Origin of the sequence: Stenotrophomonas sp. STK17_22, assembly GCF_051983905.1 — a bacterium.
GTDB classification, from domain to species: Bacteria; Pseudomonadota; Gammaproteobacteria; order Xanthomonadales; family Xanthomonadaceae; genus Stenotrophomonas; species Stenotrophomonas maltophilia_A.
Genome location: NZ_CP197010.1, coordinates 4,394,091 through 4,507,044, shown reverse-complemented (window position 1 = coordinate 4,507,044; position 112,954 = coordinate 4,394,091). Strand labels below are relative to the sequence as shown.

Annotated in this window: 98 protein-coding genes and 1 pseudogene (2 of these 99 only partly in view); 63 read left to right on the top strand and 36 right to left on the bottom strand. The window is 66.7% G+C overall.

What is annotated here, in order from left to right:
- A protein-coding gene (locus tag ACSYS9_RS20975; RefSeq protein WP_049463220.1) for a prolyl oligopeptidase family serine peptidase crosses the window boundary here: on the top strand, positions 1 to 1,923 show its 3' portion. 174 nt of this gene lie to the left of the window's left edge; the window shows 1,923 of its 2,097 coding nt (coding positions 175-2,097); its start codon lies off the left edge, out of view; the stop codon is at positions 1,921 to 1,923.
- A gap of 118 nt (positions 1,924 to 2,041) precedes the next feature.
- Here the strand turns inward: ACSYS9_RS20975 and ACSYS9_RS20970 are convergent, their stop codons facing one another.
- A complete protein-coding gene (locus tag ACSYS9_RS20970; RefSeq protein ID WP_071229056.1) occupies positions 2,042 to 3,235 on the bottom strand; it encodes a pyridoxal phosphate-dependent aminotransferase in 1,194 nt (397 codons plus the stop codon).
- Between the two features lie 192 nt (positions 3,236 to 3,427).
- Here ACSYS9_RS20970 and ACSYS9_RS20965 point away from each other — a divergent pair, with 192 nt between their 5' ends.
- The 9 genes from ACSYS9_RS20965 to hslU all read left to right on the top strand — a co-directional run bounded on the left by ACSYS9_RS20965 (position 3,428) and on the right by hslU (position 11,273).
- On the top strand, positions 3,428 to 5,539 hold the full coding sequence (locus ACSYS9_RS20965; RefSeq protein ID WP_071229055.1) for a S9 family peptidase: 2,112 nt from the start codon (positions 3,428 to 3,430) through the stop codon (positions 5,537 to 5,539).
- 54 nt (positions 5,540 to 5,593) lie between these two features.
- Complete coding sequence (locus tag ACSYS9_RS20960) at positions 5,594 to 6,019, top strand: YbaN family protein (protein ID WP_071229054.1); 426 nt, start codon at positions 5,594 to 5,596, stop codon at positions 6,017 to 6,019.
- An 82-nt stretch (positions 6,020 to 6,101) separates the two neighbouring features.
- Positions 6,102 to 6,374 carry an LPS translocon maturation chaperone LptM gene (gene lptM / locus ACSYS9_RS20955; protein WP_005411097.1) on the top strand — a complete coding sequence of 91 codons (273 nt, stop codon included), beginning with the start codon at positions 6,102 to 6,104 and terminating at the stop codon, positions 6,372 to 6,374.
- Complete coding sequence (gene dapF, locus ACSYS9_RS20950) at positions 6,367 to 7,218, top strand: diaminopimelate epimerase (protein WP_071229053.1); 852 nt, start codon at positions 6,367 to 6,369, stop codon at positions 7,216 to 7,218. The genes lptM and dapF overlap by 8 nt, the downstream gene beginning before the upstream one ends.
- Complete coding sequence (locus ACSYS9_RS20945) at positions 7,215 to 7,889, top strand: DUF484 family protein (RefSeq protein WP_049463225.1); 675 nt, start codon at positions 7,215 to 7,217, stop codon at positions 7,887 to 7,889. The genes dapF and ACSYS9_RS20945 overlap by 4 nt, the downstream gene beginning before the upstream one ends.
- A gap of 13 nt (positions 7,890 to 7,902) precedes the next feature.
- On the top strand, positions 7,903 to 8,793 hold the full coding sequence (xerC, locus tag ACSYS9_RS20940; protein ID WP_049463226.1) for a tyrosine recombinase XerC: 891 nt from the start codon (positions 7,903 to 7,905) through the stop codon (positions 8,791 to 8,793).
- Positions 8,794 to 8,870: 77 nt separating this feature from the next.
- The gene (locus ACSYS9_RS20935) at positions 8,871 to 9,071 is read left to right on the top strand and encodes a DUF3079 domain-containing protein (protein ID WP_032129030.1); all 201 of its coding nucleotides are present in this window, start codon (positions 8,871 to 8,873) and stop codon (positions 9,069 to 9,071) included.
- A gap of 173 nt (positions 9,072 to 9,244) precedes the next feature.
- On the top strand, positions 9,245 to 9,796 hold the full coding sequence (hslV, locus tag ACSYS9_RS20930) for an ATP-dependent protease subunit HslV (protein ID WP_005411093.1): 552 nt from the start codon (positions 9,245 to 9,247) through the stop codon (positions 9,794 to 9,796).
- 103 nt (positions 9,797 to 9,899) lie between these two features.
- Positions 9,900 to 11,273, top strand: a complete 1,374-nt coding sequence (gene hslU, locus ACSYS9_RS20925; RefSeq protein ID WP_014038532.1) for an ATP-dependent protease ATPase subunit HslU — start codon at positions 9,900 to 9,902, stop codon at positions 11,271 to 11,273.
- Positions 11,274 to 11,327: 54 nt separating this feature from the next.
- On the opposite strand, the gene ACSYS9_RS20920 is transcribed toward hslU, so the two are convergent.
- Both ACSYS9_RS20920 and smeT read right to left on the bottom strand, forming a co-directional pair.
- Positions 11,328 to 12,320 carry a Gfo/Idh/MocA family protein gene (locus tag ACSYS9_RS20920; RefSeq protein ID WP_071229052.1) on the bottom strand — a complete coding sequence of 331 codons (993 nt, stop codon included), beginning with the start codon at positions 12,318 to 12,320 and terminating at the stop codon, positions 11,328 to 11,330.
- A 45-nt stretch (positions 12,321 to 12,365) separates the two neighbouring features.
- Complete coding sequence (smeT, locus tag ACSYS9_RS20915; RefSeq protein ID WP_032129009.1) at positions 12,366 to 13,025, bottom strand: efflux transporter SmeDEF transcriptional repressor SmeT; 660 nt, start codon at positions 13,023 to 13,025, stop codon at positions 12,366 to 12,368.
- Positions 13,026 to 13,252: 227 nt separating this feature from the next.
- On the opposite strand from smeT, the gene smeD reads away from it, so the two are divergent.
- The 3 genes from smeD (at position 13,253) to smeF (ending at position 19,082) form a co-directional block, all read left to right on the top strand.
- A complete protein-coding gene (gene smeD / locus ACSYS9_RS20910; protein WP_071229051.1) occupies positions 13,253 to 14,437 on the top strand; it encodes a multidrug efflux RND transporter periplasmic adaptor subunit SmeD in 1,185 nt (394 codons plus the stop codon).
- Positions 14,438 to 14,449: 12 nt separating this feature from the next.
- A complete protein-coding gene (gene smeE, locus ACSYS9_RS20905; protein ID WP_032129007.1) occupies positions 14,450 to 17,572 on the top strand; it encodes a multidrug efflux RND transporter permease subunit SmeE in 3,123 nt (1,040 codons plus the stop codon).
- 109 nt (positions 17,573 to 17,681) lie between these two features.
- The gene (smeF, locus tag ACSYS9_RS20900; protein ID WP_143048243.1) at positions 17,682 to 19,082 is read left to right on the top strand and encodes a multidrug efflux RND transporter outer membrane subunit SmeF; all 1,401 of its coding nucleotides are present in this window, start codon (positions 17,682 to 17,684) and stop codon (positions 19,080 to 19,082) included.
- An 87-nt stretch (positions 19,083 to 19,169) separates the two neighbouring features.
- Here the strand turns inward: smeF and ACSYS9_RS20895 are convergent, their stop codons facing one another.
- From ACSYS9_RS20895 to ACSYS9_RS20880, 4 genes are all read right to left on the bottom strand, one after another.
- A complete protein-coding gene (locus ACSYS9_RS20895) occupies positions 19,170 to 19,592 on the bottom strand; it encodes a low affinity iron permease family protein (RefSeq protein WP_049421389.1) in 423 nt (140 codons plus the stop codon).
- Between the two features lie 76 nt (positions 19,593 to 19,668).
- Positions 19,669 to 19,995, bottom strand: a complete 327-nt coding sequence (locus ACSYS9_RS20890; protein ID WP_014038526.1) for a hypothetical protein — start codon at positions 19,993 to 19,995, stop codon at positions 19,669 to 19,671.
- A 75-nt stretch (positions 19,996 to 20,070) separates the two neighbouring features.
- Complete coding sequence (locus tag ACSYS9_RS20885) at positions 20,071 to 20,331, bottom strand: hypothetical protein (RefSeq protein WP_049421388.1); 261 nt, start codon at positions 20,329 to 20,331, stop codon at positions 20,071 to 20,073.
- A 199-nt stretch (positions 20,332 to 20,530) separates the two neighbouring features.
- On the bottom strand, positions 20,531 to 20,983 hold the full coding sequence (locus ACSYS9_RS20880) for a nucleoside deaminase (RefSeq protein WP_005411083.1): 453 nt from the start codon (positions 20,981 to 20,983) through the stop codon (positions 20,531 to 20,533).
- 80 nt (positions 20,984 to 21,063) lie between these two features.
- On the opposite strand from ACSYS9_RS20880, the gene ubiE reads away from it, so the two are divergent.
- The 4 genes from ubiE (at position 21,064) to ACSYS9_RS20860 (ending at position 25,533) form a co-directional block, all read left to right on the top strand.
- Entirely contained in the window at positions 21,064 to 21,825 is a 762-nt protein-coding gene (ubiE, locus tag ACSYS9_RS20875; protein WP_005411082.1) for a bifunctional demethylmenaquinone methyltransferase/2-methoxy-6-polyprenyl-1,4-benzoquinol methylase UbiE, read from the top strand.
- 302 nt (positions 21,826 to 22,127) lie between these two features.
- Positions 22,128 to 24,056 (top strand): M1 family metallopeptidase, encoded by a 1,929-nt coding sequence (locus ACSYS9_RS20870; RefSeq protein ID WP_071229049.1) that lies wholly within the window; start codon positions 22,128 to 22,130, stop codon positions 24,054 to 24,056.
- A 122-nt stretch (positions 24,057 to 24,178) separates the two neighbouring features.
- Entirely contained in the window at positions 24,179 to 24,910 is a 732-nt protein-coding gene (locus ACSYS9_RS20865; protein WP_071229048.1) for a hypothetical protein, read from the top strand.
- Positions 24,898 to 25,533 carry an HAD family hydrolase gene (locus tag ACSYS9_RS20860; protein ID WP_071229047.1) on the top strand — a complete coding sequence of 212 codons (636 nt, stop codon included), beginning with the start codon at positions 24,898 to 24,900 and terminating at the stop codon, positions 25,531 to 25,533. Before ACSYS9_RS20865 ends, ACSYS9_RS20860 begins: the two co-directional genes overlap by 13 nt.
- A gap of 207 nt (positions 25,534 to 25,740) precedes the next feature.
- On the opposite strand, the gene ACSYS9_RS20855 is transcribed toward ACSYS9_RS20860, so the two are convergent.
- Positions 25,741 to 26,679: a carbohydrate kinase family protein gene (locus ACSYS9_RS20855; protein WP_014038522.1), complete on the bottom strand. Its 939-nt coding sequence runs from the start codon at positions 26,677 to 26,679 to the stop codon at positions 25,741 to 25,743.
- Positions 26,680 to 26,962: 283 nt separating this feature from the next.
- On the opposite strand from ACSYS9_RS20855, the gene ACSYS9_RS20850 reads away from it, so the two are divergent.
- From ACSYS9_RS20850 to ACSYS9_RS20810, 9 genes are all read left to right on the top strand, one after another.
- On the top strand, positions 26,963 to 28,009 hold the full coding sequence (locus ACSYS9_RS20850) for a rod shape-determining protein (protein WP_005419402.1): 1,047 nt from the start codon (positions 26,963 to 26,965) through the stop codon (positions 28,007 to 28,009).
- Positions 28,010 to 28,130: 121 nt separating this feature from the next.
- Complete coding sequence (gene mreC, locus ACSYS9_RS20845) at positions 28,131 to 29,168, top strand: rod shape-determining protein MreC (protein WP_071229569.1); 1,038 nt, start codon at positions 28,131 to 28,133, stop codon at positions 29,166 to 29,168.
- On the top strand, positions 29,165 to 29,650 hold the full coding sequence (gene mreD / locus ACSYS9_RS20840; protein ID WP_049463232.1) for a rod shape-determining protein MreD: 486 nt from the start codon (positions 29,165 to 29,167) through the stop codon (positions 29,648 to 29,650). Before mreC ends, mreD begins: the two co-directional genes overlap by 4 nt.
- 3 nt (positions 29,651 to 29,653) lie before the next feature.
- Positions 29,654 to 31,729 (top strand): penicillin-binding protein 2, encoded by a 2,076-nt coding sequence (gene mrdA / locus ACSYS9_RS20835; RefSeq protein ID WP_071229568.1) that lies wholly within the window; start codon positions 29,654 to 29,656, stop codon positions 31,727 to 31,729.
- The gene (gene rodA, locus ACSYS9_RS20830; protein WP_032130317.1) at positions 31,726 to 32,838 is read left to right on the top strand and encodes a rod shape-determining protein RodA; all 1,113 of its coding nucleotides are present in this window, start codon (positions 31,726 to 31,728) and stop codon (positions 32,836 to 32,838) included. The genes mrdA and rodA (ACSYS9_RS20830) overlap by 4 nt, the downstream gene beginning before the upstream one ends.
- A gap of 192 nt (positions 32,839 to 33,030) precedes the next feature.
- The gene (rodA, locus tag ACSYS9_RS20825; protein WP_049421382.1) at positions 33,031 to 34,110 is read left to right on the top strand and encodes a rod shape-determining protein RodA; all 1,080 of its coding nucleotides are present in this window, start codon (positions 33,031 to 33,033) and stop codon (positions 34,108 to 34,110) included.
- 1,059 nt (positions 34,111 to 35,169) lie between these two features.
- Entirely contained in the window at positions 35,170 to 36,315 is a 1,146-nt protein-coding gene (gene mltB / locus ACSYS9_RS20820) for a lytic murein transglycosylase B (RefSeq protein ID WP_071229500.1), read from the top strand.
- Entirely contained in the window at positions 36,312 to 37,586 is a 1,275-nt protein-coding gene (locus ACSYS9_RS20815) for a septal ring lytic transglycosylase RlpA family protein (protein WP_071229501.1), read from the top strand. Before mltB ends, ACSYS9_RS20815 begins: the two co-directional genes overlap by 4 nt.
- 100 nt (positions 37,587 to 37,686) lie before the next feature.
- The gene (locus ACSYS9_RS20810) at positions 37,687 to 38,907 is read left to right on the top strand and encodes a D-alanyl-D-alanine carboxypeptidase family protein (RefSeq protein ID WP_032130313.1); all 1,221 of its coding nucleotides are present in this window, start codon (positions 37,687 to 37,689) and stop codon (positions 38,905 to 38,907) included.
- 174 nt (positions 38,908 to 39,081) lie between these two features.
- On the opposite strand, the gene ACSYS9_RS20805 is transcribed toward ACSYS9_RS20810, so the two are convergent.
- Positions 39,082 to 40,155, bottom strand: a complete 1,074-nt coding sequence (locus ACSYS9_RS20805; RefSeq protein ID WP_032130312.1) for a lipid A deacylase LpxR family protein — start codon at positions 40,153 to 40,155, stop codon at positions 39,082 to 39,084.
- Between the two features lie 260 nt (positions 40,156 to 40,415).
- Between ACSYS9_RS20805 and ACSYS9_RS20800 the strand changes: the two genes are divergently transcribed.
- The 7 genes from ACSYS9_RS20800 (at position 40,416) to gnd (ending at position 47,940) form a co-directional block, all read left to right on the top strand.
- The gene (locus ACSYS9_RS20800; protein WP_005411067.1) at positions 40,416 to 40,694 is read left to right on the top strand and encodes a YbeD family protein; all 279 of its coding nucleotides are present in this window, start codon (positions 40,416 to 40,418) and stop codon (positions 40,692 to 40,694) included.
- On the top strand, positions 40,682 to 41,392 hold the full coding sequence (lipB, locus tag ACSYS9_RS20795) for a lipoyl(octanoyl) transferase LipB (RefSeq protein ID WP_032130311.1): 711 nt from the start codon (positions 40,682 to 40,684) through the stop codon (positions 41,390 to 41,392). Before ACSYS9_RS20800 ends, lipB begins: the two co-directional genes overlap by 13 nt.
- A gap of 18 nt (positions 41,393 to 41,410) precedes the next feature.
- On the top strand, positions 41,411 to 42,421 hold the full coding sequence (gene lipA, locus ACSYS9_RS20790) for a lipoyl synthase (RefSeq protein ID WP_071229502.1): 1,011 nt from the start codon (positions 41,411 to 41,413) through the stop codon (positions 42,419 to 42,421).
- Between the two features lie 318 nt (positions 42,422 to 42,739).
- Positions 42,740 to 44,917: a carboxy terminal-processing peptidase gene (locus ACSYS9_RS20785; RefSeq protein WP_032130309.1), complete on the top strand. Its 2,178-nt coding sequence runs from the start codon at positions 42,740 to 42,742 to the stop codon at positions 44,915 to 44,917.
- A 242-nt stretch (positions 44,918 to 45,159) separates the two neighbouring features.
- Positions 45,160 to 45,768 carry a DUF2242 domain-containing protein gene (locus ACSYS9_RS20780; RefSeq protein ID WP_032130308.1) on the top strand — a complete coding sequence of 203 codons (609 nt, stop codon included), beginning with the start codon at positions 45,160 to 45,162 and terminating at the stop codon, positions 45,766 to 45,768.
- 17 nt (positions 45,769 to 45,785) lie between these two features.
- Positions 45,786 to 47,024, top strand: a complete 1,239-nt coding sequence (locus ACSYS9_RS20775; RefSeq protein ID WP_071229535.1) for a hypothetical protein — start codon at positions 45,786 to 45,788, stop codon at positions 47,022 to 47,024.
- A gap of 10 nt (positions 47,025 to 47,034) precedes the next feature.
- The gene (gene gnd, locus ACSYS9_RS20770) at positions 47,035 to 47,940 is read left to right on the top strand and encodes a phosphogluconate dehydrogenase (NAD(+)-dependent, decarboxylating) (protein ID WP_071229503.1); all 906 of its coding nucleotides are present in this window, start codon (positions 47,035 to 47,037) and stop codon (positions 47,938 to 47,940) included.
- A gap of 349 nt (positions 47,941 to 48,289) precedes the next feature.
- Here the strand turns inward: gnd and ACSYS9_RS20765 are convergent, their stop codons facing one another.
- Complete coding sequence (locus ACSYS9_RS20765) at positions 48,290 to 49,333, bottom strand: oxidoreductase (RefSeq protein ID WP_071229504.1); 1,044 nt, start codon at positions 49,331 to 49,333, stop codon at positions 48,290 to 48,292.
- Between the two features lie 171 nt (positions 49,334 to 49,504).
- Here ACSYS9_RS20765 and ACSYS9_RS20760 point away from each other — a divergent pair, with 171 nt between their 5' ends.
- From ACSYS9_RS20760 to ACSYS9_RS20745, 4 genes are all read left to right on the top strand, one after another.
- A complete protein-coding gene (locus ACSYS9_RS20760; protein WP_006470382.1) occupies positions 49,505 to 49,888 on the top strand; it encodes a BON domain-containing protein in 384 nt (127 codons plus the stop codon).
- A 230-nt stretch (positions 49,889 to 50,118) separates the two neighbouring features.
- On the top strand, positions 50,119 to 51,936 hold the full coding sequence (locus ACSYS9_RS20755) for a sensor histidine kinase (protein ID WP_071229505.1): 1,818 nt from the start codon (positions 50,119 to 50,121) through the stop codon (positions 51,934 to 51,936).
- Entirely contained in the window at positions 51,933 to 52,373 is a 441-nt protein-coding gene (locus tag ACSYS9_RS20750; protein WP_071229506.1) for a response regulator, read from the top strand. Before ACSYS9_RS20755 ends, ACSYS9_RS20750 begins: the two co-directional genes overlap by 4 nt.
- 4 nt (positions 52,374 to 52,377) lie before the next feature.
- Positions 52,378 to 53,889: a hybrid sensor histidine kinase/response regulator gene (locus ACSYS9_RS20745; protein WP_071229507.1), complete on the top strand. Its 1,512-nt coding sequence runs from the start codon at positions 52,378 to 52,380 to the stop codon at positions 53,887 to 53,889.
- Positions 53,890 to 54,668: 779 nt separating this feature from the next.
- Here the strand turns inward: ACSYS9_RS20745 and ACSYS9_RS20740 are convergent.
- On the bottom strand, positions 54,669 to 55,412 hold the full coding sequence (locus tag ACSYS9_RS20740) for a 20S proteasome subunit A/B (protein WP_071229508.1): 744 nt from the start codon (positions 55,410 to 55,412) through the stop codon (positions 54,669 to 54,671).
- 91 nt (positions 55,413 to 55,503) lie between these two features.
- Between ACSYS9_RS20740 and folK the strand changes: the two genes are divergently transcribed.
- Positions 55,504 to 55,989 (top strand): 2-amino-4-hydroxy-6-hydroxymethyldihydropteridine diphosphokinase, encoded by a 486-nt coding sequence (folK, locus tag ACSYS9_RS20735; protein WP_049421374.1) that lies wholly within the window; start codon positions 55,504 to 55,506, stop codon positions 55,987 to 55,989.
- 31 nt (positions 55,990 to 56,020) lie between these two features.
- Here the strand turns inward: folK and ACSYS9_RS20730 are convergent, their stop codons facing one another.
- Positions 56,021 to 56,758, bottom strand: a complete 738-nt coding sequence (locus ACSYS9_RS20730) for a pteridine reductase (RefSeq protein ID WP_024957037.1) — start codon at positions 56,756 to 56,758, stop codon at positions 56,021 to 56,023.
- A 59-nt stretch (positions 56,759 to 56,817) separates the two neighbouring features.
- Here ACSYS9_RS20730 and ACSYS9_RS20725 point away from each other — a divergent pair, with 59 nt between their 5' ends.
- Together ACSYS9_RS20725 and ACSYS9_RS20720 are read left to right on the top strand one after the other, a co-directional pair.
- Positions 56,818 to 58,002 carry a class I SAM-dependent methyltransferase gene (locus ACSYS9_RS20725; RefSeq protein WP_071229509.1) on the top strand — a complete coding sequence of 395 codons (1,185 nt, stop codon included), beginning with the start codon at positions 56,818 to 56,820 and terminating at the stop codon, positions 58,000 to 58,002.
- On the top strand, positions 57,999 to 58,391 hold the full coding sequence (locus ACSYS9_RS20720) for a membrane protein (RefSeq protein WP_049421371.1): 393 nt from the start codon (positions 57,999 to 58,001) through the stop codon (positions 58,389 to 58,391). Before ACSYS9_RS20725 ends, ACSYS9_RS20720 begins: the two co-directional genes overlap by 4 nt.
- A 135-nt stretch (positions 58,392 to 58,526) precedes the next feature.
- Here ACSYS9_RS20720 and ACSYS9_RS20715 read toward each other — a convergent pair whose 3' ends face one another.
- From ACSYS9_RS20715 to ACSYS9_RS20705, 3 genes are all read right to left on the bottom strand, one after another.
- A complete protein-coding gene (locus tag ACSYS9_RS20715) occupies positions 58,527 to 60,884 on the bottom strand; it encodes a beta-N-acetylhexosaminidase (RefSeq protein ID WP_071229510.1) in 2,358 nt (785 codons plus the stop codon).
- A gap of 111 nt (positions 60,885 to 60,995) precedes the next feature.
- Positions 60,996 to 63,704 (bottom strand): TonB-dependent receptor, encoded by a 2,709-nt coding sequence (locus ACSYS9_RS20710; RefSeq protein ID WP_005414491.1) that lies wholly within the window; start codon positions 63,702 to 63,704, stop codon positions 60,996 to 60,998.
- Positions 63,705 to 63,847: 143 nt separating this feature from the next.
- Positions 63,848 to 64,867 carry a glucokinase family protein gene (locus ACSYS9_RS20705; protein WP_071229511.1) on the bottom strand — a complete coding sequence of 340 codons (1,020 nt, stop codon included), beginning with the start codon at positions 64,865 to 64,867 and terminating at the stop codon, positions 63,848 to 63,850.
- Positions 64,868 to 65,243: 376 nt separating this feature from the next.
- Between ACSYS9_RS20705 and ACSYS9_RS20700 the strand changes: the two genes are divergently transcribed.
- From ACSYS9_RS20700 to ACSYS9_RS20650, 11 genes and pseudogenes are all read left to right on the top strand, one after another.
- The gene (locus ACSYS9_RS20700; protein WP_071229512.1) at positions 65,244 to 66,533 is read left to right on the top strand and encodes a sugar MFS transporter; all 1,290 of its coding nucleotides are present in this window, start codon (positions 65,244 to 65,246) and stop codon (positions 66,531 to 66,533) included.
- A gap of 39 nt (positions 66,534 to 66,572) precedes the next feature.
- Positions 66,573 to 67,640 carry a LacI family DNA-binding transcriptional regulator gene (locus tag ACSYS9_RS20695; RefSeq protein ID WP_006391719.1) on the top strand — a complete coding sequence of 356 codons (1,068 nt, stop codon included), beginning with the start codon at positions 66,573 to 66,575 and terminating at the stop codon, positions 67,638 to 67,640.
- Positions 67,641 to 67,647: 7 nt separating this feature from the next.
- Positions 67,648 to 68,676, top strand: a complete 1,029-nt coding sequence (locus ACSYS9_RS20690; protein WP_071229513.1) for an SIS domain-containing protein — start codon at positions 67,648 to 67,650, stop codon at positions 68,674 to 68,676.
- Positions 68,676 to 69,824, top strand: a complete 1,149-nt coding sequence (nagA, locus tag ACSYS9_RS20685) for an N-acetylglucosamine-6-phosphate deacetylase (protein WP_071229514.1) — start codon at positions 68,676 to 68,678, stop codon at positions 69,822 to 69,824. Before ACSYS9_RS20690 ends, nagA begins: the two co-directional genes overlap by 1 nt.
- Positions 69,824 to 70,890, top strand: a pseudogene (locus ACSYS9_RS20680) (acyltransferase family protein). The gene nagA and the pseudogene ACSYS9_RS20680 overlap by 1 nt, the downstream one beginning before the upstream one ends.
- A gap of 297 nt (positions 70,891 to 71,187) precedes the next feature.
- Positions 71,188 to 74,217: an autotransporter family protein gene (locus tag ACSYS9_RS20675; RefSeq protein ID WP_071229516.1), complete on the top strand. Its 3,030-nt coding sequence runs from the start codon at positions 71,188 to 71,190 to the stop codon at positions 74,215 to 74,217.
- Positions 74,218 to 74,406: 189 nt separating this feature from the next.
- Positions 74,407 to 75,471 carry a S41 family peptidase gene (locus ACSYS9_RS20670; protein WP_081352362.1) on the top strand — a complete coding sequence of 355 codons (1,065 nt, stop codon included), beginning with the start codon at positions 74,407 to 74,409 and terminating at the stop codon, positions 75,469 to 75,471.
- Between the two features lie 3 nt (positions 75,472 to 75,474).
- Entirely contained in the window at positions 75,475 to 75,723 is a 249-nt protein-coding gene (locus ACSYS9_RS20665; protein WP_177179533.1) for a hypothetical protein, read from the top strand.
- 116 nt (positions 75,724 to 75,839) lie between these two features.
- Positions 75,840 to 76,877: a S41 family peptidase gene (locus ACSYS9_RS20660; protein WP_049400477.1), complete on the top strand. Its 1,038-nt coding sequence runs from the start codon at positions 75,840 to 75,842 to the stop codon at positions 76,875 to 76,877.
- Between the two features lie 3 nt (positions 76,878 to 76,880).
- Positions 76,881 to 77,216, top strand: coding sequence for a hypothetical protein (locus tag ACSYS9_RS20655; protein WP_049459009.1), 336 nt, complete (start codon positions 76,881 to 76,883; stop codon positions 77,214 to 77,216).
- 49 nt (positions 77,217 to 77,265) lie between these two features.
- Positions 77,266 to 77,700 (top strand): SseB family protein, encoded by a 435-nt coding sequence (locus ACSYS9_RS20650; protein WP_005419309.1) that lies wholly within the window; start codon positions 77,266 to 77,268, stop codon positions 77,698 to 77,700.
- 48 nt (positions 77,701 to 77,748) lie between these two features.
- Here ACSYS9_RS20650 and ACSYS9_RS20645 read toward each other — a convergent pair whose 3' ends face one another.
- From ACSYS9_RS20645 to ACSYS9_RS20635, 3 genes are all read right to left on the bottom strand, one after another.
- Complete coding sequence (locus ACSYS9_RS20645; RefSeq protein ID WP_071229518.1) at positions 77,749 to 78,969, bottom strand: multifunctional CCA addition/repair protein; 1,221 nt, start codon at positions 78,967 to 78,969, stop codon at positions 77,749 to 77,751.
- Between the two features lie 113 nt (positions 78,970 to 79,082).
- Positions 79,083 to 79,319: a hypothetical protein gene (locus ACSYS9_RS20640; RefSeq protein WP_071229519.1), complete on the bottom strand. Its 237-nt coding sequence runs from the start codon at positions 79,317 to 79,319 to the stop codon at positions 79,083 to 79,085.
- Between the two features lie 106 nt (positions 79,320 to 79,425).
- Positions 79,426 to 81,411, bottom strand: a complete 1,986-nt coding sequence (locus ACSYS9_RS20635; RefSeq protein WP_071229520.1) for a transglycosylase SLT domain-containing protein — start codon at positions 81,409 to 81,411, stop codon at positions 79,426 to 79,428.
- A gap of 151 nt (positions 81,412 to 81,562) precedes the next feature.
- On the opposite strand from ACSYS9_RS20635, the gene ACSYS9_RS20630 reads away from it, so the two are divergent.
- On the top strand, positions 81,563 to 81,970 hold the full coding sequence (locus tag ACSYS9_RS20630) for an ExbD/TolR family protein (RefSeq protein WP_071229521.1): 408 nt from the start codon (positions 81,563 to 81,565) through the stop codon (positions 81,968 to 81,970).
- Between the two features lie 9 nt (positions 81,971 to 81,979).
- Here the strand turns inward: ACSYS9_RS20630 and ACSYS9_RS20625 are convergent, their stop codons facing one another.
- A complete protein-coding gene (locus ACSYS9_RS20625; protein WP_143048259.1) occupies positions 81,980 to 82,582 on the bottom strand; it encodes a hypothetical protein in 603 nt (200 codons plus the stop codon).
- Positions 82,583 to 82,684: 102 nt separating this feature from the next.
- Here ACSYS9_RS20625 and ACSYS9_RS20620 point away from each other — a divergent pair, with 102 nt between their 5' ends.
- Positions 82,685 to 85,546 carry a TonB-dependent receptor gene (locus ACSYS9_RS20620; RefSeq protein ID WP_032128961.1) on the top strand — a complete coding sequence of 954 codons (2,862 nt, stop codon included), beginning with the start codon at positions 82,685 to 82,687 and terminating at the stop codon, positions 85,544 to 85,546.
- Between the two features lie 108 nt (positions 85,547 to 85,654).
- Here ACSYS9_RS20620 and fhuE read toward each other — a convergent pair whose 3' ends face one another.
- The 3 genes from fhuE to ACSYS9_RS20605 form a co-directional block, all read right to left on the bottom strand.
- Positions 85,655 to 87,799 carry a ferric-rhodotorulic acid/ferric-coprogen receptor FhuE gene (gene fhuE / locus ACSYS9_RS20615; RefSeq protein ID WP_071229522.1) on the bottom strand — a complete coding sequence of 715 codons (2,145 nt, stop codon included), beginning with the start codon at positions 87,797 to 87,799 and terminating at the stop codon, positions 85,655 to 85,657.
- 172 nt (positions 87,800 to 87,971) lie between these two features.
- On the bottom strand, positions 87,972 to 88,523 hold the full coding sequence (locus ACSYS9_RS20610) for a M23 family metallopeptidase (protein WP_071229523.1): 552 nt from the start codon (positions 88,521 to 88,523) through the stop codon (positions 87,972 to 87,974).
- 77 nt (positions 88,524 to 88,600) lie between these two features.
- Complete coding sequence (locus ACSYS9_RS20605; protein WP_071229525.1) at positions 88,601 to 89,083, bottom strand: Lrp/AsnC family transcriptional regulator; 483 nt, start codon at positions 89,081 to 89,083, stop codon at positions 88,601 to 88,603.
- Between the two features lie 72 nt (positions 89,084 to 89,155).
- On the opposite strand from ACSYS9_RS20605, the gene ACSYS9_RS20600 reads away from it, so the two are divergent.
- Entirely contained in the window at positions 89,156 to 90,031 is an 876-nt protein-coding gene (locus tag ACSYS9_RS20600) for an EamA family transporter (protein ID WP_071229536.1), read from the top strand.
- A 58-nt stretch (positions 90,032 to 90,089) separates the two neighbouring features.
- Here the strand turns inward: ACSYS9_RS20600 and ACSYS9_RS20595 are convergent, their stop codons facing one another.
- From ACSYS9_RS20595 to ACSYS9_RS20580, 4 genes are all read right to left on the bottom strand, one after another.
- Positions 90,090 to 90,827 (bottom strand): endonuclease/exonuclease/phosphatase family protein, encoded by a 738-nt coding sequence (locus ACSYS9_RS20595; RefSeq protein ID WP_005419292.1) that lies wholly within the window; start codon positions 90,825 to 90,827, stop codon positions 90,090 to 90,092.
- Between the two features lie 53 nt (positions 90,828 to 90,880).
- Positions 90,881 to 91,711 carry a thiol:disulfide interchange protein DsbA/DsbL gene (locus ACSYS9_RS20590; protein ID WP_071229526.1) on the bottom strand — a complete coding sequence of 277 codons (831 nt, stop codon included), beginning with the start codon at positions 91,709 to 91,711 and terminating at the stop codon, positions 90,881 to 90,883.
- A gap of 106 nt (positions 91,712 to 91,817) precedes the next feature.
- Positions 91,818 to 92,468 carry a thiol:disulfide interchange protein DsbA/DsbL gene (locus ACSYS9_RS20585; RefSeq protein WP_032128968.1) on the bottom strand — a complete coding sequence of 217 codons (651 nt, stop codon included), beginning with the start codon at positions 92,466 to 92,468 and terminating at the stop codon, positions 91,818 to 91,820.
- Positions 92,469 to 92,574: 106 nt separating this feature from the next.
- Complete coding sequence (locus ACSYS9_RS20580) at positions 92,575 to 93,375, bottom strand: c-type cytochrome (RefSeq protein WP_032128969.1); 801 nt, start codon at positions 93,373 to 93,375, stop codon at positions 92,575 to 92,577.
- Positions 93,376 to 93,531: 156 nt separating this feature from the next.
- Here ACSYS9_RS20580 and yihA point away from each other — a divergent pair, with 156 nt between their 5' ends.
- Entirely contained in the window at positions 93,532 to 94,134 is a 603-nt protein-coding gene (gene yihA / locus ACSYS9_RS20575) for a ribosome biogenesis GTP-binding protein YihA/YsxC (RefSeq protein WP_071229537.1), read from the top strand.
- A 73-nt stretch (positions 94,135 to 94,207) separates the two neighbouring features.
- On the opposite strand, the gene ACSYS9_RS20570 is transcribed toward yihA, so the two are convergent.
- The 3 genes from ACSYS9_RS20570 to ACSYS9_RS20560 all read right to left on the bottom strand — a co-directional run bounded on the left by ACSYS9_RS20570 (position 94,208) and on the right by ACSYS9_RS20560 (position 97,421).
- Positions 94,208 to 95,179, bottom strand: a complete 972-nt coding sequence (locus tag ACSYS9_RS20570; protein ID WP_071229527.1) for an MBL fold metallo-hydrolase — start codon at positions 95,177 to 95,179, stop codon at positions 94,208 to 94,210.
- A gap of 716 nt (positions 95,180 to 95,895) precedes the next feature.
- The gene (locus ACSYS9_RS20565) at positions 95,896 to 96,720 is read right to left on the bottom strand and encodes a helix-turn-helix transcriptional regulator (RefSeq protein ID WP_049400270.1); all 825 of its coding nucleotides are present in this window, start codon (positions 96,718 to 96,720) and stop codon (positions 95,896 to 95,898) included.
- A complete protein-coding gene (locus ACSYS9_RS20560; protein WP_049421856.1) occupies positions 96,717 to 97,421 on the bottom strand; it encodes a VIT1/CCC1 transporter family protein in 705 nt (234 codons plus the stop codon). The genes ACSYS9_RS20565 and ACSYS9_RS20560 overlap by 4 nt, the downstream gene beginning before the upstream one ends.
- Before the next feature lie 152 nt (positions 97,422 to 97,573).
- Between ACSYS9_RS20560 and ACSYS9_RS20555 the strand changes: the two genes are divergently transcribed.
- Positions 97,574 to 98,938: a glutamate--cysteine ligase gene (locus ACSYS9_RS20555; protein WP_032129893.1), complete on the top strand. Its 1,365-nt coding sequence runs from the start codon at positions 97,574 to 97,576 to the stop codon at positions 98,936 to 98,938.
- Between the two features lie 45 nt (positions 98,939 to 98,983).
- Here the strand turns inward: ACSYS9_RS20555 and ACSYS9_RS20550 are convergent, their stop codons facing one another.
- The 3 genes from ACSYS9_RS20550 to ACSYS9_RS20540 all read right to left on the bottom strand — a co-directional run bounded on the left by ACSYS9_RS20550 (position 98,984) and on the right by ACSYS9_RS20540 (position 102,043).
- A complete protein-coding gene (locus tag ACSYS9_RS20550) occupies positions 98,984 to 99,580 on the bottom strand; it encodes a GrpB family protein (RefSeq protein WP_256201532.1) in 597 nt (198 codons plus the stop codon).
- A 31-nt stretch (positions 99,581 to 99,611) separates the two neighbouring features.
- Complete coding sequence (locus ACSYS9_RS20545) at positions 99,612 to 100,868, bottom strand: NnrS family protein (protein ID WP_071229529.1); 1,257 nt, start codon at positions 100,866 to 100,868, stop codon at positions 99,612 to 99,614.
- Between the two features lie 116 nt (positions 100,869 to 100,984).
- Positions 100,985 to 102,043, bottom strand: coding sequence for an NAD(P)-dependent alcohol dehydrogenase (locus ACSYS9_RS20540; RefSeq protein WP_071229530.1), 1,059 nt, complete (start codon positions 102,041 to 102,043; stop codon positions 100,985 to 100,987).
- Between the two features lie 107 nt (positions 102,044 to 102,150).
- Between ACSYS9_RS20540 and ACSYS9_RS20535 the strand changes: the two genes are divergently transcribed.
- Both ACSYS9_RS20535 and ACSYS9_RS20530 read left to right on the top strand, forming a co-directional pair.
- On the top strand, positions 102,151 to 103,035 hold the full coding sequence (locus ACSYS9_RS20535; RefSeq protein ID WP_049400266.1) for a LysR family transcriptional regulator: 885 nt from the start codon (positions 102,151 to 102,153) through the stop codon (positions 103,033 to 103,035).
- 129 nt (positions 103,036 to 103,164) lie between these two features.
- Positions 103,165 to 103,827, top strand: coding sequence for an SMI1/KNR4 family protein (locus ACSYS9_RS20530; protein WP_236494380.1), 663 nt, complete (start codon positions 103,165 to 103,167; stop codon positions 103,825 to 103,827).
- Positions 103,828 to 103,877: 50 nt separating this feature from the next.
- Here ACSYS9_RS20530 and ACSYS9_RS20525 read toward each other — a convergent pair whose 3' ends face one another.
- Positions 103,878 to 104,540 (bottom strand): TetR/AcrR family transcriptional regulator, encoded by a 663-nt coding sequence (locus ACSYS9_RS20525; RefSeq protein WP_071229532.1) that lies wholly within the window; start codon positions 104,538 to 104,540, stop codon positions 103,878 to 103,880.
- Positions 104,541 to 104,615: 75 nt separating this feature from the next.
- On the opposite strand from ACSYS9_RS20525, the gene ACSYS9_RS20520 reads away from it, so the two are divergent.
- Positions 104,616 to 105,311 (top strand): DAPG hydrolase family protein, encoded by a 696-nt coding sequence (locus ACSYS9_RS20520; RefSeq protein ID WP_107433164.1) that lies wholly within the window; start codon positions 104,616 to 104,618, stop codon positions 105,309 to 105,311.
- Between the two features lie 12 nt (positions 105,312 to 105,323).
- Here ACSYS9_RS20520 and ACSYS9_RS20515 read toward each other — a convergent pair whose 3' ends face one another.
- Positions 105,324 to 105,740 (bottom strand): VOC family protein, encoded by a 417-nt coding sequence (locus ACSYS9_RS20515; RefSeq protein WP_071229534.1) that lies wholly within the window; start codon positions 105,738 to 105,740, stop codon positions 105,324 to 105,326.
- A 59-nt stretch (positions 105,741 to 105,799) separates the two neighbouring features.
- Positions 105,800 to 106,903 (bottom strand): alkene reductase, encoded by a 1,104-nt coding sequence (locus tag ACSYS9_RS20510; RefSeq protein ID WP_071229538.1) that lies wholly within the window; start codon positions 106,901 to 106,903, stop codon positions 105,800 to 105,802.
- A 129-nt stretch (positions 106,904 to 107,032) separates the two neighbouring features.
- Here ACSYS9_RS20510 and ACSYS9_RS20505 point away from each other — a divergent pair, with 129 nt between their 5' ends.
- On the top strand, positions 107,033 to 107,938 hold the full coding sequence (locus tag ACSYS9_RS20505) for a LysR family transcriptional regulator (RefSeq protein ID WP_049461842.1): 906 nt from the start codon (positions 107,033 to 107,035) through the stop codon (positions 107,936 to 107,938).
- Between the two features lie 47 nt (positions 107,939 to 107,985).
- On the opposite strand, the gene ACSYS9_RS20500 is transcribed toward ACSYS9_RS20505, so the two are convergent.
- Positions 107,986 to 111,075, bottom strand: a complete 3,090-nt coding sequence (locus ACSYS9_RS20500) for a TonB-dependent receptor domain-containing protein (RefSeq protein ID WP_440568490.1) — start codon at positions 111,073 to 111,075, stop codon at positions 107,986 to 107,988.
- A 212-nt stretch (positions 111,076 to 111,287) separates the two neighbouring features.
- On the opposite strand from ACSYS9_RS20500, the gene frmR reads away from it, so the two are divergent.
- The 3 genes from frmR to ACSYS9_RS20485 all read left to right on the top strand — a co-directional run.
- Positions 111,288 to 111,563 carry a formaldehyde-responsive transcriptional repressor FrmR gene (gene frmR / locus ACSYS9_RS20495; protein ID WP_005411009.1) on the top strand — a complete coding sequence of 92 codons (276 nt, stop codon included), beginning with the start codon at positions 111,288 to 111,290 and terminating at the stop codon, positions 111,561 to 111,563.
- 66 nt (positions 111,564 to 111,629) lie between these two features.
- Positions 111,630 to 112,739, top strand: a complete 1,110-nt coding sequence (locus ACSYS9_RS20490; RefSeq protein WP_012512082.1) for an S-(hydroxymethyl)glutathione dehydrogenase/class III alcohol dehydrogenase — start codon at positions 111,630 to 111,632, stop codon at positions 112,737 to 112,739.
- Positions 112,740 to 112,747: 8 nt separating this feature from the next.
- On the top strand, positions 112,748 to 112,954 hold the 5' portion of the coding sequence (locus ACSYS9_RS20485; protein ID WP_049421830.1) for a YqcC family protein. 153 nt of this gene lie beyond the right edge of the window; only the first 207 of its 360 coding nucleotides appear in the window; it begins with the start codon at positions 112,748 to 112,750; its stop codon lies beyond the right edge, outside the window.

Below are 112,954 nucleotides of genomic sequence, written 5' to 3'. Positions count from 1 at the left end.
CAGACCCCGGCCTTCAAGCAGATGGAGACCAGCATCCGCGAGGTGCTCGACTCCGATGCCAAGATCCCCGGCGTGCAGAAGATCGGCGACTACTACTACAACTTCTGGAAGGACCAGCAGCACGAGCGCGGCCTGTGGCGGCGCACCACCCTGGCCGAGTACCGCAAGGCCTCGCCGCAGTGGGAAACCGTGCTCGACCTGGATGCGCTGAACAAGGCCGAGGGTGAGAACTGGGTCTGGCATGGCGCCGATTGCCTGCGCCCGGACTACAGCCGCTGCCTGATCGCGCTGTCGCGCGGCGGCGCCGACGCCGACGTCACCCGTGAGTTCGACCTGGCCAACAAGACCTGGATCAAGGACGGCTTCTTCCGTCCCGAGTCCAAGGGCGGCCTCAACTGGGTCGACCGCGACACCGTGTTCGTCTACACCGACTTCGGTGCGGGCTCGATGACCACCTCCGGCTACCCGCGCGTGGCCAAGCTGTGGAAGCGCGGCACGCCGATGACCTCGGCCACCGTGGTGTACGAAGGCAAGCCGGAAGACATGTACATCGCGGCGATGCACGATGACACCCCGGGCTTCGAGCGCAACCTGGTCAGCCGCACGCTGGCGTTCTACAACAACGAGCTCTACCTGCGTGGCGACGACGGCACGCTGACCAAGATCGACGCGCCGAACTCGGCCGAGAAGGGCCTGCACAAGCAGTGGCTGACCCTGGAACTGCGCGATCCGTGGACCGTGGGCGGCAAGACCTACGCGTCCGGTTCGCTGCTGGCGACGAAGCTGGACGACTTCCTGGCCGGCAAGCGCGACTTCGAGGTGCTGTTCACCCCGACCGCGACCACCTCGCTGGCCGGCGCCACCTGGACCAAGAGCCACCTGGTGCTGAACGTGCTGGATGACGTCAAGAACCGCCTGTCGGTGCTGACCCCGGGCGCCGATGGCTGGCAGACCAGCCGCTTCGTCGGCGCGCCGGCCTTTGGCACGCTGGCCGTGGGCGCAGTGGACAGCAACGACAGCGATGCGGTGTGGCTGACCGCCACCGACTACCTGACCCCGACCACGCTGGCTCTGGCCGAGATCGGCCAGGCGCCGGAAACGTTGAAGACCATGCCGGCCTTCTTCGATGCCAAGGGCAAGGTGATCGAGCAGCACTTCGCCACCAGCAAGGACGGCACCCGCGTGCCGTACTTCGTGGTGCACGACAAGGCGATGAAGCTGGACGGCTCCAACCCGACCCTGCTGTACGGCTATGGTGGCTTCGAGATCTCGCTGACCCCGAATTACTCCGGTGGCATGGGCCGCGCCTGGCTGGAGAAGGGCGGTGTGTACGTGGTCGCCAACATCCGTGGTGGTGGCGAGTACGGCCCGCGCTGGCACCAGGCAGCGCTGAAGCAGAACCGTCACAAGGCCTATGAAGACATGGCTGCGGTGGCGCGCGATCTGGTCAAGCGCAAGATCACCAGCGCCAAGCACCTGGGCGTGCAGGGTGGCAGCAACGGTGGCCTGCTGACCGGCAACATGCTGACCCAGTACCCGGAACTGTTCGGTGCAGTGGTGGTGCAGGTGCCGCTGCTGGACATGAAGCGCTACAGCCACCTGTTGGCCGGTGCCTCGTGGATGGCCGAATACGGCAACCCGGACACCAGCGACTGGGAGTTCATCAAGACCTTCTCGCCGTACCATCTGTTCAACGAGAAGAAGAACTACCCGCCGGTGCTGTTCACTACCTCCACCCGCGATGACCGCGTGCACCCGGGCCATGCCCGCAAGATGGCGGCGAAGATGATCGACGCCGGCAAGGACGTGACCTACTACGAGAACATCGAAGGTGGCCACGGCGGCGCAGCCAACAACGCGCAGGCCGCACACATGTCCGCACTGGCCTACAGCTTCCTGTGGGAGCGGTTGGGCGGCAAGTAAGCAGAACGGAAAACGCCGCCCCAGGGCGGCGTTTTTCATTACCGGTAGTGCCGGCCGCTGGCCGGCAACTGCATCATTCACGCATTCCCGGGTTGCCGGCCAGCGGCCGGCACGACCGTCAACGTGATCCTTGCCAACGCTTCAACCCGCGCGCGATCCGCGCCACCGCCTCCTGCAATCGCGGCACTTCCTGGGTGTAGGCCAGGCGCACATGCTGGTTGGCGCGATGGAAGCCGAAATCCAGCCCCGGGGTGAACGCCACGTGCTCGGTTTCCAGGAAATGGGCACAGAAGGCCTGTGCGTCGTCGGTGAACGCGCTGACGTCGGCGTACAGGTAGAACGCACCCTGCGGCTCGACTTCGATACGGAAGCCCAGTTCACGCAGTGCCGGCAGCAGGAAATCACGGCGCTGGCGGAACGCATCACGGCGCTGTTCGAAGATCGCCATCGATTCCTCGCTGAAGCAGGCGAGTGCGGCATGCTGGGCGATGCTCGACGCGCTGATGTACAGGTTCTGTGCCAGCTTCTCCAGGTCCGGCACCGCCGCCGGCGGCGCCACCAGCCAACCCAGCCGCCAGCCGGTCATGCCGAAATATTTGGAGAAGCTGTTCAGCACGAACGCGCTGTCATCCACCTGCAGCACGCTGGGTGCATCCAGGCCGTAGGTCAGGCCGTGGTAGATCTCGTCCACCACCAGATGGCCGCCACGCGCGTGCAGGGCCTGCGACAGTGCCGCCAGTTCGTCGGCGGACAGCACGGTGCCGGTCGGATTGGCGGGGGAGGCCACCAGTGCGCCGACGCTGTCGGCATTCCAGTGCTGTTCCACCAGCGACGGCGTGAGCTGGTAGGCGGTGTCCGGGCCGACCGGAACCAGCTGTGCACCGCCTTCCACCAGGCGCAGGAAATGACGGTTGCAGGGATATCCGGGGTCGGCCAGCAGCCAGTGGCGGCCCGGATCGACCAGCAGGCTGCTGGCCAGCAGCAGCGCACCGGAGCCGCCGGGAGTGACCAGGATGCGTTCGGGATCGATATCCAGCCCGTAGTGGCTTCGATAGAAGCCACTGATCGCCTGGCGCAGGGCCGGCAGGCCACGTGCGGCGGTGTAGCGGGTATGGCCGGCGGCCAATGCGGCCTGGCCGGCACGCACGACCGGTTCGGCCGTGGTGAAGTCCGGTTCGCCGATTTCCAGATGGATCACATCGTGGCCCGCCTGTTCCAGCGCCTGCGCGCGGGCCAGCAGGGACATCACGTGGAACGGAGCGATTTCATGGCTGCGCCGGCTGTAGCCCGGCGTGTGGGGCAGGGTACTCATGTGCCCATGGTACGCCGCGCGTCCTGGTAGTGCCGGTCGCTGGCCGGCAACCACCCGCCTCTGTTTATCCCGAGGTTGCCGGCCAGCGGCCAGCACGACCCATGACCATCCGCAGGGTTGCCCGCAACCCTCCTGCAACCCAGACTCGAGCACAAGGACGCCATTGCATTGCGGCTCAAGGAGCCTTATCTCATGAAATCCACCCTCTGCCTGTTGCTTGCGAGCCTGATGACCACCACTGCCACCGCCGCCACGCCGCCCGTTCCGCCGGATGCCGCCAAGCATCCGCATGTGGTCAAGGCGCCGTTCGGCGCGACCCGCAACGACGACTATTACTGGCTGCGCGACGACAAGCGCGAGAACAAGGACATGCTGGCCTACCTGCAGGCCGAGAATGCCTATGCCGACCAGTTGCTGGCGCCGTTGAAGCCGCTGGAAGACACCCTGTACAAGGAGATCGTCGGCCGCATCAAGCAGGACGATTCCAGCGTGCCGGCGCGCGAGCGTGGCTACTGGTACTACAGCCGCTTCGAGACCGGCCAGGACTACCCGATCCACGCACGCCGCAAGGGCGGCATGGATGCCGCCGAGGAAATCCTGCTGAACGTCAACACGATGGCCGCCGGCAAGGGCTACTTCAGCGTCGGCTCGATGGAAGTCAGCCAGGACAACCAGCTGCTGGCCTGGGCCGATGATGATGTCGGTCGCCGCCAGTACACCATCCGCTTCAAGGACCTGGCCACCGGCAAGGTGCTGCCTGATGTGATCACCGGGAGCTCCGGCGACCTGGTCTGGGCCGACGACAACCGCACCGTGCTGTATGTCGAGAACGATCCGGAAACCCTGCTGACCGTGCGCGTGAAGAAGCACGTGCTGGGCACCCCGGCCAGCGCCGACACCGTCGTCTACGAAGAGAAGGACGACAGCTTCTACATGGGCATCGGCCGCACCCGCGACGATCGCTTCATCACCATCGGCGTGCACAGCACTGTGTCCTCGGAAGAGCGCTACGCGCCGGCCAGCGACCCGACCACGTTCACCGTACTGGCGCCGCGCCAGCGCGATGTGGAGTACGACGCTGACCACTACGACGGCCGCTGGGTGATCCGCACCAACGACGGTGCGAAGAACTTCAAGCTGGTCACCGCACCGACCGATGCGACCTCGCGCGCACAGTGGAAGGACTGGATCGCGCATGACGATGCGGTTTTCATCGAAGGCTTCGAGCTGTTCGATGCGTACACCGCCATCGCCGAACGTTCCGAGGGCCTGGAACGCATCCGCCTGCTGTTCAAGGATGGCCGCAGCGACTACGTGAAGGCCGATGAGCCGGCGTACTCGATGGGCCTGGGCGACAACACCGAGGCCGATACGCCGTGGCTGCGCTACGTCTACACCTCGATGACCACCCCCACCACCGTGTTCGAGCTGAACACCGCCACCGGCGAGCGTCGCCAGCTGAAGGTGCAGCCGGTGATCGGCTATGACGCGTCGAAGTACGAAACCGATCGTGTCTGGATCACCGCACGCGATGGCGTGAAGGTGCCGGTGTCGCTGGTCTACCGCAAGGGCTACCAGAAGGACGGCAAGGGCGCGCTGTTCCAGTACGCCTATGGCAGCTACGGCATGTCGATGGATCCGTACTTCAACCAGACCGCGGTGAGCCTGCTCGATCGTGGCGTGGTGTATGCCATCGCCCATATCCGTGGCGGCCAGGAGATGGGCCGCGACTGGTACGAGAACGGCAAACTGCTGCACAAGCAGAACACCTTCAACGACTTCATCGACGTCACCCGCGGCCTGGTCGCACAGGGCTGGGCGGCGAAGGATCGCGTCGCCGCGTCCGGCGGCAGCGCCGGTGGCCTGCTGATGGGCGCCGTGGCCAACCAGGCGCCGCAGGACTACCGGGTGATGGTGGCGCAGGTACCGTTTGTCGACGTGGTCACCACCATGCTCGACCCGACCATTCCGCTGACCACCAACGAATACGACGAGTGGGGCAACCCCGAGCAGAAGCAGTATTACGACTACATGCTGTCCTACTCGCCCTACGACAACGTGAAGCAGCAGGCGTACCCGGCGCTGTTCGTGGGCACCGGCCTGTGGGATTCGCAGGTGCAGTACTGGGAGCCGGCCAAGTGGGTGGCCAAGCTGCGTGACGACAACACCGGCCATTACCCGATCCTGTTCCGCACCAACATGGAAGCCGGCCACGGCGGCAAGTCGGGGCGCTTCCAGCGCTACCGTGAACTGTCCGAGTCGTACGCGTTCGTGCTGCAGCAGCTGGGCATCGCCCAGCCGTAATGGTGCAGGGGTGCCGGGCGTTGCCTGGCATCCCGAACCGGTATCCTTGCGGCCATGAGCCAGCCCGACCCCTCCGCACCCCGCGATGCTGCCACGCCACCGCGCGTGGTGCGTTTCCGCTGGGCGTGGTGGCTGCTGGCCTACGTCAGCCTGGGCACCGGTATCGTCGGCATCTTCGTGCCGGGCCTTCCCACCACCGTATTCATCCTGATCTCGGCCTGGGCTGCCTCGCGTGGTTCCGAGCGCCTGCACAACTGGCTGCTGCAGCACCCGCGCTTCGGCCCGGCCATTGCCAACTGGCAGGCACACGGGGCGGTCAGCCGCTACGGCAAGTGGATGGCCACGATCACCATGGCGGTATGCGCCGGCATCATGCTCTGGTGCGTGCCGATTGCCTGGGTGAAGTGGCTCTCGATCGGCAGCATGACTGTGGTGGCGATCTGGCTGTGGACACGGCCACTGCCGCCCCCCGCGGATTGAGCGCCTGCGGTAGTGCCGGCCGCTGGCCGGCAACCCGATCCCCTGCACCAACCGCTCAGCCGCCAATGGCTATACTCGGGGCATGAAGATCCCCCATCGAAACGCCATCCTGATTCCGCTGGCAGCGGCTTCGCTGCTGTTCCTCGCCGCCTGCGGCAACAAGGGCCCGCTGGTACTGCCGCAGAAGCCGGTGCCGGTGGAAGAAACCGTCGAACCGGTTGCCGAGCCCGCTACCGAAGCGACCCCGGCGCAGACCGAAGGCAGCGGCACCCCGGCCACGACCGTGGAGCCGGCTGCACCGACCACGCAACCGGCGCCTGCGCCTGCGAAGAAGGTGGGCGGCGGGAATGAGTAAGGCCGGTTCCAAGGCGCTGCGCTTCAGCAAGATGCATGGCGCGGGCAATGATTTCGTAGTGATCGACCTGCGTGACGGCAGCGCGCCGCCCACGCCTGAACTGGCCGCGCGCCTGGCCGACCGCCACACCGGCGTCGGCTGCGATCAGATACTGACCATCGAGGCGCCACGTGCGGAAGGCTCGGTGGCCTCGTACCGCATCTGGAATGCCGACGGTTCCAATTCCGAGCAGTGCGGCAATGGCGCGCGCTGCATCGCGGCCTGGCTGGTGCGCGAGGGCAGCGCGCAGGGCGATGCATTCGTCATCGACAGCCCGCTGGCCAGCCACGAAGTGAAGGTACTGGGCGAGGGGCAGTTTGCGGTGACGATGGGCGTGCCTGCGTTCGAGCCGGTCAACGTGCCGCTGGTGGGCTTCGCCCACGCACGCGAGGAGTACCTGCTGCCGCTGCAGGGCGAGAGCGTACGCTTCGCCGCGGTGTCGATGGGCAATCCGCATGCGGTGATCGAAGTGGGCCTGATCGATGCAGCACCCGTCGAGCGCGTCGGTTCGCTGCTGCAGCAGCATGCCTCGTTCCCGCGCTCGGTGAATGTGGGTTTTGCCCAGGTGATGAGCCCGGCGCATGCACGCCTGCGCGTGTTCGAGCGCGGCGTCGGTGAAACCCTGGCCTGTGGCAGTGGTGCCTGTGCCGCGGCGGTGACCCTGATGCAGCGTGGCCGCCTGCAGCGCGACGCGCGCATCAGCCTGCCCGGGGGTGACCTGCGCATCCAGTGGCCGGGCGATGGCCAGCCGGTGGTGATGGCCGGCCCGACCGCATTCGTCTTCGAAGGGGAGTGGATCGCATGACCGAAACCGTCGACAAGCTCGGGGCCCATGAAGTCGCTGCCTGGTTGCGGCGACATCCCGGCTTCCTCAAGCAGTTCCCGGACCTGGCCCTGACCCTGGTGGTGCCACGCGACGACGGCCCGACCGCGTCGCTGGCCAGCTACCAGCTGGAAGTGCTGCGCGAGAAGAACCGCGAGCTGGCACGACGGTTGGCCGATCTGGGTGCCACCGCCCAGGTCAATGAACGCCTGGCAGTGCGCACGCATCAGCTGACCCTGGCGCTGATGAAGCAGGACAACGCCGCCGACACCCTGCGTGCGATGGCAGCCTCGCTGCAGGAAGATTTCGCCGGCGACCTGGTGCGATTGGTGGTGCACGCGCCGGTGGCTGGGCTGGAGCAGGCCGACTGGCTGCAGGTGATTGCTGCCGATGATGCGCAGCTGGGCCCGTTCCGCGATTGTCTGAACGACGGCGAGCCGATCTGCGGCCGCCTGCAGCCGGAAAAGAACGCCGTGCTGTATGGCGTGCGCAGCGAAGAAGTGCAGACCACCGCGCTGTTGCCGTTGCCGGGCGTGGGCCTGATTGCTGTGGGCAGCCACGACCCGAACCGCTTCTACCCGGGCATGGGCACGCTGTTCCTGCGCATGATGGGCGATGCGTTGGCCACCGGCCTGAAGCGCTTCCCGGGCTGAGCAGGATACGACGATGAGCGCGGTACAGGCCTTCCTGCAGCATCTGCAGGTAGAGCGGCGGATGTCGGCGCATACGCTCGATGCCTACCGCCGTGACCTGGACGCGTTGTCGGTCTGGGCCGAGCCGCGCGGTGTTGCGGTGGACGCACTCGATGCCGAGGCGCTGCGCCAGTTCGTTGCCGATGAGCACCGCAGAGGCCTGTCACCCAAAAGCCTGCAGCGCCGCTTGTCGGCCTGCCGCAGCTTCTACGCCTGGCTGCTCAAGCACGGGCGCATCGAGGTCAGTCCGGCGGCGACGCTGAAGGCGCCGCGTGCGCCGCGCCGGTTGCCGCAGGTGCTTGACGCCGACGAAGCCGTGCAGCTGGTCGAGCTGGAACCGGAAGGTGAGCTCGGCCGCCGTGACCGCGCGCTGCTGGAACTGTTCTATTCCTCTGGCCTGCGCCTGAGCGAAGTCTGCGCGCTGACCTGGCGCGACCTGGATTTCGACAGCGGCCTGGTCAACGTGATGGGCAAGGGCAATCGCCAGCGCCGCGTGCCGTTCGGCCGGCCGGCACGCGAAGCGCTGCAGGCGTGGCGTGCGGAAAGTGGCGGCGGCCCGGCCTCGCCGGTGTTTCCCGGTCGCAACGGGCCGATCAGCCAGCGTGCGGTGCAGATCCGCATCCGCCAGCTGGCGCAGCGCCAGGGCCTGTTCAAGCACGTGCATCCGCACATGCTGCGGCACAGTTTTGCCAGCCATATCCTGGAATCGTCCGGCGACCTGCGCGGTGTGCAGGAACTGCTTGGCCATGCCGACATCGCCACCACCCAGATCTACACCCACCTTGATTTCCAGCACCTGGCCAAGGTCTACGACGCCGCGCATCCACGTGCGAAGCGTCGCAGCAAGGACGACAAGGCTGAATAGACCGCCCTTGATCTGGATCAGGGCAGGGCGGGCGCTATCGGCGCATCGTGGCCGCAGGCCACGAGGACACCGCCACCATGGCGAAGCCCATACCGTTGCATCCCAAACACCCCGAGCGCATCTGCTGGGGCTGCGACCGCTACTGCGCGGCTGACGCCCTGGCCTGCGGCAATGGCTCCGGCCGCACCCAGCACCCGATCGAGACGCAGGGTGAAGACTGGTACCTCGCCTGGGGCATCGAGCCGAATCCGGACCGGCCGTCGCAGGCCAAGCGCTGAACGGCAGGCGTTCCACGTTCGGGCGGTGGGATCCGCGCGCATTGCGATGCGCTCGTCAGAAAGGCGCCCTCCTGTCGATGGGGCGCGGCCAAGCGCTGAACGGCAGCCATCCGCACAGGCTTGATCGCACCCGGCGCTGTCCCCATGTCCCGGGAACAGCTATCGGAGGCCGCATGGACCCCAGTCAGAATCCCAACGTTTTCCACGCCACCACCATCGTCTGCGTCCGTCGCGGCGAGCACGTGGCCATTGCCGGCGACGGCCAGGTCACGCTGGGCCACACCGTGATGAAGGGCAATGCGCGCAAGGTGCGCCGCCTTGGCCGTGACGGCCAGGTGCTGGCCGGCTTCGCCGGTGCCGCCGCCGATGCCTTCACCCTGTTCGAGCTGTTCGAGGCCAAGCTGGAAAAGCACGGCCAGCTGCAGCGCGCTGCGGTCGAACTGGCCAAGGATTGGCGCACCGAGCGCCGCCTCGGCAAGCTCGAGGCCCTGCTGGCAGTGGCCGACAAGGAAACCTCGCTGATCATCAGCGGCACCGGTGATGTGATCGAGCCGGAGGACGGCATCATCGCCATCGGTTCCGGTGGTTCCTATGCACTGTCGGCCGCGCGCGCACTGATGGCGCACACCGAACTGGATGCGCGCACCATTGCCAGCGAAGCGATCGGCATTGCCGGCGACATCTGCATCTACACCAACCGCAACGTGGTGGTCGAGGAGCTGTGAGGGTCGTGCCGGCCGCTGGCCGGCAACCTCATGATCCCCCGCACGCGTGCCTGGTTGCCGGCCAGTGGCCGGCACTACCGACAATGAATCCGTGAGCACATCCATGTCGAAGATCGAAGTTTCCTCCGCCACCATGACCCCGCGCGAGATCGTGCAGGAACTGGACCGGCATATCGTGGGCCAGCACGACGCCAAGCGCGCCGTGGCCATTGCCCTGCGCAACCGCTGGCGCCGCATGCAGCTGGTGCCCGAGCTGCGCAATGAAGTGATGCCGAAGAACATCCTGATGATCGGCCCGACCGGCGTCGGCAAGACCGAGATCGCGCGTCGACTGGCCACCCTGGCCAACGCGCCGTTCGTCAAGGTTGAAGCCACCCGCTTCACCGAAGTCGGCTACGTCGGCAAGGACGTCGAGCAGATCATCCGCGACCTGGCCGATACCGCGGTCAAGCTGTACCGCGAACAGGCCAAGGTGCGCGTGCGTACCCAGGCCGAGGAGCGCGCCGAAGACCGCATCCTCGATGCGCTGCTGCCGCGCCGCAGCGGTGGCATCGGTTTCGATCCGGAAGTCGCCCGCAACGAGCCGTCGGCGCAGGACAACGAGACCCGCATCAAGTTCCGCAAGATGCTGCGCAACGGTGAGCTGGACGAACGCGAGATCGAGCTCGACCTGGCTGCCAACGTCAGCATGGACATCATGACCCCGCCGGGCATGGAGGAAATGGGCCAGCAGCTGAAGTCGATGTTCGCCAACCTCGGCGGCGGCGCCAAGGCGCACAAGCGCACGCTGACCATCAAGGCCGCGCGTCCGCTGCTGATCGAGGAAGAAGCCGGCAAGCTGGTCAACGAGGACGACATCCGCACTGCCGCGATCGAGGCCTGCGAGCAGCACGGCATCGTCTTCATCGACGAGATCGACAAGGTCGCCAAGCGTGGTGACAACGTGGGTGGTGGCGACGTCTCGCGCGAAGGCGTGCAGCGCGACCTGCTGCCGCTGGTGGAAGGCTCCAACGTGTCCACCAAGTACGGCACGATCAAGACCGACCACATCCTGTTCATTGCTTCGGGTGCGTTCCACCTGGCCAAGCCCAGCGATCTGATTCCGGAGCTGCAGGGCCGCTTCCCGATCCGCGTGGAGCTGGGTGCGCTGAGCAAGGGTGATTTCGTGCGCATCCTGACCGAGCCGAAGGCCGCGCTGACCAAGCAGTACGAAGCGCTGCTGGCCACCGAAGGCGTCAAGGTCAGCTTCACTGCCGATGCCATTGATCGTCTGGCCGAGATCGCCTTCCAGGTGAACGAGCGCCAGGAGAACATCGGTGCCCGTCGACTGCACACCGTACTGGAGCGGCTGTTGGATTCGCTCAGCTACGAGGCACCGGACCGCGACGGTGAAACCCTCGCCATCGACAGCGCCTACGTCGATGCACACTTGGGCGAGCTGGTGCAGGACCCGGACCTGAGCCGCTACATCCTGTAATGCCCGACGCTGCAAAGCATGAGGCCGCCGAAAGGCGGCCTTCTGCGTTGGCGGTCAGCGCGAGTGCCGCGTGCGGTAGGCCTGCAGCACCTGGTCGATCACCGCGCTGGTGCGGGCGGCGCTGATGCCGTTCGATGGCGAGTGGCCGTTGCCGCGCAGCTCATCCACCAGAGTGGCGATCAACGGCTGCTGGATCGACGGCGGGTTCGGGATATCGAACGCCTGCACGCCGGCCTCGGTCTCCAGAACCACTTGAACATCCTCAAAGGTGGCAAAGCGCAGCTGTCCGCGATCGCCGGTGATTTCGATTTCATCCTGGCGGCGGAACGCGCAGAAGCTCCATTGCGCGATGCCGTGCGCCCCCGTGCCGGTGCGGAAGCACATCGAGACGCTGTCCTCGGCGACGTAGGCGCCGGTCAACGAGCTGGCCAGGCCACGCACATCGCTCAGCGGCCCCAGCAAATGGTCCAGCAGGTCCAGGGTATGCGAGCCCAGATCGACGAACAGCCCGCCGCCGGCGATCGCCGGATCGGTTCGCCAGAAGTCCGGCGATGCAGCGTTCGCCGAATGCGGCCGGTGCAAGGTGGCGCGCACGCTGCGCGGCGTGCCGATCGCGCCGCTGTCCAGCAGCTGCTTCACCTGCGCGAAGCGGGGCAGGGCGCGACGGTAGTAGGCCACGAACACCGGCACGCCGCTGCGCGCGCTGGCTTCAATGATGCGCTGGCACTCGCCGTGGTCCATGGCCATCGGCTTTTCGATGTAGACCGGCTTGCCCGCGGCAATCGCCTGCAACGCGTAGTGCATGTGCGTGGAGGGCGGCGTCGCAACGTAGATCGCGTTCACTTCCGGGTCGGCGATGAGTGCATCGGCGTCCGCGTACCAGCGGGGAATCGCATGGCGCCGCGCATAATCCTCGGCCAACGCCGCATTGCGGCGCATGACCGCCGCCACCCGTGAGCCCGGCGTGTTGGCCAGAGCCGGCCCGCTCTTCTTCTCGGTGACGCTGCCGCAGCCGATGAAGCCCCACACCACGTTGTCCAGGATCATGGGTCCGTCCTCAGATGAGTGTCGCTGTGGCGGCAGCAGCTCTACTCACGCTTCGGGCAGCGGCTCGGGCACCGTCCCGGGCACGAACACGCCTTCTTTCACGTAGGCGGCCAGGGTCATGTCCAGCGCAAGCATGCCGTCGCGCTTGAGGTCCATCAGTTCCGGTTCGACCATCGCGCCATGCAGTACGCCCAGCACAGTGGCGTGCAGCATGCGCGCGGCGATCTTCGGGTCCGCGCCTTCGCGCAGCTGGCCCAGGTCCTGGGCCCGGCGCAGGGCGCGCTCCATCCGGTCCAGCGCATCGCGGAAGCCGGCCTGCTGCATTTCGGTCAGCACCTTGGTATCGGCCGAGGCGTCACTGCGCAGCATGATCTCCATGGTCTTGCGCAGGCGTTCGTCCTCGGACAGCTCGATGAACGAGTGGATCATCACTGCGCGCAGGTCGTGCACCGGTGTGTCGCGCTGGTCGGTGGAGGTGCGCTCCAGTTCCTGCATGAAGGGCAGGTGCACCCGTTCGACGATCGCGGCCAGCACCTCGCTCTTGTTCTTGAAGTGCCAGTACACCGCGCCACGGGTATAGCCGGCGCGGGCACCGATCATCTCCAGCGTGGTACGGGCCACGCCGTGTTCATGGAAGCAGGCTTCGGCGGCGTCAAGGATGCCTTCCCGGGTTGCCTGGGTGTCCTCTTTGGTCTTGCGGGCCATGGGTGTGGGTACGAGTGCGGGTGAAACGTGGCTGAATTGTACCGGTTTACAAACAAACAAGCATGTATGTATATTTCGCACCCATCATTCCCGTCGTGTGCGTGGCAGGCCCGTCCGGCTCCCACTCCACCCGGGTGGGCGCTGTTCGCACGGTCTTCACCTTCGCTGGTGGAGGGTCCGCCGTATCAGCGCTGGCTGAGACCCTTTCCTTCAAGAGCCTTTCCGTCATGTTGCTGAGCCGAATCCGACCCTTTGCACTGTCGCTGGCAATCGCCGCGACCGTGGCTGCCTGCGGCGGCCAACCCCAGGCCCCCGAACAGGGCCCGGGTGACGTCACCGTGGTCACGCTGAAGTCCGAGACCGTGGGCCTGACCCGCGAGCTGCCGGGCCGTACCAACGCCTTCCTGGTCGCCGAAGTGCGTCCGCAGGTCAACGGCATCGTCGCCAAGCGCCTGTTCACCGAGGGCGGCATGGTCAAGGCTGGCGAGCCGCTGTACCAGATCGAGGACGCCAGCTACCGCGCACAGGCCAACAGTGCCCGTGCCCAGCTGGCGCGTGCCGAGGCCACCGCCAACGCCGCGCGCCTGAGCGCCAAGCGCATCACCGAGCTGGCCAAGGTCGATGCGGTCAGCCAGCAGGACCTGGAAAACGCGGTGGCCGCGCAGAAGCAGGCCGAGGCTGACGTCGGTGCCGCCAAGGCCGCGCTGGATGCGGCCAACGTCACTCTGGGCTACGCCCGCATCACCGCGCCGATCAGCGGCCGCATCGGCAAGTCCAGCGTCACCCAGGGTGCGCTGGTCAGCGCCGGCCAGGCCAATGCGCTGGCCACCGTGCAGCAGCTGGACCCGATCTATGTGGACCTGACCCAGTCCTCGGCCGAGCTGCTGCAGCTGCGCCGCGAGCTGGCCGCGGGCCGCCTGCAGGACAACCAGACGCTGCCGGTCAGCATCCTGATGGAAGACGGCAGCACCTTCGAGCACAAGGGCACGCTGGAGTTCTCCGAAGTCAGCGTCGACCCGGCCACTGGCAGCTTCGGCCTGCGCGTGAAGGTGGACAATCCGGACGGCCTGCTGATGCCGGGCACGTACGTGCGCGCGGTGATCGGTGGCGGCGTGCGCAGCGATGCGGTGCTGGTACCGATGCAGGGCATCGCCCGCGATCCGAAGGGCGACACCACCGCCATGGTGGTCGGCAAGGACAACAAGGTCGAAGTGCGCCCGGTCAAGGTCAGCCGTACGGTCGGCGACAAGTGGCTGGTCGAGGACGGTCTGAAGGCCGGCGACAAGGTCATTGTCGAAGGCCTGCAGAAGATCGGCCCCGGCATGCCGGTCAAGGCCACCGAGAAGGGCGCTGCTCCGGCCAAGCCGGCAGCGGCCGCCCAGCCTGCCGCCCCGGCCGGCGACGCGAAGTAAGCGGAGAACCCCATGGCACGCTTTTTCATCGATCGACCCATCTTCGCGTGGGTGATCGCCATCATCATCATGCTCGCCGGCGGCCTGGCCCTGTTCAAGCTGCCGGTCTCGATGTACCCCAACGTCGCACCGCCGGCGGTGGAAATCAGCGCCACCTACCCGGGTGCATCGGCCAAGGTGGTCGAGGACTCGGTGACGCAGATCATCGAGCAGAACATGAAGGGCCTTGATGGCCTGATCTATTTCTCCTCCAACAGCTCGTCCAACGGCCAGGCCACCATCACCCTGACCTTCGAGAGCGGCACCAACCCGGACATCGCCCAGGTGCAGGTGCAGAACAAGCTGCAGCTGGCCATGCCGCTGCTGCCGCAGGAAGTGCAGCGGCAGGGCATCAACGTGGCCAAGTCCAGCTCGGGCTTCCTGAACGTCATCGCGTTCGTGTCCGAGAACGGCAGCATGGACGCCAACGACATCGCCGACTACGTCGGTTCCAATGTCGTCGACCGTCTGAGCCGCGTGCCGGGCGTGGGCAACATCCAGGTGTTCGGTGGCAAGTACGCCATGCGTATCTGGCTGGACCCGAACAAGCTGCATACCTATGGCCTGTCCGTTGCGGAAGTGACCGCAGCAGTCAAGGCACAGAACGCCCAGGTGGCCATCGGCCAGCTCGGCGGCGCGCCGTCGATCAAGGGCCAGCAGCTCAACGCCACCATCAATGCGCAGTCGCGCCTGCAGACCCCGGAACAGTTCCGCAACATCATCGTGCGCGGCGCGCAGGACGGTGCCGAACTGCGCCTGGGCGATGTCGCCCGTGTCGAACTGGGTGCAGAGTCCTACGACTTCGTCACCCGCTACAACGGCCAGCCGGCCAGCGGCCTGGCGGTCACCCTGGCCACCGGCGCCAACGCGCTGGATACCGCGGCCGGCGTGGATGCCGCGCTGCAGGACATGAAGAGCTTCTTCCCGGCCGGCCTGAAGGCCGAGATCCCGTACGACACCACCCCGTTCGTGCGCGTGTCGATCAAGGGCGTGGTGCAGACCCTGATCGAAGCGATCGTGCTGGTGTTCGTGGTGATGTACCTGTTCCTGCAGAACTTCCGCGCCACCCTGATCCCGACCATCGCCGTGCCGGTGGTGCTGCTGGGTACCTTCGGCGTGCTGGCGATGCTGGGCTTCTCGGTGAACATGCTGACCATGTTTGCGATGGTGCTGGCGATCGGCCTGCTGGTGGACGATGCCATCGTGGTGGTGGAGAACGTCGAGCGCATCATGTCCGAGGAAGGACTGTCGCCGCTCGAGGCCACCCGCAAGTCGATGGGCCAGATCACCGGCGCGCTGGTGGGTATCGGCCTGGTGCTGTCGGCGGTGTTCGTGCCGATGGCCTTCATGAGCGGTTCCACCGGCGTGATCTACCGCCAGTTCTCGGCCACGATCGTTTCGGCGATGGCGCTGTCGGTGCTGGTCGCGATCGTGCTGACCCCGGCGCTGTGCGCGACCATGCTCAAGCCGCTGAAGAAGGGTGAGCACCACGTCGCACACAAGGGCTGGTCCGGTCGTTTCTTCAATGGTTTCAACCGCGGCTTCGACCGCACCAGCGAAAGCTACCAGCGCGGTGTGCGCGGCATCATCCACCGTCCGTGGCGCTTCATGGGCATCGTGGCGGCACTGTTCGTGCTGATGGGCGTGCTGTTCGTGCGCCTGCCCAGCTCGTTCCTGCCCAACGAAGACCAGGGCGTGCTGATGGCGCTGGTGCAGGCGCCGGTCGGTGCCACCCAGGAGCGTACGCTGGAATCGATCGCGGCACTGGAAAACCACTTCCTGCAGAACGAGAAGGATGCGGTGGACTCGGTGTTCTCGGTGCAGGGCTTCAGCTTCGCCGGTATGGGCCAGAACGCGGGCATGGCATTCGTCAAGCTGAAGGACTGGAGCGAGCGTGACGCCGACAATGGCGTGATGCCGATCACCGGTCGCGCGATGGCGGCACTGGGCCAGATCAAGGATGCCTTCATCTTCGCCTTCCCGCCGCCGGCCATTCCGGAACTGGGTACCGCGTCGGGCTACACCTTCTTCCTGAAGGACAACAGCGGCCAGGGCCACGAGGCACTGGTGGCCGCGCGCAACCAGCTGCTGGGCCTCGCCGCCGGCAGCAAGAAGCTGGCCAACGTGCGCCCGAACGGCCAGGAAGACACGCCGCAGTTCCGCATCGACATCGATGCAGCCAAGGCGACCTCGCTGGGGCTGTCGATCGACCAGATCAACGGTACCTTGGCCGCCGCATGGGGCAGCTCGTACATCGACGACTTCGTCGATCGTGGCCGCGTCAAGCGTGTGTTCGTGCAGGCCGACCAGCCGTTCCGCATGGTGCCGGAGGACTTCGATCTGTGGTCCGTGAAGAACGACAAGGGCGAGATGGTGCCGTTCAGCGCGTTCGCCACCAAGCACTGGGACTACGGTTCGCCGCGTCTTGAGCGCTACAACGGTGTGTCGGCCATGGAAATCCAGGGCGAACCGGCCCCGGGTGTCGCGTCCGGTGATGCCATGGCCGAGATCGAACAGCTGGCCAAGCAGCTGCCGGCGGGCTTCGGCATCGAGTGGACGGCGATGTCCTACCAGGAACGCCAGGCCGGCTCGCAGACGCCGCTGCTGTACACGCTGTCGCTGATGATCGTGTTCCTGTGCCTGGCCGCGATGTATGAAAGCTGGAGCGTGCCGACCGCGGTGCTGCTGGCGGCCCCGCTGGGTATCCTCGGCGCGGTGCTGGCCAATACCTTCAAGGGCCTGGAACGCGACATCTACTTCCAGGTGGCGATGCTGACCACGGTGGGCCTGACCAGCAAGAACGCGATCCTGATCGTCGAGTTCGCCAAGGAAAACCTGGAGAAGGGGGCCAGCCTGATCGAGTCGATCATGCACGCCGTGCGCGACCGCTTGCGCCCGATCGTGATGACCTCGCTGGCCTTCGGCATGGGCGTGGTGCCGCTGGCAATCTCCACCGGTGCCGGCTCCGGTGCCAAGCAGGCGATCGGCACCGGCGTGCTTGGCGGCATGATCGTCGGCACCGTGCTCGGCGTGTTCTTCGTGCCGCTGTTCTTCGTGGTGGTGCAGCGCGTGTTCAAGCGCAAATCCTCCACGTAAGCGAAACGGTAGTGCCGGCCGCTGGCCGGCACCTACTGCCCGCGTGATGTGAATCCAACGAGGTTGCCGGCCAGCGGCCGGCACTACCTCCTGCCATCCGGCAGTACCGATGGAAGTCATTCCCATGAAAAGTGCATCCCTGTTTCTTTCCATTGCCGCCGCGCTCGCGCTCGCCGGCTGCTCCACCCTGGTGCCGAAGAACACCGCCGTTGCTCCGGCCATTCCGGCGCAGTGGCCGGCCGAGGCCGCGCAGGGCGAGGTGGCCGATGTTGCCGCCGTCGGCTGGCGCGACTTCTTCACCGATGCGCGCCTGCAGCAGGTGATCGACCAGTCGCTGCAGAACAACCGCGACCTGCGCGTGGCCGTACTCAACGTTGAACGCGCGCGCGGCCAGTACCGCGTACAGCGCGCCGACCGTGTGCCCGGCGTGGCCGTCACCGGTCAGATGGACCGCCGTGGTACCGACGCCGGTGTCACCGAGCAGTTCACCGCCGGTGTTGGCGTAGCCGAGTTCGAGCTGGATCTGTTCGGCCGCGTGCGCAATCTCAGTGAAGCGGCGCTGCAGCAGTACTTCGCCGTGGCCGCCAACCGCCGCAACGCGCAGCTGAGCCTGGTGGCCGAGACCGCCACGGCGTGGCTGACCTACGGGGCGGACGCGCAGCGGCTGAAGATCGCCGATGCCACGCTGAAGACCTACGAGGATTCGCTGCGGCTGGCCGAGGCCCGCCACGAGCGTGGTGGCAGTTCGGCGCTGGAGCTGACCCAGACCCGTACCCTAGTCGAGACCGCACGTACGGATGCTGCACGCCTGCGTGGCCAGCTGGCCCAGGACCGCAATGCGCTGGCGCTGCTGGCCGGTGGCCAGTTGGATCCGGCACTGCTGCCGGACAGCATCGAACCGCAGCTGCTGGCACTGGCACCGCCGCCGGCCGGCCTGCCCAGCGACGTGTTGCTGCAGCGCCCGGACATCATGGCCGCCGAACACCAGCTGCTGGCGGCCAACGCCAACATCGGTGCGGCACGCGCGGCGTTCTTCCCGAGCATCTCGCTGACCGGCAGCATCGGTAGTGGTTCGAGCGAATTGTCCAACCTGTTCGACAGTGGCACCCGCGTGTGGAGCTTCCTGCCGAAGATCACGCTGCCGATCTTCCAGGGCGGCAAGCTGCGCGCCAATCTGGCCATCGCCAATGCCGATCGTGACATTGCGCTGGCGCAGTACGAGAAGTCGATCCAGGTGGGCTTCCGCGAAACCGCCGATGCGCTGGCGTTGAACGTCAGCCTGGATGAGCAGGTGAGTTCACAGCAGCGCTTGGTGGAAGCGGCCGAACAGGCCAACCGCCTGTCGCAGGCACGCTACGACGCTGGCCTGGACAGCTTCGTGACCCTGCTTGATGCGCGCCGTACCGCCTACAACGCGCAGCAGACCCAGCTGCAGGCGCAGCTGGCCCAGCAGGCCAACCGCATCACCCTGTACAAGGTGCTGGGCGGCGGCTGGCACGAGCGCAGCTGAAGGACAGCCGGCCAGCTGCCGGCTCTACCTTGATGATCGAGGGTAATGCCGGCCGCGGGCCGGCATTGTCATTCCAGAGCGTGTGCGCTACACCGCTTCATCGTCGCGCCGTGCTGCATGGCAGGCGCGCACCCGCGCCAGCGCGTCGCCGGCTTCGCGGGCCATCTGCTCGTACTCACGGCGGATTTCTTCCAGCCGCTCCTCGTCCAGTTCTTCCAGATCCAGAAGCTCGTTGTTGGCCTCGCTGGTCGCGCGGATCAGCTCGTCCAGCTTGATCTGCATCGCCGCGGTGTCCGCGTTCTGCGTGTGCTGGATCAGGAACACCATCAGGAAGGTGATGATGGTGGTGCCGGTGTTGATCACCAGCTGCCAGGTGTCGTTGAAACCGAACACCGGACCGCTGATGCCCCAGATCACCACGATCGCTACCGCAGCCAGGAAGGTCCACGGCGAACCGGTGGCGGCCGCGGCCTTCTTGGCGATCGTATTGAACAGATTGCGTGCTTTCATCGTCGTCGTCCCACTCAGGTGACGAGGATGATCGGCAGTAGCTCGTGCAGGGGCCGTGCAGCCGCCGCGAGGCAGCTCAGGCGCGCAGGCGCGGGGCGTCCTGCAGGCGCACCGGGCTGGTCTGGTAGACGTGCTGCCAGCAACGGTCGACGAATTCGCGGGCCTGGGCTTCGCTCAGGCGCGGCATGATCTGCAGGGCGTACTGGGTCTGGAACATCTCGTCGCGCTGCGCATTGCTGGCGCGCGGCTGGGTGATCAGCGAATCACAGGCGAACTTGATCCACGGCACGTAGGAGCCGAAGGAGTTGTGCGGTAGTGCGCCGTCGGCATGCTGGCGACGCCAGTGGTCAAGCTCGGCGTCAACGTTGATGACCGGGGGAATGGTGGGGACTTCAGCGTGCATGACAATCCAGTTCGGTTGAGTGGAAAGGGAGTGGGGGTTCATCCGAGTGTGGCCGATGAGGCAGTGGATGCCGCGTCAGCGAGATGTGGAGCCGGCGTTGCGATTGCCTATCAACTGCGCATGCTCGACCGCGCCGAGGTCTTCGGCGATGTTGGCCATCGCATTGCACAGGCGCTCATGGTCGAGCGGATGGCCACGCACCAGTTCCAGCTGCAGGCCCTGGTAGGCGGTCCAGAACAGCGCGCCGCGCTGGTGCAGCGCGTACTGCTGCTGCAGGCGCTCGCGGATGGCATCAAGCATCGGGTCGGGCGTGGGGCGGACGGCGTGCGCGCACATGGCTGGCTCCGCCGGGGAGAGAAGGCCCCGGTAACCCCACCCTAGGCGCCTCGGCCGGGTGGGGTGTTACCGCAGCGTATGCACGCAGCGCAGCTGACTGTGCGCGGGTTCACAGCAATGGCCGCAAACGCTGCCGGCACTAGGGCAGGCCGGCACTGAAGCGTTCATTAAGCGGGTTCAACAGGACACTGCGCGGTGTTCATTCACCGATGTCTTCGTTCCAGATCTCCGGATGCTGCGCAATGAAGCCGCCCAGCAGGTCCACGCATTCCTGGCTGTCCAGGTCGATCACGTTGACGCCGTTTTCGCGCAGCCAGTCGATACCGCCCTGGAAGGTGCGCGATTCGCCCACCACCACGGTGCCGATGTTGAACTGGCGCACCAGCCCCGAGCAGTACCAGCACGGCGCTAGGGTGGTGACCATGATGGTGTCCTGGTAGCGGCGCTGGCGGCCGGCCTTGCGGAACGCATCGGTTTCGCCGTGCACCGACGGGTCGCCTTCCTGCACGCGGCGGTTGTGGCCGCAGCCGAGCAGGCGGCCGTCGTTGTGGTACAGCGCCGCGCCGATCGGCACGCCGCCTTCGGCCAGGCCCTGGCGGGCTTCGGCGATGGCGGTCTGCAGCAGGGCCTGGTAGTCGGGCGTGGTGATCATGCGGGGCTCCGGTAAGTCGTGGCCCGCCATGATACGGGCAGGGGGTGCCGCTGGCCCCCGGCGGTGCGATAATCGGGGCCATGAGCGAATCCCCCTACAAAGCCGGTACCACCCATTTCGGGTTCCGCGACGTCGCCGCCAAGGACAAGCAGAAGCTGGTCGGCCAGGTGTTCACCTCGGTCGCGCGCAACTACGACCTGATGAACGACCTGATGAGCCTGGGTGTGCACCGGGCGTGGAAGCGCTACTACGTGGCGACCGCGCAGGTGAAGCCGGGCGACCGTGTGCTCGATCTGGCCGGCGGGACCGGCGATATCGCCGCCCTGCTGAAGGAGCGCGTCGGCGCCGAGGGCTCGGTGGTGCTGGGCGACATCAACGCCGGCATGCTGTCGGTCGGCCGTGACCGTCTGACCAACCGCGGCCTGGTGCTCGGCCTGGACTACGTGCAGTGCAACGCCGAGGCCCTGCCGTTCCCGGACAACAGCTTCGACCTGGTGACCATTGCCTTCGGCCTGCGCAACGTGACCGACAAGGACGCTGGCCTGCGCGAGATGTACCGCGTGCTGAAGGTGGGTGGCCAGGCCCGCGTGCTGGAATTCTCCGAAGTCACCGCCGACTGGTTCAAGCCGATCTACGACTTCCACTCGTTCAAGATCCTGCCCAAGCTGGGCAAGCTGTTCGCCAATGATTCGGACAGCTACCAGTACCTGGCCGAGAGCATCCGCAAGCACCCGCCGCAGGACGAACTGAAGGCGATGATGGGGCAGGCCGGGTTCGAGCGCTGCCACTACAAGAACCTGACCGGCGGCATCGTTTCGATCCACTCCGGTTACAAGCTGTAAGCCCTGCTCTGGTGGGTGCCAACCTTGGTTGGCACACGCCTGCACCGGGCGCTGACACATCCGTGCCAACCAAGGTTGGCACCTACCGGTAGAGGCCAACCTTGGTTGGCATGCGCCCGAGGCGCAGCGCAGCCCCGGCCGCCCGTACCGCGTCCGCCGCCATTCCGGTAGAAGCCAACCTTGGTTGGCATGCGCCGGAGGCGCAGGATCGGCCCCGGCCGCCATTACCCTGCACCGCGCAACGCCTGCGGAGCCGGAGGGAGTTACCATTGGGGGTCTGATCCCCGTAACGGTCCCGATTCATGCGTAATCCGCTGATGCTCCTTCCGCTGGCCGTGGCCCTGGCCGCCGGCTGCTCCCAGGAGGCGGCCGCGCCCGCCGCCGCCCCGACTGCCGCCAAGGCCCCCGCCGCCCCCGTGAACGCCGAGAACCGCAGCCACGACGAAAGCTCTTACGCCGAGCCGGACAAGGTCGTCATCAAGGACATCGCGCTGGATCTGAAGCTGGACTTCGACCAGAAGCAGATCGGCGGCACCGCCACCTACACCCTGGAATGGAAGCAGAAGGACGCCAAGCAGCTGGTGCTCGACACCCGCGAGCTGACCGTGTCCAAGGTTGAGGCCGTCGCTGCCGATGGCGCGCGCAGCCCGCTGAAGTTCGAGCTGGCCGCCGCTGACAAGGTGTTCGGCAGCAAGCTGACCATCGAAGCCCCGGAACAGCCGGCCAAGGTGGAAGTGACCTACCACACCGCGCCGACCGCCTCGGGCCTGCAGTGGCTGGCACCGTCGATGACCGAGGGCAAGAAGCTGCCCTTCATGTTCAGCCAGTCGCAGGCCATCCACGCCCGTTCCTGGGTGCCGCTGCAGGACACCCCGAGCGTGCGCTTCACCTACAGCGCGCACGTGGTCTCGCGCCCGGACGTGATGGTGCTGATGAGCGCCGACAACGATCCGAAGGCCGCGCGTGACGGTGACTACACCTTCAAGATGCCGCAGCCGATTCCGTCGTACCTGCTGGCCATCGCCGCCGGCGACCTGGTGTTCGAGCCGATCTCCGGCCGCTCCGGCGTCTGGGCCGAGCCGACCATGGTCAACAAGGCCGCCAAGGAGTTCGAAGACACCGAGAAGATGATCGGTGCCGCCGAGAAGCTGTACGGCGAATACCGCTGGGGCCGTTACGACATGCTGGTGCTGCCGCCGTCGTTCCCGTTCGGCGGCATGGAGAACCCGCGCCTGACCTTCGCCACCCCGACCGTGATCGTCGGTGACAAGTCGCTGGTCTCGCTGGTCGCCCACGAACTGGCGCACAGCTGGTCGGGCAACCTGGTGACCAACGCCAGCTGGAAGGACATCTGGCTCAATGAAGGCTTCACCACCTACGTCCAGGGCCGCATCACCGAAGCTCTGTACGGCAAGGAAATGGCCGAGATGGAGAAGCAGATCGACCAGACCGACCTGCTGGCCGAAGTGAAGGACATGAGCCCGGCCGACCAGGCGCTGGCGCTGCCGCCGCTGAACGAGCGTGACCCCGACGAAGCCCTGAGCCAGGTCGCCTACGTCAAGGGTTCGTGGTTCCTGGAATTCCTGGAGCAGCGCTTCGGCCGCGAAACCTTCGATCCGTTCCTGCGTGGCTGGTTCGATGACCACGCCTTCCAGAGCGCGAACACCGACCAGTTCGTCGCGTACATGAAGAAGAACCTGCTGCCGAAGAATCCGTCGGCCGTGACCGAGGCCGAACTGACGGCGTGGCTGGACGAGCCGGGCATCCCGGCGTTCGCGGCCAAGGCGCAGTCGCGCAACTTCAGCAGCGTCGATACCGCGCGCATCGCCTTTGCCAGCGCCGGCACCGTGCCGAGCAGCCAGGTCATCGCCGACTGGAGCACGCAGGAATGGGTGCGCTTCATCGACGGCCTGGGCGCGACCCAGCCGCTGGACAAGCTGGCCACGCTGGACAAGGCGTTCCACTTCACCGGTACCCCGAATGGCGAGATCGCCATGCGCTGGTACCCGCTGGCGATCCGCAGCGGTTATGAGCAGGCCAACGAAGGGGCCGCTGCGTTCATCGAGCGCGTCGGCCGTCGCAAGCTGATCCTGCCGATCTACGCCGAACTGGTGAAGACCCCGAAGGGTCTGGAGCTGGCCAAGCAGGCCTTCGAAAAGGCCAAGCCGGGCTACCACCCGATCACCACCGCCTCGGTCCAGGACATGCTGGCCAAGGCCGAAGCCAAGTAAGAGAACGCGCCGGGTATCCCCCGGCGCTTTTTTTGTAGAGTCGAGCTTGCTCGACTGGCTCTTCAACAGCAGTCGAGCAAGCTCGACTCTACAGATATGCGAAAACACGAAGGACCTCCGCCATGAAACGACTGATCCTGCTCACCGCCTGTACGCTGGCCCTGACCGCCTGCAGCAACCCCGAGGAAGAACGCAAGGCGCAGGAAGCCGCCGCAGCCGCCGTGCAGGCGCAGAAGGAAGCCAAGGCCGAAGACGTGGCCAAGCAGTACGACATGGCCGTGGCCGCACAGGACTGGGAGCGTGCGCGCCTGCATGGCGCCTCGCTGCTGGACCAGTACAAGGACACCGCCGCCGCCGAGCGCATCGCCGCCGGCTTCGACGAGGTCAAGGCCAAGGGCGATGCTGCGCGCGACCTGCGCCGCATGCAGGCGCTGTGGCAGTACAACCAGATCCCGGTCGGCAACAAGGGCAACCAGGTTTCGGCGCAGATCTACAGCAAGGAACGGGTGGACGTGGATGGCAGCGGTGCCAAGCCGGTGCAGCTGGTGTTCCGCGATCATCCGGAGTGGAAGCGGCATGCCTACCTGGTGCTGCAGGCCGGCGATTTCCGTTGCCCGCAGTGCACGGTGAAGGTGACCGTGGACGACGGCAAGCCGATTTCCATGGCGGCCTGGCGCCCGAAGACCGATGAAGCCATCGCGCTGTTCATCACCGACCAGAAGGCGCTGTGGAAGCTGGCGCGCAAGGGCAAGTCGATCAGCATCGAGTTCCCGGTCAAGGCCGGCGGCACGCGTACTGCCGTGTTCGAAACCGGTGGTGTCGACGCCAGCCGCATGCCGCAGTGGTGGCAGTGAAGGTTGCGGCGGGCAGCGCAGTGCACGCGTTGTCCGCGATCCGGCACTGGGTGTTCGACATGGACGGCACACTGACGGTGGCCGTGCATGACTTCGCCGCGATCCGCCGCGCGCTGGAGATCGCCGCGGAGGAAGACATCCTCGACCACATCGCGGCGCTGCCGGATGCACCGGCGCAGGCCAAGCGTGAGTGGCTGCTGGATCACGAGCGCACGCTGGCCGAGGACGCGCTGCCGGCACCGGGCGCGGTGAAGCTGCTGCGCGCGCTGTCGGCGGCGGGCTGCCGGCTGGGCATCCTGACCCGCAACGACCATGCGCTGGCGAAGCTGACCCTGGACGCGATCGGGGTCGGGGAACTGTTCGACGATGCCGACATCATCGGCCGCGATGAAGCGGTGCCCAAGCCGTCGCCGGATGGCCTGCAGCAGCATCTTCGACGCTGGGGAATCGGGGCTGCGGAGGCGGTGATGGTCGGAGACCACGCCTATGACCTGGAGTGCGGGCGCGCCGCGGGCGCCCATACCGTGCTGGTCAACCTGCCGGAGAACCCGTGGCCAGGCAGTGCCGACTGGCATTTCGCCGATTGCCGTGCACTGTTGGCGGCCTGGCAGCAGAAGGGGTAGTGCCGGCCGCTGGCCGGCAGTGTCGACCAGGGTCGACACCTACCAGAGCAAAGCGTGTCGACCAAGGTCGACACCTACCAGAGCAAAGCGTGTCGACCAAGGTCGACACCTACCAGAGCAAAGCGTGTCGACCAAGGTCGACACCTACCAGAGCAAAGCGTGTCGACCAAGGTCGACACCCACCGAGCGGGTGCGCGGGCAGTTCGTTTACGCGCCCAGCGCGTAACCGAACTGCTGCTTGAACTGCTCGTTGAACTCGTCAAAGGTGAAGCGCTGGTTCTGGGTGCCCGGGTGCTCCACCTTCAGCGCGCCCATCAGGTTGCCCATGCGGCCGATGGTCAGCCAGTCGTAGCCCTTCTGGATGCCGTAGATCAGGCCGGCGCGGAAGGCGTCGCCACAACCGGTCGGGTCGACCACGCGGCGCTCGTGCGCCGGCGGGATGTCGTAGCTCTTTTCCGGGGTGTGGATGACCGCGCCCTTCGGGCCACGGGTGGTGATGTAGGCCTTGACCCGGCTGACGATCTCCTTCTCGTCCCAACCGGTGCGTTCCTGCAGCAGATTCGACTCGTAGTCGTTGACCACCACGTAGTCGGCCTGCTCGATGAACGCGCGCAGCTCCGGGCCGTTGAACAGCGGCATGGCCTGGCCCGGGTCGAAGATGAACGGAATGCCGTCTTCGTGGAATTCCTGCGCGTTCTGGATCATGCCTTCGCGGCCGTCCGGGCCGACCAGGCCCAGGGTCACGCCCGGTACGCCACGCACGTGGTTCTCGTAGGAGCGCATCATCGCGCCCGGGTGGAAGGCGGTGATCTGGTTGTTGTCGTGGTCGGTGGTGATGAACGCCTGCGGGGTGAACAGCTCATCGATCACGCGCACGCGCGACAGGTCGATGCCCAGGCCGTCGAAGTATTCGCGGTACGGACCGAAGTCCGAACCCACGGTGCCCATCGGGATCGGCTGGCCGCCCAGCAGGTGCAGGTTGTAGGCGATGTTGCCGGCGCAGCCGCCGAACTCGCGGCGCATGCGCGGCACCAGGAAGGACACGTTCAGGATGTGCACCTTGTCCGGCAGGATGTGATTCTTGAACTGGTCCGGGAACACCATGATGGTGTCGAAGGCAAGAGAACCACAGATCAGAGCGGACATCGATGTAAGCCTATGCGGTGAATTTTGGGGTGGGCCGGCCCGGTTCGGCGGGCAAGCAAACGGCGCCCTTGGGCGCCCGACGGCGCAAAGGTTACCCGCTGGTGCCGCTCAGGGCCAGAACCGGGTGAGACCCGATCAGGCCGAAAGCCTGTGAAGACGCGGGTTCAGCTAGTTTTTTCCTTGCTCGGCGGCAGGCGGGTTGCTAGGCTTGTCGGCCTCGATTTCTGCCCATTTTTTCGCCATCCCGCGGCGGGCACGACACCCCTCAGGACTCCTTCCTCAGATGTTCAAGAAACTCCGTGGCATGTTCTCCAACGACCTGTCCATCGACCTGGGCACGGCCAACACCCTCATCTACGTGCGCGGGCAGGGGATCGTGCTGAACGAGCCATCGGTCGTGGCCGTGCGTCAGGACCGTGCCATTGGTGGCACCCGCTCGGTGGCAGCCGTAGGCGCCGAAGCCAAGCAGATGCTTGGCCGTACCCCGGGCCACATCACCACCATCCGCCCGATGAAGGACGGCGTCATCGCCGATTTCACCTACACCGAGGCGATGCTCAAGCACTTCATCAAGAAGGTGCACAAGTCGCGCGTGCTGCGCCCGAGCCCGCGCGTGCTGGTCTGCGTGCCGGCCGGCTCGACCCAGGTCGAGCGCCGCGCGATCAAGGAATCGGCCGAGGAAGCCGGTGCCCGTGACGTGTTCCTGATCGAAGAACCGATGGCCGCTGCGATCGGCGCCGGCATGCCGGTCACCGAAGCTCGTGGCTCGATGGTCATCGACATCGGCGGCGGCACCACCGAAGTTGCGGTGATCTCGCTCAACGGCATCGTCTATTCGGCCTCGGTCCGCATCGGCGGCGACCGCTTCGACGAGTCGATCACCAACTACGTGCGCCGCAACCACGGCATGCTGATCGGTGAAGCCACCGCCGAGCGCATCAAGGTCGAGCTGGGCTGCGCCTACCCGCAGGCGGAAGTGATCGAGATGGAAATCTCCGGCCGCAACCTCGCCGAGGGCGTGCCGAAGATGATCAAGATCAGCTCCAACGAAGTGCTCGAGGCCCTGCACGAACCGCTGTCGGGCATCGTCAGCGCGGTCAAGCTGGCGCTGGAGCAGACCCCGCCGGAACTGTGCGCCGACGTCGCCGAGCGCGGCATCGTGCTGACCGGTGGTGGCGCCCTGCTGCGTGACCTGGACCGCCTGATTTCCGAGGAAACCGGCCTGCACGTGCAGGTGGCGGACGATCCGCTGACCTGCGTGGCCCGCGGCGGTGGCCGTGCGCTGGAGCTGGTCGACATGCACGGCAACGAGTTCTTTGCGCCGGAATAAGCCGTCCCGGCTGCCTGCGCCCGCAGCGCCCCTCCGGGGTGCGGCCCACCATGAGGGTAGGCCGGCACCGGCGGGGCGTCCGCGTGTTTCCCTTCCGCCTTCTGCCAGTTGAATCGTTGCCGTGCCGCCCTACGCCGGACCTCCCGTTGCTTCCCGATCCGGTGATGCCGCCAGCCCGCTGCGTCTGCTGGCTTATCTCGCACTGGCCATCACCCTGATCGTGCTTGACGACCAGGCCGGCTGGCTTGCGCAGCTGCGCGGGCAGGCCAACAGCCTGGTGCAGCCGGTATGGGCACTGGCGGGACTGCCGGGCAAGCTCGGCAACCAGGTCAAGGACTCGGCGGCCAGCCACGGCCAGCTGGTCAACGAGAACCGTGAACTGCGCAACCAGCTGCTGCTGGCCAACGCCCGCCTGACCCGCCTGCAGACCGCCGCGTTGGACAACGCCCAGCTGCGTGAACTGCTGAACGTGGCCGAGCGCAGTGGCCTGGACGTGCAGCTGGCGCCGATCCTGGACATCGACCTGGATCCGGTGAAGCAGCGCCTGGTGCTCGACGCCGGCAGCCGCGAAGGCGTGCACGTCGGCCAGGCGGTGATCGATGCCGGCGGTCTGATGGGCCAGGTGATCAGCGTCACTGGCGGTACCTCCACCGTGCTGCTGCTGACCGACCCCGACCATGCCGTGCCGGTGACGGTGGCCCGCAACGGCGTTCGCCTGATCGTCTACGGCCGCGGCGACAAGCTGGAACTGCGCGACATCCCGCTCAGCGCCGGCGTGGAGGTGGGCGATGAGATCGTCACCTCCGGCCTCGGTGGCCGCTTCCCGGCCGGGTTCCCGGTCGGCACCATCACCGGCCTGCGCCCGGACGACACGCACGCCTTCCTGGTCGGCGAACTGAAGCCGGCGGCGCAGCTGGACCGCGGCCGCGACGTGCTGCTGCTGCGCCCGGGTGCAGCAATTCGCTTGCCTGCGGCCAGCGAATTGCTTCAGCCAAGTTTGCCTTCGGCAAACCAGGCTGCCGGGGGGGCGTCCCACCTTACCCCCGCGCCTTCGGCGCGCCCCCCTCAACAAGAGGGGGGCTCTCCACCCGATGCTGGGTCGGCGACGGTAGTGCCGGCCGCTGGCCGGCAACCGACCGCGCCGGAGGCCCAGCGATGAGCCGCCTGCGCGACAACCCGTGGGTGCTGCCGGCCAGCCTGGTGGTGGCGCTGCTGCTGGGCCTGCTGCCGTTGCCGGCGCTGCTGCAGCCGCTGCGCCCGTACTGGTTGGCGCTGGTGCTCGCGTACTGGGTGATTGAAGCGCCTGAGCGTGTCGGCCTGGGCGTCGCTTTCGCCAGTGGCGTGATCGCCGATCTGCTGTACGGCGGTGTACTCGGCGAACAGGCGCTGCGGCTGGTGATGCTGGCCTTCATCCTGCAGCGCTTCCGCGCCCGCATCCGCTTCTTCCCGATGTCCCAGCAGATGCTGGCCATCGGCGGCCTGCTGTTCAACGACCGCATCGTCAGCGCGCTGGTCCACATCGTGGTGGATGAGCCGACCCTGCCGTGGTCGTACTGGTGGGCACCGCTGCTGGGCATGGGCCTGTGGCCGCTGGTATTCGTGCTGCTGGACGCGGTGCGTTTCGGCAAGCGCGGGCGCTGAGCCATGATCCCGCGCCGCCAGGTCAAGAATCCGCACGCAGAAGCCGAACAGTTCCGCCGCCGCGCGGCGCTGGGCTTCCTGGGTGTGCTGGTCTGCCTGCTGGGCCTGGGCGGCTGGTACTTCAAGCTGCAGGTGCTGGACCACGACGTCTACGCCACGCGCTCGGAAGCCAACCGCATCAAGCCGCGGCCGGTGGTGCCCGGGCGCGGCATGATCTACGACCGCAACGGCCGCCTGCTGGCCGAGAACGTGCCGGCCTTCCGCCTGGACGTGACCCCGGACAAGGTCAAGGACATGGACGCCACCCTGGAAGGGCTGGCGAAGATCATCAGCATCAGCCCGGAAGAACTGGAAGCGTTCAACAAGTCGCGCAAGGCGCGCCGCAAGTTCCTGCCGGTCACGCTGAAGCTGCGCATGAGCGACGAGGAGATGGCGCGCTTTGCCGTCGACCGCTGGCGCTTCCCCGGCGTCGAGCTGGAACCCTACCTGACCCGTCGCTATCCCTATGGCGATCTGTTCGCGCACATCATCGGTTACGTCGGCCGCGTCGATGACAAGGACCTGGAAATCCTCGGCGAGGGCAATGCCGCGCTGACCCACATCGGCAAGTCCGGCCTGGAGCGTTATTACGAGCAGCAGCTGCGCGGCAAGGTCGGCTACGAGCAGGTCGAGACCAACGTGCAGGGGCGTGCGATCCGCACCATCGGCCGCGTCGCCGCGCAGTCCGGCGCCGACCTGCGGCTGTCGATCGACGCCGACCTGCAGCGCGCCATGGTGGCCGCCTTCGGCGACCAGGAAGGCTCGGCGGTGGCGATGGACCCGCGTACCGGCGAGGTGCTGGCGATGGTCAGCCTGCCGTCCTACGACCCCAATCTGTTCGTCAACGGTATTTCCCATGCCGACTTCAAGGCGCTGAACGACAACCCGTCGCGGCCGCAGTTCAACCGCCTGGTGCTGGGTGGCGTCGCCCCCGGTTCCACGCTGAAGCCGCTGATCGGCCTGGCCGGCCTCGATTCCGGCGTGCGCCGCCCGGAAGACAAGGTGCTGTCCACCGGCATGTTCTACCTGCCCGGCACCTCGCGTGGCTGGGGTGACTCGCACCGCGGCGGCCACGGCTGGACCGACCTGCGCAAGTCGATCGCGCAATCGGTCAACACGTATTACTACAAGCTGGCGCTGGATCTGGGCATCGAGCGCTTCGACCATTACATGGAGTACTACGGCTTCGGCCAGCCGACCGGCATCGACCTGACCGGCGAGATCGGCGGCATCCTGCCGTCGCCGGCCTACAAGCGGAAGAGCCGCAAGGAAGCCTGGTATCCGGGTGATACAGTCAACATCAGCATCGGCCAGGGTGACTGGAAGGTCACTCCGCTGCAGCTGGCGCGGGGCGTCAGTGGGCTGGCCAACGGGCAGCTGCGCACGCCCCATCTGGTGATCCAGCAGCGTGCGGGGTTCGACCATGACTGGATGGCGACCGACCCGGGCGAGAGCAAACCGGTCAGCCCGAACCCGAACAACCTGCAGGCGGTGCGCGAAGGCATGATGGCCACCATGCTGCCTGGCGGCAGCGCTGCGCGAATGGCGGCTGGCGCGCCGTACACGATGGCTGGCAAGACCGGTACCGCGCAGGTCGTCAGCCGCAAGGGCACCGCCGCAGTAAACCCGAAGAGCCTGCCGATGCACCTGCGCCACCGCGCGCTGTTCGTCGGTTTCGCGCCGGTCGACCAGCCGGTGATCGCGCTGGCGATCGCGGTGGAGGGTGGTGGTTACGGCGGTGCGGCGGCCGCACCGATCGCACGCAAGGTGTTCGACGCCTACCTGCTGGGCAAGATGCCCGAAGGCATGCAGCCGCTGGACAGCGAGCGCGGCACCACCGCCATCGGTGCAACCGCATTCGACAACGAAGATGTGGGCGCGCGCCAGGCCGGTGACCTTGCTGCGGCACAACTGGGGGAACACCCCGTGCTGATTGGCGTGCCTGCGCCGGAACCGGCACCCGCACCGCAGCCGGGGACGCCGGCCGCCGCGGCGCTGCCGACCACGCCACGCCCGACCACCGCGGAGCCCGCACGATGAGAGTGTTCCTGCGTTGGGCCGGCGACATGCTGCGCCGCTTTTTCAGCACGCTGGACTGGGTACTGTGCCTGGCCCTGGGCGCGCTGATGGTGATCGGCCTGGCCACCTTGAAGAGTGCCGGTGGCGACGGCCTGGTGATGGCCCAGGGCGCGCGCTTTGCAGTGGGCATGGCCGCGCTGTGGGGCATCTCACGGGTACCGATCCTGCGCATTCGCTCGGCAACACCGATGATCTACGCGATCTCGATGATCCCGTTGCTGGCGGTGTTCGTGCTGGGCACCGGCAAGTACGGGCGGCAGTGGCTGGACCTGAAGTTCTTCTACCTGCAGCCGGCCGAACTGCTGAAGGTCAGCCTGCCGATGATGGTGGCCTGGTATCTGCACAAGATGCCGTTGCCACCGCGCTTCAATACCGTACTCGTGTCCCTGGTCATCATCGGCGTACCGACCGGCCTGGTGATGCTGCAGCCGGACTTCGGCACCGGCGTGCTGATCGCCGCCAGTGGCGTGTTCGTGCTGCTGCTGGCCGGCTTGCCGTGGTGGTGGGTTGGCCTGGGCGTGGGCGGTGTGGCCGCGGTCGCACCGGTGGCCTGGTTCTGGCTGCTGCGGCCGTACCAGAAGGACCGCATCATGATGTTCCTGGACCCGGAGATGGATGCGCTGGGTGCTGGCTGGAACATCATCCAGTCGAAGATCGCGATCGGTTCCGGTGGCTTCGATGGCAAGGGCTGGGGCGAGGGCTCGCAGTCACATCTGAACTTCATTCCCGAGCAGACCACCGACTTCGCGTTCTCGGTGCTGAGCGAGGAGTTCGGCTGGATCGGCGTGGCCACCGTGCTGGCGCTGTACCTGGTGGTGATCGGGCGCTGCCTGTGGATCGCCAGCCAGTCGCGCGATTCCTATTCGCGCCTGCTGGCCGGCGCCACCGGCCTGGCGTTCTTCGTCTACGTGCTGGTGAACGGCGGGATGATCTCCGGCCTGCTGCCGGTGGTGGGCGTGCCGATGCCGCTGATCAGCTATGGCGGTACCTCGGCGGTCTCGCTGCTGGCCGGCTTCGGGTTGGTGATGGCCGTGCGTAGCCACAATCCAGTGCACGGCGGCTACGGGTAACAACGGCCGCGCCTTTCATCGCGCTTCCATATGCTCGATTGCTTCTCGCTGTTCTGTAGAGTCGAGCCGTGCTCGACTGCTTCTGCTGCATGAAGGGCAGTCGAGCACGGCTCGACTCTACAGACGCAGAAGCACCCTGACAGCTTCACGCAAGCGCGCGTTGTTACCGTGGCCAGCGTGGACTGGAAACGAATGCTTGGCGGCTGCCGTGAGGCGGTGCGCACGATCGACCTGCCGTTGCTGGTCGCGCTGTTGATCCTGATGGGCGCGGGGCTGGCGGTGCTGCACAGCGTGTCCGGTCCGGTCACCGGGCAGGCGGCGCGCTTCGCCGGTGGCCTGCTGGCGATGTGGCTGCTGTCGCGTGTTTCGCTGCTGCGCCTGCGCGCGTGGACACCGGCGCTGTACGCGCTGTCGATGCTGCCGCTGATGGCGGTGTATGTGATCGGCACCGGCAAGTACGGGCAGCGCTGGCTCAACCTCGGCGTCTTCTACCTGCAGCCCTCCGAGCTGCTCAAGCTCAGCCTGCCGTTGATGATGGCCTGGTACCTGCACCGGCAACCGCTGCCACCGTCACCACGCACGGTACTGACGGCCGCAGTGCTGATCGGCGTTCCCGCCGTGCTGATCCTGATGCAGCCCAACCTCGGCACCGCCACGCTGGTCACCGCCAGCGGCGTGTTCGCGTTGTTGCTGGCGGGCCTGCACTGGGGCTGGGTGGCCACCGGCGCGGTGGGGCTGGCGGTGGCCGCGCCACTGGCCTGGCTCGGCGTGTTGCGGCAGTACCAGAAGGATCGCGTACTGACCTTCCTCGACCCGGCAGCAGACCCGCTCGGCACCGGCTGGAACATCCTGCAGTCGCGCATCGCGATCGGTTCCGGTGGCTGGCAGGGACGTGGCTGGGGGCAGGGCACCCAGGCCACGCTGGATTTCCTGCCCGAGTACACCACCGACTTCGCGTTTTCGGTGCTGGCCGAGGAATTCGGCTGGATCGGTGTGGCGACGCTGTTCGCGCTGTACCTGTTCGTGGTCGGGCGTTGCCTGTGGATCGCAGTGCACGCGCGCGACACCCATGCGCGGTTGCTGGCCGGCAGCCTGGGGCTGGCGTTCTTCGTCTACGTATTGGTGAACGGTGGAATGATTTCCGGCCTGCTGCCGGTGGTGGGCATTCCGATGCCGTTGATCAGTTATGGCGGGACATCAGCGGTCTCGCTGCTGGCCGGCATCGGACTGGTGATGGCGGTGCGTGGGCACCGGCCCGTGCACGGGGGATAGGGTTTCCAGCCAACGGCGCAGCCCCTCGTGGGTGGTCGTGTAACGCGGCTCATGTGTGGGGCGGGCGCGGTGGGTTCGCGGGACACGCCGTAAACCCGTCCTTGGGGGCTCGATGGCGCCATCCATGGCGCCAACGGTCCCGCGAACCCACCGCGCCCGCCCCCTGACAGTTTTCGGGCGTGTCCACCCACGGAAAAGAAAAAGAAGATCAAAAGCAAAACCAGCTTGGCCGCCCGCTTCATTGCTTCCTGTAGAGCCGAAGGCAGCGGCAGGAGCCGCTGCCAACGTCGCCCATGGCGACGGCCCGAAGGGTGCCGGTCAGGACGACCGGCATAGCCATGCTCGGCTCTCGAGCAAGCGCAGCGCGCGACCCGCTTGTGATCTTCTCTTTCTTCTCCGTGGGTGGCAGACCACCGAAATCTGTCAGAGGGCGGTCGGGTTGGGTATGCGGGGGTGTCAGCCGCATGGATGCGGCTGCCAAGCCTCCAGGGACGGATTCACGGCGTCCCCCGCGTACCCAACCCGACCGGCCCAGCGGCGGCTTCTGCTTTCCGCAACACACCCCACCCACGAGGGGCTGCGCCGTTGGCTGGAAACTTCCTGACTCTGCGCAACGCCCGTTGTGGAAGCGTTCTCACAACGATGCACGGCAGCACGCCCACTGACCAAAGTCCGGAAAAAGCGTTAGCTGGTTCACACTTTTACAGCGCGTTGATCCTGATCAATGGACTTGTCGTAATCGGCCTGCACAATGGCGGCCCGTTCGGCACGGCGCGCCGTCAATCGTTGCAGCGCGAGGGGGCGTCGGGCGGGAAGCAGTACTGATCCAACGGGTACAGGGAGCGCGGAGCACTGCCACTGGGGAGCGGCAGCCGCGCGGGTACCGACCGGATCCGGTCGCCGGTTGCGTCTGCGGGGATGGGGACGCAACCGGCAACCTCTATCTGAATGGGGAAGTGTGATCACGACGTCTTCACATTTCCCGCTGCTCGCAGGCAAATCGTTGTGATTCATGGTGTTAGGGGTTTTAATTCATCCATGACCTGCTAACCTGCGACGATGATTCGACGCACTCTGGCCTGCATGCTCACCCTCGGCCTGGTCGCCTGCGCGACCCAGCCGAAGTCCCCACCGTCTTCGCCCCAGGCCAGCAGTACGCCGCGCCAGCCCGCCGCCAAGGCCCATGGCCCGGCCGAGGCCGCGCCCGAAGCTGCTGCCGCCACCGCGCCGCCGGTCGATCTCACCCCGGTGCCGTTCGAGGTCGCACGGGCCCGCTTCATTGCCGATACCGCCAAGCGCTATGGCCTGAAGCCGGAGCAGATCAGCAGCGTGCTCGACCAGGCGCAGGTGCGCCAGCCGATCATCGCCGCGATGTCGCGCCCGGCCGAACGGGTCAAGCCGTGGAACGAGTACCGGCCGATGTTCATCAGCAAGGCACGCATCGATGGCGGCCGCGCGTTCCTGGCCCAGCATCGCGCCGAACTGGATCGCGTCCAGCAGCGCACCGGTGTGCCGGCCGAGGTGATCGTGGCGATCATCGGCGTGGAAACCAGCTACGGCAAGAATGCCGGCAGCCATCGCGTGCTCGATGCGCTGTACACGCTGGCGTTCTATTACCCGCGTAGCGGCGACCCGGCCAAGCTGGAACGCGAAGTGCGCCGCGAGCTGTTCTTCCGCGATGAGCTGGCCAAGCTGTTCGAGCTGAGCCGCGAAGAAAACCTGGACATCACCACGCTCAAGGGCAGCTATGCCGGCGCGATGGGCATGGGCCAGTTCATGCCGTCCAGCTACCTCGATTACGCCGTGGACGGTAATGGCGATGGCCGTCGCGACCTGTTCACCAGCTACGACGACGTGTTCTCGTCCATCGCCAACTACTTCGTGAAGAAGGGCGGCTGGGTGCGTGGCGGGCAGGTGGCCGTGCCGGCCACGCTGGCGCCGGGCCGCGAGGAGTTCAATCCGACCGAATGGATGCCGACCTGGTCGCTGGCCGACCTGGCGAAGCGTGGCTACCAGCCCAGCGCAGCGGTGCAGCCGGGCGCCACCGCCACGCCGATCACGCTTGAAGGCAGCACCGGCAAGCAGTACTGGCTGGGCTTCCAGAACTACTACGCGATCACCCGCTACAACCTCTCGAAGATGTACGCGATGGCCGTGTTCCAGTTGTCCCAGGCCATCGCCGGACAGGAGCTGCCCCCGGCATGAACATCAGATGGCTGGTCCCAGGCTTGATCGTCCTCGCGCTGGCTGCCTGCAGCAGCGCGCCGAAGAAGCCGGCCACGGCCGGCCATGGTGGCAAGTCCGGCGGCACTCTGGTGCAGGGTCGTGGCTCGCGCCCGGCACACTGCCCGGAAGGGTCGCCGTACGCGGCGGCCAAGGAAGACCTGAGCACCCGCGGCAATTACACCGCTGGTGGCCTGTACAAGCCGGGCGTGCGCGACAGCACGCCGGATTACATTCCCAACGTGGCCTGCATTCCCGAGCCGGAAGTGACCGCCGAGGAGCGCTCGGCGATCGGCAACAAGTCGCCGTACGTGGTGCTGGGCAAGTCGTACAAGGTGCTCGACGATACCCGCAACTATGTCGAGCGTGGCACTGCGTCGTACTACGGTGCCAAGTTCCACGGCCGCCTGACCTCCAACCGTGAGGTCTACGACATGTACCAGTTCACCGCTGCGCACAAGACGCTGCCGCTGCCCAGCTTCGCCCGCGTGACCAACCTCGACAACGGTGAGTCGGTGATCGTGCGCGTCAACGATCGCGGTCCGTTCCATGATGGCCGCGTGGTCGATCTCAGCTATGCCGCCGCTGTGCGCCTGGGCATCACCCAGCGCGGCACCGGCAACGTGGAAGTGCGCGCGCTGCAGCCGGGTGAGGGCAACCTGCTGGCGCAGAAGCCGTCGCGCCGCGAGCGTCGTGCTGCGGAAGCGGCCGCCGCCAGCGCTGTAGCCAGTGCGCGCCCGGCACCGACCGCGCGTGCCGCCGCCGACAGCGACATCGATCGCCTGGTCAAGGGGCTGCCGGCCGATGGCATGCCGGCGCGTGGCCAGCCGGCCACCACCCAGGGCGTGGCCAGCACCGTGCCGGATGTGGCGGTCAGCAGCCTGCCGCCGAGTGCTCCGCCGGTGCGCAGCACCGCATACGCGCCAGCTCCGGCGGTCGTTGCCAGTACCACGCCGCGCGCCGCTGCGCAGGCACCGGTCCGCACCGCCGCCGCTACCCCCAGCCTGTCGCAGCAGGTGGTGGGCGCAGTCATGGTGCAGGTTGCCAGCTTCTCCAACCGTGACAACGCCAACCGCGCGATGGGCCAGCTCAACGCCGCCGGCATCGTCGGTGCCACCATCAGTGACATCGCCGCCGGTGGCCGTACCCTGTTCCGCCTGCGCGTTCCCGCCAGCGACCATGCCAGTGCCGCGGAACTTGTCGGCCGCATCGCCGGTCTGGGGCTGGGTTCGCCGCAGATCGTCAAGGATTGATCCACCCGGGCCGGTGCTGCCGGCCCATGCTGCCCCGGCCTTACAATGGCCGCTACGTTCCACCCTCCATTCCCGGCCGTCCCCTGGAGCCTGCTGTCCAATGAATTTCCGTTCCGCCGCCACCGCCCTGGCCGCCACCCTGGTGGTGGGCCTGGCTTCCGCCCAGACGCCGCTGCCGACTCCGGCCACGCCGGCGCCTGCCGCCGCCGCTGCCGCCCCAGCCACCGTCGCCACTCCGCCGGCGCCGGCGCCGAGCGTGTCCAAGGCCTGGGTGCTGATGGATTACGCCACCGGCCAGGTGCTGGCCGGTGAAAACATCAACGAACAGCTGGCTCCGGCCAGCATCACCAAGGTGATGACGTCCTACGTGATCGCCGCCGAGGTCAAGAACGGCAAGGTCCGTGCGGATGACCAGGTGATGATGAGCGAGCGCGCCTGGCGCGAAGGTGGCGCGGGTACCGATGGCAGCTACAGCGGCTTCCCGGTCAACCAGACCGCGCGCCTGGAAGACATGGAAAAGGGCATGGCGATCCAGTCCGGCAACGACGCCGCGATTGCCCTGGCCGAGCATGTGGCTGGCAGCGAGGAAGCCTTTGCGTCGCTGATGAACAGCTATGCCGCGAAGATCGGCATGAAGAATTCGCACTTCGTCAACGCCCATGGCCTGACTGCGCAGGGCCACCACAGCACCGCCTACGACCTGGCGCTGCTGGGCCGTGCGATGGTGCGCGATTACCCGGAAACCTACGCGTACAACAAGATCAAGGAATTCCAGGTCGGCAACATCAAGCAGCCGAACCGCAACCTGCTGCTGTGGCGCGATGGCAGCGTGGACGGCATCAAGACCGGCCACACTTCCGAAGCCGGTTACTGCCTGATGAGCTCGGCCCAGCGCGGCGACCAGCGCCTGATCGCCGTGGTGCTGGGCGGCCAGTCGGAAAAGCAGCGTGCCGATGACAGCCTGGCCCTGCTGAACTGGGGTTTCCGCTTCTTCGAGACCCACCGCCTGTACGAGCCGGGCAAGGCCGTGGCCGAGCACAAGGTCTGGAAGGGCACCACCGACAAGGTGCAGCTGGGTGTGGCCCAGCCGATGCTGGTGAGCGTGCCGCGCGGCCGCTACAACGACCTGAAGCCGAGCATTGACGTGCCCAAGACCCTTGAAGCACCGTTCACCGCCGGCCAGCAGATCGGCACTGTGAAGGTGATGCTGGATGGCAAGCTGGTGGCCGAAGCGCCGCTGGTGGCGGTGGCCGCCGTCGAACAGGCCGGCTTCTTCAAGCGCCTGTGGGACAGCTTCTGGATGTGGTGGGAATCGGAATGATCCACGCCCCGGCGTGGTGAAGGGAAAGGCCGGCAAATGCCGGCCTTTTCTGTTTCGGGATGCCGCTTGCGCATGAATCCTGCCGGATGTGGGTAGTGCCGGCCGCTGGCCGGCTCCTCATGAACCCATCCGGATATGCCGGCCCCGGTGTGCCGACCAACGGTCGGCACCTACCTACAGCGAGCGGCTGATGGTGAAGCTGCCGAACACTGGGGCTTCGCGCTGGCCGTTGAACTCGCGCGTGCTGTGGTAACGCGCCGCAGCGAACTTCCAGCGTCCGTACATCACCGCCACGCCATAGCCGCCGTAGGCCACCACATGGCGCTTGTCCACACTGTGGCTGTTGCGGAACGTGTTGCCATCCAGCGTGATGTCACGGATCACCCAGGCGGCGTCCGAGGTCGCGAACAGGTGCCAGGACCAGCCATTGGGACGGCCGCCGCGGGTCGGCGCAGTGTTCTCACCGGCCGGGCGCAGCGGCGTGCTGCCGAAGTCGTCCGGCAGCTTCCAGCCGAAGCGCACTTCACCGCCGAGATTGGCCTTGGTTTCCAGGTTGCCGATCGATCCGCCGTAGTGGCTGATGGCGTCCCAACCCCAGCCGTCGGCATTGACGCTGGCATCGCCCGGCCAGCGGCGCATGCGCTCATGGGTCAGCATGAACAGCGGCTCGTTGTGCAGCTGGTTGTCCCAGCCCTTGAATTTCTCGTCGCCCAGCACTTCGTGCACGGCATTCTGCACCTGCTTGCCCTGTGCCCACGGGCCAACCACGCCCAGCGTCAGCTGGGTGGTCTGCAGGCGGTCGCCGCTGCGCGCATTGAAACCGAAGTTTGCGATCAGTACGCCGGCGTAAGGGCGGTCGTCCTCGATCAGGTCCCTGCGGCTGAAATCGGTCGGGGTGAAGATGCCCTGGCCGATGCTGAAGATCATGTTCTGCTGTTCGAACTTGCCCGGATGCAGCCCTTCCAGGTACTGGTTCACCCAGCGGGCCATGCGTGGCAGGCAGGGGTCGTCGGTGTAATCGACCAGATTGGGCGAGACCAGGGTCAACAGTGCACCATTGGTATAGCCCTGGTCCTGGTGGCGGCCGCCGAACAGGTCGTTGTCAACGCGGAAATTGACCTGCGGAGGGTGGTCGCGCATCGCGTCCGGGCCACATTGTTCGGCCGCCTGGGCGGCGAGGGGGAGGGCAGCAGCCAGCAGGCCGGACAGCCCGAGGGCTGCAAGGCGGCGTTGGGAAGGGGGGCTCATGTGGAGGTTTTTTCTGTCTGTCGTTATATGCCGCGACACGGTACTCGTGCGGGCGTGATGGAACGAGCGCGTTCGAATCACTTGTCTGTTCCGAAAACGACATTGTCTCGTGAAGACAATCCTGCACTGTCCTGCGGCGCCCCAAGGGCAACGGCCAATGCTGAACGGCCGTTCAGCTGCAACGCAGCGACTCACCGGTGCACTGTTTGACGTTGATGAATACTCTTGGGTTTGTTGGCCTGCGGCCCGATAATGGGGGCATGGAAATCAAGTCCGACAACCCCGACCACGGCTTCCAGTTCCCCGGCCAGTTCGAGCTCAGTGCCATGGGCCCGGCCAACCGCGGCCTGGAACATGAGCTTCCCCGCCTGCTGCTGGCTGCCGGCATCGATGTGGTGAATGAACGCATCAGCTGGAAGCATTCCTCCAACGGCAAGTACGTGTCCGTGCGCATCGTGTTCAAGGCCGAGAGCCGCGAACAGTACGACCTGGCGCACCAGGCACTGCGCGACCACCCGGAAGTGAAGTGGACGCTGTAGCCGACAGCTGCCCGGCCGAAGCCGCCCCGGAAGACCGTGCGCCGCGCCCGGCGCTGGTCCGCGACCTCGGCCGCCAGGCCTATGAACCGGTGTGGCGCGCCATGCAGCGCTTCACCGACCAGCGCAGCGAGGCCGACGCCGATGAGCTGTGGGTGGTCGAGCACGACCCGGTATTCACCCTGGGCCAGGCCGGCAAGGACGAGCATGTGCTGGCGCCGGGCGAGATCCCGGTGCTGCACGTGGACCGCGGCGGCCAGGTGACCTATCACGGCCCCGGCCAGCTGGTGGTCTATCCGCTGCTGCGCCTGCCACGGCTGGGCATCGGTGTGCGTGACTACGTGTGCCGCATCGAGCAGGCCATCATCGATACCCTGGCTGAGTGGAACATCGGCGCCGAACGCCGCGAGGGCGCCCCGGGCGTCTACGTCGGTGGCGCCAAGATCGCCGCGCTCGGCATCCGCGTGCGCCGCGGCTGTACCTTCCATGGCCTGGCCTTCAACGTGGCCATGGACCTGGAACCTTTCCACCGCATCAACCCCTGTGGCTATCAGGGGTTGCAGGTGACCTCGGTAGTAGACTTGGGCGGGCCCTCCGGGATGGAGGCCGTCAAGCCGGTGCTGCTGGACCACCTGGCCCGCCAGTTCGGCCTGCTGCTGCAGCCCACGCCCGAACTGCCTGATCTTTCTGCGGCCGCCTGACCGCCCCCCGGAACTGCCATGACTGAAACCACCGCCCGTTCCATTCCCCTGCAGATCGTGCAGGGCGACTCTCCGTCCGCCGCGCCGTTGCAGGCCGGGGTCAAGCAGCTGGGCGGTGACAAGATCAACCGCTCGCCGGTGCAGTTCGCCGACGCGCCGGTGCTGCGCAAGCCGTCCTGGATCCGCGTGCGCATTCCTTCGGGCAATGCGGTGCAGAACCTGAAGGCCAAGCTGCGCGAGAACCGCCTGGTGACGGTGTGCGAGGAAGCCAGCTGCCCGAACATCCACGAGTGCTTCGGCCACGGCACGGCAACGTTCATGATCCTCGGCGAAGTCTGCACCCGCCGCTGCTCGTTCTGCGACGTGGCCCACGGCCGCCCGAAGCCGCCGGATGCCAACGAACCGGCCAGCCTCGGCCAGACCGTGGCCGACATGGGGCTGAAGTACGTGGTGGTGACCAGCGTCGACCGCGACGACCTGCGCGACGGCGGTGCCCAGCACTTCGTCGACTGCATCAGCGCCATCCGCGAGAAGTCGCCGGGCACCCGCATCGAAGTGCTGACCCCTGACTTCCGCGGCAAGGGCCGCATGGAGCGCGCGCTGGAGATCCTGGCGCAGAACCCGCCGGATGTGTTCAACCACAACATCGAGACCGTGCCGGACCTGTACCGCAACGTGCGCCCGGGTGCGGACTACCAGTGGTCGCTGAACCTGTTGAAGAACTTCAAGGCGCAGCACCCGGACGTGCCGACCAAGAGCGGCATCATGCTGGGCCTGGGCGAAGACTTCGAACAGATCAAGGCCACCCTGCGCGACCTGCGCGCGCACGACGTGGACATGATCACCATCGGCCAGTACCTGCAGCCGACCGCGCACCACCACCCGGTGCTGAAGTACTGGACCCCCGAGGACTACAAGGCGCTGGAAGACTACGGCTACGAGCTGGGCTTCAGCCACGTGGCCTCCGGCCCGATGGTGCGCTCGTCGTACCACGCCGACGTGCAGGCCAAGGGCGCCGGCGTCCGATAAGCGGTTGCGCGATGCGCGCTACCGCTTCCCACGCTGCGCTGCGCACACCGTGGGCCCCGGCTTACCACCACCCACACCCCCGCCGCTTCGCGGCCGCCCCCTGACTCAGGGGGCTTGCAACCCCATGCCCTCTGCAACCGGACAGACGGCGCCGCTGGGTGCGCCGCTCTTCAGCCATTCACAATTTGCTACACCGGCCCGGCTAGGCTGGTTTTCCACCGAGCGCGGCCGGGTGACAAACCCGGCAACTTTCGGCACTGTCGTGGTGTCTTAACACCCCGCAGTCTCCCCCTTGGCAAGGCGCCTTCGAGCACGTCAATGAAATTCAAAGCCCCCGCATTCCTGATGGCCCTGGCGCTGGTCGCGCCGCTGGCGCTGGCGGCCAAGGCCGATTCGCCGGCATTGCCCGCTGCGGCAACCGCCGATCAGGTGACCACCTCCAAGCTGGTGTACGGCCTGCTGTCCGACAGCCGCTACGCGTACCGCCCGCGTGCGCTGGACGAGGCCACCTCCAAGGACGTGTTCAAGCGCTACCTGGAGACGCTGGACGGCGGCAAGCAGTACTTCACCCAGGCTGACGTGGCGCGCTTCGCGCCGTTCGAAGCCAACATTTCCTCGGCCATCCGTGGCGGCGAGCTGGAGCCGGCCTTCCAGGTGTTCGCGGTCTACAAGCAGCGCGTCGGCGAACGTGTGGCCTACGCGCGCAAGCTGCTCAAGCAGGAGCCGGACTTCACCACCGACGAGCGCTTCGAATACGACCGCAAGAAGGTGCCGTGGGCGGCCAGCAGTGCAGAGCTGGATGAGCTGTGGCGCAAGTCGGTCAAGAACGACTGGCTGCGCCTGAAGCTGGCCGGCAAGAAGCCGGACGACATCCGCAAGACGCTGGACAAGCGCTACGCGACGCTGGAGAAGTCGGTCAATGAACTGAAGGGCGAAGACGTCTTCCAGTTCTTCATGAACTCGTACACCAGCGCCGTTGACCCGCACACGGATTACTTCACGCCGCGCACCGCCGAGAACTTCAACCAGGCGATGTCGCTGTCGCTGGAAGGCATTGGTGCGCAGCTGCAGCGCCAGGACGACGTGGTGGTGATCCGCGAGATCATCGCCGGTGGCCCGGCCGCAGTGGATGGCACGCTGAAGCCGGGTGACCGTATCGTCGGCGTCGGCCAGGGCAAGTCCGGCCTGGTCGAGGACGTGATCGGCTGGCGCATCGACGACGTCGTGGCCAAGATCCGCGGCGCCAAGGATACCCAGGTCAAGCTGGAGTTCATCCCGGCTGCTGAGGGCGCCGACGGCAAGCACCACACCCTGGTGCTGACCCGCCAGAAGGTGCGCCTGGCCGAACAGGCCGCCAAGGGCGAGACCATGACCATTCCGGCCGCCAATGGCGAGCCGGCGCGCAAGGTCGGCGTGATCAAGCTGCCGACCTTCTACCAGGACTTCGAAGGCCGTCGCCGCAACGCGGCCGACTACGCCTCGGCCACCCGCGACGTGGCCAAGCTGCTGGCCGGCTTCAAGAACGACAAGCTGGACGGCGTGGTGCTGGACCTGCGCAACAACGGTGGTGGTTCGCTGGATGAAGCCATTGAACTGACCGGTCTGTTCATCGAGCAGGGCCCGGTGGTGCAGGTGCGGGAGTCCGGTGGCCGCGTCACCGTCAACAGCGACCGCAACCAGGGCGTGGCATGGGACGGCCCGCTGGCAGTGCTGATCAACCGCGGTTCGGCCTCGGCTTCGGAAATCTTTGCCGGTGCCATCCAGGATTACGGCCGTGGCCTGGTGATCGGTGAGACCAGCTTCGGCAAGGGCACCGTGCAGAACATCGTCGACCTGGACCGTTGGCCGAGTGGCGAGACCCAGCGCTTCGGCCAGGTGAAGCTGACCATCGCCCAGTTCTTCCGCATCAGCGGCAGCAGCACCCAGCACAAGGGTGTGGTGCCGGACCTGGCCTTCCCGGCCAGCGTCGATGCCACCGAGTTCGGCGAGAGCACCTACGACAACGCGCTGCCGTGGACCCGCATCGCTGCCGTGCCGCACACCCAGTACGGCAACTTCGCGCCGCTGCTGCCGAAGCTGGAAACCCGCCATGACGCGCGCATCGCCGCCGACAAGGAATTCCAGTGGTGGAACGAGGACGTGCAGCAGTTCCGCACCGAGGCCGCGAAGAAGTACATCTCGCTCAACGAGGCCACCCGCCGCGCCGAGCGTGAGCGCCAGGACACCCAGCGCAAGGAGCGCCAGGCGATGCGCAAGGAGCTGGGCCTGGCCCTGGACCCGCTGGCCGATGACAGCAACGACGACGGCCTGACTGGCAACGAGCGCGACATCGTCAAGGATGCCGCCCGCGAGAAGGCTGCCGAGAAGCGTCCGGACCCGCTGCTGCGCGAGTCGGCCTCGATCCTGGCCGATGCGGTGAACCTGCTGGCCAATGATCGCCCGCTGTCGGCGCAGGTGCTGCCGCAGTCGACCGGCGCTGGTCGCTGGGCGGACTGAGCCGGCGACGGCATGTGATACCCGAGGGGCCGGCATTGCCGGCCCCTTTCTGTCTGGGGACCTCGTTCACGGTAGCGCCGGGCCATGCCCGGCGAGCGAAGTGCCACAAACGACTTAATCCCCTCCGTCCCCTTTTCTGTGCATGAACCGGCAGCAACGGGGTGACTCGGTCACGCCGGTTTCAACCTGCCGCACACGGCCGCAGGGCTACCCTTGGCGGTACCGTCCTCGCAGGAGTACCCATGCGGGCCTCCCGTCTTTCCAGTGCTGCCGTGGCGCTCGCCAGCGCCCTGATCCTGTCGGCCTGTGGTGGCCGCGCCGCCGACAGTACGTTGCTGCGCGAATCCTTTGATTCCGGCGACACCTTCTCGCGTACCGTCGATGGCCGCCCCGGTGACGCCTGCGAGGCCGCGCGGCGCACCCTGCTCAGCCAGGGCTACGCCATCGCCCGCTCCGACGAAGCGCAGGTGGAAGGCAACAAGAACTTCCAGCCACGCGAGGACGACCACGAGCAGCTGGTGCTGCGCATCTCCTGCGCGCCGCGTGGCAGCCAGACGCTGGTGTTCGTCAGCGCGGTGCAGGACCGCTATGCGTTGAAGAAGAGCCCGACGTCGGCCAGCGTGGGCGTGGGTGCATTGGGCTCGGTGTCGCTGCCGTTCGGCAGCAATGACGATTCGCTGGTGAAAGTGGCCAGCAGCACCGTCACCGATGCCGGGTTCTATCAGCGCTTCTTCCAGCGCCTGCAACAGTACCTGCCTGCGGATGCTGGCAAACCCGCACCGCCTGCGCTCGCACCGCCCGAGCCTGCATCGTCCGAGCCCGCACCGGCCCGCAGCACGGATCAAGGGTGATCGTGCGCGGCAGGTTGATGGGTGTGGCACTCCTGCTGATGCCCGCGCTGGGCATTGCGTCCGCAACGCCGGACTGCACGCAGGGCCTGCTGCAGCGGCTGGGATGGCGCTTTGACGAGGTCACGGCCGGTGCACCACAGGTGCACGGCGGCCCGGTGTGTACACGTGCCTCGCTGGCTGAAGCACAGGCGGTAGGCGATCTGCGCGTGGGGTGGCCGGCCGGAATGTCCGCTGCAGCACGCCAGGCGTTGCTGCAACAGTTGCTGGACGATCCAGCCACGGTCTGCGCCTATGCCTTCGAACTGGGCGCGGCCACGCAACGTGCGGCTTCGGCACTGCAGGACAACCCCACCTTCCGCTTCTCCGGCCCGCAGCTGGGCTGGATCGGCTTCGGCCTGCAGGGCCCACGCGCGCAAGGCTGGCAGCGCACACGCAGTTTCGGTCGTGGCTTCGTGCCGAGCGCGGGTAACAGTCATGCACTGGAGGCGTTCTACAGCGGTGCCGTGCGTGCCGAATGCGGGGTCGGCCGCCAGGTCGCGCAGCTGGCCACGCAACGAGAACTTTATGGTGATGCCGCGTTCGATACGGAGTTCGCAGCGGATGAACTGTCGATCGGCACCTTCCTCGCCCTGCACGAGACCGACAGCATCCTGCTCGGCGCACATGCCGGCGATTTCTTCGCCGATGGCAAGGCGGTGCGCACCTCGGCGATGGGGCGGCAGGCCTTCGTTGGCGTGCCCGGTTTCATCGAACATGTGTACGACAAAGGCACGCTGGACGACCTGAGCAACCAGGCCGAGAACTTCGTGGTAGCCGACGTGGGCGCAGACGCTGCGCAGGCACTGGCGATGCACGGTGGGCTGGCCTGGTACGACCAGCGCAATGTCGAACTCTGGAAACTCGCGCAGGGTATCCCGCGCATCGGCCAGCGCTACTTCGAGCGCCTGCTGTTCGAGCGCGATCCCAACCTTCGTGCACGGCTGGAACCGCGCTACCACGACACGCTGGCACGCATGGACCAGTTGCTGGACGATCCGTTCTACCAGCAGTTCGTGATCTATGTGCATCCACGCGGTATACGTCCCATCGGCTACCACATCGCCCGCCTGCTCGATCGCAACCCGCGAACGCCGTTTTCGATCGACCTGGCGGTGCACAATCTGCATACCACGCTCTACCGGCGTTGGCGCGAGGCGCAGCTGCGCCACTGCGCGGCTACCGGCAGGCCAGGCAGCCTGACCCTAGACCCCAACTGAAGGTGAAACAATGGATATTGCAATGATCGGCCTCGGCCGCATGGGCGCCAACATGGCCCAGCGCCTGCATCGCGGCGGCCACCGCGTGGTCGGCTACGACCCGGGCGAGGGTGCCCGCCAGCGCGCTGCCGAGGCCGGCCTGGAAGTGGTTGATTCGCTGGCCGCCGCGGTTGCCGCGCTGCCGGTACCGCGCGTGGTGTGGCTGATGGTGCCGGCCGGCGAAACCGTCGACCAGACCCTGGGCCAGTTGACCCCGCACCTGGCCGAGGGTGACATCGTCATCGATGGCGGCAACTCCAACTACCAGGACTCGATCCGTCGCGCCAAGGCACTGGCCGAAGACGATCTGGACTACGTCGACTGCGGCACCAGCGGTGGCGTGTGGGGCCTGCAGGAAGGCTACAGCCTGATGGTCGGTGGCGAAGCATCGGTGGTGGAGCAGATCGCACCGCTGCTGCGCACGCTGGCCCCGGCCGAAGACCGCGGCTGGGCGCGTGTCGGCCCGTCCGGCGCCGGCCATTTCACCAAGATGGTCCACAACGGCATCGAGTACGGAATGATGCAGGCCTATGCCGAAGGCTTCGCGCTGATGGAGCGCAAGCAGGAGATGGAGCTGGACCTGGCCCAGGTGGCCGAGGTGTGGCGCCACGGCAGCGTGGTGCGTTCGTGGCTGCTGGACCTGAGCACTGAAGCCCTCAAGCGCAATCCGTCGCTGGATGGCATCGCCCCGTACGTGGAGGATTCCGGCGAAGGCCGCTGGACCGTGGCCGAAGCGATCGCGCTCGATGTGCCGGCACCGGTGATCACCCTGTCGCTGCTGGAACGCCTGCGCTCGCGCGAATCGAATTCGTTCACCGACCGCCTGTTGTCGGCGATGCGCAATGAATTCGGCGGCCACGCCATCAAGAAATCGTAAGCACCGCGGTGGGGTCGGAGCCCTTTCCGCAGGAAAGGGCTCTGACCCCTTGCAGCCAGTCGAGCATGGCTCGACTCTACAAAAGCGTTCTCCGATCGTTTCCACGTCATCCACGCATGGCGTGGATGTGTCGACCAAGGTCGACACCTACCGTCGGGCGCGGGAATCTGTCGAAGGCGGGGTGGGTCCGGTTGCGGGGGCGTGAGCGCCATGGATGGCGCGACCGAGCCTACAGGGACGTATTTACGGCGTCCCCCGCAACCGGACCCACCCCGCCATCACACGGATAGCTTGCCTTTGACGTTGACGTTGCCGTTGATTCGGCAGGTGCAGGGCGCAGCCCTGCCGGTCACCCCAACTGAACCCGCCGCCCTTCGCGCGCGCTGTCCATGCCGGCCTGCAGCAACCGCATCAGCTGCAGTGCCTGCACCGGGCTGACCGTCGGCTCGCCATCGCCGTGCATCGCCGCCGCGAACTGCGAATACAGCCGCCGGTAGTCGCCCGGCAGGTTGTCCACGGTACTGCGCTGCACATTGTCCTCAGTATCGCAGCGCACCAGCTCGCCGTGCCGTGGGTCGATGCCCCAGCCTGGCGCTCCTGGCCCAACACCGCGCCGCAGCTGTGCCTCCTGCACGTCCAGCCCATGCTTGATCCAGCTGCCACGACTGCCATGCACACTGAAGTGCGGCGTGGGGGCCGCCACCAGCGAACCGGCATGCACGATCGCGCGATGCCTCGGGTAGTGCAGTACCGCGTGGAAGTAATCGATGCCGCTGCCACCTTCGCGTTGCACGGCCAGATCGGCATCGATGGCCTCGGGCCAGCCGAACAGCACCAGCATCTGGTCCAGCAGGTGCGGTCCGAGGTCGTACCACAGGCCGCTGCCCGGTCCGTCCTGCTCGCGCCAGCGGTCGCGCACCTGCGGCCGGTAGCGGTCGAAGTGCGCATGGCACTCGGCCACGTTACCGAGCGTGCCTTCGGCCAGCAGCGCCTGCAGGGTGAGGAAGTCGGCATCGAAGCGCCGGTTCTGGAACACGGTCGCGATGCGTCCGGCATCACGTGCCGCAGCCAGCACCGCTTCGGCTTCAGCGACATCCAGCGCGAACGGCTTGTCGACCAGCACGTGCTTGCCCGCGGCCAATGCCGCGATCGCCAGCGGTGCGTGTTGTGCGTTCGGAGTGGCGATCACCACCGCGTCCACCGCCGGGTCGTCGAACACCTCCTGCGGCGTGGCGCGCACGTGCACGTCGCTGAACGCGCGCAGCAACGTGTCGCGCTGCGAACTGACGATGCTGTGCAGCACCAGGCCGGGCGTGTGCTGGATCAGCGGCGCGTGGAAGACGCGGCCGGCGAGGCCGTAGCCGATCAGGGCCAGTTGCAGGTCGGGGCGCATGAGACGGCTCCGGCAATGGGGAAGGGCAGGGTAAACGACACCTGCGTACAGGCCAAAACTGAACCGTTGCCGTTGGAATCGCCTCGATTCACAGCGGCATGACCGCAACGCCACGCCTGCTCTACGGCGGCTTGTCCAGACTGGCAGCACATCCCGAAGGAGTACGACACGATGAGCAATACCACCCGCACGCTGATTGCTTCCGCCCTGACCCTGGGCCTGGCGCTGTCCTCCTCGGCTGCATTCGCCAAGGACCCGGCCGCGAAGAGCCCGCCGACCAGCACCCATCCGGCAACCCATGCTGATCGCCATGACTCCAACGAGCCGGTGACCGATACCTGGATCACCACCAAGGTGAAGGCCGATCTGCTGGCCAGCAGCAACGTTCCGGGCACTGAAATCAAGGTGGAAACCGTGAACGGCGTGGTCAGCCTGAGTGGTGCCGTGGCCACCCAGGCCGAGAAGGACAAGGCGGTCACCACCGCCAAGGGCATCAAGGGCGTGACCCGCGTCGATGCCGCTGCATTGAAGGTCAGCGCTGCTGCCAAGCGCTGACCCCGGAGGGCGCCCCGCATGGGGCGCCCGCTGCCTGGGTAGAGTCGAGCTTGCTCGACTGCCCTTTGGGTTGCAGCCGAGCACGTCCCGGCTCTACCGTGGGTTTCCGCAACCCGTTCAGCCAACCAGGCTGGAAACTCCAGAGTTGTGACCGCCTGCGCTATATTGCCCGTTCCGCCGCAGCCGGGCCGGTATCGGCCTACGCTCCGCGGCTGTGCTGACGAGGAACTATGGCGCTGGTTTTCAGTGATGACATCTGGGACCGTTGGCGGTTGCCGGCCTTGGCGCTGGCCGCCGCCGCGATCATCGTGGTGCCGTGGTTGACCCTGCGCCAACTGCAGCAGGACAGCGAAGATGCGATGGCCTGGGTCAATCATACCCAGGCCGTGGGTGTGGCCCTGCAGCAGCTGCAGGCTGATGTACGCGATGTCGAATCGGCTGCGCTGACCCTGTCCAAGGGTGTGGATGCGCCTGGCCTGCGCGAGCGCATGGCCAAAGCCAATGACCTTCCCGGTCGCCTGGCTGAACTGGGCCGGATGACCCGCGACAATCCTGAGCAGCTGATCCGCATCGGCCGTATCGAGTCGATGCTGGAAGGGCGCATGGCGCTTGCCCGCGAACTGGCAAAGTCCGAACCCAACAGTGATCAGCGCGAGCTGGTGCAGGACCTGAGCACGCGCTATCCGATCCGTGGCCTGGTGGAGGAACTGCAGGCGAGCGAGCAGAAGCTGCTGACACAGCGCGCCGAGCAGGCCGCACGCCAGCGCAAGCAGACCGAGCTGGTGTCGTGGAGTTCGCTGGTGATCCAGCTGGCGCTGCTTGGCCTGGTGCTTTGGCTCCTGCAGCGGCAGATCGGGCGGCGCCTGCACGCCGAACGCCAATCGCTGCGCTCGGCGGCACGCGCGGCATCGGTGTTGCAGACCGTGCGCGAACCCATCGTGCTGCTCGACCGCGACCTGCGCGTGCAGTTGCATAACCCCGCCTTCGCCGAGCTGTACGGGCTGCAGGACGAACGCGCCGATGGCCTGCTGCTGGAAAGCGTCGGCGACGGCGCCTGGAAGGACGCCGTCGTGCGCCAACGCCTGTCCGACGTGCTGCTGCGCGGCCGCGAGCTGTGGGATTTCGAGCACGAACAGCGCACCGCCGACGGCATGGCGCGCTACATGCTGCTGAACGCACGGCGCATGCCGCTGCCCGATACCGATGATGAAGTGGTGCTGCTGACAGTCAGCGATGTCACCATGCAACGCGCAGTCCAGCTGCGCGTTGAAGAGCTCAACCGCCAGCTGGAAGGCAAGGTCGCGCAGGTGTCCGAGGTCAACAGGGAACTGGAAGCCTTCAGCTACTCGGTCTCGCACGACCTGCGTGCACCACTGCGCCACGTGGCCGGTTTCTCCGACAAGCTGTCGCGCCACCTGGGCGACGCCGCCGATGACAAGAGCCGCCATTACCTGGAGGTGATCTCCAGTTCGGCGCGGCGCATGGCGGCACTGATCGACGACCTGCTGGTCTACTCGCGGCTGGGCCGTGCGGCAATGCGCCAGCAGGCGGTGGACATGCAGTCGCTGGTGGCCGATACCCGCGCCATGCTCGATTCCAACCTGCAGGCCGAGGCCGAGAACAGCGGCCATGCGCACCACGTGGAGTGGAGCATCGCGCCGCTGCCGATCGTGGTGGGCGATGAGAACATGATCCGCCAGGTCTGGCTGAACCTGCTCGGCAACGCGGTGAAGTACTCGGGCAACCGCGAACCAGCGAAGATCCGCGTGGACTACCAGCCGCAGCCTGACGGCGGTCATCAGTTCACGGTCAGCGACAATGGTGCAGGCTTTGACATGGCCTACGCCGGCAAGCTGTTTGGTGTCTTCCAGCGCCTGCACAAGGCCAGCGACTACCCGGGTACCGGCATCGGCCTGGCCAGCGTGCGCCGCGTGCTCACCCGTCATGGCGGCCGTATCTGGGCCGAGGCCGAACCGGACGTCGGCGCCACCTTCCACTTCTACCTGCCTCCCGCGATCGACGCGGACAAACAAGGGCCTTCTGCATGACCACTCTGCGCACCATTCTTCTCGCCGAAGACAGCCCGGCTGATGCCGAAATGGCGATCGACGCCCTGGAAGAGGCGCGTCTGGCCAACCCCATCGTGCACGTCGAGGATGGCGTGGAAGTGATGGACTACCTGTTGCGCCGTGGTGCCTTCGCCAACGGCGAGGAAGGCCTGCCGGCGGTGCTGCTGCTGGACATCAAGATGCCGCGCATGGATGGCCTGGAAGTGCTGCGGCAGATCCGCGAGCACGAAGAGCTCAAGCGCCTGCCGGTGGTGATCCTGTCGTCCTCGCGCGAGGAAAGCGACCTGGCCCGCAGCTGGGACATGGGCGTGAACGCCTATGTGGTCAAGCCGGTGGACGTGGACCAGTTCTTCGGCGCGGTGCAGACCCTGGGCAAGTTCTGGGCGTTGATCAACCAGGCACCGGAACTCGAGTGAGCCCATGCCCCTGACCGGTCCCGCCCTGGGGGCGCTGCGCATCCTGCTGGTGGAGGACTCACCGGAAGATGCCGAGCTGATGTCCGAACAGATGCTCGACGCGGGCCTGGAGGCCCGTTTCGAGCGCGTCGAAAGCGAGGCCGAGCTGCGCCAGGCACTGGTCGCGTTCCAGCCGGACATCGTGCTGTCCGACCTGAGCATGCCGGGGTTCTCCGGTGATGACGCGCTGCGCATCGTGCGCGAGACCTCACCGGAAGTGCCCTTCATCTTCGTCTCCGGCACCATGGGTGAGGAGAATGCGGTGGCGGCGCTGCAGAAGGGCGCCAACGATTACATCATCAAGCACCTGCCGGCGCGCCTGCCGTCGGCGGTGGCGCGTGCGATCCGCGATGCACGCAGCGCCATAGAGCGCGCGCGGGTGGAAACCGAACTGATGCGCGCGCAGCGCCTGGAAAGCCTGTCGCTGCTTGCCGCCGGCCTCAGCCACGACCTGCGCAACATCCTGCAGCCGCTGCTGATCATGCCGGACCTGCTGAAGGCGCGCACCGAGGATCCGCAGCTGCACCATCTGGCCGATGTCATCGCCGAGTGCGGCCGCCGTGGCCACGAGATGGCCGAGTCGATGCTGTCGTTCGTGCGCGGCTCGCGCAAGCCCAGCGAGCGCATCGAGATCGATGGCCTGTTCGATGCGGTGGCGCTGCTGTTGCGCAGCAACGTGCCCGATGCGGTGCGCCTGGAGTTGCAGGTGCAGGACGAAGGTCTGGTGGTCGACGCCAACTACACCGAACTGCAGCAGGTGATGCTGAACCTGGCGCTCAACGCGATCCAGGCGATGCCCAACGGCGGGCGCCTGAGCCTGACTGCCAGCCATGCCGGCGAGCGCGATGGCGTGGACTGGATGCAGATCTGCGTGGCCGATGAAGGCATCGGCATGGATGCGGACACGCTGTCGCACCTGTTCAATCCGTTCTTCACCACCAAGGCCGATGGCACCGGCCTGGGGCTGATTTCCTGCAAGCGCATCGTTGAAGGCGCCGGTGGCAGCATCCACGTCAACAGCCAGCCGGGGCAGGGCACCTGCTTCGAACTGCGGCTGCCGATGCATGAGGCCATCGATGGCAGCGAGCCGATCGAGCAGCTGGTGGCGCTGGGCAGTGGCCAGTCGATCCTGGTGGTTGACGGCGAAGCCACACGCCTGTCGCTGCTCGGCAACGCGCTGTCCAGCCAGGGTTACCAGTTGCAGCTGGCCTCCGATGGCCCGGCGGCGTTGCGCTGGATGCAGCAGGAGGCGATGCCGGCGCTGGTGATTGCCGATGCCGGCTCCAAACTGCTGCCGGCCAGCCAGCTGCTGGGCGAGATGGCCACGCTTGGCTACCGCGGTCCGGCGCTGGTGCTGGAGGATCCGGCGGTGCCAGTCGCGGCGGACGCGTTCCCGGCCGGTGTGGAGGTGCATGTGCTGCACAAGCCGCTGCAGATGCAGCAGGTGTTCCGCGCGGTGGCCGAAGCGCTGGGCTGACGCCCCGATAGTGCCGGTCGCTGGCCGGCATCGCCGTGCGGTGGGATCACTGCGGTTACCGGCCAGCGGCCGGCACTACCGGTCCCCGGTTTCCCTGGAGATGCGTGGCTGGTATTGGCCGCTGCCGATGCAGCAGGTCTTCCGCGCGGTGGCCGAAGCGCTGGGCTGATGCCGCGGTGGTGCCGGCCGCTGGCCGGCATTCCCGTGCGGTGGGATCACTGCGGTTGCCGGCCAGCGGCCGGCACTATCGCTCGGCAGTTTTCCAGGGGAAGCATGGCAGGGCGTCCACCGCCTGTTCCAGCCGCTGCAGATGCAGCAGGTCTTCCGCGCCGTGGCCGAAGCACTGGGTTGATGCCCCGGTAGTGCCGGCCGCTGGCCGGTATGCCTGTGTGGTGGAATCAACGCGGTTGCCGGCCAGCGGCCGGCACTACCGCTGGGCAGTTTCCCAGGGGAAGCGTGGCAGGGCGTCCACAGCCTGTTCCAGCCGCTGCAGATGCAGCAGGTCTTCCGCGCGGTGGCCGAAGCGCTGGGCTGATGCCGCGGTAGTGCCGGCCGCTGGCCGGCATCGCCGTGCAGTGGGATCACTGCGGTTGCCGGCCAGCGGCCGGCACTACCGGTCCCCAGTTTCCCTGGAGATGCGTGGCTGGTATTGGCCGCTGCCGATGCAGCAGGTCTTCCGCGCGGTGGCCGAAGCGCTGGGCTGATGCCGCGGTAGTGCCGGCCGCTGGCCGGCATCGCCGTGCGGTGGGATCACTGCGGTTGCCGGCCAGCGGCCGGCACTACCGGTCCAGGGTTTCCCAGGGGAACCGCGGCAGCGCGTCCACCGCCTGTTCCAGCCGCCGCGACCAGTTCTGGTGAATATCGGCATACAACGCCGAATCCGCGCCCAGCCGCAGCTGCTGGCCGATGCGCAGCTCGCCGTTGCGCAGCAGCGCCAGATCGATCGGCAGGCCCACCGACAGGTTGGAACGGATGGTGGAGTCCAGCGAGACGATCGCCGTGCGCGCGGCATCCTCCAGGTGTGTGGCCGGGCTGAGGATGCGGTCGAGGATCGGCTTGCCGTACTTGGACTCACCGATCTGCAGGTAGGGCGTTTCCGGCGAAGCAGCGATGGCGTTGCCGAGCGGGTAGATCATGTACAGCCCGGGACGCTCGCCGGCGATCTGGCCGCCGAAGATCAGCGTGGCCTGGGTGTTGACCCCGTCATGGCCGTGTTCGCTGTGGCTGCTGTGCACCTGGCTGTCCACCAGCAGCTGGCCGACGTACTCGGCGGCTTCGAACAGATGGGCCATGTCGCGCAGGTTGGGCGTGCGCCGTTCGCCGGCATCGCGCCCCAGGCGCGACACCAGCAGCTGGGTGGTGGCCAGGTTGCCAGCCGCCATCAGCACGTAGGCTGCCTGGCCGGGGTACTCGAACACGTGCAGCTTGCGGTGCACGCGCACATCGTCCAGCGAGGCATTGGTCCGGGTGTCGGCGGCGAAGACCAGGCCCTCGTCCACCTCGATTCCAACGCAATAGGTCATGTCGGTGCCCTATCATGTGCGTCCCGGATTGTAGGCAGGCCGCCGTGACGACGGCATGTCCACGCCCCCCAAGTGCCGTCACCTGAACCGCATGACCACCGTGCTCCTGAGCCTGGGCAGCAACGTCCAGCCCCGTCGCTACCTCCACGCCGCGGTGGCGGCCCTGCGCGAGCGCTTCGGCGCGCTGCAGGTGTCGCCCGCCTACCGTACCGCCGCGGTCGGCTTCGATGGCCCGGCCTTCCTCAACAATGCGGTGGCGATCGAAACCGACCTGCCGCTGCAGGAACTGGACGAGTGGCTGCATGCGCTGGAAGACGCGCACGGGCGCGACCGCAGCGGGCCGCGCTTCTCCGATCGGACCCTGGACATCGACGTAGTGTTCTACGGCGACCTGGTGGTGGAAGGTCCCGGCCACCTGCGCATTCCGCGCCCGGAGCTGAAGCATGCCTTCGTGCTGAAGCCGCTGGCCGACATCGCGCCGGGCTTCATCGACCCGGTCAGCGGGTTGGACCTGGCCACGCTGTGGCGTGCGCACAGACAGTTTGGCGAGGCGTTCGAGGTGGTGGACCTCGGATGACGGAGGTTGCCGGCCAGCGGCCGGCACTACCTCAACTGACCGTTCGCCCACCATCCACGCGCAGGGTGTGGCCGGTGACGAAGCTGGCTTCGGCCACCAGCCAGTAGACCGCCTCGGCGATCTCCTCGACCGTGCCGATCCGTGCCAGCGGCGTGCGTGCCAGCAGCGCTTCGCGGGCGAAATCGTCCTTGCCCTGTTCCGGCCATAGGATCGCCCCCGGCGCTACCGCATTGACCCGCACTTTCGGCGCCAGCTCCAGCGCCAGCGAGCGGGTGGCCATCTCCAGCGCGGCCTTGGCCATGGTGTAGGCGATGTGGTCGCGCATCGGGTCGGTGCCGTGCAGGTCGGTCAGGTTGACGATGCAGCCCTGCTGGCGGCGCAGGTAGGGCGCCGCCGCCTGTGACAGCAGCAGTGGCGCGCGCGCGTTGACCGCATACAGCTCGTCCATTGCCTCGGCGGTGACCTGGCCGAGCGGGGTGGGAAAGAAGTTGGAGGCGTTGTTGACCAGTGCATCCAGTCGCCCGAAGTGGGTGACCGCCTGTTCCACCAGGTCGGCCAGGGCGTCGGCGTCGCGCAGGTCGGCCTGCAGGGCCAGCACGCTGCCCGGGCGCACGTTGTCGAAATCGAACGCGGCCTGCTGCAGCTCGGCGCTGGAGGTGTTGGCATGCAGCACCACCGACCAGCCACAGGCGTGGAACTGGCGGGCGATGGCCGCACCGATCCGGCGCGCGCTGCCGGTGATCAGGACCACGGGGTGGGTGTCGCTCATCGAGGGTCCTCCAAGGCTCGGCTATCCTGTGCACCATTGTCACCGCATTCGAAGACGCCATGCAGCCCACCTTCCCCCTGCCCGAAGCCGATGCCCTGGCCCACAGCGACCAGCTGGCGGCCGCCCTGCGCGCCGAAATCCTTGCGCAGGGCGGGGCGATGCCGTTCTCCCGCTTCATGGAGCTGTGCCTGTACACCCCCGGCTGGGGCTATTACAGCGCCGGCGCCAGCAAATTCGGCGGCAGTGGCGACTTCACCACCGCGCCCGAGCTCGGCAGCCTGTTCGCGGGCAGCGTGGCCAATGCGCTGGCGCCGGTGTTCGCCCAGCTGGGTACGCAGGCGCGCATGCTGGAGCTCGGCGGTGGTACCGGCGCCTTCGCCGAGGCGGTGCTGCTGCGCCTGGCCGAGCTGGACGCACTGCCCTCGCGGTACGCCATCCTTGAACCCAGCGCCGACCTGCGCGAGCGCCAGCAGCAGCGCCTGCAGCAGAACCTGCCGGCCGAGCTGGCGGCGCGCGTGGACTGGGTCGACCGCCCGTTCGAGGAGGACTGGGAGGGCGTGGTGTTTGCCAACGAGGTGATCGACGCGCTGCCGACCCCGCGCTTCCTGATCCGGGATGGCGAGGTCTATGAGGAAACCGTCGAGCTGGATGCCGAAGGCAACTTCATCCGCGGCGCGCAGCCGGCCGACATCCTGCTCAATGGCGCGGTACGCCACATCGAGCGCTACCTGGAAAAGCCCTTCGCCGAGGGCTACCGCTCCGAAGTGCTGCCGCAGCTGCCGTACTGGCTGCAGGCGGTGGCCGGTGGCCTGCAGCGTGGCGCGATGCTGTTCGTCGACTACGGTTACAACCGCGGCGAGTTCTACCAGCACGACCGCGACGATGGCACCGTGCGTGCGTTCTACCGCCACCACGTGCACAACGACGTGCATCGCTGGCCGGGCCTGCAGGACATCACGGCGTCGGTGGATTTCACCGCGATGGCCGAGGCCGGCATGCACGGCGGTTTCGAGCTGGCCGGTTACTGCAGCCAGGCCAGTTTCCTGCTTGGCAACGGCCTGGACCAGGTGCTGCTGCTGGCCGAGGAACGCACCGATGAGGTCGGCCGCATCCAGCTGCGCGACCAGGTGAAGAAGCTGACCCTGCCGACCGAAATGGGCGAACGCTTCCAGGCCATCGGCCTGCAGCGCGGCGTCGATTTCGAGCCGGCCTTCGAGCTGGGTGACCTGAGCTGGCGCCTGTGAGCCACGCGTTGCCGGTGATCAAGCCGCTGCGGCGGCCCCGGCTCTGGGCCGCGCTGTGGGCGGTGGCAGTACTGCTGGTGATCGTGGTCTGCCTGATCCCACCACCGCCGATTCCGTTGCCGGAAAACAGCGACAAGGGCGAACACTTTCTCGCCTATTTCATCCTGGCCGGCAGCGCGGTGCAGCTGTTCCGTCGGGGCCGCCCGCTGCTGTGGGTGGGCGTGGGCCTGGTGCTGATGGGCATCGGCATCGAGTTCGCGCAGGGCGCGCTGACCAGCAACCGCATGGCCGACCCAATGGATGCGCTGGCCAACACCATTGGCGTGCTGGCCGGCATGGCCACCGCACTGACCCCGATGCGCGACCTGCTGCTGCGCTGGCGCGGGTAAAGGCGTGCCAACCAAGGTTGGCACCTACCGGTAGATCCACGCTGCGTGTGGATGGAATCAGTAGATCCACGCCATGCGTGGATGAGCTGCCCGAGGTGCCGACCAAGGTCGGCACCCACCATGACAGACCTGTCATTACTTCCCCAGCGTGACCTCATCCAGCACCCACATCGCCGGGCGCGTGTCGCCGGTGAAGTTGATGCACAGGTCGCCGTTACCCTGGGTGCCCTTCGGCAGCGTCGCACGCAGCGTCACGAAGCCATCGGCATCCGGCTTGGCTGGCAGCGGTACCTCAGCCAGCACCTTGCCGCTGCAGTCGCCGCGACGCACCTGCATCTCGCCGTGGGCACGCTTGGCCTTTTCGAAACGGCGCTTGGGTTCGTCGTGGGCCAGTTGGAAGTAATACGGGATGCGACCTGCACGCACTTCCACGCTGCCGATACCGTCCAGCTGCGCCTGCGGCCAGCGCCAGCACGGCTGGAAGATGTCCACGTTGAACACCGCACGCGTTCCCTCGCGCGGGCCATCGTCTTCCAGGCGCAGCACCAGACCCTTCTTGCCCACGCAGCTGAGCAGCTCATCGCTGCGGCGGCTGAGCGGCGACTGTGCGGTGAAGGTGGCAATGGTCGGTTTCGCTGCCAGCATCTGGCCCTGGTAGAACGCGGCAGCCTGCACGGTGGTTGGCAGTTTTCCGGTCAGCGGCTGCTGGTACAGCGGTGACTGCGCGCTCACCGGCTGGCCATCGGTGCTGTAGCGCACTTCATAGCCCAGCGGGTTGGCCAGCGACACCGTCACCGTGTTGGCCGCGCGATTGTCGGTGTAGTCCACGCCCACTTCGAACGGGGTCTGCGCATAGGCCAGGCCCCAGGCACGGTAGCGCTGCAGCTGGGACGGCAGGCGCGCGAGGAAATCGCGGAAATCGCGATGTTCCGGCGTGCTCCAGCCGGTCTCGGCCACGGCGGCCAGGCGTGGGAACAGGTTGTGCTGCAGGCGTGCGTAGCTGCGCGTGTGCTCGGTGAACATGTTGGCCTGCAGGCCGAGGATGTGCCCGCGCTTGTCAGCGGCCAGCTCGGCCGGCACCGGCTCGAAGTTGTACAGCTTGCCGAGGTTGACCTGGGTCGGGCGGCCAGGCGGTTCGTTCGGCGAGGCCGTCTGCAGGTAATCCAGATAGAGGTAGCCGACCGGCGACATGATCACGTCATGGCCGGCGCTGGCCGCAGCCAGGCCGCCTTCGGTGCCCTGCCACGACATCACCGTGGCCTGGGGCGGCAGCCCGCCTTCGAGGATCTCGTCCCAGCCGATCAGGCGCCGGTCGTGTTCCTCCAGGAAGGTCTCCAGGCGCTTGATGATGTGGCTCTGCATGGCCATCTCATTCTTGATGCCCAGCGCACGCATGCGCTGCTGCACCTGCTTCGAAGCTTCCCACTGGTCCTTCACTGCCTCGTCGCCACCGACGTGCACGTACTTGGCCGGGAACAGGTCGATCACTTCCTCCAGCACGTTCTCGAGGAAGGTGACGGTGCTGTCTTCCACGTTGAACAGGTTGGGGAACACGCCCCATTCGCTGATCGGCTTCAACGGCGTATCGATGGTGCCCAGCTCCGGATACGCAGCAATCGCGGCAGTCGCGTGGCCCGGCACATCGATTTCCGGAATCACCTGGATATGCAGCTTCGCGGCATAGGCGATCACTTCGCGGATCTGGTCCTGCGTGTAGAAGCCGCAGTACGGATGCTCCTGGCCGCTGACCGGATCGATGCCACCGTCGCCGGCCGGCAGGCGGCAGCTGCCCACTTCGGTCAGCTTCGGGTAGCGCTTGATCTCCATGCGCCAGCCCTGGTCATCGGTCAGGTGCCAATGGAACGTGTTGAGCTTGTGTGCGGCCATCGCGTCGAGCACGTGCTTGATCTCGTCCAGGCTCTGGAAATGCCGCGCCGAGTCGAGCATGAAGCCGCGCCAGCTGAAGCGCGGTGCATCCTGGATCTGCACCGCCGGCAGCACGCCGTTACTGCCGCCGGTGGCGAGCTGGGCGAGGGTGGTCGCGCCGTAGAACAGGCCGGTCTCGTTGCCGGCCTGCACCAGCACGCCTTCTGCGGTGCTTTCCAGCGTGTAGCTTTCGCCGCTGTCGCGGAAGGTGGGCACGATCTGGAAGCGGATGCTGCCGGTCTTGGCTGCAGCCTTGCCCTTGGCCGGTGCAAGGCGCGGACCGCCGCTGCGGGCCAGCAGGTCGGCGAACTGGTTGGCGACGCGCTGCGCGACTTCGCCTTCGGCCTGCAGCACGGTGTCGGCGCGAACGGTGATGCCGCTGCCCTGGCCGGCCTGCACATTGCTGGGGGCGGGAATCAGCATCAGGCTGCCGGCACGCAGCTGCGGACCGGGTGCTTCAGTGGCGGGTGTGGGGTCGGCGGCAAGTGCCGGCAGTGCCGGCAACAGGGCGAGCAGGCTGCCCAGCAGCACTGCGCTGCGCATCCGGGCGCGGGAAGGCTTGACCATCGGTACGACTCCTTGGAACGGTGCGATGAACGCTATACATGAAAAACGCCGGGCCCGGAATGACCCAGGCCCGGCGTGCGTGCACGACTCGGCGATGTTGCCGCCGCTGGATCAGTACTTGAAGCGGAAGTTGAGGTAGTACTGGCGGCCGTTGCTGTAGAACGAGGTCGGGATGGCCGCGGTCTGGTAGTACTTGTAGGTCGGGTTGTTGAGGTTGAGCGCATCGAAGCTGATGCTCAGCCAGTCGGTGGCCTTGTAGCTCAGCGACGCCGACAGGGTGCCGAAGTCATCCTGGTAGTACGGGTTGGCGCCGGACAGGCCGATCAGGAACGACGAACGGCGGGTGTAGCTGACGCGTGCACCGAAGGTATCGTTCTCGAAGTATGCACCGACGTTGTAGGTGTTCTTCGAAGTACCCAGCAGGTTGTCGCTGCCATCGGCCCAGGTGTGGTCGGTGCTGCCATCGGCGTAGGTGTAGTTGGCATTGACACCGAAGTACTCGCCGATCGGCTGCTCATAGGCCACTTCGATACCGCGCACCTTGCCGTCGGCATTGCGCGGGCGGGAGATGTTGTACTCTTCGAGACGGTTGGTCAGCTCGCTGAACAGCATTTCCTTCTCGGTGCTGAAGGCGACGTAGTCCTTCAGGCGCATCGAGTAGGCACCGATCGACAACATGCCGCGCGGCATGAAATACCACTCCAGGTTGGCGTCGAAGTTGGTCGACACCACCGGCTTCAACTTCGGATTGCCGCCACCGCCGGTCCGGTTCAGGTCCGAACCGTACGACGAGGCACCCAGTGCCGAGAAGTCCGGCAGGGTCTGGGTCTGCGAGGCGGCCACGCGCAGTACCAGGTCGTCACGCAGGTCGTACTTGAAGTTGGCGCTCGGCAGCACACGGTTGTGCTTGTTCTCGAATGCTTCGCGGGTCCACGCGCCGAACAGGCTGCTCACGTCCGGCACGGTCGAACCGGTGGCGGCGGCGTAGGTATCGATATCCTGCTTGATGTTGACGTAGCGCAGGCCGACGTTGCCGCTCCAGCGGTCGCCGCTGAAGTTGCCCTGTACGTAGGCAGCGAAGTTCTTCTCGGACACCGTCCACTCGGCGCCGTAGTTGTGGCGGCCGGTCGGGCCGTCATTGCCGGACAGCCAGGTGGAGTTGTTGGTCACTGCTTCCTTCAGTGCGCCCGGGGTGAAGTACCACAGGTCACGCGGGAAGCTGCCACCGATGCCGTTGGCGAAGCCACCGGGGAAGTTGGCGGTGGCGCCGTTCTTCAGCGCATTCCAGATCGCGCCCGGGGTTGCGCCTTCCGGCGACTTGGCCTCGCGCTTGTGGTCGCCGAAGCGGGCGCCGAAATCAATCGAGTTCAGTACGCCAGCGTCGGCGAAGTACTGGTTGAAATCGAGCGTGGCCCACTTTTCCTTGTCGATCGCGGTGACCTGCTGGTTGCCCCAGGTGCCGAAGTCGGTCACGCCGCTCGGGCCGATGTTGCCCCCGACGTTCCAGTCGATCGGCGAGCCGTTGCCGTGGGTCGCCCAGGTGGCGCCGCCACCACGGGCCAGGTTGACTTCGGCGATGTACTGGCGCGGCGTTTCGCCGGTGCCCTTGGTGCTGCCAGCCTGGAATTTCATGCCCAGGTTGTCGCTGATCTGCCAGTCGGCATCGAAGGTGATGTAGTTGGTCTTGGCCTTCGACTCGCGGTAGATCATGTCGTACACCGCGTAGTCGCGGTCGGCCTGGCCGGCGAAGGTGGCGTTGGACAGCACGCCATCCTTGATGACGTAACCCGGATTCGGGGCCTGGCCCGGAATCAGGATCTTGTTGCCATTGGCATCTTCAACGGTGCGGTCATTGAGGATGCGGCCACCCCACAGCATGAAGTTGCGGTTGTAGTTGTTCGCCTTCAGTTCCGAGCTGAAGCCTTCCAGGCCCAGGGTCAGGTTGTCCATCGGCTTGAACTGCAGCGACACCAGGCCGCCCTTGCGCTCGCGGGTCTGTTCGAACAGGGTCGAGCCGAGCAGGCCCGGGGCATAGACGCCGGCCAGGTCCGGGTTGGACTTGGCCACGGTGCCATTCGGATCGATCTGGAAGAAACCGCCCGGGATTTCCTGCGCTTCGCGGCGCAGCTCGCGCTTCTGGCTGAAGGCCTGCACCATCACGCCGAAGTTGCCTTCGTCGTTCTTGTAGTTGAACAGTGCCGACAGCTGCGGGTCGTTGGACTTGGCCTGGTCCGAACGCACCATGCCGATGGAGCCTTCCGCAGTGAGCTGCTTGGAGAATTCCAGCGGCTTGCGGGTGAGGATGTTGACGGTACCGGTGGTGCCGCCGTCCTGCAGCTTGGCCTGCGAGGACTTGTTCACTTCCACCGAGCGCACCAGTTCCGACGGCAGCAACGAGTAGCTCACGCTGCGGCCGACGTTGTTGCCCTGGCTGAGCACGAACCAGTCGGCGGTGCCGACGGTGTGGCCGTTGATCAGGGTCTGGGTCAGGCTCGGGCTGGTACCACGCAGGCTGACGCGGTCGGCTTCGTCGAAGCCGCCTTCGTCGGCGCTGGACGAGCTGATGTTCACGCCCGGCAGGCGCTGCAGGGTGTCGGCGACGTTGTGCGCGGGCAGCTTGCCCACGTCTTCGGCGGTGACCACTTCCACGCGCGCATTGGCTTCGCGCTTGGTGTCCAGCGATTTTTCCATCGACCCACGGATGCCGGTGACCTGCACGGTATCCAGGTCGGTGGCGGTCTGGGCGGCCTGCTGCGCATGTGCACTGAAGGCGATGCAGCTGACGATGGCGGCCGAAAGCAGGGTCTTGCGGGTGTTCATGATGTCTCTCCTCATCACTCGATTGGATGCCGGCGGCGGTGTTCGATTACGGTTGCGATGACATGCGCGGGGCGGCGGCGAACTCCCGTGCGTTGGCGTGCCACGTACTGCGTGCTGCGATTGCGTTGAAGCCTGTTGCGGTGTCAGGCGGCCGACTGCTGCTGCAGGTACCAGCTGGCAGCGCCGACCACGCCCAGCTGGCCGTGCTCGACGACCTTCACCGGGATGCGTGCCAGCGCTTCGCCCATCGGCCCCTTCTGCAGGTAGCGTTCGACGAAGGTGCTGGCGTGCAGGTATTCGCGGATCTGCGGCAGGATGCCGCCGGCCAGGTAGACACCACCATGGGCGCCGTAGAACAGCGCCATGTCGCCGATGGTGCTGCCGAGCAGGCCGCAGAACACATCCAGCGCCTGGCGCGCATGTGCATCGCTGTCGGCCATGGCCGCAGCGGTGACCGCGTCGGGGCTGGCCAGGGTCGGCGCCTGGCCCTGCAGTACGCACACCGCGCGGTACAGGTTCATCAGGCCCGGGCCGGAGATCGCGTGTTCGATCGACACGTGCGCGCGGTCGCGCTGCATGTGGCGGACGATGGCCATTTCCAGTTCGGTGCTGGCGGCCAGTGTCGGTTGCCCGGCTTCGGTCGGGAGTACCACCGGGCCGTGCGCGGTGGGGATCCACAGCGCGGCGCCGAGGCCGGTACCGGGGCCGACCACCAGGGTCGGGCCGCGGGCGGCGGTTTCCGGTCCGCACAGGTGCAGCACGCCACTGGCGTCAACCTGCGCGGCGGCGTAGGCCACGGCTTCGAAGTCGTTGACGATGTAGACCCGCTGCAGGCCGACGTCGGCTTCCACCTGGCGCGCCGACAGCGGCCACGGCAGGTTGGCGGTGATCACCGTGCCGTCCTCGCGGGCGTAGCCGGCACTGGCGACCACGCAATGCGTGGGCCGCGGGCCTTCGCCGAGGAAGTCGGACAGGATCGCGCTGAGGCCGGCATGGTCGGCGTTGCGGTATTTGCGGTACTCCAGCACCTGCACCGGATGGGCGGCATCACCGCTGGCCTGGACCCGGGCCACGCGCACATGGGTGCCACCGACGTCGGCGGCCAGGAACGTCGGCGCGACTCGGGACAGGACATGGGCCGGGGCGGGGTGGCTGGCGGTCACGCGGGCTCCTGCTGCAGGTGGGGCCGGCCCCGGGATCGGGGGCGGCGATTGGGGCGGAGTCTGTAACCCCGCTGACAACGATGTCAACGAGTTCGTGACACTTTCGTTGCTGCATCGCAACGAATGCGAGATGCAGTAAACGTTTACATGGCGTGAGTGCGGGTTTCACGTGGGAACCGTTGCCGCACATGGGTCAAGGCCTTCGGCGCATTCAGCACGATGCGTTGCGATCGGGTTGCGCAGTGCAGCACGAGGTTCACAGGGGGGCGCGTGGAAGTTGACAAACCGCGGCTGTCCATCGAAAGAATGTGACAACGTTGTTCCCAGCCACTCTCCGACGCCGTGTTCTGCGGCCGTCGCCGCAGGAGCCCTCCTGATGTCCGCCGTCCCCGCTGCAAGCGCGCGCCCGAACGTGGCCACCTCCATCGCCATCGTTGGCGTGTTGTTCTTCCTGATCGGCTTCTTCACCTGGCTCAACGGCCCGCTGATCACCTTCGTCAAGCTCGCCTTTGAACTCAGCGAGGTCGGCGCCTTCCTGGTGCTGATGGTGTTCTACCTGTCCTACTTCTTCCTGGCCCTGCCGGCGTCCTGGATCCTGCGCCGCACCGGCATGAAGAAGGGCCTCAGCCTGAGCCTGCTGGTGATGGCCGGTGGTGCTGCGTTGTTCGGTGAGTTCGCCACCCAGCGCTGGTACCCGGGCGCGCTTGGCGGCCTGTTCGTGATCGGCAGCGGCCTGGCCCTGCTGCAGACCGCGATCAACCCCTACATCTCCATCCTTGGCCCGATCGAGACGGCGGCACGCCGCATCGCGCTGATGGGTATCTGCAACAAGATCGCCGGCATGCTGGCGCCGGTGCTGATCGGCACGCTGGTGCTGCACGGCATCGGTGACCTCGATGCACAGGTGCAGGCCGCAGATGCGGTCACAAAGGCCGCGCTGCTGAACGAGTTTGCCGCCAAGATCCACACCCCGTACCTGGCGATGGCTGCGCTGCTGGTGCTGCTGGCGGTGGCGGTGCTGTTCTCGCCGCTGCCGGAAATCAAGTCGTCCGAAGCCAACGCCACGCCGGCGGCTGCCGGTGCCGCCGAGCGCCGCAGCATCTTCCAGTTCCCGCATCTGTGGCTGGGCGTGCTGTGCCTGTTCGTCTACGTGGGCGTGGAGGTGATGGCCGGTGATGCGATTGGTACTTACGGGCATGGCTTCGACCTGCCGCTGGACCAGACCAAGATGTTCACCTCGCTTACCCTTGGCGCGATGCTGGTCGGCTATGTGGTCGGCCTGCTGTTGATCCCCAAGGTCGTTTCGCAGTCGCGCTACCTGACCATTTCGGCGGTGCTGGGCGTGGTGTTCTGCCTGGGTGCCTGGGCCACCCACGGCTACGTTTCGGTGGCCTTCGTGGCCCTGCTGGGCTTCGCCAACGCCATGATGTGGCCGGCGATCTTCCCGCTGGCGATCCGCGGCCTGGGCCGCTTCACCGAAACCGGCTCGGCCCTGCTGGTGATGGGCATTGCCGGTGGCGCGATCATTCCGCAGCTGTTCGCCGTGCTCAAGCAGCACATCGACTTCCAGCTGGTGTTCGTGTTGCTGATGGTGCCGTGCTACCTGTACATCCTGTTCTACTCGGTGGTCGGCCACCGCGCCGGCCTGCCGCAGGACAAGGCCTGATCGGCGATGATGGACGGCAGCCAACCCCAGGGAAAACCCATGCGCAGAGCGACCATCAAGGACGTTGCGGAAAAGGCCAAGGTCTCGCTGAAGACGGTCTCGCGGGTGATCAACAACGAGCCTTCGGTGATGCAGGCCACCCGTGCGCGGGTGCTGCGTGCCATCGCTGAACTCGATTACGAACCCGATCCATCCGCGCGCAACCTGCGCAGCGGCACCACCTTCGTGATCGGGCTGGTCTACGACAACCCGAACCCGTACCACATCATCGGCGTGCAGAACGGCGTACTGGCCGCGTGCCGCGAGACCGGTTTCGGCCTGCAGATCCATCCCTGCGATTCCAGCTCGCCGCTGCTGGCCGATGAGCTGGCCGACTGGGTGCAGCGTTCGCGCCTGGCCGGGTTGGTGCTGACCGCACCGATGTCCGAGCGCCGCGACCTGATCCAGGCGCTGACCGCACGCGGCATCAAGCTGGTGCGCATCATTGCCGCCACCGAAGACCCGGCCGACGGCGCCTGCGTGTTCGTCGACGACCGCGAGGCCGCCTACGAGATCACCGAGCACCTGATCCAGCTGGGTCACCAGCGCATCGGCTTCCTCTGGGGCGGCATCTCGCACCGCTCCTCGGGCGAACGCTATGCCGGTTACGAAGCCGCGCTGAAGGACTACGGCATGACCGTGGACAAGCATCTGGTGGTGCAGGGCGACTACACCTTCGACGATGGTTTCCGCGGCGCGCGCCGCCTGCTGGCGCTGCGCGAGCCGCCCACCGCCATCTTCGGTTCCAACGACGAAATCGCTGCCGGCGTGCTGGCCGCTGCCAAGTCGGCCGGCATGAACGTGCCCTACGACCTGTCCATTGCCGGTTTCGAGGACAGCCCGTTCTCGCGCCAGTCGTGGCCGCCGCTGACCACCGCCAAGCAGGCCACCGAGGACATTGCCCGCCATGCCGCGCGCTTGCTGATCGCACAGCTGCGCAGCGACGCCTACGACGATGCGCCGGCACCGCTGCACAACCAGGGCTTCGTGCCGCAGCTGGTGGTGCGCGGTTCGACCGCGCCGATGCGCCCGGCCGGCGCACGCCCCCTTCCTTCCGATCCTGCCTGAGCCTGCCATGTCGCTGTCAGACCCCACGTCCACCCTGATGTTCGCCGAGGCCGCGGAAGCGGCCGACGTGGTCGCGCGCCAGTTCTCGCGCAACCACGCCACCATGGAAACCCTGGCCGCCAGCCTGCGTGCGGCGCCGCCGCCGTTCGTGGTCACCTGCGCACGCGGCAGCTCCGACCATGCCGCCACCTATGGCAAGTACCTGCTGGAAACCCAGCTGGGCCTGGTGGTCGCATCGGCTTCGCCGTCGGTGGGTTCGGTCTATGCCGCACCGCTGCAGCTGCGTGGCGCGCTGTTCATCGTCATCTCGCAGTCGGGCAAGAGCCCGGACCTGCTGCGCAACGCGGAAGCTGCCAAGGCCGCCGGCGCGCGCGTGATCGCGCTGGTCAATGTCGAGGATTCGCCGTTGGCGCAGCTGGCCGACACGGTCATTCCGCTGCATGCCGGTGCCGAGAAGAGCGTGGCAGCGACCAAAAGCTACCTTGCTTCGCTGGCCGCACTGCTGCAGCTGGCCGCGTACTGGAAGCAGGACAGCAGCCTGCGCAATGCGCTGGATCTGCTGCCGGATGCGATGTGCGAGGCCTGGCAGTGCGACTGGACGCCGGTGACCGAGGGCCTGGTCGAGGCGACCAACCTGTTCGTGCTCGGCCGCGGCCTGGGCCTGGGCGCAGCGCAGGAAGCGGCGCTGAAATTCAAGGAAACCTGCAGCTTGCATGCCGAGGCCTACAGCTCGGCTGAAGTGAAGCATGGCCCGATGGCGCTGGTCGACCGGGGTTTCCCAGTGCTGGCCTTTGCCCAGCCTGATGAAACCGGCGCCGGCACGCGTGCCGTCGTCGAGGAATTCACCGCGCGCGGTGCACAGGTGTGGATGGCCGGTGCCGGTGGCAACCTGCCGGTAGCGGCCGCGCCGCATCCGCTGTGCGCACCGCTGCTGACCGTGCAGAGCTTCTACCGCGCCATCAACGCGCTGGCGCTGCGTCGTGGCTTCAACCCGGACCTGCCGCCGCACCTGAACAAGGTCACGGAGACGGTGTGATGGCCACGGTCCTGCGCAATGCCCGCATCCTGGCAGGCGACGAATTCCGCGATGATCTGGCGGTGGTGATCGAGCACGGCCGCATCAGCGCGCTGCTGCCCGATGCAGCGCCGCAGCTGGGCCAGGCCGCCGAGCAGGTTGATCTGGGCGGTGGCTGGCTGCTGCCCGGTTTCATCGATGTGCAGGTCAATGGTGGCGGCGGCGCGCTGTTCAACAACACGCCGGACGTGGCGGCACTGCGCACCATCGCGCAGGCGCACCGCCGCTTCGGTACCACCGCGATGCTGCCGACGCTGATCAGCGACGACGTGGGCGTGATGCGTGAAGCCATCGATGCGATGCGCGAGGCGATCGCGCAGGGTGTGCCAGGCGTGATCGGCATCCATCTGGAAGGACCGTACATCGCGCCGGCCCGCAAGGGTACGCACGACGCCAGCAAGTTCCGTGTGCCAGACGAAGCAGAGATCGCGCTGGCCGCATCGCTGGACAACGGCGTGACCCTGCTGACGCTGGCACCGGAACGCGTGCCGCTGGAGACCATTCGCGCGCTGGTCGAGCGCGGCGTGGTCGTTGCCGCTGGGCATACCGCAGGCACCTACGAAGAGATCCGCGCCGGTCTGGATGCAGGCGTGCGTGGCTTCACCCACCTGTACAACGCGATGTCGCCGCTGCAGGGCCGTGAGCCCGGCGCGGTGGGCGCTGCGCTGGAAGACCGCGACAGCTGGATCGGCATCATCGTCGATGGCGTGCATGTGCATCCGGCCAGCCTGCGCGTGGCGCTGGCAGCCAAACCGCGTGGTCGCCTGCTGCTGGTCACCGATGCGATGCCGCCGGTTGGCGCCGACGATCCCAGTTACGTGCTGTACGGCGAAACCATCACCGCCATCGATGGCGTGGTGCGCAATGCCGCCGGTTCGCTGGCGGGCTCGGCGCTGGACATGGCCACCGCGGTGCGCAACACCGTGCAGCTGCTCGGCCAGCCACTGGCCGAAGCCGCGCGGATGGCCTCGACCTATCCGGCACAGTTCCTCAATGTCGACGACCGCCTGGGCCATATCGCCGAGGGTTACCAGGCCGACCTGGTGCTGCTGGATGACGCCTTGCAGGTGCGTGGCACCTGGATTGCCGGACAATACGAGGCCGCTTGATGAACAGTATGCCGCCGCGCCGCTTGGGCTCGATCGATGCCCTGCGCGGCATCACCGTGGCGGCAATGCTGCTGGTCAACAACCCGGGTGACTGGAGCGCGGTGTTCGCGCCGCTGCGTCATTCGGAATGGCATGGCTGCACGCCCACCGACCTGGTGTTCCCGTTCTTCCTGTTCCTGGTCGGCGTGTCGATGGCCTTCAGCGTGGCGCCACGCGCGCTGGACGTGGCCTTACGACCCGCGCTGGCGCGCGGCGTTCTGGAGCGCGCACTGCGCATCCTGGTGGCCGGTGCGCTGCTGCACCTGCTGATCTGGTGGGCGCTGGATACCCATCACTTCCGCATATGGGGCGTACTGCAGCGGATCGCGGTATGCGCGGCGCTGGTGGGCGTACTGGCGGTGTATGCGCGTCCGCGCGCACAGGCGGCCGTACTGGTCAGTCTGCTGGTGGGGTATACCGTACTGCTGCTGGGCGTCGGCGATCTGGCGCCGTGGACCAATCCGGCCAGTCGTCTGGATACCACGCTGTTCGCACCGTGGATCTACCAGTGGCATGCCGATACCGGGCTGGGCCATGACCCGGAAGGATTGCTGAGCACGCTGGGGGCGCTGGCCAGTACCGTGCTCGGACTGTTGGCCGGTGGCCTGCTGCGCAACCGGCGTTCGGCGGCATTGGCCGGGCTGGGCGTGGCGACCGCTGTGCTCGGCCTGTTGCTGGCCATCGTGTTGCCGCTGAACAAACAGCTGTGGACGCCCAGTTACGTGCCGTGGACGGGCGGTCTTGCGGCGCTGGCGCTGTGGCTGGGCCACGTGCTGATCGACCAGAAGGGCTGGCCCGCGCTGGGCCGGCGCTTCGGGGTCAATGCAATCACCGCGTACCTGGGGGCATCGGTGATGTCGGTGGTGCTGATGGCCACCGGGATCTGGGGGGGATCTGGCAGCAGCTGGCCACCGCGATGCCGCAGGCGCTGGAGCTGGCGTCGATGCTGCAGGCGCTGGTGTTCGTCGCACTGTGGTGGGGCGTGGCGTGGTGGCTGGATAAGCGGAAGATCTACCTGAAGATCTGACCCCATCCGCCAACGGCATCCACGCATGACGTAGATTTACCAGTGCCGTGAGCGAATCGATTGGCGATGCAGGATCCGTAGATCCACGCCATGCGTGGATGCTTTGCGCGTGATTCCGGATGGCGGAAAAATGAACGATTTCAGCCACATCACATCGGCGTGAGGGCCGGGCGATTTCCCATCTGAACTGTGATTTCCCGCACGCAAGTTCACCTGTCGAAACGGTTCACCACACGGCAGACTGCAAGCGCAGTGCCGCACATACGCAGTTCCTGATTTCCCGTCCAGGAGTGCCCCATGTCCCGTGCCGTTCCGCGTGCGTTCCGCCCGCGCCGCCTTGCTGTTTCCGTGTTGCAGGCCCTCGCCGTTCCCTCCCTGCTTCTGACGACCGCCAGCGTCGCCTGGGCGGGCTGCAACAACCCGGCACCGACCGCCGGCCAGACCGTCACCTGTGATGCCAACGCACCGAATCCGCAGACCACTCCCGTTACCGCCAGTGGCGCGGCCGGAATCACCGTCAACGTCGGCAATGGTGCCCAGTTGCAGCAGAGTGGTGGTGGATCGGCCCTCGCGCTGGTCGGTGCCGGTGGTCACCTGCTGTCAAACCAGGGCGCGATCAGTTCGGTGGGCGGTGTGGCCGTGCAGCTTGGGGGTGGCAGCCGCGTCGACAACACCGGCAGCATCAGCGCAGGCAACAACATTGCCCTGCAGTTCGTCGGCGGCGGTAACAGCGTGGTGATCAACCGAGGAACCATCAGTGGCCGTACAGGCGTGCAGTTCGATGCGGGCAACGATCGCTTCGAGATGCAGAGCGGCAGCATCACCGGAGGCGTACTGCAGGGCGATGGAAACGATGTGCTGCTGCTCAGCGACGGCACGATCGACAGTGTCGATCAGGGCGGTGGCGATGACCAGATGACTGTCACCGGCGGCACCGTCACCGGCGTGGTGGTGCAGGGCAGTGGCCGCGATGATTTCGTCATGAGTGGCGGCACGATCGGCGCGCTGCAGCAGGGCGATAACATCGATACCTTCCGCATGAGCGGTGGCCGCATCGTCGGTGCGTTCGAGGATGGCGACCAGGCCTGGATGACCGCTGGCCGCATCGGCCGCGTCAACATGAAGCTGGACAAGAATCTGTGGGATCAGTCCGGCGGCATCGTTGAGGGCAACGTGGTCACCGGCTTCGACACCGACACCATCATCATCTCGGGTACGGCCTACATCGGCGGCAACATCAGTGTCAGTGGTGGTGCCGACAGCGTGACCATCACCGATGGCACCGTGCGCGGCCAGGTACTGCTCAGCACCGGCAACGACACTTTCAACTGGAACGGCGGCGGCATCGTCTACGGCGCGATCGACATGGGGCCGGACAACGACGTGGCCAACCTCAGCAACCTCAACCAGGGCAACCTTGGTGCAGTGCCGCTGTTCGACGGTGGCAGTGGCATCGATCAGCTCAACTTCAACAACGTCAAGGCTGCGGGCGTGGGACGCTTCCAGAACTGGGAGACAATCAGCCTGGCCAACAGCACCGAGCTGACCTTCGATGGTGATCTGGTGCTGGGTGACAGCGGAACCGGCACCGGCACGCTCACGGTGGATGACACCAGCACTGTCTACGCGGGCAGTGGCGGCCATGCCGTCCGTCCGTTCAACAGTGGCGGACTGGTGGAGATGGTCAATGCCGGGCGCATCGACCTGACCGGTGCCGGCGCCGGCGACGTGTTCACCGTGCGTGGCAACTACCGCGGTGACGGTGGCGGCCTGTACCTGCGTACCGTGCTCGGCGCGGACAATTCCACCAGCGATCGACTGGTGATCGATGGCGGTGCCGCCACCGGCACGACCGGCATCGGCGTCATCAATGCTGGAGGCAGCGGCGCGGCCACGCTGGCCGATGGCATCCTGGTGGTGCAGGCGTTGAATGGTGGCCGTACCGCGCCGGGCGCGTTCTCGCTGTTCGCACCGGTTGCGGCCGGTGCCTACGAGTACTTCCTGTTCAAGGGCGGTGTCAGTGCCGGTACCAGCGAGAACTGGTACCTGCGCTCGACCGTGGTGGCCGGGCCTGCACCGGCGCCCAACGGAAGCGGTATCAATGGCGTGCCGCCGCCGCCGACGCCACCCGTCGCACCCCCACCACCGATCACCCCGGCACCGCCACCGCCGCCCGAAGGTGCCACCGATCCGGATCTGACCGCAGGCGAGACCGCGCCGCCACCACCGCCGCCGGAACCCGTGCCGGTGGCGCCGCCCAGTGATCCGGCGGTGCCGGACGTGCCGGTGGCTGGCGGAGCGCTGCCCGGAACCGGTGCGCCGCCGACGCCGGGTGCACGTCCCGCCGAGGGCGCAGTGGTGCCGCTGTACCGCGTGGAGACTGCCACCTATGCTGTGGTGCCGCCGCTGCTGCGCGAGACCTCGCTGGCCAGCCTCGGCACGTTCCATGAGCGGCAGGGCGAGCAGCGCCTGCTGTACAACCAGGGCGCATTCCGCACGGCCTGGGGCCGTCTGGTGGGGCAGAGCAGCGAGATCCATTGGAAGGGGGATGCGCAGCCCGGCTTTGATGGCGATATGATGGGCCTGCAGGCCGGCCTCGATGTGTGGGCTGCTGCCTCTGACAACCACCGCAACCAGATCGGCGCGTTCGTCGGCCGCACCCGCGCGCAGGGCAAGACCACCGGCCTGGCACTGGGCTGGGAGAACGTGCAGGTAGGCCAGAGCCGCCTGGACGACAAGCACGTGGGCCTGTACTGGACCTTCACCGACAGCAGCGGTGGCTACATCGACGCCGTGGCGATGCAGAGCCGCTACGACGGCCGCGTGCGTTCTTCGCGTGGACTCGGCTTCGGGATCAAGGGCGATGGCACCAGCGTGTCGGTGGAGGGGGGCAAGCCGCTGCTGCACCTCGGTCAGTCCGCATGGTGGCTGGAACCGCAGGTGCAGGTGATCTGGCAGCGCACCGCGCTGGACGACCGCCGCGATGAAGTATCGAGCGTGCGTTTCGACAACGACAATGCTTGGACCGGCCGCATCGGCCTGCGCCTGGCCGGCGACTACCAGTTGGCCGACAACGGCTGGCAGCCGTATTTCAAGCTCAATTACTGGCACGGCCGTTCAGGCGAGGATCGCATCCGCTTCTATGATGACGTGATCATCAATTCGCAGCGGTCGCGTGCGCTGGAAGCCGGTGTAGGCGTGGTCGGGCGCTTCAACCGCACCATCAGCGCTTACGCCGTGGCCGACTACACGCGCGAGCTGGGCGGCGACCGCAACGAGAAGCGCCGCATCATCGAAGGCAACATCGGCCTGCGCGCGGACTGGTAGCGCCGGGTATGGATTTCATGACCCGCTCTGTGAGGTGTCGACCTTGGTCGGCACGACTCTCTCCGCTGCCATGACCCTGTAGAGCCGAGCCATGCTCGGCTGCTTCGGTCCAATCCCACAGAGCCGAGCATGGGCTCGGCTCTATAGAACAACGGTGCGTGGCGAGATCGATCCCGCCACGACTATCCTATGGCTTCGATACATGACAAGGAGTCGTCGATGCTGGACCTAAGGAATGTTCGTGCCGCCATGCTCGCCACGCTGCTGCTTTCATCTGCGGCCGCTGTTGCAGAGGAAACAGTGGAGCTGCCGTCGCCCGAAGCGCGTGAGCAGATGCTGCAATTGTTGGAAACCCAGTCCTTGTACCGTGGCCGCGTCGATTGGAACGACGTGCGCGCGCGCCTGAACGCCGCAGGTGATGACCGCGCACAACAGCGCCGTGTTCTGGATGAGGCCGCCGCACTCAGCAGCGGAGGCCACGGCCGTTGGTTTTCACCAAGCGAGCAGCGTCAGCGCTCCGAACGTGCCCAGCGCTTGAATGCCGCTCAGGCGACCGACCTCGCTGCCCCCAGACACGCCAATCCCCGCATCGGCGTGCTGCGGGTGAGCCCCTTCGTGGAAGATCTGCAACGCAGCGAATCGGAACGTTATGATGCACGCAAGGTCTACGCGCTGGCGTTGCAGGAGCGTATCGCTGGCCTGGATGACGGCACGCGGTGCGGCTGGGTAGTGGATGTAAGCAGCAATGGTGGCGGCAACATGTGGCCGATGTTGTTTGGTTTGTTGCCATTGCTACATGGAACACCGGATACGCAGGGGGCGTTGATCGGCGCTTTCCCTAGTGCCAATGGATTGCTGTGGTGGCGGCAGGCGGAAGGTGAAGTCGTGCAAGGCAATGCATCGATGCTGCGTTCACGACAGGGCGCGTATCGGCTGCGTGCGGGCACGGCACCGGTGGCGGTGGTGATGGGGGCAGGCACTGCCAGCTCCGGCGAAGCAGTGGCACTCGCGTTTCGAGGGCAACCAGGGAGTCGTAGTTTCGGTCAGCCGAGCGCGGGCTTTTCTACCGGCAATCGACCGACGACGCTGGTGGACGGTACCACCTTGCTGTTGACCCACAACGTCATGACCGACCGTAACGGCCAGGGCGACGGTGGCAGGATGCAGCCGGATCAGGCTACCCCCAGCGGACCGGCCACCCTTGCCGCCGCCCAAGCCTGGCTGCTGGCCCAACCCGCCTGCCAGGGCCGCTGATCCATGATCCTGATCGGCCAGCAGGAACGGGTGATGGTGGTCGGCCCGACCGAAGCCCACCACTGCCTGCGCTGCCAGACGGAAACCGAGTTCGCCCCCCAGCTGCGCTACAAGATGGCGCGCATCGACCTGCTGTTCGCCTCACCTACCATCGCCGCTACGAGACCCGCTCTGGTAGGTGTCGACCTTGGTCGGCACAGATTCCACCGGCGCCATGACCCTGTAGAGCCGAGCCATGCTCGGCTGCTTTGATCGTGTCCCATGCAGCCGAGCATGGGCTCGGCTCTACAACGGCTATCCGCATAATGGCGCGGCATGATTCGCCACGGTTATGCTGTGAACCTGACCCAACGACAAGGAAACGTCGCATGCAGATGTGCAAGGGAGTGCCTGGGAATGGCGCGCTGATACTGACCCTTCTGGCAGCCAACGCAACGGCCGCCATCGCGTCCACCACCGAAGTACCTTCGCCGGAAGCGCAGGTACAGATCCTGGATCTGCTCGAGCATGAAGCCTTGTACCGCGATAAAGTGGACTGGCCTGCCGCTCGTAAGCGACTGGCGTCGTTGCAGGCGTACCCGGGTGCGTTGCATACCGCCCTGCGTGAGATCATCGTGGAGAGCACCGGGGGGCATGGTGTCTGGATGACGCTTGCACGCAAGCGTGAAGCCACGGAGCGCTCGAAGCAGGTCGGCGCTGAGGCCGTTGCCAAGGCGAAAGTGACTGGTGCCGTCGATGCACGCATTGGCTGGGTGGTCATCGAAGGCTATGCCGCCACGCCGGGGGCTGCGCGGCAGGACGAATTCAATCAGGACATCCAGCGCGCGCTGCAATGGCAGGATGTCATCCGTGGCAAGGACAGCGGCGATCGCTGTGGCTGGATTGTCGATCTGCGCAGCAACCATGGGGGCAACATGTGGCCGATGCTGCTGGGTGTTGCGCCGTTGCTGCGCACGTCGTCGACAGGCGTGGAAGAGGTCGGGTCGTTTGCTACCGCCCACGGGTCGCGGCGCTGGAGTCTGACGCCGACCATGGTGCAGGTCGATGGTCGTCCCAGGCTGGGATTCGGTCGACCGGGGTATTCCCTCAAGCAGCCCGGCGCGCCCGTCGCCGTTCTGGTCGGGTCGAATACCGCCAGCTCTGGCGAAGCGACGATGCTGTCATTCAGGGGGCGCCCACAGACGCGGAGTTTCGGGCAGTCGACTGCGGGCTTCTCGACAAGCAACGATACGCGGCCCCTGGTGGATGGCAGTGTGTTGGCGGTGACGACCGCGGTGATGAAAGACCGCACTGGCGCTGGCGCCGGTGCCAGGATTACTCCGGATGAATTGACGACAGGCGATGCGGCCACCCTTGCCGCCGCCCAAGCCTGGCTGCTGGCCCAACCCGCCTGCCAGGGCCGCTGATCCATGATCCTGATCGGCCAGCAGGAGCGGGTGGTGGTGGTCGGCCCGACCGAAGCCCACCACTGCCTGCGCTGCCAGACGGAAACCGAGTTCGCCCCCCAACTGCGCTACAGGATGGCGCGCATCGACCTGCTGTTCGGCCTCACCTACCATCGCCGCTACGAGCTGGCCTGCACCCGGTGCGAGCACGGCTGGGTGCTGGACACCGACACCATGGACCAGCAGCTGGGAGGGGTGCCGATCCCGTGGCGGCACCGCTTCGGCCTGCCGCTGATGCTGGTGGTGGTGGCCGGTCTGGCGGCGCTGGGCTGGCTGTGGCGGCATGGATTCCTCGGTTGAGGAGCGGGCCTGTTAAAGTCTGCCCTGCAATCACGTACCGGAACCGACCATGGACCACGACACCCCGTTCGAACCCCTCAACGACCTCGAGGTGCGCCTGCTGCAGGCCCAGGACGGCACGCTGACCGCAGCGCAGTTCCTCGACGGCCTGCTGACCTCGACGGCGTTCGTGCTGCTGGACAAGGCCATCGGCGAAGATGGCGCCTGGGACGAGAGCATCTCGCCGCTGGTGCTGACCAGCGAGAGCGGCGAGCCGATGTTCGCCGTGTTCACCGCCCCCGAACGCGCGGGCCTGTGGCACGAGCAGCTGCCGCAGTTTGCGCATGCCATGCCGATCGCGGTGCACGCGCTGCTGGCCGGTATCGGCGACGGCGTCGGCCTGGTGCTGAACCCGGGCCTGGACGTGGGTATGGAGATGATTCCCGATGCCGTGGCCCAGCTAAAGCAGCGTGCGGCGGCGATCACCCGCGGCATGGCGCACTGAATCCAGGGATTGTCTGGGTGCCGGCCAGCGGCCGGCACTACCAGGGCTTCAGCGGGCGGCGGCGATGGCTTTCACCCGCGCCTTGGCCAGTGCTTCGCCGATGGCCGGGCCCTTCAGATGCGTGGTATCCAGATCCCGCGCCTGCACTGACAGCGCCGCCTGATGCAGGCGCTTGAGCGTTTCGCCCTGTGGGTAGTTGGCGTCCTCGAAGCCGAGCCGGCCGCGCTTGTCGGCCTCGCAGCACAGCGCGATGCGGGCCACGCGTTCCGGCCGGCGTAGTGCATCGCAGCGGCCCAGCAGTTCCAGCACGGTGGCATCGCGCAGTTCGTCGATGCGGTGCACGTTCAAGTGCTCGCGGCAGACGGCCTCGGCCAGCTGCTGGTGCTCGGTGGGAACCCTCAGCCGTGCGCACAGTTCCTTCAACGGCTTGATGCCACGCTGCTCGTGCATGATGTGGCGCGGCCATTCCTCCGGCGGGGTCAGGCCCTTGCCGAGGTCGTGGGTGAGGGCAGCGAAGCCGACCAGGTCATCACCCGGTGCCAGTTTCGCGGCCATGTCGCTGACCATTTCCTGGTGGATGCCGGTGTCGACTTCCGGATGGAATTCGGCACGCTGCGGCACGCCATACAGCGCTTCCAGCTCGGGCAGGATCGGGCCCAGTGCCTGCGCAGCGTGCAGCGTGCGCAGGAAGGCGGAGGGCCGTTCACTGACCAGCGCCTTGCGCAGTTCCTGCCAGACGCGTTCCGGCACCAGCGCGTCCAGCTCGCCACTGGCGGCGACCTCGCGCATCAGCGCCATGGTCTCTTCGGCGACGGTGAAGCCCAGTGGCGCGAAGCGTGCCATGAAGCGCGCCGCACGCAGCACGCGCAGCGGATCTTCGACAAAGGCCGGACCGACGTGCCGCAGCACACGCTGTTCAACATCGCGTACGCCGCCGTAAGGATCGACCAGTGTGCCGGTCTCCTCATCGCAGGCAATCGCATTGATGGTGAAGTCGCGGCGCTGCAGGTCTTCTTCAAGGGTGACCGCCGGATCGGCATCGACCACGAAGCCGCGATAGCCACGGCCGGATTTGCGCTCGGTGCGCGCCAGCGCGTACTCCTCGCCGGTCTTCGGATGCAGGAACACCGGGAAATCGCGGCCGACGGCGGTGTAGCCCTGCGCCTCCATCTGCGCGGGCGTGGCACCGACCACCACCCAGTCACGGTCGCCGGCCGGGCGCTGCAGCAGGCGGTCGCGCACGGCGCCGCCGACAAGATAGATCTTCATGGGGGGATGATCGCACGGTAGGTGCATGAGCATCGGTAGTGCCGGCCGCTGGCCGGCAACCCTTGGACAATGGCGGTTGCCGGCCAGCGGCCGGCACTACCGATGAAGAGGAATCACGGCAGGCCGCGCCACTCCGGCACGAACAGGCCAGCCAGGAACCACAGCCCGTAGACGATCCACAGGCAGAGGAAGTACAGCTTGATCTGCGATTCGTCCCACAGGCTGCCCCAGCTGTCGATGAAGGCCAGCGACTTCCAGCCTTCCATCCAAGCCGCGCCACCCCAGCGCAATACCCAGGTGGCGAACAGGCTCCAGGCGGCGAATATCCCGATCCAGGCCAGCAGGCTCATCGCTTTCCCCTCCCCGGGAAACGGATGCCGGGTAGTGCCGGCCGCTGGCCGGCAACCCTTGGATGATGGCCGAAGCCGGCCAGCGGCCGGCACGACCGCATTGCAATCAATCGCCGCCCTGGTCAGCGTTGGCGGCGCAGCTGAAGCTCTTGCGCTTGTCCACCAGGCGGCCCATCAGACGGTCGCTCAGAGGCAGCGCATCACCATTGAGGCGCCAGTCGTAGATCACGCTGAAGGCCAGTACGCGTGCGACGTACTCGCGGGTTTCCTTGTAGCTGATGGTCTCGATCCACAGGTCCGGGTCATAACCCGGGCGCTGGCCCTGCCAACGCGCGGTCGGGGTCGGGCCGGCGTTGTAGGCGGCGATGGTCACGTACGGCAGACCGTCGTACTTGTTCATCAGCTGGCGCAGATAGGCGGTACCGATGGCGATGTTGGTGTCCGGGTCGTACAGGCTGTCGGCGCCGCCGTAGCCGGTCAGGCCGATCGACTTGGCCACGCCGGCACCGGTGGCCGGCAGCACCTGCATCAGGCCCATGGCGTTGGCAGGCGAGCGCGCGCGCGGGGTGAAGGTGCTCTCGGCGCGGATCTCTGCCGCCACCCAGGCCGGATCGATCGCGTTGCGTGCCGATTCGCGGCGGATGGTGGCGTCGTGGTGCAGCGGGAAACGCAGGTCGTACAGGCGCTGTTCCTGCGGCTGCTTGCCGAGTGCGAACACGGCGCGGTCGAACCAGCCATTGTCCTGCGCCACGCGAACGGCGAGGCGGCGCTGGGTGTCATCGAAGCGCGACAGCGCACTGTTCCATTCGGCCACGGCCCAGCCGGCGCGATCGATCTGGTACAGCGCCATCGCGCGCTGGATGGCTGGGTCGCGCGCGATCACCGCTTGTGCCTGCGTGCTGTCGTTCGGCTTCCACGGGCACAGCGTGTAGCCCTGCTGCAGTTTGTCGGCGGCGAGGAAACCATGGAAGGTCGGTGCGCGCGCGGCCTCGCGGAACAGCGGCTGCGCCTGTTGGGCCTGGCCGGTCTTCTCCAGCATGCGGCCTTCGAAGTAGCGCCAGCGCGGGTCGCTGCGCTGCTTGCTGCCCATCTTGCGGATCGCGGTCAGCGCCGCCGGCCAGTCACCGCGCGACATCGCTTCGCGCACGCGCCACTCGTGCAGGCGTTCGTCGTACGCCGATTCCGGCACCGCGTTGAGGCGCCGCGCCGAATCGGGCAGGTAGGACGCCACCGTCCACAGTGCGATCTGGTACAGCACCTGGCTCTGCTGGTCGGCACTCAGGCCCAGTGCCTGCGCGTACTGCGGCAGCTGCTGTTCGGTGGCGCCGGGATCGGCCTTGGCCAGCTTGGCCAGGCCATCGGTGGCGATGCGCCGGCTGCGCTCGTTGCGCGGCCAGTTCAACGCGCTGGCGTTGGGCTTGTCGACAAAGGCGGCGTAATTGTTGGCCAGCGCCAGGTCGGTGGCAGGCAGGCCCCGTGCGGCGCTGCGCATCACAGCGGGTTGCTGGGCGTCGGCGGCAGCGTCGATGCGTTCCCAGCGCAGGGCGTCGCTCAGACCTCCCTGTGCCTGCAGCACGGCAAAAACGGCATCACAGCCGTCCGGCAGCGACTTGCCGTTCCTGCGCCACAGGTCCTGCGCTTCGTTGATCCACTGCGGATCGACCTTACCGGTCACCTGGCGCGCGGTCAGCTGCGCACAGCGCAGGCCGGCGTTGTCGGTGGGCGCCCAGTTGGCGAGCAGGGTCGGCCAGTCCTGGCGGCGTGCGACCGAGGGCAGCCATACGCTGCGGAACGTGGTGGCCACGGCCTGGCCGTCATAGCGCTTGAGGAAGGCCTGCGCCTGCGCGGTATCGACGGTGTCGATGTTGCGGCGCAGGTTGGCGTACTCCAGCCAGCCGTATGCAGGATGGCGGCTGAGTGCGGCGGCTTGGCCGGGATCGAACTGGCCGCGTTCGGCGGCAGCGATCGCGGCCTTCAGCTGTGCGTTCTGGGCGTCGAGGGACTGGGCATTGGCGCAGCCGATCAGCAGCGTGGTGGCCAAGGGCAGCAGGGACAGGGCGGTCGAAGAGCGTCGGGTCATGGCGGGCAGCATAGCGGGCAATGGCTGAATTCAGTTTCGCATTGCGTGCACGCGATGGGTCGGCAACGGCAGCTGAATGCTCGTGCTGCAGGCACTGCCTCGCGAGCCTGCGGGCGACGTAGTGTCGAGCTTGGGCGATCGGCCCGGCTGCAGGGAGCGGCACATGGCGTTCAGTAGCGCAGGAAGAAGCGGCCCGCTGGCGGACATCAATGTCACGCCACTGGTGGATGTGATGCTGGTGCTGTTGATCATCTTCATCGTGACCGCGCCGATCGTGGCCCGGCCGATAGCCGTGCAGTTGCCACAGGCCACCGATCGCGTGGTCGACCGTCCCGAACCGCCACCGCCGATCGAGCTGCGCCTGGACGCTGCCAACCAGCTCAGCTGGAATGGTCAGCCGATGGTGATCAGTGAGCTGCAGGCGCGCCTGCAGGCACAGGCGGGCGAACATGCCGGCAACCTGCCGGAGCTGCGTATCGCCACCGATCCGGCGGCCGAATACGAAGGCATGGCGAGGATTCTGGCCGCAGCCGAGGCGACCGGCATGGAGCGCATTGCGTTCGTGCGGTAGTGCGATGTCTCACTGCCGCTCATGCGGTGATTGCCGCATGGGCGGCGCTTCCCCTGCTGACAGCGTCGCATCCAGGATCCGCAGAAAGGCCATTTCAATCTGCGCTGGAACCGGGGTTGGATGTGCTCGCCACCTTCCGGTCCCAGGGGCACGTTCAACGTCGAAAGCAGTCAACTCGGCTCTCTCGAAATCCACCACAACCGTCAATCCCTCTCCCGAGGCCAAGGCCGCATCGCTGGGAGAGGGGCAGTTGTTGCACTCGATCACGCCGCCTGCTCTCGATTCGCCCGCCAGGGAAAAAAGCAGCGTCATCACCGTCGTGACACCCAGCACCGCACTCACCGCTTTCATGATCGACCCTCCCGCGAATGGCTGGAGGTGCGAGTCTGCGCTGGATCGACTAGCGGCGCCTTCTGAAAGAGGGAATTTCAAACTATTCCTGAAACGGTCCGGCAAAGACCTTTTCCATGAATGTGGCAGCCCCCGGCGCGCGCTGTCGCAGCCGGCATCAAGGCTGCCTGTCGTGAACAATATCGTCCGGTCATAACCTGCAGCTATCTGACGCAATCGGCCTGCAATTGCGTCAATTTCGCGTGAAAGAGTGTCGATCATCACGCCGCGATTTTTACCACTTGTTTACAAAGGAGACGGCGCCGCCATGCAGGGAGGGAGTGCGGCAGCCCATGTCCCGACATTCCTTTGGAGAGAGAGCGAATGAATCACCTGCACCACCGCCCTTTGGCGGTTGCCGTCGCGCTGTGCGTGATGACCCTGGCACCGTTGGGTGCCGCTGCACAATCCACCACCAACCTCGATGCGGTGGAAGTCACCGGTACCCGCATCAAGCGCGCTGAAGTCGAAGGCCAGGTGCCGATCCAGACGCTGACCCGCGGTGATATTGAACGCACCGGCCTGACCTCGATCGGCGAAGTGCTGCAGCAGCTCACCGGTTCCGGTTCCGCGCTCAATGCCAAGTTCAATTCGTCCGGCAACTTCGGCTTCCCGCCCGATGGCAGTGGTGTAGGTGCTGGCTCGGCGCAGGTGGACCTGCGCCATCTGGGCGCCAAGCGCGTGCTGGTGCTGGTTGACGGCATCCGCTGGGTCAATGAGTCGTCCGCCTCCGGTGTGGGCTCGGCCACCGACCTCAACACCATTCCGCTGGCCATCGTCGAGCGCATCGAAGTGCTGGAAGATGGCGCGTCGTCGCTGTACGGCTCCGATGCCATTGCCGGCGTGGTCAACATCATCACCCGTCGTGATTTCGATGGCGGCCAAGTGACCCTGAACTACGGCGAGTACAGCAAGGGCGATGGCACGCAGAAGGGCGTGGACCTGGCCTGGGGCAAGAGCGGTGACCGCTTCAGCCTGTTCCTCGGCGCCAGCTGGACCAAGCAGGATCCGGTGTTCGCCAAGGACCGCGAGCAGTCGCGCTTCCCGATTCCCGGCACCGGCCTGGCCTTCGGCAGCGGTGGCATTCCGCAGGGCCGTTTCATGTTCACCGACCCGAACACCGGTGCGGTGCAGAACATCGTGCCCAATACCGGCGTGAGCAACCCGCGCTACGACGGCAGTGCCGGCTGCGCGCGCACCGATGACTATCACTGCTTCACCAGTGCTGATCGCTTCAACTTCGCCGAATACAACATGGTGCTGACACCGTCGGAGCGTAAGGGCCTGTTCGGTCAGTTCCGCTTCGACATCACCGACAACGTGCAGTGGTACGTCAAGGCACTGGGCAACCGCCGTGAGTCGACCAACCAGGCCGGCCCGGAGCCGCTGTTCTTCGGTCCCGATGGCGCCACCGGCAATCCGCTGGCCGACAACATCACCGTGTCTGCGCTCAACCCGTACAACCCGTTCGGCTTCGACCTGGTCTCGGGTGACAACCTGAGCCTGATCGGTCGCCGTCCAGTAGAAGGCGGCGCGCGCGTGTTCAAGCAGGAAGTGGACACCACGTATTTCGCCACCGGCTTCGTCGGCAACTTCCAGGCGGCTGACCGCAGCTGGTACTGGGACGTCAACGGCATGTACAGCAAGAACAAGGCCGAACAGACCAACTACGGCAGCTACAACATCTACAACGTCAACATGGCGCTGGGCGATCCGTCCGTCTGTGCGGCGACGCCGGGCTGCGTGCCGCTGAACATCTTCGGCGGTGCCGGTTCGATCACTCCGGACATGCTGAAGTGGATCCAGCCGGTGGTGCGTGACCGCAGCCAGAACGAGCTGAGCCTGTTCACCGCCAACCTGTCCAGCGACCTGTTCACGCTGCCGGCCGGCCCGGTGTCGTTCGCTACCGGCTTCGAGTATCGCAAGTACGAGGGTTCGTACCAGCCCGATCCGCTGACGGTGGCGGGCCACTACAACGGCGTGCCTTCGCAGCCGACGTCCGGCTCGTATGACGTCAACGAGGCCTATCTGGAGTTGAGCGTGCCGATCTTCGCCGACTCTTCATTCGGCAAGAAGCTGGACCTGAGCCTGGCCGGCCGCTATTCGGACTACTCCACCTTCGGTGGCGAGTTCACGCCCAAGTACGGCCTGCGTTGGCAGGTGACCGACGATTTCGTGCTGCGCACGACCTATGCCGAGGGCTTCCGTGCACCGTCGATCGGTGAGTTGTACGGTTCGGCCGCGCGTGCCGACCTGCAGTTGTTCGATCCATGCTCGGTGGGCCTGGGCGGTACGCCGCCGCGCGGCAGCGCCGCCAACTGTGCCGCGCTGGGCGTGCCGGCCGGCTTCCAGCAGGCCAACTCGCAGATCTCGGTGACCACCGGCGGCAACCGCGAGCTGGATCCGGAGCGCTCGCGCAGTTTCAGTGCCGGTTTCGTGTGGAGCCCGTGGTTTGGCAACAACACCTCGTGGTCCGAGCGCTTCGACGTGGAGGTGACCTTCTATCGCCATGCCATCGATGGCGCGATCCAGGCAATCAACGCGCAGACCCAGCTGGACCTGTGCGTGGAAACGCTGGATCCGATCTACTGCGATGGCATCACCCGCGCCAATACCGGTGCAGTGAGCAGCTTCAACAACCGCCTGACCAATCTCGGCTCGATCAAGACCGATGGCTGGGACGTGGATCTGTTCTGGACGTTGCCGCAGAGCTCGATCGGCCAGTTCAAGCTGGGCTGGAAGAACACGTTCGTCGGCCGCTACGAGGCCACCGGTGCGGCGGGCCAGAAGCAGCCGCAGAAGCCGGGCGTGGAAGTGGCCGACAGCTCGATTCCGGAATGGACCAGCAATGCCAGCATCGGCTGGACGCTGGACCGCTGGAGTGCCAACTGGACCGTTCGGCATATCTCCGAATTGACCGAGAACTGCGGTGACGCCTCTGTATTCCCGGTCTGCAGCAACCAGGCCGCAGGCACCAATACGCTGTCGGCCACCACCTTCCATGACATGCAGGTGGGCTACAAGATCGACTGGATGAAGGGGCTGCAGCTGACCGCTGGCCTGAACAACGTGTTCGACAAGGATCCGCCGATCTGCCTGTCGTGCTCGTTGAACGGTTACGACGCTTCGACCTACGACATCCCGCGTGGCCGCTACTGGTACCTGCGCGCGGACCTGCGTTTCTGATGAAGGGACGGCGCCGGGCTCAGCCCGGCGCCGTTGTGGTGTCGAGCCGTGCTCGACTACCCCGTGTGATCGAGTCGAGCATGGCTCGACGCTACAAGGCCGGTTGGATCAGAACGCCCAGGTGAACGTCAGCGAGCCATTGCGGCCGTCGCCGTAGGCACCGTAACCGGTGATCTGCGAGTAGTACTTCTTGTCCAGCAGGTTGTTGAGGTTGGCCTGCACGCTGAACTCCGGCGAGATGCGGTAGCGCACGAAGGCACTGACCAGCGCGTAGCCTTCCTGTTCGAAACGGCCCACTACCGGCGCAGCGTAGTAGATGCGGTTCTGCCAGTTGGCACCGCCGCCGACGGTCAGTTCCTGCAGCGATTGCGGGGTGTAGCTGGTGAACAGCTTCAGCGCGGTCTGCGGCAGGTTGGTGTTGATGTCGGCGCCGTTGATGTCCTTGGCCACGTAACGTGAAGCACCGAAGGTCGCGTTCCAGCCCGGTGCCAGTTCGCCATTCACTTCGAACTCGAAGCCACGGCTGACGGTGCCACGTGCAGCGATGTAGGCGGTTTCGTTCAACTGCCCGTCGACCTTGTCCATGGTTGCCTGGCCAACGTTGTCCTGCTCGATGCGGAACACTGCCACGGATGCATTCAGCCGGTTGTCGAACCACGCGCCCTTGACGCCGACTTCGTAGCTCTTGCCATCGACCGGATCGAGGTAGCTGCCCTGCTTGTTGCGCAGCGTCTGCGGCTGGAAGATCTCGGTATAGCTGGCGTAAGCGGAGTAGGTATCGTTGATGTCGTAGACCAGGCCGGCATACGGCGTGGTCACTTTGTGCGAGCGGTCGTTGCCTTCGTCTTCGCTCTTCCAGTCGGTGTAGCGCGCACCGATGATCAGCTTCAGCGGATCGGCCAGCGACAGGCGTGCGGCGGCATAGCCGGCCTTCTGTGTGATGGTGCCCTGGCTGGCAAGCTTCAGCGGTCGCCAGTTCGGCTGCGGGAAATCACCGGTCCAGCCGAAGTAGCTGGCCAGCGGCAGGTACTGTGCATTCGGATCGTTGAAGTCAGGCTGGAAATCACCATAGTTGGCGAACTCACGCTTGTTGTAGCTCAGGCCGGCCATGAACTGGTGCTCGCGGCCGAACAGCTGGAACGGCCCATCGATGTAGCCATCGATGCCATCAACCTTGCGCTCGGTATTGTAGAAGCCGGCCATCGGCGTGATGCCGGCGCCCGTGGTCTTGTTGAACGCGGTGTAGGCCGGATAGAACAGCTTGTCGTCGGCCTTGGTGCGGTCGTGGGTGGCGCCGATCTTGAACTTCCAGCCGTTGCTGAAGGCATGCTGCAGGGTGGCGAACGCACGCTTGCTGGTGGTGTCCCAGTAGGTCCAGTCCGGCGACGGATTGAACGAGGTCGGATAGTTGGTCGGGCTGCCATCGGCGTACCACATCGGGAAGCCGCCCCAGGTCGCGCCGTTGGCGCGCTTCTGCTGGTAGTCGTAGCCCACGCTGAGCTGCGTGTCCGGGGTCAGGTCGGCGTCGATGACGGCATAACCCAGCGTCTTGCGCTGGTTGTAGCGGTCCATCTGACCATCGGTGTCCAGGTAGCTGCCGATCACCCGGCCGCGCACCGTGCCACTGGCGTTCAGCGCGGTGCCCACGTCCACGGTGGTGCGTGTGCGGCCCCAACTGCCGACGTTCACCGAGACGCTGCCGGTCAGTTCTGCGCTGTCGGCGTGTTTGCGGATGAGGTTCACCGAGGCGGACGGATTGCCGGCACCGCTGAGCAGGCCGGTAGCGCCGCGTACCACTTCCACGCGGTCGTACAGCGCAAGATCGAGGCCGGAATCGCCGTAGCTCCAGTTCTGCACCATCTGCGTCGGCAGGCCATCGAACTGGTAGGCATCGATGTAGAAGCCACGCGCGTAGAACTCGGTGCGCTCGCTGTCGGACTGGGTGCTGGTCACGCCGGTGGTGTTGGCCAGCACGTCGATGATGTCGTCCAGCTTCTGATCTTCGATGCGCTGGTGGCTGATGATGCTGACCGACTGCGGGATCTCGCGCGGTGCCAGATCGAAGCGGGTACCGGCCGAGGTGCGGCGCACCGAATAGCCTTCGGCACGTTCGCCCTTGACCACCACCTTGTCCAGCGTGGTCGGATCGGCGGCGGTGTCGGCGAAGGCGGCCGGGGCCACGGCGCAGAGAACGGCAAGCACGGCAACGGACAGCCGCTGCGGCTGCAGGGTACGGAAGGCGGGACGGGTCATGGGGGTCCTGGACGAGCACGCGCGTTCGGCCGGCATCCAGGAGGCGAGGCGCTACGGGTAGGGGAAGGGCGGGCAGGCCGTCCTGGCACCACCGGAAACGAAAGAAATGGTAATACGAACTATTCCTATTTACAAATCATGAACGGTTCGGTGCGCGGGTGCGCCGTGGCGATCAGCGCAGCAACGGCAACGGGTTGCGGGGGCCGTTCGTGCCGTAGATGCCCCAGTGCAGATGCGGCGGCGTGCCCTTGGCATTGCCGCTGTCGCCCACGTGGCCGAGCAGGTCACCGGCCTGCACCACCTGGCCGCGCGCCAGGCCCTCGGCCCAGCCTTCCAGATGCGCGTAGTAGTAGCGTTCCCGCCCGGGCCCGATCACCCAGACCTGGCGACCACCGAGGCCGCGTTCGCTGACATCCGCGATGACGCCGGCAGTGACGCTGCGCACCGGCGTGCCGCGCTGGGCGAAGATATCGATGCCGGCGTGGGAGCGGTCGCGGCCGCGCGGCGCGCCGAAGGTATCGGCGATCTGGCGGGGGCGCACACCCTCCACCGGCACCGGGAGTTCGGTGGCCGGCGGCATCTGCGCGAGTGTCCACAGCATCTTTGGTGCGGCGGCCCAGGGACTGTTCCACAGCGCCATCGCGGCAACGACGGCAATGGCCAGCCACAGACCGCGCAGCAGCCAGCGGCGCAGGCGACCGGCAGGAGAGGACGGAGTGCTCATGGTCTCCGACTGTAGCGTCGAGCCATGCTCGACGGCTGTTGCTTTGCGGTAAAAACGCAGTCGAGCATGGCTCGACGCTACAGAACCGGTGCCAGCGGGACCTCGAAACTCCGCTTCAAGGTGCCCAGTGCCACCGAGGTACGGAAGCGCTCGATGTTGTCATCGCCACCGAACAAGCGCTCGGTGATCGCCTCGTACTCCTCCATCGACGCCGCCGAAAGCAGCAGCAGGAAATCGCCATCGCCGGTGATCGAGTAGCACTGCTGCACGGCCGGGTCGTCCTGCACGCGACGCTTGAACGGCGCCACGCGTTCGCGCTGCTCGCTGACCACGCGCACCTCGACGATGATGGTCAGCGGTCGTCCGACCTTCGCCGCAGCGACCACGGCCACATTGGCCGCGATCACACCGCTGTCCTGCAGGCGCTTGATCCGGCGCTGCACGGCCGGGGTGGACAGGTGCACGGCCTCGGCGATTTTGCGCTGCGGCAGGGTGTTGTCCCGCTGCAGCAGGTCGAGGATGGCGCGGTCGAAGCTGTCGAGCACGGGGGCGGTGGCCATGGCGAGCAGAAGTTGCACGAACGGGCCGTCAATTGAGCCAAGTGCTCGGCACCGGCGCAATAGACTTTGCGCATGCAGACTTCACGATTCGCGCCGATGTTGCCGGCGCTGGCGGTGCTCGGCTCGGTCACCTCGCTGGCCATCGGCACCTCCTACGCAAAACACCTGTTCCCGCTGATCGGTGCCCAGGGCACCAGCGCGCTGCGCGTGGGCTTTTCGGCGCTGTTGCTGCTGCTGTTCTGGCGGCCATGGCGCTGGAAGACCAGCCGCGTGGATGCGATCACCATCCTGCGCTACGGGCTCACCCTGGGCCTGATGAACCTGCTGTTCTACATGGCCCTGCGCACGATTCCCTTCGGTATCGCGGTGGCCATCGAGTTCACCGGGCCGCTGACGGTGGCGATGCTGTCATCACGACGACCGATCGACTTCCTGTGGGTGGGCTGCGCGGCGGTGGGGCTGCTGTTGCTGTTGCCGATCGGTGGCGGCCCGGCGCTGGATCCGGCCGGCGTGCTGTATGCCATGGGTGCGGCGGCGTGCTGGGGCCTGTACATCGTGTTCGGCAAGCGTGCCGGCCATCTGCACGCCGGGCATTCGGTGTCGCTGGGGCTGCTGGCGGCATCGCTGGTGGTGGTGCCGGTGGGCGTGGTGCATGCCGGCACCGCACTGCTCGATCCGAAGATCCTGGCGGCGGGCCTGCTGGTGGCGCTGGTGTCCAGCGCGATTCCGATGTCGCTGGAGATGATGGCGCTCAAGCGCTTGCCCAAGGAGACCTTCGGCATCCTGATCAGCATGGAGCCGGCAGTGGCCGCGCTGTGGGCGATGCTGCTGCTGCACGAGCACCTGCATGGATTGCAGTGGCTGGCGATCGGCTGCACGGTGCTGGCCTCGGTGGGCAGCACGATGACCGCGCGGCGGCTGAAGGTGCCGGTGGTGCAGGCGGGGTAGCGCCGGGCCATGCCCGGCGGAGAGCGTGCCAACCAAGGTTGGCACCCACCAGGAGCGGTCAGCGCAGGGCGTCGGCCGGGACGTCGATCTGCATCGCCAGGGCGAGGTGATCGGAGAACGCGGCCGGTACGGCTTCCACGGTGCGGGTCTGCAGGCCGCTGCTGACCAGGATGTGGTCGATGGCGCGATCGGGGCGCCAACTGGGGAAGGTCGGCACGATGCAGCCGGGGGGCTGCAGCCGGGTCTTCTGGTACAGCACCTGCATTTCCGGGCGTTCGGCCAGGCAGTTGAAGTCGCCCATCAGCACCGCATTGGGATGGTCGGACAGCAGCTCGGCGATGAAGCCCAGCTGCGACATCCGCGAACCCGCGCCCAGCGACAGATGGGCTACCGCTACCGCCAGGCCATCGGCGCCGTCGCCGAACTTGGCCAGCAGCACGCCGCGCCCGCCGATGCGGCCGGGCAGGGCGTGATCCTGCACTTCCACCGGTTCCAGCTTGCTCAGCAGGCCGTTGGCGCTGGAGGCGACCCCGCCCATGCGCCGGTTCGGCTGGTGGCTCCAGTAGTTGAAGCCGGCACGCTGGGCCAGGTAGTGGGTCTGGTTGGTGAAGCCCGAGCGCAGGCTGCCCGGGTCGGCCTCCTGCAGGCCGACGATGTCATGTTCGCGCGCCAGGGTGGCGATCGCGTCCAGGCTGCTGCGCTTGCGGCCCGCCGGCAGCGCATGTGACCAGCTGCGGGTCACATAGTCGCTGTAGCGGCGGGTACTTGAGCCGGCCTGGATGTTGGCCGTCAGCAAGCGCAGGGTCCGTGTACGGGGGGAATTCACGGCCGGGAAACGCTTCTCTTGGATCAGTGAGCCTGGGCCGCACCGCGTTCGCGGGCGATCAGGTGGTCGGCAATGCGCAGCATGTCCGGGAAGCTCTTGCCCTTCACCAGGTACTTGCCGTTGACGATGATCGACGGGGTGCCGCTGATCTGGCTGCGCTGGGCGAACTGCTTGGCCGAGTTGGTCTTGGCATTCACCGCGAAGCTGCCCATGGTGGCGGCGAACTGCTTCGGATCCACGCCGTAGGCACCGTAGAACTTGGCGATGTCGTCAACCGAATCGGTGCCGCGCTCGCCCTTCAGGGTCTTCTGCGAATGGATGGCAGCGTACAGGGCTTCGTGGGTCTTCTCCTGCACGCCCAGGGTCTGCGCGGCGTAGAAGGCACGGGCGTAGTTGTCCCAGGTACCGCCGAACATGGCCGGCACGTAGACGAAGTTCACGTCGCTCGGCAGGCCGGCCTTCCACGGGCCGACCAGCGGCTGGAACGCGGCGCAGGCCGGGCAGACATAGCCGAAGATCTCGGTCACTTCGATCTTGCCGGCGGCCGGCTGGAACGGCTGGCCGTTCGGGATCACCTGGTAGTCGGCGCCTTCCACCGGGGCCGGGCCGGTCAGTGCGGTGGTGGTCGGGGCCGGTGCAGCGGCCGGTGCGGCTTCAGCCGCGTCCTTCTCGCCTTCGGCAGCGGCCGGGGCGGCGCCTTCGGTACCCGCGGCCGGAGCGGCCGGTTCGGTGGTCGCCGGAGCTGCAGCCGGTTCGGCCGGGGCCGCGGTGGTGTTGGTGCTGCCGTCGTCGGCCTTGCAGGCCGCCAGGATCGGCAGCAGCGCTGCGAGGGCGAGGGCGTAACGGGTCTTCATGGAAACGTCTCCAGCATCTGGAAAGGTGGGGCCGGCGTCATGCGCCGGCCAGGGGGAAATGATGACACGCGGCGGCGAAAGCGCCGTGTCGGTGGTGGGTGTTGGTTCAGCGGCCGCGGGCGGCGCGGGCCTGGGCGATCAGCGCCGAGGCGATGCGCAGCTGGTCGTCGAAGCTGTCGCCACGGACCAGGTACTGGCCGTTGATGATCAGCGCCGGGGTCCCGGGGATCTTGGTGCGCTGGGCGAACGCGCGGGCGGCATCGACCTTCTTCTGTACGGCATCGCCGCGCAGGGCCTGCAGGTAACGGTCCGGGGTCACGCCGTAGGCCTTGTAGAAGGTGGCGAGCTCATCGGCCGAGACGTTCTGCATCGGCAGCGAGCCGTCCTGGTGCAGGGCCTTGAACACGGCGGCATGGCTGCGCTTGGCCACGCCGACTTCGTCGGCGGCGTAGTAGGCCAGTGCCCAGGCATCCCAGGCGCCGCCGAAGGCTGCCGGTACCGGAGTGAAGCGCACATCGGCCGGCAGCTTGGCTGCCCAGGCTTCCAGCTGCGGTTCGAAACGGGCGCAGTGCGGGCAGGTGTAGCCGAAGACCTCGACCACCTCGATCTTGCCGGCCAGCGGCTGGAACGGGCCCGGCTGGGCGATGCGCTCGTAGTCCTTGCCTTCGACCAGCGGGGCATTGGCGGGGGTGGCGGCGCAGGCTACCAGCGGCAGCAGCACCAGCACAGACAACAGCAGGCGGGAAATCAACCTCATCGACACGCATCTCCGTTGAAAAAAGCAACGCCGGCGCGGTCGCCGGCGTGAAGGAAACATACCGCAGCCGCGGGCCGGCGTGGCGACCCGGGCCGACCAGTGGTGGTCAGGGGGCGGCAGCCGGTTGTGCCGGCGCGGTGGCAACGGCCACGTCGTCGGCCTTGTTGTGCAGGCCCTGCAGGTAGCTCGACAGCGCCTGCACCTCCTGCTCGCTCAGCTTCTGCGCAACCGCAGCCATGATCTGGAAGTGCGCCTTGTCGGTCTCGTTGGTCTGGCCGGCCTGGTATTCCTGCAGGCGGCGCGCGACATAGCTGGCATGCTGGCCACCGATGTGCGGATAGGCCGGCCCCGGATTACCGGCGCCACTGGGGCCGTGGCAGGCCATGCAGGCCGGCAGGCCACGCTTGGCATCGCCGCCACGGTACAGCTGCTGGCCGATCTCGTAGAACTTCATGCCCTTGTAGGGGCCGTCGGTGACCGCCGTGTCATCGGCGATGCCGGCAGTGGCCTTCTGCGTGGCGAAGAACGCGCCGATGTCGCGCATGTCCTGCGGGGTGAGGTTCTGCACGAACGGCACCATCGCCACCGCCGCGCCGGAGCTGCGCTGCCCGTTGGCGATCAGGGCCATCTGCTGGGCGACGTAGCGTTCGCTCTGGCCGGCGATGGACGGGTACATCTCCACCGTGGAATTGCCGTCGGCGCCATGGCAGGCCGCGCAGGCCGAGGCCTTGGTCTGGCCGGCCTTGGCATCGCCCCAGTGGGTCTTGCTGAAATCGACCTCCAGCGAGGCGGTGTTGATCGGCCCGTTGTCGGGCAGCGGGGTCAACGTGGTCTGCGCGAACGCAGCAGCGGCAACAACTACGGCAGTGGCAAGGGCGGATACGGCAAGAACGCGAGCGTGGCGCATGCTAAAGCTCCGTATGGACCGGGCCGGGCGGTGGCCGCCGGCATCGCCCGGATTATCAACGCCGTTTCCGCGCACGGTCAACGCAGCAGTGCAGCATTTTCCCGGCAGAGGGCCCTGGGCCGGGCGCGCGGTGCCGCAACATGCGATCCTATGCACATGTCATTGCTCATCGAACGCGCTCAATACCACCTCTCTGCCCACAACATGGGGCAGCTGCCGCCCGATGAGGGGGCCGAAGTGGCCTTTGCGGGCCGCTCCAACGCCGGCAAGTCCAGTGCCCTCAACGCATTGACCCGGCAGAACAGCCTGGCCCGTGTCTCCAAGACCCCCGGCCGCACCCAGCAGCTGGTGTTCTTCCAGGTGACCCCGGAAGCCCATCTGGTCGATCTGCCCGGTTACGGTTACGCCAAGGTGCCGCTGGACCTGCAGGCGCACTGGCAGGCCTTCATCGACCGCTACTTCCGCACCCGCAATGCGCTGAGGGGCCTGGTGGTGGTGATGGATATCCGCCACCCGCTGAAGGACTACGACCGGCAGATGCTGGCCTATGCCGTGCAGCGTGGCCTGCCGGCGCATGCGTTGCTGACCAAGGCCGACAAGCTGAGCCGCAGCCAACAGATGCAGACCCTGCAGAAGGTGCGCAAGGAACTGCACTCCTCCTTCGGTGATACGGTCAGCGTGCAGGTGTTCTCCGGCGCGGCCCGCACCGGTGTGGACGAAGCCCGCGGCGTGATCGGCGGCTGGCTGGGGTTGGAGTAAGCGCTCCCCCGTCGCCCGGCTGGCAGCCGGGCGCTACCGGATCGGGTGGGTGCCGACCTTGGTCGGCACACCCTCACAACGGCGAATACTCCGCCGGCACCCACGCATAGGCCTTGCCCTCGCCACGCACATGGCCCAGACCGGGGAACGGCAGGTGCGCACCGGCCACCAACCAACCGTTGGCGGTGGCCTGCTGCAGCAGGCCGCGACGGCTGGCGATGGCCGCCTTGCGGTCCGAATCGGCCTCGAAGGCCGCCTCCGGGTGCGCGAACTGCACTGCGTGGAAGTGCAGCACATCGCCCCACACCAGCAGTGACTGGCCCTGGCTGTCGAACCGGTAGGAGACATGGCCGGGCGTATGGCCATGGGTGTCCATCGCCACCGCGCCACCGGGCAGGGCATCGCCGGGGTTGAAGGTACGCAGGTGGCCGCTGGCCTGGTAGGGCGCTACCGCGTTGCGCGCCAGCGGGAAGGCAAAACGCACGCCCTGCGGCGCGGTGGCCTCGCTGGCCGGGTTGAGCCAGTAATCGGCATCGGCCTTGGACAGCCACACCGTGGCATTCGGGTAGGCCGGCTTGCCCTGCGCGTCGAGCACGCCGCACAGATGGTCCGGATGGGCGTGGGTCAGCAGCACCTCATCCACCTCGGCCGGGTCCACGCCGGAGGCGCGCAGGTTGCCCAGCACCTGGCCCAGGCCGGGGCCGAAGCACTGCGCGGTACCGGTATCGACCAGGGTCAGGTGGTTGCCCTGGCGCACCAGGAAAGCATTGATCGCGGTCTGCAGGCCCTTCTTGTCTTCGGGCACGTAACGGCCTTCCAGCAGGCGGCTGACCAGCGTCGGCGGCACGTCCACGACTTCCTGCCGGCCCAGCGCGACCACGCCATCGAACAGAGCGGTGACCTGCAGCGCACCGACGCGCTGGTGATAGACGCCGGGCACCTGCTGGGTGGGAGCGGGCGAGGTGGCTTCGGCCAGTGCGCACAGCGGCAGGGACGACAGGGCCAGCAGCAGGGCGCCGTGCAGCGGCAGGGGACGCAGGGACATGGTGGTTCTCGGTGGACGATGGGTGGTTCCGTTGCCGTATAGCGTGCCGTGGCCGACGTGTGTGCGGCGCTCAAACCACTACGCGGAATGCTCAGGGAAGGGGTGTTGTCTGCAGGGCTGCGCCCTGCACCCGCAGAGGCAACGGCCGCAGCCAAAGCAACGTCAAAAACTGGTTTCCTGTGGGATGGCGGGGTGGGTCCGGTTGCGGGGGACGCTGCAAGTACATCCATGTAAGCTCGGTCGCCGCTTGCTCGTGTGCGCTGTCCTGCGCACACGGCAAGACCGGGGTTGGGCGTCCTACCCAACCCGCCCGAGGCATGCCTCGGGCCCATGCGGCTCACGCCCCCGCAACCGGACCCACCCCGCCTTCGACAGTTTTCCGCGATCTGTTGGAACGACGTATTGCCCCGGTGGGTGTCGACCTTGGTCGATACAGTAGATCCACGCCATGCGTGGATGACTCATTCGATATCTGACAGATGTGTCGACCAAGGTCGACACCTACCAACAGCCGCGGAGATCTGTCAGAGGTGGGGCGGTGTGGGTGGGCAGGACCGTTGGCGCCATGGATGGCGCCATCGAGCCCCCATGGATGGGTTTACGGCGTGTCCTGCCCACCCACACCGCCCCGCCATCCCTCGGATAGCCGCTGTTGCTGTTGCTTCGGCCGTTGCCGTTGCCTCTGCGGGTGCAGGGCGCAGCCCTGCCGAACCCCCTCAAATGTCTGTGGGAGCCAGTCCGTACTGCTCGGCGAAGCGCTTGCTGAAACTCGCCGCAGACCGGTAGCCCGCGCGTGCTGCGACGGTCTTCAATGGCAGGTCCGTGGTGTAGAGCAGCTGCATGCCATGCGCCAGCCTGGCCTCGGTGAGCAGCTGGCGCAGGCTGGTGTCCTCGGCGGCGAGACGACGACGCAGGGTCGCACCGCTCAGCGCGAACTGTTCTTCCACATCACGCGATTGCCAGTCGCGTGCCGGTTCGGCGGCGATGCGGTCGCGGATCTGTTCGCCCAGGCTCGGCGCCTGCGGCAGCAGCAGGTTGCCGTGGCCCTGCCGGCACAGGGTCAGCACCAGCGAGGCCAGCGCCAATCGTGCCTCGCTGTAGCGGCCGTCCTGCAGCGATTGCCGCCACTGGCGCAGCACCGGGCCATGGTCGATCAACGGCAGACGTGCCATCGCCTGGCCCGGCGCGGGAAGGTCCTCGCTCCACAGCGTGCGTGCGGCCGCCAGCACTTCGGCACACAGCGGCACGATGGCACTGAGGTAGCGGCCGGTCCCCGGGTCGGGCGTGTTGACCACATCGATGCGGCAGCGCTGGGTCAGCAGCAGGATGTCGCCGGGGATGAATTCCAGCGACTGGTGCGCGGTGCGCACCTGCTTGCGGCCCTCCAGCAGGATCGCGAACTGCGGTTGCGGAATCTCCACCGAGCTGGCGCCATGCTCGCGACGGGCGGTGATGCAGGCATAGCCTTCGGCGCGCTCACAGCCCGCCAGACTGGCCATCTCGGCCAGCAGTGCGGTGGCCGGGGGCAGCATGGCGGTCATGTTACGTGTGCGCCGAGCAGGCGACCGACGCCGGCGGCCGCGGCCATCGCCAACGCACCCCAGAACATCACCCGGATCGCGCCGCGCACCGGCGGTGCGCCGCCGGCCTGGGCCGCCATCGCGCCGGTCAGGCACAGGCCGAGCAGGGTGCTGGCGGTGGTCATCATCGCGACCTTGTCGACCGGCGCGAGCAGCGCGGTCAGCACCGGCAGTGCCGCACCACAGGTGAAGGCGCCGGCCGAGGCCAGCGCTGCCTGCAGCGGGCGCGCGCGCAGGGTATCGGTGATGCCCAGCTCGTCGCGGGCGTGGGCGCCCAGTGCGTCGTGGGCGGTGAGCTGCTCGGCCACCTGCCGCGCCAGCGCCGGCTCCAGGCCGCGGTGGCGGTAGATCGCGGTCAGCTCTTCCAGCTCGCTGTGCGGATCTTCGTGCAGTTCGCGCTTTTCCATCGCCAGGTCGGCGTCTTCGGTGTCGGCCTGGGTCTGCACGGAGACATACTCTCCAGCAGCCATCGACATCGCGCCGGCCACGGTGCCAGCCACGCCGGTGGCCAGAATGGTCGCTGCGGAGGCGCCGCTGGCGGCCACGCCGACCACCAGGCCGGCCACCGAGACGATGCCATCGTTGGCCCCCAGCACGGCGGCACGCAGCCAGCCGACGCGCTCGGAGCGGTGCAGTTCGGGGTGTCGTGAATGGCGGCTCATGGCCCCGAGTGTACGAGGGTCAAGAGGGCGTCGGTAGGATGCTGAAAACCGTCTCCGTCGCATGACGCAACGGGTCGCCACGCTATAGTGCGCCCTTGCGATGGAAGGCCCCGGGCCCCACATCCCCCGCCACTGTCCAGCGAGCCTTCCCCTTGTCGAGCCCCAGCCACGTCGCCGATACACCCATTACCGACCGCTCGCAGCTGGTGGAGGTGATCGCCTCCGGCGAGAAACCCCGCGCGCAGTGGCGCATCGGCACCGAGCACGAGAAGTTCGGGTTCCGCCTGGATGACCTGCGCCCGCCGACCTTCGAGGGCGAGCGCGGCATCGAAGCGCTGCTCAATGGCCTGGTCCGCTTCGGCTGGGAGCCGGTGCAGGAGAACGGCAACACGATCGCCCTGCTGCGCGATGGTGCCTCGGTGACGCTGGAACCTGCCGGTCAGTTGGAACTGTCCGGAGCGGCGCTGGAGACCATCCACCAGACCTGCGTGGAGACCGGCACCCATCTCAACGAAGTGGCACAGGTGGCCGGTGAGCTGCAGCTCGGCTTCCTCGGCATGGGCTTCCAGCCGAAGTGGAAGCGCGATGAAATGCCGTGGATGCCAAAGGGCCGCTACAAGATCATGCGCGCCTACATGCCCAAGGTCGGCTCGCTGGGCCTGGACATGATGACCCGCACCTGCACGGTGCAGGTGAACCTTGATTACGCCACCGAAGCGGACATGGTGAAGAAGTTCCGCGTGTCGCTGGCGCTGCAGCCGATCGCCACCGCGCTGTTCGCCGATTCGCCGTTCACCGAAGGCAAGCCCAACGGCTACCTGAGCTACCGCTCGCACATCTGGACCGACACCGACGCCGACCGCACCGGCATGCTCGACTTCGTGTTCGAGGATGGCTTCGGTTACGAGCGCTATGTCGATTACCTGCTCGACGTGCCGATGTATTTCTCCTACCGCGATGGCATCTACCACGACGCCAGCGGGCAGAGCTTCCGCGATTTCATGCAGGCCAAGCTGCCGGTGCTGCCGGGCGCGCTGCCGACGCTGCGCGACTGGTCGGACCACATGACCACCGCGTTCCCGGAAGTGCGCCTGAAGAAGTATCTGGAAATGCGCGGTGCCGACGGTGGCCCGTGGAGCCGCCTGTGTGCGCTGCCGGCATTCTGGGTGGGCCTGTTGTACGACGACACCGCACTGGATGCGGCCTGGGACCTGGTACGTGATTTCACCCTGGCCGAGCGCCATGCACTGCGCGATGGCGTGCCGAAGCATGCGATGAACCTGCCGTTCCGCACTGGCAGCGTGCGCGACCTGGCCCGTGAAGCGGTGAAGATTTCCGTCGAAGGCCTCAAGCGCCGCGCGGCGCGCAATGCCGACGGCCAGGACGAGAGCAAGTTCCTGGACGTGCTGCAGGAGATCGTCGAGTCCGGCCTGACCCCGGCCGAACGCAAGCTGGCGCTGTTCCATGGCCGCTGGCACGGCGACGTCGATCCGGTGTTCCGCGAGTTCGCGTACTGACACTGTTCCGGCGGGTGCCAACCGGGGCCGGCACCTGCCGTTGCGTCACCACCCGCGCGCTGCGAACAGGCGCGCGTAGATGCCGCGAACCACATCCTGCTTGCTGCGGTTGTAGGCCTGCACGTTGGCATTGCCCTGCAGTGCTGCCTGCTTGGCCTGTGCATAGCGCCTGCGGTCATCTTCATGGCTGCGCAGCCAATCGCGGAACAAGCAGTGGCGGAGGTGCTCGGCGCAACCAGGTGCGAACACGTGCAGGTTCACGCGCGGCACGTGCAGTCGCAGCATGCGGTGCTGGTACCACGAGGGTTCGCGGATGGTAAGCACGTAGCCCAGTGCCTGCAGCGCTGGCAGCCAGGCCGCTTCGTCGGCGGGATCGGCAACCAGCAGGTCGATGTCCAGTACCGGTTTGGCCGGCAGGCCCGGCACCGCGGTGGAGCCGACATGTTCAATGCCCAGCGCGGTGTTGCCGAGTGTCGCCTGCAGCTGCGTGCGCTGCTGCTCGAACTGGTCGGCCCACAGCGTGGACCAGGGCACCACCTGCAGCGCTTCCGGCTGCGGCGCGCCGAGAACCCAGGGATTCTCCTCAGGGTCGCCATCGGCGAAGGTGGTGATTGCGGTGGGATCGAACGGGATATCGGACATGCCCACCATGGTGCCATGCCCAGCGGTGATGTCAGCCCGGCTTGCCGTCGCGCCGTGGGCACAGGTAGATCCAGCCCAGCCGCGCCACCCACGGTGCCAAGGCCAGCAACCAGCCGATGGCTGCGGCGAAATGCCACGCATAGGCGTCGGGCATCAGTTCGGCAGCGATGCGCATGATCGCCACCGCCTGCAGCGCGACGAACGCAAACCAGGCCACTGCCGGCATCACCAGCGGTCGGCCGGAATGGCCCTGGGTGACCCGGGTCACCATCGCCACCAGCAGGCTGCCGAACAGGCCCACGGCGAGGGCATGCAGCGGCGCGCGGCCGAGCAGTTGCGGATGGCCCAGCATCTGGCCGATGTCCTGCAGCAGATACAACGCGAAGCTGATCGGCAGCCACGCCAGTGCCAGGAACAGGGCGGCAAGCAGGCCCGGCATCGGCCCGCGTGGCCACCAGTGCCATAGCGCCTGCAGCGATAACATCAGCAGCGGCCCATCGGCCAGCCACAGCAGGTGGTCGATCTGCAACGCGCTCAACAGCAGGCGCAGCATCAGCAGCGCCCACATCGCAGCCAACCAGCGCAGCGGGCGCCACGCCACATAGCCATCGACCACGTTGTTGGCGAAGAACGGGATCATCCGGTGCGCGACGGTGAGGTAGACCGGCAGCAGCAGGCCGAAGGTGCCGAGTGCCACCGTGACCGGCATCAGCGTGGCGTGGCCGCGCCCCACCGCCATGAACAGCAGCAGCCCCAGCCAGCCCAGCAGCAGTGCGGCATAGCAGGCGCGCGCATGCCAATTGCGGTTGGGACCGGCGGCCTTGAGCACGCGTCCCAGCACGATCAGTCCGGCGCTCCAGCCGGCCAGTGCCAGCAGCAGGCCGGGCCACAGCCCGGGTGTCCACCCGCAGGCGGCGGCAATCAGCAACGCCTGCCCACCAAACAGGCCGATGCCGACCGGCGCATAACGGCTGCGTGGCAGCTCCGGCTGTGCCATCCAGCGCGGGAACACGGTGAGCAGGAAGCCGAAGATGAAACTGGGCAGTACCAGGTACTGCATCAGCAGCGCGTGCAGCCAGGCCGGAGGCAGCGGCGGTGGCTGCGGCGTCCACAACCCGCGCAATGCGCCCAGCCACAACGCCCACCACAGCATTGCCAGCAGCAGGTTGCTGGCGCCGATGAAGAACAGCAGCCGGTGCGGCGCGCGCATCAGCATCGCAGGGGAGGGTAGGCGGGCCATGCAGCGAGTCTGCGCCCGGCTGCTGGCCGGGTCCTTGATCTTCGTCATGCCCAAGGAGGGAGGCAACCGCTTCGCTCGCCGGGCATGGCCCGGCGGACGCGCCGTGCAACGCAAACAAGAAACCCCGGCAGTGCCGGGGTTCTTCGTTCACAGTCGCCGATCGATCAGGCGGCGTTCTTCATCGTCGCCATGTCGATCACGAAGCGGTAGCGCACATCGTTCTTCGCCATGCGCTCCCAGGCTTCGTTGACGTTCTTGATGTCGATCATCTCGACGTCGCTGACGATGCCGTGCTCGGCGCAGAAATCCATCATTTCCTGGGTTTCGGCCATGCCGCCGATCGCCGAGCCTGTCAGGTGCTTGCGGCCGAAGATCACGCTGCCGCCGGTCAGCGGCGGATCCAGTTCGGTCAGCACGCCGACCAGGCACATGGTGGCCTCGCGCTTGAGCAGGACCATGTACGGGTTGGTGTCATGGCCAACCGGAATAGTGTTGAGCAGGAAGTCGAAGCTGCCGGCGTGCGCCTTCATCTGCGCGGCATCGCGCGAGACCAGCACTTCATCGGCGCCCAGGCGCTTGGCATCGGCACCCTTTTCCGGCGTGGTGGTGATCATCACCACGTGCGCGCCGAGGGCCTTGGCGAACTTCACGCCCATGTGGCCGAGGCCACCGAGGCCGATCACGCCGACCTTCTGGCCCGGGCCGACCTTCCAGTGGCGCAGCGGCGACCAGGTGGTGATGCCGGCGCACAGCAGCGGGGCGGCGGCCTTCAGATCCAGCGTTTCGGACACCTTCACCACGAAGCGCTGTTCGACCACCACGTGGTCGGAATAGCCGCCGTAGGTCGGCGCGCCGCTTTCGCGTTCACGGCCGTTGTAGGTCCAGGTCGCGCCTTCGGCGCAGTACTGCTCCAGGTCGTGCTCGCAGGCGTCGCAGTGGCGGCATGAGTCGACCATGCAGCCCACGCCGGCGTGGTCGCCCACCTTGAAGCGGGTGACGTTGCTGCCGACCTCGGTGACGCGGCCAATGATCTCGTGGCCCGGCACCATCGGGTAGATCGAGCCACCCCAGTCGTCGCGGGCCTGGTGCAGGTCGGAGTGGCAGATGCCGCTGTAGAGGATCTCGATACGTACATCGTCCGGGCCGACCGCGCGGCGTTCGAACTCGTAGGGGATCAGCGGGTCGGTATGTGAATGGGCGGCGTAACCACGGGCGAGGGACATGGGGAATCCTTGGCAGGGTTTGTCGAAAGGCGCTTTACAATACGCCCCGTACCCAGCGGCAGAAAGCCCGGATATCGGCATGATTCATCAAGTGAAACTGCACAATCATGGCCACTGACAATCTCTCCCACCTGGCCGCGTTCGCCGCGGTCGCCCGCCACCGCAGCTTCCGCCGTGCCGGCGCCGAGCTGGCGCTGTCGACCTCGGCGGTGAGTTATGCGATCCGCGCGCTGGAAGAACGGTTGGGCGTGGGCCTGTTCCATCGCACCACCCGCAGCGTGGCCCTGACCGAGGCCGGGCAGCGTCTCCTGGAGCGCCTGCAGCCGGCCTTGGGGCAGGTGCACGATGCGTTGGAGGAGATGAACCAGTTCCGCGCCGCACCGGCTGGCCTGCTGCGCATCAACGCCACCCGTGCGGCGGTGGCGACACAGCTGGGACCACGGCTGGCGCGCTTCCTGCACGCCCATCCCGACGTGCGGGTGGAGCTGACCGAGAACGACGGCCTGGTCGACATCGTCGCCGAGGGCTACGACGCCGGCGTGCGCCTGCACGAGTTCGTACCCGAGGACATGGTGGCAGTGCCGATGGGGCCACCACTGCGCGGGCTGATTGTCGGATCGCCGGACTACCTGCGGCGGCATCCCGCGCCACAGCATCCGCGCGATCTCGCTGCGCACGAATGCATCCGCTTCCGCTTCGCCAGCGGGCATCTGTACAAGTGGCAGTTCGAGCGCGGTGGGCAGGCGCTGGAGATCGACGTGCCCGGACGGCTGACGCTGGGCGAGCAGGGCACCGTGGTCGGCGCGGTACTCGATGGCATCGGCCTGGCCTACGTGCTGGAAGACACCGCGCGGCCCTACATCGAATCGGGGCAGATGGTGGCGGTGCTGGAAGACTGGAGCGAACCGTTCGCCGGCTTCGCGCTGTACTACCCGAAGCAGCGGCAGATGCCCGGTGCGCTGCGTGCGTTCGTGGATATGCTGCGCGAGTGAATCGCGGTGGATGGCGCAGTGCCGTCCAATGACCGGCTCCAACGAGAGCTTTCCGGGTAGATCCACGCCATGCGTGGATGGCGTTCACCCGCTAGAGTGAGTCTTCTCAACAAAAGGACGCCATTGAGCATGCTCGCCGATCTCGAACAGGCTTCCGGCCAGACCTTCCCGCCGTTGTTCCGCCAGCTGGTGGAAGGCAACCGTTTCAGCTGGGGCGAGCAGGGCCCGAACTGGTACCGCACGGTGTTCCCGCAGGTGCAGCCGCAGCCGCCGGTACTGCTGTATGCCAACGACTATGAACCGATCGAGCCGAGCGAACTGCGCGCAGCGTGGGAAGATCTGACTGCCGAAGATCATTACAACCCGCTGCGCGATGATCTGAAACTGCTGCCGTTCGCGCGCACCGGCGCGGGTGATCACTACTGTTTCTGGACCAATGCACCGGGTTCCAGCGAGTCGCCGGTGCTGCTGGTCTGGCATGACGATGATCGCGCCGATCTGCTGGCCGCGAACTTCCAGGACTTCCTGTTCCGCAAGATGGCCGAAGCGGTGGTGGAGCTGGAGGAAGAGGATTCGCTGCTTTCGGAGGGCGATATCGGAACCAATCTGCAGGCTTGGCTCGGTACCCATCGTGGCTGGCTGCGAGGGGACCAGGTAGCGGCGCTGGAGGCGTTGTATGCACGCGTGGATGACATCACTGCGGGTGAGATCAGTGACGAGGACGTGCAGCCGCTGCTGCAGCTGATCGCGTTCGACGGTATCGACAGCGAAATGCCCTACGTGCAGGCGTGACCGATCCGAAGCGCTGCTGGTAGAACCTCGCCATGCGTGGATGCGGCCGGCTACGGCACCTGCAGTACGGGTGCCAACAATTCCAGGCAATCACGCAGATGCACCTCTACCGGCGCATCCTCGGCCACCACACCGATCACGCGTTCGCGCAGCGGCTCGGCCACGGCCATCGCCAGGATCAGCCGCGCCATGCACGCGGCATCTCCCTCGCGCAGCAGCCCGCGCTGCTGCTGACGCGCCAGCCAGTCGGCCAGCAGCGCACGGCCGCGTTCGATGCCATTGTCCAGATAGGCCTGCAGCAGCGCGTCCTTGCCAGGAAAGTCGGTGGCCAGCAGGCGGAATACCTGCACTGCCTGCGCCGACAGTGCCTGCGCGCACACCGCTTGCAGGATGGCCCGCAGCAACGGCATCACCTCGTCGGCGTCGTGCGCATCGCGCTGCAACTGCGGCGCGAAGCCGTCGGTCCACTCGCGCACGGCCAACCCGACCAGTTCTTCGCGGTTGCTGGCGTGGCGGTACACGGTCTTCTTCGCTACCCCGGCGTGCGCCGCCACCGCTTCGATGGTAGTGGCCTCGTAACCCTGTGCCAGCAGCAGCTCCAGCGTGGCCTGCAGCACGGCGTGGCGGACTTCGGCTTCCGGCCGCGCAGGGCGGCCGCGGCGGCGGATTGGTGAGGGTGGCTCGGGCAGGGTGGTGCTGTTCATTGCGCCCATCTTACCGCATTCGGATAATTGCGAAACGAATAACGTTTCCGTATTGTCAGATCTCCCGACATGCAGGAGACCCCGATGGATACCGCTGTGAACGCCCGCGCCTGGCTGGACCACCACGATCTGCTCGACCCCGCACCGATGCGCTTGGAAACCGGCATCCAGCGCCGCGAAGATGGCACCCTGCTGGTGGCGGTGCGTACCGATCTGCACGGTTGCAAGGGCCGCATGCTGGACTGGTGGTTCACCTTCTTCGAGACCACCCAGCACATCCGCTGGTGGCATCCGGTCGATCATGTCGAGCATCGCGGCTGGGACGCGGCCTGGCAGCGCGGACGCAGCTACCACGGTGCCAGCATCCACGCGGTGGAATCGCTGGCCGACATCCCGCCGGTGGCGGCACGCCTGAAGTTCCATGACCCGCGCACGTTGCTGGTGCCCGAGCGCCTGCAGGTGGCACAGGATGCAGGCGATGTGTCGGCGGTGATCGCAGCGCGCATCGGCTTCGGGGATCACGTACGCCTGGATGCAAACGGTGATCCCTGCGACGGGCAGATGCTGCACGTGGCGCGCGATACGCCGTTTGGCTGTGTGCTGCGCAGCCGCTTCGTGCTCGGCCTGGACAGCACCGATCCGCACTGCGATGCCGGCGATGCGGTCGGCCTGGGCCTGCTCAAGCACTGCTACACGGAGTTCAGTTTCCTCTCGCGCCTGCTGCCGTCGCTGTACTACGGTGAGCGCGCCAACGGTGAAGCAGTGCCGTTGCCGTGGTGAACGGCGCACCGGTCATTCGACCAGCGCGTTGTAGCCTTCGCCGCTGAACTGGATCAGGCAGAAGCCATGCCCGAACGGATCGGCCAGCACGGCGATGCGGCCCCAGCGGCGCTCGCGCACAGGCTGTTCGAGCGTCGCCCCGGCCGCAACCGCACGTGCCAGTGCCGCCTCGATGTCATCCACCACCCAGTCCAGGTGCAGCGGCGTCCAATGGCGCTCGTAGTCGCGCACGTCGCCGTCTTCGGTGGCGGCGCTGCCGGCCTCGTTCTGCAGCAGGTACAGCGGCGTTGGCCCACCGAGCAGCTCCACGGCGCCCGGGCCTAGACGGCGCCCGATGCTCAGGCCGAAGGCTCGGATGTAGAAGTCCTCGGCAGCGGCAAGATCGGGGACATCGAGGTTGACGATGAACGATGCGGTGGGCGTATCCATGGGCAGATCCAGTGGATGCGGGTGAGCAGTGTACGCCCGCATCCACGCATCGCGTGGCTCTACTGCGCGCGCGGGTAGTCGAGGTAGCCTGCCTCGCCGCCACCGTAATAGGTATTGCGGTCGGGCGTGGCCAGCGCGACGTTGTGCTGCAGGCGTTCGACCAGATCCGGGTTGGCGATGAACGGCTGGCCGAATGCGGCCAGGTCGATGGTGCCGGCCTCGACCAGCTGCAGGGCGCGTTCGCGGGTCATGCCACCGGCCAGGATCAACGTGCCACCGTAGACCTGCTTGAACTGCTGCAGGAACGCCTCGCCCAGCACCGACTGGCCCGCCTGCAGGTTGTCGTTGAGATGCACATAGGCCAGCCCGCGCTTGCCCAGTTCCTCGGCCAGGTACAGATAGGTGGCTTCGTTGTCGGGGTAGAACGGCATGTCGAAGGTGAGGTTGTTCGGTGCCAGGCGTACGCCGATGCGGTGCGCACCGATGCGCTGGGCCATCGCATCCACCGTCTCCAGGATCAATCGCGCGCGGTTCGGCAGCGAGCCGCCGTAGCGGTCGTCGCGCTCGTTGATGAGCGGGTTGAGGAACTGCTCGAACAGGTAGCCGTTGGCGGCATGCAACTCGATGCCATCGAAGCCGGCAGCGATGGCGTTGTCGGCGCCGCGTGCGAAGTCGTCGATGATACCGGGGATCTCCGCAGTCTCCAGTGCACGTGCCGGGGTGGGATCGGCATGGCCGCGGCTGCCGTCGTCCAGATAGACGAACGAGGTGTTCTTCGGTGCGCTGGCCACCGGGCGGGTACCGGCGCTGACCGGTTGTCCGCCCTCAGGCTGCAGCGAGGAATGCGACATGCGGCCGACGTGCCAGAGCTGGGCGAAGATCGTGCCCTGCGCGGCATGCACCGCCTCGGTGACGAGCTTCCACCCGGCCACCTGCTCGGCCGACCAGATACCCGGCACGTCGATGTAGCCCTGGCCCTGCGGCGAGACCGGCGTGCCTTCGCTGATGATCAGGCCGGCGCTGGCACGCTGCCGGTAGTACTGCGCGGTGAGCTCATTGGCGACCGAGCCGGGGTTGCGGGCACGGGTCATCGGGGCCATCGCGATGCGGTTGCGCAGGGCGATGCCTGTCAGGTCGAACGGGCGAAAGAGGGCGGTGGTCATGTTGGTCATCTCGGTGCGGGGAAGAGCGCCAGCGGCGCGATGCACACAGGATGGAGTTGACATGCGGGCGCATAAAGCGCTTCGATCTCCCTTGGTGGGGGACTATTTGTCCCCAATGGGGTGCGACAGATGCTGCCGCTGGAATCCTTGAATGGCCTGGTCACGTTCGTCACGACCGCACGCTCGGGCAGCTTCACCGAGGCGGCAGACGCGCTGGGCATCTCGCGCTCGGCGGTGGGCAAGGCCATCGCCCGTCTGGAAGCGCGGCTGGGGGTGCGCCTGTTCCATCGCACTACGCGGCGCATCGCACTGACCACTGATGGCGAGGCGTACTACGCCTCCTGTGCGGCGGCGCTGGAAGAAATCTCCGCGGCCGAGGCCTGTCTGGGTTCGGCGGGCCTGCCCAGCGGGCGGCTGCGCATCGACATGCCGTCCTCGTTCGGGCGGCTGGTGGTGCTGCCGGTGCTGCTGCGGTTGTGCCGGCAGTATCCGGACCTGCAGTTGACGATGACCTTCACCGATCACTTCGTCGATCCGGTCGAAGAGGGCATCGATCTGCTGATCCGTTTCGGTGGGCTGCACCAGGCCGAGCACCTGGTCGCGCGCCGGCTGGGGCGCCAGCGCCTGGTCACCTGCGCATCGCCGGCGTACCTGCAGGCGCATGGCGTGCCGCGCACGGTGCAGGAACTGGCGCAGCACCGCAGCATCGTCGGCTTCCGCCACGGGCAACCGATCTGGTGGCGGATCGGCAGCGAGGAGGACGAGGGAACGTTCATTCCCAGTGCGCCCTATCAACTCAATGATGGCGACGCGGTGATCGAAGCGGCCATCGCCGGCCTGGGCATCTGCCAGATGCCCATTTCACTGGTGCGCCGCCATCTGGATTCCGGCGTGCTGCAATCGGTGCTGGACGAACACATGCAGCGGCACATCGACATCCATGCGCTGTGGCCACCGACGCGCCACCTGCGGCCGAAGGTGCGCTACGTGGTGGATGAGCTGACCCGGTTGGCGGAACAAGGTCTGTTTGATTGAGCGGGGCCCGTACACCGGGCCCCGCCTGTGGAAACGCTGCGCCAGGCCTACTTGAAGTTGTAGCGCAGGCTGGCCATGTAGCGACGGCCCAGTGCATCCAGTACATACGGGAACGGCCCGATGTCATCGCCCACGTTGATCACCGACAACGTCACGCGCGCGGCGTCGGTGATGCGGTAGGTGACGTTGGCGTCCCAGGTGGTCCAGCTGTCGCGGTAGAAGTACTGACGGCTTTCCGGGGTATCGGTCATCGTGTACTGGGCGCGGCTGGTGTAGTTGGAGGCCACGCCGTAGTTCCAGTTGCCGATGCGATGCTGGGCCGTCCAACGGAACTGGCGCTTGGGCTCGTTGAAGCTGCCCGCCTGTTCGACGAACGGCACGTCCCGGTTCGCGGCCTGGCCACGGTTCTTCGGCATGTAGCCGTAGAAGTCCAGGTCCAGTACGCCGAAGCGCGACAGGTCCCAACGGTAGCCGACTTCGGCGGTCCAGCCACGGAACATCAGCACCGGGCCGTTGCCATACTCGGTCTTGATGCTGGTAGCCACGCCGGTGTTCGGATCACGCGTCACCAGGCTGCAGAAGCGGTTGGCGTTGGGCACGTTGGCGGCGTTGAAGTCGGCAGTGTCGAAGCAACCGGTGATGATGTCGTTGGCGCTCAGCGACGTGATCACGTTGTTGATCTTGATGTCATACCAGTCGGCGGCGACGCGCAGGCCCGGGATCCATTCTGGGGCGAACACGATGCCGGCCGTCCACGACTTCGCCGTTTCGTTCTGCAGGCGGGTGCTGCCGTTGGTCGAACCCAGCGTATTGGTCGGCTGCTGGCGGAAGGTGTTCGGATCGGCACCCGGGTAGGCGGCGAAGAACGCCTCGCAGTTGCGGCGACGCACCGCCGGATTTGAGCCGCCGCTGATGTTGTCCAGCGAGCACACTTCCGGGATGTTGTAGTAGGCCGGCTGCTGGGTGGTGTAGAGCTCGGCGATGGAGGGCGCGCGTAGTGACTGGGTCTTGTTGCCGCGCAGCTGCAGGCCGGCGATCGGTTCGTACTGGATGCCGTAGGTGAACGCATTGAACGCGCCGGCGACGGAGTTGTCGACGCGGCGGAACTTGGCGGTCAGGTCCAGGCGATGCAGGCCCGGGATATCCCAGTCGGGATTGAACAGCGGTGCCAGCACTTCGGCGAACACTTCATTGGTGTGGTACTTGCCTTCCGCCGCCTGGGTCGGCACCGAACGGCCCTGGCCCAGGCGCTGGTACTCACTGGGGGTGAAGGAGCCTTCTTCGCGGCGGTGCTCGAAGCCGGCCGCCGCGGACAGCTCGCCGCCGGGAAGATCGAACAGGCCGCCGGATACCGACGCATTGATGACGGTCTGGCGGGTCTGCGCCTTGGCCACGGTCCGGGTGGAGACATAGTCCAGGGCTTCGCGCGACGCCTGGTTCTCGCCGAACAGATTCAGCGGGCGGCAGTTCGCATCGGCCGTGGTGCCCGGGCGGGTGGCATCACAGATGATGCGCCCGCTGGCGTCGGTGGTGACGTTGATCGCATTGATGAAGTTCTGCTGGATCAGGCCAGTGCCGAGGTAGTCGAAGTCACCGCGGCCGTGGGTGACGCTGGCTTCCCAGTTGAAGCTGCGCTTTCCGACCTCGAAGAAGCCGTTCAGGCCGAGCACCGCACGGGTCAGGCGGGTCTCGGTGCTGGCGTTGTTCATCGACAGGTCGCGCGAAGATCGCGACAGGCGGAACGAGGTGATGCCGTTGTCGGCGAGGATCTTGCGGGTTTCCGCACTGAGGAACGGATTGCTGGCGCTGAAGGTCAGTGCACCGCTGGCGGTACCGCCGCCGTCCAGGCGCGCATTGCCGAAGGACACCGCGTTGTAGACGTTCTGGTCGAGGGTTTCGCGGGCGGTCGCTTCGTATCGCGAAAGTTCGAAGAAGCCGCGCACGCTGTCGGTGAAGTCGAAGCTGCCGGTGGAGAATACCGAGCGTCGTTCGAGGTCGGCGATCAGCGGCACCGTCTCGAACAGGTTCAGGCCGTCACCGCCGGAGGCGTTGCCGCCCGCGTAGCTGGTGCCGGGATTGAACTCGACCAGCTTGCCCTCGTTGTTGAACTGCCACAGTTTGTCTTTGTTCGGGCCGAAGCCAAGGATGTCGCCCAGGCCGTTGCGCGTGTAGCTGCCGGTGGCCGGCATCACCAGGCCACCGAAGGTCATGCTGGCAATGCGCCGGTTGCGGATCCAGACCTGGTCGGGGATACCATCGCGGGGCCCGGTGTTGAACGGAATGCTGCCGTCGATGCGGCCATCATTGGTCGGCCGGCGCAGGGGCTGGGCAGTGGCATTGGCCGCCGTGGGATTGGCCTGCAGGCTGTAGCCCTGGCGGTAGAAATCGCGTTGCAGCGCGTTCACCCCATCGGCATTGTCCAGTTCCGCCGCCACCACGATGTGGCCACGGCCATCAGCGAAGTCGGTACCGAAGATGGCCGACCAGGAGTAGCGCTCGTTGTCGTTCTTGCTGGTCCTGCCGTAGCCCAGCTCGACTTCGGCACCCTCGAACCGGTCGCGCAGGATGATGTTGTTGACGCCGGAGATCGCATCCGAGCCATAGGTGGGTGCACCGCCAACGCTCAGGCTTTCAATGCGTTGCACCATGACGCTGGGAATGGCGTTCATGTCGACTTGGATGCCCGAGCCGCCGCCGGCTCCGAAGATGGTGGGCGGTGTAGAGGTGACGAAGCGGCGTCCATTGACCAGGGTCAGCAGGCGATTGCTGCCCAAGCCGAACTTGCTGGCGAAGTTGACGCCTGCACCGAAGCCGGCCTGGTCGCCGCGCGAACTGACGCCGGCACTGACCCCGGGAATCCGGGTCAGGGCATCGATGAGGTTGGTGTCGCCATAGTTCTCGATCGATTCACGGCTGACCACCGCGGCGGGCTCGAGCGTGTCGAAACCGGCGCGGTAGATGCGCGAGCCGGTGACGGTCATCCGGTCCAGCTGCACGGGGGTCTTGCTGCTGGCGGGCTCGGCCTTCTGTTCCTGCGTGACGGCCTGCTGCGCCATGGCCGGTGCGGCGGCCACCAGCACCAATGCCGAACCCAGCGCGACAGACAAGCGACTGCGGGCGAACAACGGTCGGTACATGATTTCTCCCTGGTCACGCCAATGTGACTCAGGGGTAAACGCAGGGGCGAATGCGACACCCTACGTCATGAAAAAGTAACAAATGAATCTATTTATTGTTCATTCATATTCGGGGCTGGTCTGTCCCTGGGGCATGCCTCGGCAGCACCAGATGGCTTCATTCGCCCCTGTGTGTATACTATCCCCCAGTATAGTTCCGAGGTGGCCCCGCCATGCCGCACTCCCCCGAAGAGAAGAAGAAGGTCCTGGCCCGTGTGCGCCGCATCCGCGGCCAGTGCGATGCGCTGGACCGCGCGCTGGAAGCCGGTGCCGACTGCGGGCCGGTGCTGCAGCAGATCGCCGCCATCCGTGGCGCGGTCAATGGCCTGATGTCCGAGGTGATGGAGGCCCATCTGCGCGAGGAGTTCGGCCAGCCTGCGGCCTCCGATGAACAACGCGCCGAACGCGTGCGCGACATGAGCGCGTTGATCCGCTCGTACCTGAAATAAGCATCGGCGCCATATCCCGCCGATCGTCCTGCCATTCCCTTTCCGCCTGATCCTGGAGAAGCCACCATGAAGTCCCGTGCCGCCGTCGCCTTTGGTCCCGGCCAGCCGCTGCAGATCGTCGAGATCGACGTCGCCCCGCCGAAGAAGGGCGAGGTGCTGGTCAAGATCACCCACACCGGTGTCTGCCATACCGATGCCTTCACCCTGTCCGGCGATGATCCGGAAGGCCTGTTCCCGGTGGTGCTGGGCCATGAAGGCGCCGGCATCGTGGTGGAAGTGGGCGAGGGCGTGACCAGCGTCAAGCCGGGCGACCACGTCATTCCGCTGTACACCGCCGAGTGCGGCGAGTGCCTGTTCTGCAAGAGCGGCAAGACCAACCTGTGCGTGTCGGTGCGTGCCACCCAGGGCAAGGGCGTGATGCCTGACGGCACCAGCCGCTTCAGCTACAACGGCGAGCCGCTGTACCACTACATGGGTTGCTCGACCTTCAGCGAGTACACCGTGGTGGCCGAAGTCTCGCTGGCGAAGATCAATCCGGACGCGAACCCGGAGCACGTCTGCCTGCTCGGTTGTGGCGTCACCACCGGCATCGGCGCGGTGCACAACACCGCCAAGGTGCAGGAGGGCGACAGCGTGGCGGTGTTCGGCCTGGGTGGCATCGGCCTGGCGGTGATCCAGGGTGCGCGCCAGGCCAAGGCCGGCCGCATCATCGCGGTGGACACCAACCCGTCCAAGTTCGAACTGGCGCGCGAATTCGGCGCCACCGACTGCATCAACCCGAAGGACTACGACAAGCCGATCCAGCAGGTCATCGTCGAGATGACCACCTGGGGCGTGGACCACAGCTTCGAGTGCATCGGCAACGTCAACGTGATGCGCGCGGCGCTGGAATGCGCGCACCGTGGCTGGGGCCAGAGCGTGGTGATCGGCGTGGCCGGTTCGGGCCAGGAGATCTCCACCCGTCCGTTCCAGCTGGTGACCGGGCGCAAGTGGATGGGCACCGCCTTCGGCGGCGTGAAGGGCCGCAGCCAGTTGCCGGGCATGGTGGAGGACGCGATGAAGGGCGATATCGAACTGGCACCGTTCGTCACCCACACCATGGACCTGGACAAGATCAACGAAGCCTTCGACCTGATGCACGAAGGCAAGTCGATCCGTTCGGTGGTCCACTACTGAGCCGCGTCATGGGCTGGCTGGATGCCCTGCGCCGGCCGCGTGCGGAAGACCCGCGCGCGGCCCTGGTGGCTCCGATCGAGCAGGCGTTGCGTGCGCTGGGCTGGGTAGTGGGCGAGGTGGGGCCACCGCGTGCGGTGACCTCGGCCTTCGGCAGCGACGATGGCATGCCGTTCGAGCAGTGGCTTGCGCAGGTATTCCTGCCGCGCCTTCATGAG

Excerpts from the sequence above, each read along its gene's own strand:
- ACSYS9_RS20510 (WP_071229538.1), bottom strand. The coding sequence starts at position 106,903 with ATGACCACCGCCCTCTTTCGCCCGTTCGACCTGACAGGCATCGCCCTG.
- ACSYS9_RS20810 (WP_032130313.1), top strand. The coding sequence starts at position 37,687 with ATGAATTTCCGTTCCGCCGCCACCGCCCTGGCCGCCACCCTGGTGGTG.
- ACSYS9_RS20850 (WP_005419402.1), top strand. The coding sequence starts at position 26,963 with ATGTTCAAGAAACTCCGTGGCATGTTCTCCAACGACCTGTCCATCGAC.
- ACSYS9_RS20690 (WP_071229513.1), top strand. The coding sequence starts at position 67,648 with ATGTCGCTGTCAGACCCCACGTCCACCCTGATGTTCGCCGAGGCCGCG.
- ACSYS9_RS20740 (WP_071229508.1), bottom strand. The coding sequence starts at position 55,412 with ATGACCTATTGCGTTGGAATCGAGGTGGACGAGGGCCTGGTCTTCGCC.
- ACSYS9_RS20650 (WP_005419309.1), top strand. The coding sequence starts at position 77,266 with ATGGACCACGACACCCCGTTCGAACCCCTCAACGACCTCGAGGTGCGC.
- ACSYS9_RS20525 (WP_071229532.1), bottom strand. The coding sequence starts at position 104,540 with ATGGGCGCAATGAACAGCACCACCCTGCCCGAGCCACCCTCACCAATC.
- ACSYS9_RS20635 (WP_071229520.1), bottom strand. The coding sequence starts at position 81,411 with ATGCTGCCCGCCATGACCCGACGCTCTTCGACCGCCCTGTCCCTGCTG.
- mltB (WP_071229500.1), top strand. The coding sequence starts at position 35,170 with ATGATTCGACGCACTCTGGCCTGCATGCTCACCCTCGGCCTGGTCGCC.
- ACSYS9_RS20815 (WP_071229501.1), top strand. The coding sequence starts at position 36,312 with ATGAACATCAGATGGCTGGTCCCAGGCTTGATCGTCCTCGCGCTGGCT.
- ACSYS9_RS20960 (WP_071229054.1), top strand. The coding sequence starts at position 5,594 with ATGAGCCAGCCCGACCCCTCCGCACCCCGCGATGCTGCCACGCCACCG.
- ACSYS9_RS20855 (WP_014038522.1), bottom strand. The coding sequence starts at position 26,679 with ATGTCCGCTCTGATCTGTGGTTCTCTTGCCTTCGACACCATCATGGTG.
- ACSYS9_RS20520 (WP_107433164.1), top strand. The coding sequence starts at position 104,616 with ATGGATACCGCTGTGAACGCCCGCGCCTGGCTGGACCACCACGATCTG.
- ACSYS9_RS20565 (WP_049400270.1), bottom strand. The coding sequence starts at position 96,720 with ATGACCGCCATGCTGCCCCCGGCCACCGCACTGCTGGCCGAGATGGCC.
- ACSYS9_RS20515 (WP_071229534.1), bottom strand. The coding sequence starts at position 105,740 with ATGGATACGCCCACCGCATCGTTCATCGTCAACCTCGATGTCCCCGAT.
- ACSYS9_RS20535 (WP_049400266.1), top strand. The coding sequence starts at position 102,151 with ATGGCCACTGACAATCTCTCCCACCTGGCCGCGTTCGCCGCGGTCGCC.
- ACSYS9_RS20695 (WP_006391719.1), top strand. The coding sequence starts at position 66,573 with ATGCGCAGAGCGACCATCAAGGACGTTGCGGAAAAGGCCAAGGTCTCG.
- ACSYS9_RS20580 (WP_032128969.1), bottom strand. The coding sequence starts at position 93,375 with ATGCGCCACGCTCGCGTTCTTGCCGTATCCGCCCTTGCCACTGCCGTA.
- ACSYS9_RS20530 (WP_236494380.1), top strand. The coding sequence starts at position 103,165 with ATGCTCGCCGATCTCGAACAGGCTTCCGGCCAGACCTTCCCGCCGTTG.
- ACSYS9_RS20620 (WP_032128961.1), top strand. The coding sequence starts at position 82,685 with ATGAATCACCTGCACCACCGCCCTTTGGCGGTTGCCGTCGCGCTGTGC.
- ACSYS9_RS20585 (WP_032128968.1), bottom strand. The coding sequence starts at position 92,468 with ATGAGGTTGATTTCCCGCCTGCTGTTGTCTGTGCTGGTGCTGCTGCCG.
- hslU (WP_014038532.1), top strand. The coding sequence starts at position 9,900 with ATGTCGAAGATCGAAGTTTCCTCCGCCACCATGACCCCGCGCGAGATC.
- yihA (WP_071229537.1), top strand. The coding sequence starts at position 93,532 with ATGTCATTGCTCATCGAACGCGCTCAATACCACCTCTCTGCCCACAAC.
- ACSYS9_RS20945 (WP_049463225.1), top strand. The coding sequence starts at position 7,215 with ATGACCGAAACCGTCGACAAGCTCGGGGCCCATGAAGTCGCTGCCTGG.
- ACSYS9_RS20885 (WP_049421388.1), bottom strand. The coding sequence starts at position 20,331 with ATGTGCGCGCACGCCGTCCGCCCCACGCCCGACCCGATGCTTGATGCC.
- ubiE (WP_005411082.1), top strand. The coding sequence starts at position 21,064 with ATGAGCGAATCCCCCTACAAAGCCGGTACCACCCATTTCGGGTTCCGC.
- ACSYS9_RS20760 (WP_006470382.1), top strand. The coding sequence starts at position 49,505 with ATGAGCAATACCACCCGCACGCTGATTGCTTCCGCCCTGACCCTGGGC.
- ACSYS9_RS20870 (WP_071229049.1), top strand. The coding sequence starts at position 22,128 with ATGCGTAATCCGCTGATGCTCCTTCCGCTGGCCGTGGCCCTGGCCGCC.
- smeE (WP_032129007.1), top strand. The coding sequence starts at position 14,450 with ATGGCACGCTTTTTCATCGATCGACCCATCTTCGCGTGGGTGATCGCC.
- ACSYS9_RS20880 (WP_005411083.1), bottom strand. The coding sequence starts at position 20,983 with ATGATCACCACGCCCGACTACCAGGCCCTGCTGCAGACCGCCATCGCC.
- ACSYS9_RS20640 (WP_071229519.1), bottom strand. The coding sequence starts at position 79,319 with ATGAGCCTGCTGGCCTGGATCGGGATATTCGCCGCCTGGAGCCTGTTC.
- rodA (WP_049421382.1), top strand. The coding sequence starts at position 33,031 with ATGCTTGGCGGCTGCCGTGAGGCGGTGCGCACGATCGACCTGCCGTTG.
- ACSYS9_RS20805 (WP_032130312.1), bottom strand. The coding sequence starts at position 40,155 with ATGAGCCCCCCTTCCCAACGCCGCCTTGCAGCCCTCGGGCTGTCCGGC.
- ACSYS9_RS20560 (WP_049421856.1), bottom strand. The coding sequence starts at position 97,421 with ATGAGCCGCCATTCACGACACCCCGAACTGCACCGCTCCGAGCGCGTC.
- ACSYS9_RS20745 (WP_071229507.1), top strand. The coding sequence starts at position 52,378 with ATGCCCCTGACCGGTCCCGCCCTGGGGGCGCTGCGCATCCTGCTGGTG.
- ACSYS9_RS20550 (WP_256201532.1), bottom strand. The coding sequence starts at position 99,580 with ATGTCCGATATCCCGTTCGATCCCACCGCAATCACCACCTTCGCCGAT.
- ACSYS9_RS20665 (WP_177179533.1), top strand. The coding sequence starts at position 75,475 with ATGATCCTGATCGGCCAGCAGGAACGGGTGATGGTGGTCGGCCCGACC.
- ACSYS9_RS20765 (WP_071229504.1), bottom strand. The coding sequence starts at position 49,333 with ATGCGCCCCGACCTGCAACTGGCCCTGATCGGCTACGGCCTCGCCGGC.
- ACSYS9_RS20710 (WP_005414491.1), bottom strand. The coding sequence starts at position 63,704 with ATGAACACCCGCAAGACCCTGCTTTCGGCCGCCATCGTCAGCTGCATC.
- ACSYS9_RS20600 (WP_071229536.1), top strand. The coding sequence starts at position 89,156 with ATGCAGACTTCACGATTCGCGCCGATGTTGCCGGCGCTGGCGGTGCTC.
- ACSYS9_RS20655 (WP_049459009.1), top strand. The coding sequence starts at position 76,881 with ATGATCCTGATCGGCCAGCAGGAGCGGGTGGTGGTGGTCGGCCCGACC.
- ACSYS9_RS20730 (WP_024957037.1), bottom strand. The coding sequence starts at position 56,758 with ATGAGCGACACCCACCCCGTGGTCCTGATCACCGGCAGCGCGCGCCGG.
- ACSYS9_RS20570 (WP_071229527.1), bottom strand. The coding sequence starts at position 95,179 with ATGTCCCTGCGTCCCCTGCCGCTGCACGGCGCCCTGCTGCTGGCCCTG.
- ACSYS9_RS20670 (WP_081352362.1), top strand. The coding sequence starts at position 74,407 with ATGGCTTCGATACATGACAAGGAGTCGTCGATGCTGGACCTAAGGAAT.
- ACSYS9_RS20630 (WP_071229521.1), top strand. The coding sequence starts at position 81,563 with ATGGCGTTCAGTAGCGCAGGAAGAAGCGGCCCGCTGGCGGACATCAAT.
- ACSYS9_RS20725 (WP_071229509.1), top strand. The coding sequence starts at position 56,818 with ATGCAGCCCACCTTCCCCCTGCCCGAAGCCGATGCCCTGGCCCACAGC.
- ACSYS9_RS20500 (WP_440568490.1), bottom strand. The coding sequence starts at position 111,075 with ATGTACCGACCGTTGTTCGCCCGCAGTCGCTTGTCTGTCGCGCTGGGT.
- smeD (WP_071229051.1), top strand. The coding sequence starts at position 13,253 with ATGTTGCTGAGCCGAATCCGACCCTTTGCACTGTCGCTGGCAATCGCC.
- fhuE (WP_071229522.1), bottom strand. The coding sequence starts at position 87,799 with ATGACCCGTCCCGCCTTCCGTACCCTGCAGCCGCAGCGGCTGTCCGTT.
- ACSYS9_RS20800 (WP_005411067.1), top strand. The coding sequence starts at position 40,416 with ATGGAAATCAAGTCCGACAACCCCGACCACGGCTTCCAGTTCCCCGGC.
- frmR (WP_005411009.1), top strand. The coding sequence starts at position 111,288 with ATGCCGCACTCCCCCGAAGAGAAGAAGAAGGTCCTGGCCCGTGTGCGC.
- dapF (WP_071229053.1), top strand. The coding sequence starts at position 6,367 with ATGAGTAAGGCCGGTTCCAAGGCGCTGCGCTTCAGCAAGATGCATGGC.
- ACSYS9_RS20785 (WP_032130309.1), top strand. The coding sequence starts at position 42,740 with ATGAAATTCAAAGCCCCCGCATTCCTGATGGCCCTGGCGCTGGTCGCG.
- smeF (WP_143048243.1), top strand. The coding sequence starts at position 17,682 with ATGGAAGTCATTCCCATGAAAAGTGCATCCCTGTTTCTTTCCATTGCC.
- ACSYS9_RS20970 (WP_071229056.1), bottom strand. The coding sequence starts at position 3,235 with ATGAGTACCCTGCCCCACACGCCGGGCTACAGCCGGCGCAGCCATGAA.
- ACSYS9_RS20505 (WP_049461842.1), top strand. The coding sequence starts at position 107,033 with ATGCTGCCGCTGGAATCCTTGAATGGCCTGGTCACGTTCGTCACGACC.
- ACSYS9_RS20545 (WP_071229529.1), bottom strand. The coding sequence starts at position 100,868 with ATGACGAAGATCAAGGACCCGGCCAGCAGCCGGGCGCAGACTCGCTGC.
- gnd (WP_071229503.1), top strand. The coding sequence starts at position 47,035 with ATGGATATTGCAATGATCGGCCTCGGCCGCATGGGCGCCAACATGGCC.
- ACSYS9_RS20895 (WP_049421389.1), bottom strand. The coding sequence starts at position 19,592 with ATGAAAGCACGCAATCTGTTCAATACGATCGCCAAGAAGGCCGCGGCC.
- ACSYS9_RS20780 (WP_032130308.1), top strand. The coding sequence starts at position 45,160 with ATGCGGGCCTCCCGTCTTTCCAGTGCTGCCGTGGCGCTCGCCAGCGCC.
- ACSYS9_RS20935 (WP_032129030.1), top strand. The coding sequence starts at position 8,871 with ATGGCGAAGCCCATACCGTTGCATCCCAAACACCCCGAGCGCATCTGC.
- ACSYS9_RS20660 (WP_049400477.1), top strand. The coding sequence starts at position 75,840 with ATGCAGATGTGCAAGGGAGTGCCTGGGAATGGCGCGCTGATACTGACC.
- rodA (WP_032130317.1), top strand. The coding sequence starts at position 31,726 with ATGAGAGTGTTCCTGCGTTGGGCCGGCGACATGCTGCGCCGCTTTTTC.
- folK (WP_049421374.1), top strand. The coding sequence starts at position 55,504 with ATGACCACCGTGCTCCTGAGCCTGGGCAGCAACGTCCAGCCCCGTCGC.
- ACSYS9_RS20755 (WP_071229505.1), top strand. The coding sequence starts at position 50,119 with ATGGCGCTGGTTTTCAGTGATGACATCTGGGACCGTTGGCGGTTGCCG.
- ACSYS9_RS20890 (WP_014038526.1), bottom strand. The coding sequence starts at position 19,995 with ATGCACGCTGAAGTCCCCACCATTCCCCCGGTCATCAACGTTGACGCC.
- ACSYS9_RS20750 (WP_071229506.1), top strand. The coding sequence starts at position 51,933 with ATGACCACTCTGCGCACCATTCTTCTCGCCGAAGACAGCCCGGCTGAT.
- ACSYS9_RS20715 (WP_071229510.1), bottom strand. The coding sequence starts at position 60,884 with ATGGTCAAGCCTTCCCGCGCCCGGATGCGCAGCGCAGTGCTGCTGGGC.
- ACSYS9_RS20965 (WP_071229055.1), top strand. The coding sequence starts at position 3,428 with ATGAAATCCACCCTCTGCCTGTTGCTTGCGAGCCTGATGACCACCACT.
- ACSYS9_RS20610 (WP_071229523.1), bottom strand. The coding sequence starts at position 88,523 with ATGAGCACTCCGTCCTCTCCTGCCGGTCGCCTGCGCCGCTGGCTGCTG.
- ACSYS9_RS20700 (WP_071229512.1), top strand. The coding sequence starts at position 65,244 with ATGTCCGCCGTCCCCGCTGCAAGCGCGCGCCCGAACGTGGCCACCTCC.
- mrdA (WP_071229568.1), top strand. The coding sequence starts at position 29,654 with ATGATCCCGCGCCGCCAGGTCAAGAATCCGCACGCAGAAGCCGAACAG.
- nagA (WP_071229514.1), top strand. The coding sequence starts at position 68,676 with ATGGCCACGGTCCTGCGCAATGCCCGCATCCTGGCAGGCGACGAATTC.
- ACSYS9_RS20865 (WP_071229048.1), top strand. The coding sequence starts at position 24,179 with ATGAAACGACTGATCCTGCTCACCGCCTGTACGCTGGCCCTGACCGCC.
- ACSYS9_RS20625 (WP_143048259.1), bottom strand. The coding sequence starts at position 82,582 with ATGATCGACACTCTTTCACGCGAAATTGACGCAATTGCAGGCCGATTG.
- ACSYS9_RS20775 (WP_071229535.1), top strand. The coding sequence starts at position 45,786 with ATGGGTGTGGCACTCCTGCTGATGCCCGCGCTGGGCATTGCGTCCGCA.
- xerC (WP_049463226.1), top strand. The coding sequence starts at position 7,903 with ATGAGCGCGGTACAGGCCTTCCTGCAGCATCTGCAGGTAGAGCGGCGG.
- ACSYS9_RS20920 (WP_071229052.1), bottom strand. The coding sequence starts at position 12,320 with ATGATCCTGGACAACGTGGTGTGGGGCTTCATCGGCTGCGGCAGCGTC.
- ACSYS9_RS20605 (WP_071229525.1), bottom strand. The coding sequence starts at position 89,083 with ATGGCCACCGCCCCCGTGCTCGACAGCTTCGACCGCGCCATCCTCGAC.
- ACSYS9_RS20675 (WP_071229516.1), top strand. The coding sequence starts at position 71,188 with ATGTCCCGTGCCGTTCCGCGTGCGTTCCGCCCGCGCCGCCTTGCTGTT.
- hslV (WP_005411093.1), top strand. The coding sequence starts at position 9,245 with ATGGACCCCAGTCAGAATCCCAACGTTTTCCACGCCACCACCATCGTC.
- ACSYS9_RS20645 (WP_071229518.1), bottom strand. The coding sequence starts at position 78,969 with ATGAAGATCTATCTTGTCGGCGGCGCCGTGCGCGACCGCCTGCTGCAG.
- smeT (WP_032129009.1), bottom strand. The coding sequence starts at position 13,025 with ATGGCCCGCAAGACCAAAGAGGACACCCAGGCAACCCGGGAAGGCATC.
- ACSYS9_RS20540 (WP_071229530.1), bottom strand. The coding sequence starts at position 102,043 with ATGTCCCTCGCCCGTGGTTACGCCGCCCATTCACATACCGACCCGCTG.
- ACSYS9_RS20490 (WP_012512082.1), top strand. The coding sequence starts at position 111,630 with ATGAAGTCCCGTGCCGCCGTCGCCTTTGGTCCCGGCCAGCCGCTGCAG.
- lptM (WP_005411097.1), top strand. The coding sequence starts at position 6,102 with ATGAAGATCCCCCATCGAAACGCCATCCTGATTCCGCTGGCAGCGGCT.
- lipA (WP_071229502.1), top strand. The coding sequence starts at position 41,411 with ATGACTGAAACCACCGCCCGTTCCATTCCCCTGCAGATCGTGCAGGGC.
- mreD (WP_049463232.1), top strand. The coding sequence starts at position 29,165 with ATGAGCCGCCTGCGCGACAACCCGTGGGTGCTGCCGGCCAGCCTGGTG.
- ACSYS9_RS20590 (WP_071229526.1), bottom strand. The coding sequence starts at position 91,711 with ATGAAGACCCGTTACGCCCTCGCCCTCGCAGCGCTGCTGCCGATCCTG.